This is a genomic window from Rhodococcus sp. PvR044, from assembly GCF_040548995.1.
Classification (GTDB): Bacteria; Actinomycetota; Actinomycetes; order Mycobacteriales; family Mycobacteriaceae; genus Rhodococcus_G; species Rhodococcus_G oryzae.
The window spans coordinates 1-113,189 of record NZ_JBEPSX010000010.1 but is presented as its reverse complement, the minus strand read 5'-3'; the positions used below and the strand labels follow the sequence as shown (position 1 = coordinate 113,189).

General features: G+C 69.2%; 110 protein-coding genes, 2 tRNA genes and 2 pseudogenes (1 of these 114 running past the window's edge). 71 read left to right on the top strand and 43 right to left on the bottom strand.

The features are described from left to right. Positions 1-2,121, top strand: the final stretch of a protein-coding gene (locus tag ABIC28_RS21475; protein WP_354580732.1) for a non-ribosomal peptide synthase/polyketide synthase. It extends 16,611 nt beyond the left edge of the window; the window shows 2,121 of its 18,732 coding nt (coding positions 16,612-18,732); its start codon lies beyond the left edge, outside the window; the stop codon is at positions 2,119-2,121. Next, on the top strand, positions 2,118-3,002 hold the full coding sequence (locus tag ABIC28_RS21470; protein ID WP_354580731.1) for a glycosyltransferase family 2 protein: 885 nt from the start codon (positions 2,118-2,120) through the stop codon (positions 3,000-3,002). The genes ABIC28_RS21475 and ABIC28_RS21470 overlap by 4 nt, the downstream gene beginning before the upstream one ends. Here ABIC28_RS21470 and ABIC28_RS21465 read toward each other — a convergent pair. After that, entirely contained in the window at positions 2,999-3,880 is an 882-nt protein-coding gene (locus ABIC28_RS21465) for a glycosyltransferase family 2 protein (RefSeq protein WP_354580729.1), read from the bottom strand. The genes ABIC28_RS21470 and ABIC28_RS21465 overlap by 4 nt on opposite strands. Positions 3,881-3,923: 43 nt before the next feature. Beyond that, positions 3,924-4,529, bottom strand: a complete 606-nt coding sequence (locus ABIC28_RS21460; protein ID WP_354580727.1) for a CatB-related O-acetyltransferase — start codon at positions 4,527-4,529, stop codon at positions 3,924-3,926. Positions 4,530-4,806: 277 nt separating this feature from the next. Between ABIC28_RS21460 and ABIC28_RS21455 the strand changes: the two genes are divergently transcribed. Further along, positions 4,807-5,766: a glycosyltransferase family 2 protein gene (locus ABIC28_RS21455; RefSeq protein WP_354580725.1), complete on the top strand. Its 960-nt coding sequence runs from the start codon at positions 4,807-4,809 to the stop codon at positions 5,764-5,766. Positions 5,767-5,777: 11 nt separating this feature from the next. Here ABIC28_RS21455 and ABIC28_RS21450 read toward each other — a convergent pair whose 3' ends face one another. Genes ABIC28_RS21450 through ABIC28_RS21440 form a run of 3 tightly spaced genes read right to left on the bottom strand, consistent with a single transcriptional unit; the run spans position 5,778 to position 8,543 of the window. Further along, on the bottom strand, positions 5,778-6,668 hold the full coding sequence (locus ABIC28_RS21450; RefSeq protein ID WP_269589918.1) for a glycosyltransferase family 2 protein: 891 nt from the start codon (positions 6,666-6,668) through the stop codon (positions 5,778-5,780). A 56-nt stretch (positions 6,669-6,724) separates the two neighbouring features. Continuing rightward, the gene (locus ABIC28_RS21445) at positions 6,725-7,621 is read right to left on the bottom strand and encodes a glycosyltransferase family 2 protein (protein WP_354580722.1); all 897 of its coding nucleotides are present in this window, start codon (positions 7,619-7,621) and stop codon (positions 6,725-6,727) included. A gap of 40 nt (positions 7,622-7,661) precedes the next feature. After that, positions 7,662-8,543, bottom strand: a complete 882-nt coding sequence (locus ABIC28_RS21440; RefSeq protein WP_354580720.1) for a glycosyltransferase family 2 protein — start codon at positions 8,541-8,543, stop codon at positions 7,662-7,664. 172 nt (positions 8,544-8,715) lie between these two features. On the opposite strand from ABIC28_RS21440, the gene ABIC28_RS21435 reads away from it, so the two are divergent. From ABIC28_RS21435 to ABIC28_RS21425, 3 genes are all read left to right on the top strand, one after another. Then, positions 8,716-9,714 carry an alpha/beta hydrolase gene (locus ABIC28_RS21435; RefSeq protein WP_502945059.1) on the top strand — a complete coding sequence of 333 codons (999 nt, stop codon included), beginning with the start codon at positions 8,716-8,718 and terminating at the stop codon, positions 9,712-9,714. A gap of 250 nt (positions 9,715-9,964) precedes the next feature. Further along, on the top strand, positions 9,965-10,213 hold the full coding sequence (locus ABIC28_RS21430) for a hypothetical protein (RefSeq protein ID WP_354580718.1): 249 nt from the start codon (positions 9,965-9,967) through the stop codon (positions 10,211-10,213). Positions 10,214-10,383: 170 nt separating this feature from the next. Further along, a complete protein-coding gene (locus ABIC28_RS21425; RefSeq protein WP_097213754.1) occupies positions 10,384-10,710 on the top strand; it encodes a hypothetical protein in 327 nt (108 codons plus the stop codon). 43 nt (positions 10,711-10,753) lie between these two features. Here the strand turns inward: ABIC28_RS21425 and ABIC28_RS21420 are convergent, their stop codons facing one another. The 4 genes from ABIC28_RS21420 to ABIC28_RS21405 are packed head-to-tail and all read right to left on the bottom strand — an operon-like array spanning position 10,754 to position 12,765. Continuing rightward, positions 10,754-11,386 carry a Type 1 glutamine amidotransferase-like domain-containing protein gene (locus ABIC28_RS21420; protein WP_354580715.1) on the bottom strand — a complete coding sequence of 211 codons (633 nt, stop codon included), beginning with the start codon at positions 11,384-11,386 and terminating at the stop codon, positions 10,754-10,756. Further along, on the bottom strand, positions 11,386-12,222 hold the full coding sequence (locus tag ABIC28_RS21415) for a maleylpyruvate isomerase family mycothiol-dependent enzyme (protein ID WP_354580713.1): 837 nt from the start codon (positions 12,220-12,222) through the stop codon (positions 11,386-11,388). Before ABIC28_RS21415 ends, ABIC28_RS21420 begins: the two co-directional genes overlap by 1 nt. 10 nt (positions 12,223-12,232) lie before the next feature. Beyond that, positions 12,233-12,391: a hypothetical protein gene (locus ABIC28_RS21410; RefSeq protein ID WP_209927036.1), complete on the bottom strand. Its 159-nt coding sequence runs from the start codon at positions 12,389-12,391 to the stop codon at positions 12,233-12,235. Further along, the gene (locus ABIC28_RS21405) at positions 12,388-12,765 is read right to left on the bottom strand and encodes a DUF488 domain-containing protein (RefSeq protein ID WP_097213752.1); all 378 of its coding nucleotides are present in this window, start codon (positions 12,763-12,765) and stop codon (positions 12,388-12,390) included. The genes ABIC28_RS21410 and ABIC28_RS21405 overlap by 4 nt, the downstream gene beginning before the upstream one ends. 253 nt (positions 12,766-13,018) lie before the next feature. Here ABIC28_RS21405 and ABIC28_RS21400 point away from each other — a divergent pair, with 253 nt between their 5' ends. Genes ABIC28_RS21400 through ABIC28_RS21390 form a run of 3 tightly spaced genes read left to right on the top strand, consistent with a single transcriptional unit; the run spans position 13,019 to position 15,905 of the window. Next, entirely contained in the window at positions 13,019-14,134 is a 1,116-nt protein-coding gene (locus tag ABIC28_RS21400; RefSeq protein ID WP_097213751.1) for a Re/Si-specific NAD(P)(+) transhydrogenase subunit alpha, read from the top strand. Beyond that, a complete protein-coding gene (locus ABIC28_RS21395; protein ID WP_097213750.1) occupies positions 14,134-14,481 on the top strand; it encodes an NAD(P) transhydrogenase subunit alpha part 2 in 348 nt (115 codons plus the stop codon). The genes ABIC28_RS21400 and ABIC28_RS21395 overlap by 1 nt, the downstream gene beginning before the upstream one ends. Then, the gene (locus ABIC28_RS21390) at positions 14,481-15,905 is read left to right on the top strand and encodes an NAD(P)(+) transhydrogenase (Re/Si-specific) subunit beta (protein ID WP_077042300.1); all 1,425 of its coding nucleotides are present in this window, start codon (positions 14,481-14,483) and stop codon (positions 15,903-15,905) included. Before ABIC28_RS21395 ends, ABIC28_RS21390 begins: the two co-directional genes overlap by 1 nt. 258 nt (positions 15,906-16,163) lie before the next feature. On the opposite strand, the gene ABIC28_RS21385 is transcribed toward ABIC28_RS21390, so the two are convergent. The 7 genes from ABIC28_RS21385 to ABIC28_RS21355 form a co-directional block, all read right to left on the bottom strand. Next, positions 16,164-17,375 (bottom strand): MFS transporter, encoded by a 1,212-nt coding sequence (locus ABIC28_RS21385; protein ID WP_209927035.1) that lies wholly within the window; start codon positions 17,373-17,375, stop codon positions 16,164-16,166. Positions 17,376-17,418: 43 nt separating this feature from the next. After that, positions 17,419-18,672, bottom strand: a complete 1,254-nt coding sequence (locus ABIC28_RS21380) for a dihydrolipoamide acetyltransferase family protein (protein WP_209927034.1) — start codon at positions 18,670-18,672, stop codon at positions 17,419-17,421. A gap of 13 nt (positions 18,673-18,685) precedes the next feature. Next, complete coding sequence (locus ABIC28_RS21375) at positions 18,686-19,654, bottom strand: alpha-ketoacid dehydrogenase subunit beta (protein ID WP_209929025.1); 969 nt, start codon at positions 19,652-19,654, stop codon at positions 18,686-18,688. A gap of 5 nt (positions 19,655-19,659) precedes the next feature. After that, positions 19,660-20,748 (bottom strand): pyruvate dehydrogenase (acetyl-transferring) E1 component subunit alpha, encoded by a 1,089-nt coding sequence (gene pdhA, locus ABIC28_RS21370; protein WP_097213746.1) that lies wholly within the window; start codon positions 20,746-20,748, stop codon positions 19,660-19,662. Between the two features lie 149 nt (positions 20,749-20,897). Beyond that, positions 20,898-21,266: a DoxX family protein gene (locus tag ABIC28_RS21365; protein ID WP_097213745.1), complete on the bottom strand. Its 369-nt coding sequence runs from the start codon at positions 21,264-21,266 to the stop codon at positions 20,898-20,900. Positions 21,267-21,281: 15 nt separating this feature from the next. Further along, positions 21,282-22,691, bottom strand: a complete 1,410-nt coding sequence (locus ABIC28_RS21360) for a cytochrome P450 (RefSeq protein ID WP_097213777.1) — start codon at positions 22,689-22,691, stop codon at positions 21,282-21,284. Between the two features lie 70 nt (positions 22,692-22,761). Continuing rightward, the gene (locus tag ABIC28_RS21355; protein WP_097213776.1) at positions 22,762-24,147 is read right to left on the bottom strand and encodes a cytochrome P450; all 1,386 of its coding nucleotides are present in this window, start codon (positions 24,145-24,147) and stop codon (positions 22,762-22,764) included. A 245-nt stretch (positions 24,148-24,392) separates the two neighbouring features. On the opposite strand from ABIC28_RS21355, the gene ABIC28_RS21350 reads away from it, so the two are divergent. The 3 genes from ABIC28_RS21350 to ABIC28_RS21340 all read left to right on the top strand — a co-directional run bounded on the left by ABIC28_RS21350 (position 24,393) and on the right by ABIC28_RS21340 (position 27,636). Further along, positions 24,393-25,628, top strand: a complete 1,236-nt coding sequence (locus tag ABIC28_RS21350) for an acyl-CoA dehydrogenase family protein (RefSeq protein ID WP_097213744.1) — start codon at positions 24,393-24,395, stop codon at positions 25,626-25,628. Between the two features lie 39 nt (positions 25,629-25,667). Next, positions 25,668-26,699, top strand: a complete 1,032-nt coding sequence (locus ABIC28_RS21345; protein ID WP_209927030.1) for a phosphotransferase family protein — start codon at positions 25,668-25,670, stop codon at positions 26,697-26,699. A 319-nt stretch (positions 26,700-27,018) separates the two neighbouring features. Further along, a complete protein-coding gene (locus ABIC28_RS21340; RefSeq protein WP_209927029.1) occupies positions 27,019-27,636 on the top strand; it encodes a TetR/AcrR family transcriptional regulator in 618 nt (205 codons plus the stop codon). A 29-nt stretch (positions 27,637-27,665) separates the two neighbouring features. Here ABIC28_RS21340 and ABIC28_RS21335 read toward each other — a convergent pair whose 3' ends face one another. Beyond that, the gene (locus ABIC28_RS21335) at positions 27,666-28,118 is read right to left on the bottom strand and encodes an acyl-CoA thioesterase (protein ID WP_097213741.1); all 453 of its coding nucleotides are present in this window, start codon (positions 28,116-28,118) and stop codon (positions 27,666-27,668) included. Between the two features lie 15 nt (positions 28,119-28,133). Next, the gene (locus tag ABIC28_RS21330) at positions 28,134-28,541 is read right to left on the bottom strand and encodes a helix-turn-helix transcriptional regulator (RefSeq protein ID WP_209927028.1); all 408 of its coding nucleotides are present in this window, start codon (positions 28,539-28,541) and stop codon (positions 28,134-28,136) included. Positions 28,542-28,624: 83 nt separating this feature from the next. Between ABIC28_RS21330 and ABIC28_RS21325 the strand changes: the two genes are divergently transcribed. Next, a complete protein-coding gene (locus tag ABIC28_RS21325) occupies positions 28,625-29,311 on the top strand; it encodes an alpha/beta fold hydrolase (RefSeq protein ID WP_209927027.1) in 687 nt (228 codons plus the stop codon). Here the strand turns inward: ABIC28_RS21325 and ABIC28_RS21320 are convergent. Together ABIC28_RS21320 and ABIC28_RS21315 are read right to left on the bottom strand one after the other, a co-directional pair. Continuing rightward, positions 29,286-30,536, bottom strand: coding sequence for a benzoate/H(+) symporter BenE family transporter (locus ABIC28_RS21320; protein ID WP_209927026.1), 1,251 nt, complete (start codon positions 30,534-30,536; stop codon positions 29,286-29,288). The two genes, ABIC28_RS21325 and ABIC28_RS21320, sit on opposite strands and share 26 nt — an antisense overlap. A gap of 132 nt (positions 30,537-30,668) precedes the next feature. Continuing rightward, complete coding sequence (locus ABIC28_RS21315) at positions 30,669-31,109, bottom strand: VOC family protein (RefSeq protein WP_097213737.1); 441 nt, start codon at positions 31,107-31,109, stop codon at positions 30,669-30,671. Between the two features lie 226 nt (positions 31,110-31,335). Between ABIC28_RS21315 and nagB the strand changes: the two genes are divergently transcribed. From nagB to ABIC28_RS21290, 5 genes and pseudogenes are all read left to right on the top strand, one after another. Beyond that, on the top strand, positions 31,336-32,115 hold the full coding sequence (nagB, locus tag ABIC28_RS21310; protein ID WP_354580705.1) for a glucosamine-6-phosphate deaminase: 780 nt from the start codon (positions 31,336-31,338) through the stop codon (positions 32,113-32,115). Between the two features lie 91 nt (positions 32,116-32,206). Further along, positions 32,207-33,487, top strand: a complete 1,281-nt coding sequence (locus ABIC28_RS21305) for a serine hydrolase domain-containing protein (RefSeq protein WP_354580703.1) — start codon at positions 32,207-32,209, stop codon at positions 33,485-33,487. Between the two features lie 102 nt (positions 33,488-33,589). Continuing rightward, entirely contained in the window at positions 33,590-35,161 is a 1,572-nt protein-coding gene (locus ABIC28_RS21300; RefSeq protein ID WP_502945058.1) for a molybdopterin-dependent oxidoreductase, read from the top strand. Beyond that, positions 35,118-35,732: pseudogene (locus ABIC28_RS21295) on the top strand (O-acetyl-ADP-ribose deacetylase); the annotation flags it as partial. The gene ABIC28_RS21300 and the pseudogene ABIC28_RS21295, both read left to right, overlap by 44 nt. After that, entirely contained in the window at positions 35,718-36,581 is an 864-nt protein-coding gene (locus ABIC28_RS21290) for a sulfurtransferase (RefSeq protein WP_354580842.1), read from the top strand. The pseudogene ABIC28_RS21295 and the gene ABIC28_RS21290, both read left to right, overlap by 15 nt. A gap of 11 nt (positions 36,582-36,592) precedes the next feature. Here the strand turns inward: ABIC28_RS21290 and ABIC28_RS21285 are convergent, their stop codons facing one another. From ABIC28_RS21285 to ABIC28_RS21270, 4 genes are all read right to left on the bottom strand, one after another. Next, a complete protein-coding gene (locus ABIC28_RS21285; RefSeq protein ID WP_354580701.1) occupies positions 36,593-37,423 on the bottom strand; it encodes a shikimate 5-dehydrogenase in 831 nt (276 codons plus the stop codon). Between the two features lie 325 nt (positions 37,424-37,748). Next, positions 37,749-37,964, bottom strand: a complete 216-nt coding sequence (locus ABIC28_RS21280) for a hypothetical protein (protein ID WP_245220997.1) — start codon at positions 37,962-37,964, stop codon at positions 37,749-37,751. A 104-nt stretch (positions 37,965-38,068) separates the two neighbouring features. Next, positions 38,069-39,013, bottom strand: coding sequence for an esterase/lipase family protein (locus ABIC28_RS21275; RefSeq protein WP_209927017.1), 945 nt, complete (start codon positions 39,011-39,013; stop codon positions 38,069-38,071). A gap of 105 nt (positions 39,014-39,118) precedes the next feature. After that, positions 39,119-39,436, bottom strand: a complete 318-nt coding sequence (locus ABIC28_RS21270) for a hypothetical protein (protein WP_097213730.1) — start codon at positions 39,434-39,436, stop codon at positions 39,119-39,121. A 105-nt stretch (positions 39,437-39,541) separates the two neighbouring features. Between ABIC28_RS21270 and ABIC28_RS21265 the strand changes: the two genes are divergently transcribed. Both ABIC28_RS21265 and ABIC28_RS21260 read left to right on the top strand, forming a co-directional pair. Then, positions 39,542-42,391 carry a DEAD/DEAH box helicase gene (locus tag ABIC28_RS21265; RefSeq protein ID WP_209927016.1) on the top strand — a complete coding sequence of 950 codons (2,850 nt, stop codon included), beginning with the start codon at positions 39,542-39,544 and terminating at the stop codon, positions 42,389-42,391. Beyond that, entirely contained in the window at positions 42,388-43,149 is a 762-nt protein-coding gene (locus tag ABIC28_RS21260; RefSeq protein WP_097213728.1) for an SWIM zinc finger family protein, read from the top strand. The genes ABIC28_RS21265 and ABIC28_RS21260 overlap by 4 nt, the downstream gene beginning before the upstream one ends. A gap of 7 nt (positions 43,150-43,156) precedes the next feature. On the opposite strand, the gene ABIC28_RS21255 is transcribed toward ABIC28_RS21260, so the two are convergent. The 4 genes and pseudogenes from ABIC28_RS21255 to ABIC28_RS21240 form a co-directional block, all read right to left on the bottom strand. Beyond that, positions 43,157-43,933, bottom strand: coding sequence for an SDR family NAD(P)-dependent oxidoreductase (locus tag ABIC28_RS21255; protein ID WP_097213727.1), 777 nt, complete (start codon positions 43,931-43,933; stop codon positions 43,157-43,159). A gap of 56 nt (positions 43,934-43,989) precedes the next feature. Continuing rightward, entirely contained in the window at positions 43,990-44,112 is a 123-nt protein-coding gene (locus ABIC28_RS21250; protein WP_280923544.1) for a hypothetical protein, read from the bottom strand. Beyond that, positions 44,066-45,214 (bottom strand): sulfatase-like hydrolase/transferase, encoded by a 1,149-nt coding sequence (locus ABIC28_RS21245; RefSeq protein ID WP_354580695.1) that lies wholly within the window; start codon positions 45,212-45,214, stop codon positions 44,066-44,068. Before ABIC28_RS21245 ends, ABIC28_RS21250 begins: the two co-directional genes overlap by 47 nt. Positions 45,215-45,335: 121 nt before the next feature. Then, positions 45,336-45,422 (bottom strand): annotated as a pseudogene (locus ABIC28_RS21240) (hypothetical protein); the annotation flags it as partial. 34 nt (positions 45,423-45,456) lie between these two features. Here ABIC28_RS21240 and ABIC28_RS21235 point away from each other — a divergent pair. The 6 genes from ABIC28_RS21235 (at position 45,457) to ABIC28_RS21210 (ending at position 51,445) form a co-directional block, all read left to right on the top strand. Continuing rightward, positions 45,457-45,621, top strand: coding sequence for a hypothetical protein (locus ABIC28_RS21235; RefSeq protein WP_245222401.1), 165 nt, complete (start codon positions 45,457-45,459; stop codon positions 45,619-45,621). A gap of 348 nt (positions 45,622-45,969) precedes the next feature. After that, on the top strand, positions 45,970-47,475 hold the full coding sequence (locus ABIC28_RS21230; RefSeq protein ID WP_209927015.1) for a CoA-acylating methylmalonate-semialdehyde dehydrogenase: 1,506 nt from the start codon (positions 45,970-45,972) through the stop codon (positions 47,473-47,475). A 7-nt stretch (positions 47,476-47,482) separates the two neighbouring features. Then, on the top strand, positions 47,483-48,631 hold the full coding sequence (locus ABIC28_RS21225; protein WP_209927014.1) for an isobutyryl-CoA dehydrogenase: 1,149 nt from the start codon (positions 47,483-47,485) through the stop codon (positions 48,629-48,631). Next, a complete protein-coding gene (locus ABIC28_RS21220) occupies positions 48,628-49,761 on the top strand; it encodes an enoyl-CoA hydratase/isomerase family protein (protein ID WP_257017756.1) in 1,134 nt (377 codons plus the stop codon). Before ABIC28_RS21225 ends, ABIC28_RS21220 begins: the two co-directional genes overlap by 4 nt. Next, positions 49,758-50,672 (top strand): 3-hydroxyisobutyrate dehydrogenase, encoded by a 915-nt coding sequence (gene mmsB, locus ABIC28_RS21215; RefSeq protein ID WP_097213723.1) that lies wholly within the window; start codon positions 49,758-49,760, stop codon positions 50,670-50,672. Before ABIC28_RS21220 ends, mmsB begins: the two co-directional genes overlap by 4 nt. Beyond that, positions 50,669-51,445 carry an enoyl-CoA hydratase gene (locus ABIC28_RS21210; protein ID WP_097213722.1) on the top strand — a complete coding sequence of 259 codons (777 nt, stop codon included), beginning with the start codon at positions 50,669-50,671 and terminating at the stop codon, positions 51,443-51,445. The genes mmsB and ABIC28_RS21210 overlap by 4 nt, the downstream gene beginning before the upstream one ends. Positions 51,446-51,461: 16 nt before the next feature. Here the strand turns inward: ABIC28_RS21210 and ABIC28_RS21205 are convergent, their stop codons facing one another. Genes ABIC28_RS21205 through ABIC28_RS21195 form a run of 3 tightly spaced genes read right to left on the bottom strand, consistent with a single transcriptional unit; the run spans position 51,462 to position 53,765 of the window. Then, the gene (locus tag ABIC28_RS21205; protein WP_354580690.1) at positions 51,462-52,340 is read right to left on the bottom strand and encodes a hypothetical protein; all 879 of its coding nucleotides are present in this window, start codon (positions 52,338-52,340) and stop codon (positions 51,462-51,464) included. A 27-nt stretch (positions 52,341-52,367) separates the two neighbouring features. Further along, positions 52,368-52,901, bottom strand: coding sequence for a MarR family winged helix-turn-helix transcriptional regulator (locus ABIC28_RS21200; protein WP_077042273.1), 534 nt, complete (start codon positions 52,899-52,901; stop codon positions 52,368-52,370). 39 nt (positions 52,902-52,940) lie between these two features. After that, the gene (locus ABIC28_RS21195; protein WP_209927011.1) at positions 52,941-53,765 is read right to left on the bottom strand and encodes an SDR family NAD(P)-dependent oxidoreductase; all 825 of its coding nucleotides are present in this window, start codon (positions 53,763-53,765) and stop codon (positions 52,941-52,943) included. 114 nt (positions 53,766-53,879) lie between these two features. On the opposite strand from ABIC28_RS21195, the gene ABIC28_RS21190 reads away from it, so the two are divergent. From ABIC28_RS21190 to ABIC28_RS21165, 6 genes are all read left to right on the top strand, one after another. Further along, complete coding sequence (locus tag ABIC28_RS21190; RefSeq protein ID WP_354580687.1) at positions 53,880-55,076, top strand: MFS transporter; 1,197 nt, start codon at positions 53,880-53,882, stop codon at positions 55,074-55,076. Positions 55,077-55,137: 61 nt separating this feature from the next. Continuing rightward, positions 55,138-55,208 (top strand) — tRNA-Cys (locus ABIC28_RS21185). 194 nt (positions 55,209-55,402) lie between these two features. Next, the gene (locus tag ABIC28_RS21180; protein ID WP_211243272.1) at positions 55,403-56,059 is read left to right on the top strand and encodes a HEAT repeat domain-containing protein; all 657 of its coding nucleotides are present in this window, start codon (positions 55,403-55,405) and stop codon (positions 56,057-56,059) included. Between the two features lie 79 nt (positions 56,060-56,138). After that, a complete protein-coding gene (locus tag ABIC28_RS21175; RefSeq protein ID WP_502945057.1) occupies positions 56,139-59,369 on the top strand; it encodes an arabinosyltransferase domain-containing protein in 3,231 nt (1,076 codons plus the stop codon). Between the two features lie 162 nt (positions 59,370-59,531). Next, positions 59,532-59,837 carry an ArsR/SmtB family transcription factor gene (locus ABIC28_RS21170; protein WP_097213716.1) on the top strand — a complete coding sequence of 102 codons (306 nt, stop codon included), beginning with the start codon at positions 59,532-59,534 and terminating at the stop codon, positions 59,835-59,837. Beyond that, positions 59,834-60,799 (top strand): TIGR03086 family metal-binding protein, encoded by a 966-nt coding sequence (locus ABIC28_RS21165; protein ID WP_097213715.1) that lies wholly within the window; start codon positions 59,834-59,836, stop codon positions 60,797-60,799. The genes ABIC28_RS21170 and ABIC28_RS21165 overlap by 4 nt, the downstream gene beginning before the upstream one ends. A 51-nt stretch (positions 60,800-60,850) precedes the next feature. Here ABIC28_RS21165 and bfr read toward each other — a convergent pair whose 3' ends face one another. Both bfr and ABIC28_RS21155 read right to left on the bottom strand, forming a co-directional pair. Further along, on the bottom strand, positions 60,851-61,336 hold the full coding sequence (gene bfr / locus ABIC28_RS21160) for a bacterioferritin (protein WP_097213714.1): 486 nt from the start codon (positions 61,334-61,336) through the stop codon (positions 60,851-60,853). A gap of 89 nt (positions 61,337-61,425) precedes the next feature. Beyond that, entirely contained in the window at positions 61,426-61,632 is a 207-nt protein-coding gene (locus tag ABIC28_RS21155; protein WP_027502064.1) for a (2Fe-2S)-binding protein, read from the bottom strand. A 194-nt stretch (positions 61,633-61,826) separates the two neighbouring features. On the opposite strand from ABIC28_RS21155, the gene ABIC28_RS21150 reads away from it, so the two are divergent. From ABIC28_RS21150 to ABIC28_RS21140, 3 genes are read left to right on the top strand one after another with little or no spacing between them, the layout of a single operon-like run. Next, entirely contained in the window at positions 61,827-62,855 is a 1,029-nt protein-coding gene (locus tag ABIC28_RS21150) for an iron ABC transporter substrate-binding protein (RefSeq protein WP_354580683.1), read from the top strand. Positions 62,856-62,859: 4 nt separating this feature from the next. Then, the gene (locus ABIC28_RS21145) at positions 62,860-64,425 is read left to right on the top strand and encodes an ABC transporter permease (RefSeq protein WP_097213712.1); all 1,566 of its coding nucleotides are present in this window, start codon (positions 62,860-62,862) and stop codon (positions 64,423-64,425) included. Then, positions 64,422-65,492, top strand: coding sequence for an ABC transporter ATP-binding protein (locus tag ABIC28_RS21140; RefSeq protein WP_097213711.1), 1,071 nt, complete (start codon positions 64,422-64,424; stop codon positions 65,490-65,492). The genes ABIC28_RS21145 and ABIC28_RS21140 overlap by 4 nt, the downstream gene beginning before the upstream one ends. Here ABIC28_RS21140 and ABIC28_RS21135 read toward each other — a convergent pair. Next, positions 65,489-66,127 (bottom strand): TetR/AcrR family transcriptional regulator, encoded by a 639-nt coding sequence (locus ABIC28_RS21135; protein WP_097213772.1) that lies wholly within the window; start codon positions 66,125-66,127, stop codon positions 65,489-65,491. The two genes, ABIC28_RS21140 and ABIC28_RS21135, sit on opposite strands and share 4 nt — an antisense overlap. A 100-nt stretch (positions 66,128-66,227) precedes the next feature. Between ABIC28_RS21135 and ABIC28_RS21130 the strand changes: the two genes are divergently transcribed. Both ABIC28_RS21130 and ABIC28_RS21125 read left to right on the top strand, forming a co-directional pair. Then, positions 66,228-68,021, top strand: coding sequence for an N-acyl-D-amino-acid deacylase family protein (locus ABIC28_RS21130; protein ID WP_097213710.1), 1,794 nt, complete (start codon positions 66,228-66,230; stop codon positions 68,019-68,021). Next, on the top strand, positions 68,018-68,863 hold the full coding sequence (locus tag ABIC28_RS21125) for an alpha/beta fold hydrolase (RefSeq protein ID WP_209926999.1): 846 nt from the start codon (positions 68,018-68,020) through the stop codon (positions 68,861-68,863). Before ABIC28_RS21130 ends, ABIC28_RS21125 begins: the two co-directional genes overlap by 4 nt. Before the next feature lie 43 nt (positions 68,864-68,906). On the opposite strand, the gene ABIC28_RS21120 is transcribed toward ABIC28_RS21125, so the two are convergent. After that, on the bottom strand, positions 68,907-69,329 hold the full coding sequence (locus ABIC28_RS21120; protein WP_143548508.1) for a hypothetical protein: 423 nt from the start codon (positions 69,327-69,329) through the stop codon (positions 68,907-68,909). Between the two features lie 187 nt (positions 69,330-69,516). Between ABIC28_RS21120 and ABIC28_RS21115 the strand changes: the two genes are divergently transcribed. Then, the gene (locus tag ABIC28_RS21115; RefSeq protein WP_097213707.1) at positions 69,517-70,062 is read left to right on the top strand and encodes an arsenate reductase/protein-tyrosine-phosphatase family protein; all 546 of its coding nucleotides are present in this window, start codon (positions 69,517-69,519) and stop codon (positions 70,060-70,062) included. A 24-nt stretch (positions 70,063-70,086) separates the two neighbouring features. On the opposite strand, the gene ABIC28_RS21110 is transcribed toward ABIC28_RS21115, so the two are convergent. Beyond that, a complete protein-coding gene (locus tag ABIC28_RS21110) occupies positions 70,087-70,437 on the bottom strand; it encodes a rhodanese-like domain-containing protein (RefSeq protein WP_097213771.1) in 351 nt (116 codons plus the stop codon). 109 nt (positions 70,438-70,546) lie between these two features. On the opposite strand from ABIC28_RS21110, the gene ABIC28_RS21105 reads away from it, so the two are divergent. Continuing rightward, positions 70,547-71,038 carry a MarR family winged helix-turn-helix transcriptional regulator gene (locus ABIC28_RS21105; RefSeq protein ID WP_097213706.1) on the top strand — a complete coding sequence of 164 codons (492 nt, stop codon included), beginning with the start codon at positions 70,547-70,549 and terminating at the stop codon, positions 71,036-71,038. Positions 71,039-71,100: 62 nt separating this feature from the next. Here the strand turns inward: ABIC28_RS21105 and ABIC28_RS21100 are convergent, their stop codons facing one another. From ABIC28_RS21100 to ABIC28_RS21090, 3 genes are read right to left on the bottom strand one after another with little or no spacing between them, the layout of a single operon-like run. Further along, positions 71,101-72,237, bottom strand: coding sequence for a sulfotransferase family protein (locus ABIC28_RS21100; RefSeq protein WP_097213705.1), 1,137 nt, complete (start codon positions 72,235-72,237; stop codon positions 71,101-71,103). A 21-nt stretch (positions 72,238-72,258) separates the two neighbouring features. Continuing rightward, entirely contained in the window at positions 72,259-73,041 is a 783-nt protein-coding gene (locus ABIC28_RS21095) for an SDR family oxidoreductase (RefSeq protein WP_097213704.1), read from the bottom strand. Between the two features lie 7 nt (positions 73,042-73,048). Further along, the gene (locus ABIC28_RS21090; RefSeq protein ID WP_097213703.1) at positions 73,049-74,233 is read right to left on the bottom strand and encodes a hypothetical protein; all 1,185 of its coding nucleotides are present in this window, start codon (positions 74,231-74,233) and stop codon (positions 73,049-73,051) included. Positions 74,234-74,324: 91 nt separating this feature from the next. Here ABIC28_RS21090 and ABIC28_RS21085 point away from each other — a divergent pair, with 91 nt between their 5' ends. From ABIC28_RS21085 to ABIC28_RS21050, 8 genes are all read left to right on the top strand, one after another. Continuing rightward, on the top strand, positions 74,325-75,296 hold the full coding sequence (locus tag ABIC28_RS21085; RefSeq protein ID WP_209926995.1) for an IclR family transcriptional regulator: 972 nt from the start codon (positions 74,325-74,327) through the stop codon (positions 75,294-75,296). Between the two features lie 96 nt (positions 75,297-75,392). After that, complete coding sequence (gene cysD, locus ABIC28_RS21080; protein WP_209926993.1) at positions 75,393-76,319, top strand: sulfate adenylyltransferase subunit CysD; 927 nt, start codon at positions 75,393-75,395, stop codon at positions 76,317-76,319. Beyond that, positions 76,319-78,181, top strand: coding sequence for a sulfate adenylyltransferase subunit CysN (cysN, locus tag ABIC28_RS21075; protein ID WP_209926991.1), 1,863 nt, complete (start codon positions 76,319-76,321; stop codon positions 78,179-78,181). Before cysD ends, cysN begins: the two co-directional genes overlap by 1 nt. Next, complete coding sequence (locus ABIC28_RS21070) at positions 78,178-79,335, top strand: 3'(2'),5'-bisphosphate nucleotidase CysQ (RefSeq protein WP_209926989.1); 1,158 nt, start codon at positions 78,178-78,180, stop codon at positions 79,333-79,335. Before cysN ends, ABIC28_RS21070 begins: the two co-directional genes overlap by 4 nt. A 7-nt stretch (positions 79,336-79,342) precedes the next feature. Further along, complete coding sequence (locus ABIC28_RS21065) at positions 79,343-80,377, top strand: TIGR03617 family F420-dependent LLM class oxidoreductase (RefSeq protein WP_209926987.1); 1,035 nt, start codon at positions 79,343-79,345, stop codon at positions 80,375-80,377. A 129-nt stretch (positions 80,378-80,506) separates the two neighbouring features. Then, on the top strand, positions 80,507-81,346 hold the full coding sequence (locus ABIC28_RS21060; protein ID WP_097213697.1) for an SDR family NAD(P)-dependent oxidoreductase: 840 nt from the start codon (positions 80,507-80,509) through the stop codon (positions 81,344-81,346). Between the two features lie 81 nt (positions 81,347-81,427). Next, the gene (locus ABIC28_RS21055) at positions 81,428-82,498 is read left to right on the top strand and encodes a winged helix DNA-binding domain-containing protein (protein WP_209926985.1); all 1,071 of its coding nucleotides are present in this window, start codon (positions 81,428-81,430) and stop codon (positions 82,496-82,498) included. Next, a complete protein-coding gene (locus ABIC28_RS21050; RefSeq protein WP_097213695.1) occupies positions 82,495-82,863 on the top strand; it encodes a nuclear transport factor 2 family protein in 369 nt (122 codons plus the stop codon). The genes ABIC28_RS21055 and ABIC28_RS21050 overlap by 4 nt, the downstream gene beginning before the upstream one ends. A gap of 135 nt (positions 82,864-82,998) precedes the next feature. On the opposite strand, the gene ABIC28_RS21045 is transcribed toward ABIC28_RS21050, so the two are convergent. Continuing rightward, a tRNA-Arg gene (locus ABIC28_RS21045) sits at positions 82,999-83,074 on the bottom strand. A 136-nt stretch (positions 83,075-83,210) separates the two neighbouring features. On the opposite strand from ABIC28_RS21045, the gene ABIC28_RS21040 reads away from it, so the two are divergent. Then, entirely contained in the window at positions 83,211-85,628 is a 2,418-nt protein-coding gene (locus ABIC28_RS21040; RefSeq protein ID WP_354580674.1) for a phosphoketolase family protein, read from the top strand. 19 nt (positions 85,629-85,647) lie between these two features. Here the strand turns inward: ABIC28_RS21040 and ABIC28_RS21035 are convergent, their stop codons facing one another. Next, positions 85,648-86,427, bottom strand: coding sequence for a DUF305 domain-containing protein (locus ABIC28_RS21035; protein WP_209926981.1), 780 nt, complete (start codon positions 86,425-86,427; stop codon positions 85,648-85,650). A gap of 1 nt (position 86,428) precedes the next feature. After that, a complete protein-coding gene (locus tag ABIC28_RS21030; RefSeq protein WP_097213692.1) occupies positions 86,429-87,349 on the bottom strand; it encodes a thioredoxin-like domain-containing protein in 921 nt (306 codons plus the stop codon). A gap of 122 nt (positions 87,350-87,471) precedes the next feature. Between ABIC28_RS21030 and argS the strand changes: the two genes are divergently transcribed. From argS to ABIC28_RS20920, 22 genes are all read left to right on the top strand, one after another. Beyond that, positions 87,472-89,124 carry an arginine--tRNA ligase gene (argS, locus tag ABIC28_RS21025; protein WP_209926979.1) on the top strand — a complete coding sequence of 551 codons (1,653 nt, stop codon included), beginning with the start codon at positions 87,472-87,474 and terminating at the stop codon, positions 89,122-89,124. Next, the gene (lysA, locus tag ABIC28_RS21020; RefSeq protein WP_097213690.1) at positions 89,121-90,548 is read left to right on the top strand and encodes a diaminopimelate decarboxylase; all 1,428 of its coding nucleotides are present in this window, start codon (positions 89,121-89,123) and stop codon (positions 90,546-90,548) included. Before argS ends, lysA begins: the two co-directional genes overlap by 4 nt. Then, a complete protein-coding gene (locus tag ABIC28_RS21015; protein WP_097213689.1) occupies positions 90,541-91,854 on the top strand; it encodes a homoserine dehydrogenase in 1,314 nt (437 codons plus the stop codon). Before lysA ends, ABIC28_RS21015 begins: the two co-directional genes overlap by 8 nt. After that, positions 91,847-92,935, top strand: a complete 1,089-nt coding sequence (gene thrC / locus ABIC28_RS21010) for a threonine synthase (RefSeq protein ID WP_077042250.1) — start codon at positions 91,847-91,849, stop codon at positions 92,933-92,935. The genes ABIC28_RS21015 and thrC overlap by 8 nt, the downstream gene beginning before the upstream one ends. Positions 92,936-92,964: 29 nt before the next feature. After that, complete coding sequence (gene thrB / locus ABIC28_RS21005; RefSeq protein ID WP_209926977.1) at positions 92,965-93,897, top strand: homoserine kinase; 933 nt, start codon at positions 92,965-92,967, stop codon at positions 93,895-93,897. Positions 93,898-94,262: 365 nt separating this feature from the next. Continuing rightward, positions 94,263-96,353 carry a transcription termination factor Rho gene (gene rho / locus ABIC28_RS21000; RefSeq protein WP_097213688.1) on the top strand — a complete coding sequence of 697 codons (2,091 nt, stop codon included), beginning with the start codon at positions 94,263-94,265 and terminating at the stop codon, positions 96,351-96,353. 235 nt (positions 96,354-96,588) lie between these two features. Continuing rightward, positions 96,589-96,822: a 50S ribosomal protein L31 gene (rpmE, locus tag ABIC28_RS20995; protein ID WP_027503018.1), complete on the top strand. Its 234-nt coding sequence runs from the start codon at positions 96,589-96,591 to the stop codon at positions 96,820-96,822. A 149-nt stretch (positions 96,823-96,971) separates the two neighbouring features. Then, positions 96,972-98,051, top strand: coding sequence for a peptide chain release factor 1 (gene prfA, locus ABIC28_RS20990; RefSeq protein ID WP_077042248.1), 1,080 nt, complete (start codon positions 96,972-96,974; stop codon positions 98,049-98,051). A 60-nt stretch (positions 98,052-98,111) separates the two neighbouring features. Further along, complete coding sequence (prmC, locus tag ABIC28_RS20985) at positions 98,112-99,011, top strand: peptide chain release factor N(5)-glutamine methyltransferase (protein WP_097213687.1); 900 nt, start codon at positions 98,112-98,114, stop codon at positions 99,009-99,011. 105 nt (positions 99,012-99,116) lie between these two features. Further along, positions 99,117-99,785: an L-threonylcarbamoyladenylate synthase gene (locus ABIC28_RS20980; RefSeq protein WP_097213686.1), complete on the top strand. Its 669-nt coding sequence runs from the start codon at positions 99,117-99,119 to the stop codon at positions 99,783-99,785. Continuing rightward, positions 99,782-101,134 (top strand): serine hydroxymethyltransferase, encoded by a 1,353-nt coding sequence (gene glyA / locus ABIC28_RS20975; protein ID WP_209926970.1) that lies wholly within the window; start codon positions 99,782-99,784, stop codon positions 101,132-101,134. Before ABIC28_RS20980 ends, glyA begins: the two co-directional genes overlap by 4 nt. After that, positions 101,121-102,341, top strand: coding sequence for a glycosyltransferase family 4 protein (locus ABIC28_RS20970; RefSeq protein ID WP_209926969.1), 1,221 nt, complete (start codon positions 101,121-101,123; stop codon positions 102,339-102,341). The genes glyA and ABIC28_RS20970 overlap by 14 nt, the downstream gene beginning before the upstream one ends. A 19-nt stretch (positions 102,342-102,360) precedes the next feature. After that, positions 102,361-102,849 carry a Cg1360 family ATP-synthase-associated protein gene (locus ABIC28_RS20965; protein ID WP_209926968.1) on the top strand — a complete coding sequence of 163 codons (489 nt, stop codon included), beginning with the start codon at positions 102,361-102,363 and terminating at the stop codon, positions 102,847-102,849. 320 nt (positions 102,850-103,169) lie between these two features. Further along, positions 103,170-103,988 (top strand): F0F1 ATP synthase subunit A, encoded by an 819-nt coding sequence (gene atpB, locus ABIC28_RS20960; protein WP_502945061.1) that lies wholly within the window; start codon positions 103,170-103,172, stop codon positions 103,986-103,988. A 70-nt stretch (positions 103,989-104,058) separates the two neighbouring features. After that, positions 104,059-104,307 (top strand): ATP synthase F0 subunit C, encoded by a 249-nt coding sequence (locus tag ABIC28_RS20955; protein ID WP_027503025.1) that lies wholly within the window; start codon positions 104,059-104,061, stop codon positions 104,305-104,307. 7 nt (positions 104,308-104,314) lie between these two features. Continuing rightward, the gene (locus ABIC28_RS20950; protein WP_097213681.1) at positions 104,315-104,875 is read left to right on the top strand and encodes a F0F1 ATP synthase subunit B; all 561 of its coding nucleotides are present in this window, start codon (positions 104,315-104,317) and stop codon (positions 104,873-104,875) included. Between the two features lie 5 nt (positions 104,876-104,880). Next, entirely contained in the window at positions 104,881-105,705 is an 825-nt protein-coding gene (locus ABIC28_RS20945) for a F0F1 ATP synthase subunit delta (RefSeq protein WP_097213769.1), read from the top strand. Positions 105,706-105,772: 67 nt separating this feature from the next. Then, complete coding sequence (gene atpA, locus ABIC28_RS20940; RefSeq protein WP_097213680.1) at positions 105,773-107,416, top strand: F0F1 ATP synthase subunit alpha; 1,644 nt, start codon at positions 105,773-105,775, stop codon at positions 107,414-107,416. A 49-nt stretch (positions 107,417-107,465) separates the two neighbouring features. After that, complete coding sequence (locus ABIC28_RS20935) at positions 107,466-108,437, top strand: F0F1 ATP synthase subunit gamma (protein WP_077042242.1); 972 nt, start codon at positions 107,466-107,468, stop codon at positions 108,435-108,437. A 4-nt stretch (positions 108,438-108,441) separates the two neighbouring features. Then, positions 108,442-109,890, top strand: coding sequence for a F0F1 ATP synthase subunit beta (gene atpD / locus ABIC28_RS20930; RefSeq protein ID WP_072753560.1), 1,449 nt, complete (start codon positions 108,442-108,444; stop codon positions 109,888-109,890). Positions 109,891-109,896: 6 nt separating this feature from the next. Next, positions 109,897-110,265 (top strand): F0F1 ATP synthase subunit epsilon, encoded by a 369-nt coding sequence (locus ABIC28_RS20925; RefSeq protein WP_027503031.1) that lies wholly within the window; start codon positions 109,897-109,899, stop codon positions 110,263-110,265. Between the two features lie 52 nt (positions 110,266-110,317). Further along, positions 110,318-110,740, top strand: a complete 423-nt coding sequence (locus tag ABIC28_RS20920) for a DUF2550 domain-containing protein (protein WP_257017750.1) — start codon at positions 110,318-110,320, stop codon at positions 110,738-110,740. Positions 110,741-110,786: 46 nt separating this feature from the next. Here the strand turns inward: ABIC28_RS20920 and ABIC28_RS20915 are convergent, their stop codons facing one another. Next, complete coding sequence (locus ABIC28_RS20915; RefSeq protein ID WP_269589868.1) at positions 110,787-111,380, bottom strand: cob(I)yrinic acid a,c-diamide adenosyltransferase; 594 nt, start codon at positions 111,378-111,380, stop codon at positions 110,787-110,789. An 82-nt stretch (positions 111,381-111,462) separates the two neighbouring features. Between ABIC28_RS20915 and murA the strand changes: the two genes are divergently transcribed. Further along, entirely contained in the window at positions 111,463-112,734 is a 1,272-nt protein-coding gene (gene murA, locus ABIC28_RS20910) for a UDP-N-acetylglucosamine 1-carboxyvinyltransferase (RefSeq protein WP_097213678.1), read from the top strand. Positions 112,735-113,189: the final 455 nt, after the last annotated feature.

Sequence of the window (113,189 nt, the reverse complement as noted above, 5' to 3'; positions counted from 1 at the left end):
CCCGAGTGGAACACCCAGGTGTACGTGCTCGATGCGCGGCTGCACCCGGTGCCGGTCGGGGTGCCGGGCGAGCTGTACATCGCGGGCGCCCAGCTCGCCAACGGCTATGCGGGTCGCGCCGACCTGACTGCCGACCGCTTCGTCGCGAATCCGTTCGGCCCGAACGGGTCCCGGATGTACCGCACCGGCGACGTGGTCCGATGGCTGGGCCGTGAGCAGGGCGTGCTCGACTACGTCGGCCGCAGCGACTTCCAGGTCAAGCTGCGCGGGTTCCGGATCGAGCTCGGCGAGATCGAGTCGGCGCTGACCGCGCACCCGGCGGTCGACGCGTCCGTTGTCCTGGTGCACCGCGGTCCGCACGGCGCCGAGAACCTGGTGGCCTATGCGGTGCCCGCCGCGGGGGAGTCGCCGACCGTGGAGTCGCTGCTGGCCTTTGCCGGCGAGCGGGTACCGAGCTACATGGTGCCGTCGGTGGTGGTGTTCCTGAGCGAACTACCGCTCGGCGTGACCGGCAAGCTCGACCGGAAGGCCCTGCCCGAGCCGGAGTTCCTCAGCGCCAGCGCGTTCCGAGCGCCGACGACGCCGAGCGAACAGATCATCGCGGGCATCTTTGCGGACCTGCTCGACCGTCCCCGGATCGGCGCCGAGGACAATTTCTTCGACGTCGGGGGCAACTCGCTGCTCGCGACCAGGGTGACGGCGCGGATGGGTGAGGTCTTCGACGCCACAGTCAGCGTCCGCGAGTTCTTCGAGGATCCGACGGTGGCGGGGCTGGCCAGCCGGGTGGACGCGCACGACCCGAACCGGCCCCGGCTCGGGGCCCGCCCGCGGCCCGCGCAGATCCCGCTGGCACCCGCGCAGGAGCGGATCTGGTTCGCGAACCACGAGACCCGCAACGGGGACTGGAACATCCCGGTCGCGTTGCGGATCCGCGGCCCGCTCGATGTCGCGATCCTCGCGGCCGCCGCGCGCGACGTGGTGGCCAGGCACGAGGCGCTGCGCACCGTGTATCCGAGCACCCCGACCGGACCGGTCCAGGTGCTGGTGCCCACCGAGGACGCCGTCCCGGAGCTGAGGCGGGTGCCGGTGTCGGCGGAGCAGCTCGAGGAGCAGGTGCAGCGGTACCTGTGGGCCGACTACGACGTCACCAGTGAGCTGCCGTTGCGGATGCGGTTGTTCGCGCTGGGCGAGGACGACCACGTGCTGGCGATCGTGGTGCACCACATTGCTGCTGACGGCGCCAGCATGGGCGTGCTCACCCGCGACGTGATGATCGCCTACGCCGCGCGGACGGCTGGCGCCCTGCCGCAGTGGACGCCGCTCGAGGTGCAGTACGGCGACTACACGATGTGGAAGCACGAGGTGCTCGGCGATGTCGCGGTCGGCGGCAGCGAGGCGCACCGGCAGCTGCAGTACTGGCTGGGTGCGTTGGAGGGCAGGGCGGGGCGTCTCGAGCTTGCGGGGGCCGGGCGTGCGAAGCGGACGTCGGCGGGGGCAACCGCGCCCGTGTCGATCGACGCGGCCACCCACGCGGCGTTGCTGACGCTGGCGCACGAATGCCGGGCGAGCCTGTTCATGGTGATGCAGGCCGCGTTTGCTGTCCTGGTCAGCGACCTCGCGTCCGTCTCGGACGTCACGCTGGCCACCTCGATCGCGGGTCGCGACGAGGCCGCGCTGGCGGAGGTCGTCGGCAACTTCTCCGATGACGTGCTGATGCCGGTGACAGTCGAGGAGGGCGAGCCGTTCACCGACCTGGTCGCCCGGGTCCGCGACGTCGCGCTGGGCGCCTTCGCCCACCCGGACGTCTCGAACACTCGGCTGCAGGCCGCACTCGGGACACGGGAGCGGCTGTTCCAGGTCGAGTTGATCCTGCAGCCCGGCGGCGCGAGCATCGACGTCGACCTGGGCGGACTGCGGATCGAGGGGCACCCGTTCGTCACGGAGGTCGCCAAGCACGACATCGAGTTCAGTCTCAACGATCACTACGATGACGACGGCGCGCCCGCCGGCATCACCGGTGGGGCGCTGTACTCGACGGATCTGTTCGACACGGCGGCCGGGGAGCTGCTGGTGAAGAAGTACACAGAGATCCTGTGCACGGTGAGCAGGGGGACGGAATGAGGGAGCTGCCGAAGCTGGTGTCGGTCGTCATGCCGGCGTACAACGCGCGTGCGGTGATCGACACCCAACTCGAGGCGCTCGCCGCGCAGGACTACGCCGGCGAGATGGAGGTGGTGGTCGGTGACAACCGTTCCACCGACGGGCTGCGAGAACACCTGGCCGACCATCCCTTACGGGATCGCCTGCGGCTTCGGCATGTCGACGCCCCCGAGGTGCAGTGCGCCGCACACGCCCGCAACGCGGGCGTCGCCGCATCGAGTGGCGAGTTCCTGGCATTCTGCGACGCGGACGATCGCGCGCATCCCGGCTGGCTGACGGCGCTCGTGGAGGCCGCGCGCGAGGCTGACATGGTCAGCGGGGCACTGGAGACCGGTTCGATCAACGCGCCCGAGATCGCCGAGCGGGTATCCATCGAGGCGCCGGAGCGCGGCTTCGAGTTCCCTGGATTTCTCCCGTTCGCCAGCGGAAGCAACTGCGGTGTCTGGCGGGACGCCTTCGAGGCCGTCGGGGGATGGGACGAGTCGTTCCGCCGCGCTGGGGAGGACATGGACTTCTCCTGGCGTATCCAGCTCGCGGGATACACGCTCGGCCACGCCCCGACGGCGATCACCGCGTACCGGCTCAAGACCACCTATCGGGAGCTGTGGGACCAGAGCCTGTCCTACGGGGAGGTCGATCCGCGGCTGTACAAGCGGTACCGAGCCGCCGGGTTCCGACGGAATCTGCTCGCGCTACCGGTGGTTGCTGTGCTGTTGTTTATCCGAAACCCGTTGCTGCCCACCGCGGTCACGCGACTTCCACGCGGGCAGTGGTTGGCCTACCTGGCCCGAGCGGTCGGCCGGGTGCGGGGCAGCATCGGGCACCGCGTCTGGTTCGTCTAGACGAACCAGATCCGGTGCTTCACGCTGCCGGAGATCCGGCCGGCCGCGAAGGCGGTGTAGTAGATCCAGCCGCCCGTCGAGAGCCGGGAGATGAACCTGGGGACCACCGGACTCCTGACCACCAGGGCCAGCGCGAAAACGAGCAGCGGCAACGGCTTGGTTGGCCGCAGGCCGTACCACCGGTAGTGCCGGTAGAGCTCGGGACCTGCCTCGCCGTACGCAAACGACTGACGCCACAGGGCGCGATAGTTGTCACGAAGGCGGTAGGCCACCATCGCCTTCGGCTCGTGGCCGAGCGTGAAGCCCGCGAGCTGAATCCGCCAGGTGAAGTCGACGTCCTCGCCGACGTTCAGGGACTCTTCGAAGCCGCCAACCGTTTCGAACACGCTGCGCCACATCCCGAGGTTGCCCGACAGCCCGAAGTCGAGGAAATCCGGTGTCTCCTCGGGCTTGTCCGGTGGCTGCACGGGTCGCCAGGAGGCGACCTTCGGGGTGTTGAGGGTGCTTGTCTCGACGGGCCCGCTGACCGAGTCGTACTTCCGGCCCGCCGCGACCAACGCGCCCAGCCATTCCGGATGCACCATGTCGTCGGCGTCGCAGAAGGCCAGGTACTCACCGCGGGCCGCAGCGGCTCCCGCGTTGCGGGCGTGGGGTGCGCCCTTCGTGGCGGACGAGTCGATGCGACGGAGATCGAGGACTCCACGAAGCGGATGGGCATCGATGTGCTCGGCGAGGCCGTCCGTGGAGCCGTTGTCGCTGACGATGACCTCGAACTCGCCCTCGTAGTCCTGCTCGGCGAGCGCGGTCAGCTGCACATCGATGACGGCCATGGCGTTGTATACGGGGATGATCACCGAGACGAGATCGGGATTGTTCACTGACACTGCGATCCTCACGACTTAGCGGTAGTGCTCGATGGGCTCACGCAACGGGTTCCCGGCCGGTAACGGGCAGATGGCGTTCGAGGAACTCAGACGGATCGCGGGCGGACAACAGTTCCAGGTTCTCGACGATCTTCTCCTGTGGCCACTCCCACCAGCAGATCTGTAGCAGCTTGTCGATCGTCTGGTCGTCGTACCGCTTCCGGATGAGACGGGCCGGATTGCCTCCGACGATGGCGTAAGGGGGTACGTCCTTCGATACGACGGCGCCGGCGCCGAGGATCGCGCCGTGCCCGATGTCGACCCCACTGAGGATGGTGACGCCCGCGCCGATCCACACGTCGCTGCCGATGACGATGTCACCCTTGGGCAGGGGGTGGCGATCCTCGCCGGCCCCGGGGAGCTGGAGCATGATCCGGAAGGGATACGTCGTCACTTCATCGGTGGGATGTTGACCACCGAGCACGATCGTCGTTCCGTCCGCGATGGAGCAGTACGAGCCGATCCTCAGGCGAGTCGGGTCGTGCGTGAAGGTGAGGATCCTCGGGTTTCCGTAGGTTCCCACTCCGACGGTGCCGAGCCCTTGGCGTTGGACCTTCTCGATGTCCGTCAGCCGCGAGGTTCGCCGCAACCGGAATAGATTCATGTGCTCCCGCCCTTGCCGACGGTTCACGACACGCGGCGGCTGCGCCACCGAGTCGACCCCCGTCTCCCCACCCGCGCTCCGCGGGCCAGACGAAGGGTAGCTCGTTCGCGCCGCTAGCGTTTTGAAATGTGGGTGTGGGGTTCGCCTCGTCGGGTGGTTCCCACTTCCTCGACGAGCTGGTGCAGTAGGGCCCCGCAGCCGCCCCCGACTGGTTGAATGGCCGAGCGAGGCGCCCGCGTACCTCGATCGGTGTCGGCGGGACAGACGAAGGAGTGAAGTGGTAGTCGATTCCAATGGCTCGGCCCCCGCGGTCAGCGTCTGCATCCCGATGTACAACAACGCCGACACCCTCGCGCGGTGCCTGGAGAGCATCGTCGCTCAGGACTTCGGCGATTTCGAACTGCTGATCGTCGACGACGACTCCACCGACGGCAGCTTTGAACTTGCTCGTTCGCTCGCGGGCGAGAACGCCCGGGTCCTTCGCAACGAGGTCAGGCTCGGCCTCGTCGGCAACCACAATCGGTGTCTGAGCCTGGCTCGGGGCAGGACGATCCAGTTCGTGCACGGTGACGATCGCCTGCTGCCCAACTGTCTCTCGACCCTGTCGCCACTCTTCGACGAGGACAGCGTGGGGCTCGCTTTCGCACCGAGGATGATCGAGACCGACGACGAGAGTTGGCGGGAGCGGTACGGGCGACTTGAGCAGAATTTCCACGACTTGGGGCCCACCAACGACGGCGCGGCCCTGGTGTCGGAGTTCGTTCGTAGCGGTGCGCGGGGGAACTGGGTGGGCGAACCGACCTGTGTGATGGTCCGGCGGAGCACGGCGCTCGCTGTCGGTGGCCTGGACGAGGGGATCTACCAGCTCGTCGACATGGACCTGTGGATGCGCATCATGCAGCGGTCGTCGGTGGCCTGGTCGCCGGACGAGCTGTCGATTCGATACCACCACGGGGCGTCGGAGTCCTTCGTGAACGCCACGCAGAAAAAGGACTGGCTGGACCGCTACCGGATCCTCTCCAAGGTTGTGGCCGACCGTTCGCTGCCGCTGTCACTGCGTGCGACGGGATTCGGATGGTGGTGGCTGGTGTGGGCGGACCTGTTCCTCGCCTCGGTGGTCCGCGGCCCGGATCGGGCGTCGCGGGCGCGGGTCCTGCTCGGCTCGCCGTTTCGCGAGCTGCGTCGGGCCAGAGCGCAGGGCACACCGAGGCAGGAGGGCGCCGAGGCGACCGTGTGACCACCCACAGGTCACACGAAATAGACCCGGTGCCGGATGCTGCCGCGGACCCGTCCTGCGATACCTGCCGCATAGAAAAGCCATTCACCGTAGGACAATTGCCGGAGCGATCGGGGGAGCGCCGGATTGTGGAGCGCGAGCAGGAGAAGCTGCATCGGGGTCATCGTCAGCGGTAGGCGTTCCGCGCCGCGGTCGCGGTACTGCGCGTACAACCGGACCTGTGCCTGAGCCCACGCGGACTGTTGCCTGCGAAACTCGGAGTGCGAGGTTCGGATTCGGTATGCCATCAGCGCGTGCGGCGCATGCGCGAGGCTGAATCCCGCCAACTGCAGCCGTAGGCAGTAGTCCGCATCCTCGCTGCCGGTCACGTACGACTCGTCCCAGTGACCGACTGAGTCGAAGACGCTGCGCCATAATCCGAAGTTGCAGCTACCGGCGACGGGGTACATCCCCTTTACGGTGGCCTGCCGATCGGGCGGCGGGGCCGGCAGCCACTTGGCGATTTCCGGGTCGTTGAGGGAAACGGTCTCGATGGGCCCGCCTACGGCGTCGGACGTCGCAGCCACAGTAACCATCTCGGTGAGCCAGTTCCGATGTGCCCGATCGTCCGCGTCACAGAACGCGAGGAAGTCGCCGCGGGCGTGTCCGACCCCGACGTTCCGGGCGTGGGAGGCACCGACGACACCCGCGGAGTCGACGGACCGCAAGTTCAGCTGCGCGGCGAGAGGGTGGTTCGTCAGCAGTGCGCGAAGGCCGTCCGTCGACCCGTTGTCGCTGACGATGACCTCGAACTCGCCCGAATAGTCCTGCCCCGCGAGCGCCGTCAACTGCACGTCCAGGAGGTGCGCGCAGTTGAACGTGGGGACGATGACCGAGACGAGGCGCGGCAGATCACGAGACACACGGGGATCCTACGGCGGGACGGAAGCCGCTTCTCCCGGCCGCAACGGGCGAACGCCTACAGGAAGTACGTCCGGTATCTGATGCTGCCGATCGCGCGGCCGACCAGGTGTGCGGAGCTCTGCACCCAGTGTCCGCGCGAGGTCCCCGATACCCGCTGCGGCAGAAGGGGGTTGGTCAGTGTGAGTCGCAGTATCTCGAGGGCGACGGCGAATCGCGGTCGGCGTGGAATTCCGCGGTCGACGTAGGCGGCGTAGACCTTTGCGTCTGCCTCGCCGTACTTGACCATCTGACGCCACACATCCCCGAACGTGCTGCGCAGACGAACCGAGACAAGGGCGGCAGGCGCGTGGGCGAGGCTCAGGCCGGCGAGGTGGATGCGCAGCGCCAGGTCGTTGTCCTCGCCGCCGCGGGCGTAGTTCTCGTCGAACCCTTCGAGCGCATCCGAGGTGGTACGCCACATTCCAAAGGAGCCCGAGAATATCGACGGCTTCCAGCCGAACAACATGGGTCGTTCACTCGGGTCGGGCATCGGCAGCCACCGCTGAACCTCTGCCGAGTTGAGGGTGTGCGTTTCCACCGTTCCCGCGACCGCGTCGCTCCCAGGGGCAGCCTCCACGAGGGCGGACAGCCAACCCTGGTGGGCTTGATCGTCCGCATCGCAGAACGCGAGGAAGTCGCCTTTGGCCCGGGCGATGCCCATGTTGCGGGCATGTGCGGCGCCCGGGACGGTAGAGCTGTCGATGACTGTCAGGCTGAGAGCGTGCTCGAGCGGATGGTCGGCGAGGTGCTCCTGCAGTCCGTCCGTGGAGCAGTTGTCGCTGACGATCACCTCGAATTCGCCCAGGTAGTTCTGGGCCGCGAGCGCCGACAACTGAGTGTCGATCAGGTGTCGGGCGTTGTACGCCGGGATGATCACGGAGACGAAACTCGGTACTCGGGCCGGTGCGGTCACGGCCTGATGATAGCCACGGTCGCAGTGCGCGGAGTCGGACTCAGATGTAGAAGACCCGGTGCTTGATGCCGGCCCGAATCTTCCCCACCAGGAAACCGGTTTGGGCTACCCACATACCCCGCGGGATCCGCGCGATAAAGCGGGGTACGAGCGGGTTGAGGAGGATGACCCCGATCGAGGACAACGCAAGGTTTCGGGCGCTGTGACGGGGATGCCCGTGCTCCCGAAACGCAAGATAGAGCTTGACGGAGTTCTCTCCGTATCCGCGTAGCTGCCGCCACGTGTCCCGGTAGGTGGTCCGGAAGCGGTATGCCACCAGGGCGTCGGGGGCGTGGCCCAGGGTGAAACCGTTGAGCTGAAGGGTCCACGACAGCGCCGTGTCTTCACCGCCTCGGGTGAAGGTCTCGTCGAAGCCGCCGACCTTCTCGATGACAGGGCGCCAGATCCCGAAGGTACAGCCGATCGCGTAGGGCAGGTAGCCGGATTCCTCGAATCGCTCGTCGGGTGCAGGCATCGGTCGCCACGAGGCGACCGCTGCCGTGTTGATCGATGCCGTTTCCACGGCACCGCCGACCGCGTCGAATTCCCGCGCCGCGACGGCGAGCGCGGTCAGCCAACCCGGATGGACGCGGTCGTCCTGATCGGTGAAGGCGAGGAAGTCGCCGTGGGCGGCGGCGATGCCGACATTGCGCGCATGCGGCGTGCCCTGCCGATCGGAGCTGTCGATCCACCGCATCCGCAGCCGATCGGTCAGCGGATGACGTGACAGGTGCTCCCGCAGGCCATCGGTGGATCCGTTGTCGCTGACGACGACCTCGAAGTCACCCGCGTAATCCTGAGCGGCCAACGCGTCGAGCTGTTCATCGATCAGTGGAAGGCCGTTGTATGCGGGGATGATGACGGATACCAGTCTGGGCAGCACGGGCGGAGTCTATGGCACGCAACACAAGTGGGCTCGGCTGTTTCGTGGACCTGGGTTTCGCCCGAAAGCCCTCAAAATGTGATGCGCACCACTCTATTTATCGGACATATGTCCGGTTCGTGTCGTCGAACTATGGTGACGGTCGATTCGCGAGCGAAAGTGGGAGCTACAGGTGCGTGTACGGACGCTGGCGGCAACCTTGTTGACCGCAGTTCTGCTTGGTGTTGCTCCTGCCGCCGCGACTCCCGCGCCGCGGGTGCCCGCGACCGCGAGCGTTGAGGGCATCGACAAACACTCCGACAGGCAGTGGGACGTCAACGTCTACTCGCCCTCGATGGGGCGGGCGATCCCGTTGCAGGTGATCAGGCCCGCGGACACCAGCGAGCCCCGGCCAACCCTGTACCTGCTCAACGGCGCCGGGGGAGGCGAGGACGGGGCCGACTGGGAGAACCAGACCGACATCCTCGAGCTTTTCGCCGACAAGAACGTCAACGTCGTGATCCCCGCCGCGGGCATCTTCAGCTACTACACCGATTGGCAGCAGGTCGACCCCAAGCTCGGGGTCGCCCACATGTGGCAGACGTTCCTCACCAAGGAACTGCCGCCGGTTATCGACGAGGCGCTGGGTACGAACAAGGTGAACTCGATCGGTGGTCTGTCGATGTCGGCGGGTTCGGTCCTCGACCTGGCGATCCAGGCGCCCGGCCTCTATCGCGGTGTCGCCTCGTACAGCGGCTGCGCGCGGACGAGCGATCCGGTCGGCCAGGCGTACATCCGCACAGTTGTCGAGGTGATGGGTGGTGCCAAGGCCACGAACATGTGGGGCCCATACGACGGGCCTGCCTGGCGCGAGCACGACCCGTACCTCAACGCCGAGAAGCTCCGGGGCCTGGCCATCTACATCTCGACCGGTAACGGGCTGCCTGGTGCACACGAGGATCCGAACGCGCTGCGAAACCCCAAGTCGCCGCCGCTGGCCGATCAGGTCGCGATCGGCGGTGCGATCGAGGCCGCCACCAACGTCTGCACCCGTCAGCTTGCCGACCGGTTGCGCGAGCTGAACATCCCAGCCACGGTCGATCTCCGGCCGAACGGGACCCACTCGTGGGGATACTGGCAGGACGACCTACGCAAGTCGCTGCCACTGCTGTCCGCTTCGCTCGGGATCTGAGGCGCGGGCTCGTCACCCGCCGGCGACTGCATGCGGGTCGTTCGAAAGAGACCGCGGGGACTTATAACGCCAGCGTGATCCATAAAACAGCACAGTTGTCGGTTCGTAACCGAAGGTTCTCACAACGGCAACCCAATCTCCCCGCCCGCTGGGTTAGGTTTCCCCCTATCGCTCGGTAGCGCGAATGCGTTACACGTAGACGTCGACCAATTTCGGGAGGCGTCCGATATGAATCGGGAAGAGGTGGGCGATGAGCGGGCTGCCCAGTGGAGTCGACGGGATCATCCGCGCGATTTTCGCCTATGAGTTCGAGGGCCGTGACGTGGTCGACGAGGTGGTGATCGGTGCCATCAGGTCGGGCGAGTTCGGGGAGTACCTCGACACGGTCGGGTCCTCGGGAATGTTCACCCCCTCGGTGGTCGACACCATCGGGACCGCCTGGTCAAAAAACCCAGAGTTGCTCGTCGAGGCATTGCTCGACGGGGTGAGGGTCGGATAGCGGCATCGCATGCCACATGAGTCACATTCGTCACGCCGGTCACTCTGTTATCAGATCGTTGGCGAGCCGAAGGTTCTGGGCACGGAATCGGCGATAGCGTGAGTTATCGCCACAGCACCACACAGTGTTACAGCGAAGATGCCGTCAGTATTGACGAAGGGACCGACACGATGAGAGACCTGGGATCCCACACAAAAGACCTCGTCAGCGCCGTGCTGTCGTACGAGTTCGACGGCGGCGAGATCGACGCCTGGGCGATCGATCTGGTGCGCGGGGGAGAGTTCGCGCAGTGGCGCGACGCCCTGACCGATTCGGGTTTGTTCACCGACAATGCGGTTGAGGTGATCGGGTCGGCCTGGCGGCGGGATCCGGAGCTCCTCGTCGACGCCCTGCTCGACGGGGCGGACGAGGTCTCGCGCCGCAGGCTCAAGACGATGCGCCGTCCCTCGCTCCTGCCGGTCCACATCCCGGCCGACCGGATCGTCGGATTCGGCTGACCAACGGCTGACCGGTGGCCGGGCCTTCGGGTCCGGCCACCACTCATATCCGCACGTCGACGACCATCGCGTCGTCGTCGGTCAGGGTCCGGTACGGGATGCCCGCCAGCCGGTAGCGCTCCGCGACCTCCTCGAGAAGGGCTGTCTCCTCGCTCCCGTAACCAGGCGAGCGAAAGTGCGGCACGATCGCCTGATCGATCAGGCCGAGTCCCTCCCAGATCACCGGCGTCCCGCAGGCCGGCCCGACCTCCGCCGGATCGTCGAGCAGCTCGAGCCCCCGCAGCGACGGCGACATCACGCAGGCCCCCGCGCTGTACCCGGCGTAGACCAGCGCGTCGGCACGCAGCAGCTCCGGCAGCACCACGTCGGCGCCGCTCCGCGCGAACTGGGCGCGCAGGACGAAGGTGTTGCCGCCGCGCACCCACACCATCGACTGCTTCGTCAGCTCCGCGCGCAGGGATTCCGGGTCGCCGATGAACTCGCGCAGGTCCAACTCTCGTGCGTCGAAGCCCATCCGTCGCAGCGGCGTCACGTCGCTGACCACCGCCGAGTCGCGTCCCACCTCCCACGCGTCCGCGGCGTTCGCGATCACCGCGACGGGGCCGGGTTCGCCGAGCAGTCTCAGCAGTCGATCGGGGTCGGCCCCGAACCTGTACGAGGACAGGAACAATCGCATCAGATGGTGAAGGCGAGGTTGGCCGCGATCTGGCGGCCGAGGGCCTCGTCGCCGAGCACCTCGATCTCCCCGGCGTGATCCGCGGCGGACGCCCGCCCGCCGCAGAGCCGGGTGAACAGCCGCGAATCGAGCCGCAGCGTCGTGGTCGCGGGCGCGTCAAGGGCGGGGACGACGGCGGCCCGGCCGTGGACGGCGACGTGGATGTCGCGGGCGAGCGGGCCGGTCAGCGCGAATGTCACTGTGGAGCCGTCCGGTGCGCCGCCCTTCTTGCCGACCGCGAAGCCGAGGCCCCCGACCAGTTCCGCGAACGAGTACTCGGCCCGCGGGCCGCCCTCCTCGCCGGGCAGGCCGACGGCGTCCCGGATGTCGTGCTCGTGGAACCAGCAGTCGAACAGCCGGGTGCGCATGAACCGGCCGTAGCTGTCGGGACCGACCGGCGTCATCGACGGGGCGTCGAAGTCGTCCTGCGTCATCGCGGACAGCGACGCGCGGCGCCTGCGGATGATGTCGCGGAACCGGGACAGCACCTCGGCATGGCTGTGCGAGCGCAGGCCTGCCACCCAGCGCTCGTTGAAGGCGCCGATCGCGTTGACCACGTGGGGGGAGTCGGGCACCTCGTCCGCGGTGAGCGGCGGCTCGACGTCGCTGAGCATCGACTCGATGCCGATCAGGTGGGCGACGACATCGTGCACCGTCCAGCCCGGCAGCGGGGTCGGGCTGGACCACTGCTCGTCGGTGAGCCCGGCCAGCAGGCCGTCGAGGATGTCCCACTCCTCGAACAGGGCGGCGGTCAACGGCTCACGGTCGATCAGCGTCGGCTGCTTCGCATCGCTCACCGGCGCCACTCTAGGTGCTGGGCAGGCGGGTCGCGGGGATATGCGGCTCGGCGTCGCCCGCGCACCGCGGGCAGCCGCCCTCGGTCCCGTCGGGCCGGAACGCCCCGCACCCGGGGCACACCCGGTCGAGCCAGCAGGCCGGGTCGCCGCCGATGTCGTCGGAGCTCACGAGTCCGACTCCCGCAGGAACTCGGCGAGCACCTCGGCGTGGCTGTGCTCGAGGTCCCTGGTCGCGGTGAGCAGGACCAGCGGGCGACCGTGCGCGAGCTTCTGGACGCGGGCGATGGCCTCCTGGCCGAAATCGGACTCGAGCTCCGCGCGGTAGCGCGCCCGGAACTCCCGGAAGTGCGCCTCCTCGTGGCTGTACCACCGTCGCAGTTCGGTCGACGGCGCGAGGTCCTTCGCCCAGTCGTCGTAGTGGAATGCGTCCTTGCGGATGCCCCGCGGCCAGAGCCGGTCGACGAAGATCCGGGCACCCGGCTCGGGTTCGGGGTGGTCGTAGACGCGCTCGATCGTGACGGTCGGCTTGGTCTGCCTGCTCATCGGCACCTCCGATGCGGTCGGAAATCCCAGACTACGCGTGTGACCGGTGCCACATATCGATGTCCGAGTTGGGCGATTGGTCCTGTTCGGATTCGATTCAGTTTCCACCCGCTGGGATGAGAATCCCCTATCGTGGCGCCACTCTGGCTAGTGTTGTGAACTTCGTGCCAGCTGGGTCATCATCCGCAAGTCGCACGGGTGCCGCCGTCCGCCGCGGTTCCAAAACCACCTACCGCAGGAAGTAATCAGACAGTTGGATACATCGCAGAGCTCTAAGCAGCCGCGCCCAACGGTCGGCGTCGTTCGGGAAACGAACGACGGCGAACGCCGGGTCGCGTTGGTACCCAAGGTCGTCGCAACGCTTCGCGGCAAGGGTCTCGACGTCATCGTCGAGTCCGGTGCGGGGCTCGGCGCCCTGATGCCCGACGAGTTGTACGAGGAAGCGGGTGCGACCATCGGCGACGCGTGGTCCGCGGACGTCGTCCTCAAGGTCGCGGCCCCGAACGCCAAGGAGACCGCCCGGCTGCGCGCCGGCCAGAAGCTGATCGGCTTCCTCGCCCCGCGCACCAACGAGACCGGCATCGCCGCGCTCGCGGACGCCGGGGTCGAGGCGTATGCCGTCGAGGCGATCCCGCGCATCTCCCGCGCCCAGGTGATGGACGCGCTGTCCTCGCAGGCCAACGTCGCCGGCTACAAGTCCGTCGTGCTGGCCGCGTCGGAGTCCACCCGGTACTTCCCGATGCTCACCACCGCGGCGGGCACCGTCAAGCCGGCCACCGTGCTGGTGCTCGGCGTCGGCGTTGCCGGCCTGCAGGCGCTGGCCACGGCCAAGCGTCTCGGCGGCCGCGTCACCGGCTACGACGTGCGACCCGAGGTGGCGGACCAGGTCCGTTCCGTCGGCGCGCAGTGGCTGGACCTGGGCATCGACGCGGCAGGCGAGGGTGGCTACGCCCGCGAGCTGACCGAGGACGAGCGGGCCCAGCAGCAGCAGGCGCTCGAGGACGCGATCAAGGGCTTCGACGTGGTCATCACGACCGCGCTTGTACCCGGCCGTCCGGCCCCGCGCCTGGTCACCGCCGCCGCCGTCGAGGGCATGAAGCCCGGCAGCGTCATCGTCGACCTGGCCGGCGAGACCGGCGGCAACTGCGAGATCACCGAACCCGGTCAGACCGTCGTCAAGCACGGCGTGACCATCTGCTCCCCGCTGAACCTGCCGGCCACCATGCCGGAGCACTCGAGCGAGCTGTACTCGAAGAACCTGTACGCCCTCATCGAGCTGATGCTCGACGAGAGCGGCGCGCTCGCGCCGGACTTCGACGACGAGGTGCTCGCCGCCGCGTGCGTCACCCGCAAGGAGGCAAAACCCTGATGTACAACGAACTTCTTGCCAACATCGCGATCCTGGTCCTGGCCGGGTTCGTGGGCTTCGCGGTCATCTCCAAGGTGCCCAACACGCTGCACACGCCGCTGATGTCGGGCACCAACGCCATCCACGGCATCGTCGTGCTCGGCGCGCTTGTCGTGCTCGGGCACCTGCCCGGCGATGCGCCGTGGAGCATCAAGATCATCCTGTTCGTCGCGCTGGTGTTCGGCACCCTGAACGTCGTCGGCGGCTTCGTCGTCACCGACCGCATGCTCGCGATGTTCAAGCCCAAGAAGGACGCCGCAGTGTCCGACAAGAATGCGGCGGCCGAGAAGAAGGGGGCTGACGCCTGATGGGCTACCTCGTCACGATCCTCTACATCGTCGCGTTCTCGATGTTCATCTACGGTCTGTCCGGCCTCACCGGCCCGAAGACCGCGGTACGCGGCAACTACATCGCCGCGGTGGGCATGCTGATCGCGGTGGTCGCCGTCCTGATCGACATCCGCGACACGGACAACTGGGCCCTCATCGCGGGTGGCCTGCTGGTCGGCGTCGTCCTCGGCGTGCCGCCTGCGCTGCGCACCAAGATGACGGCGATGCCGCAGCTGGTCGCGCTGTTCAACGGCGTCGGCGGTGGCACCGTCGCGCTCATCGCGTGGGCCGAGTTCCTCAACTCCGACGGCTTCACCGCTGTCGAGGCGGTGCCCTCGGCACCGTTCATCGTCGGATCGCTGTTCGCCGCGATCATCGGTTCGGTCTCGTTCTGGGGCTCGCTGGTGGCGTTCGCGAAGCTGCAGGAACTGCTGAACAAGAACGTGGAGAAGGTGTTCGTCTCGAACGCGAAGGCGTTCCAGGTTGCGAACATGATCCTCGCGTTGGTCTCGATCGGGCTGGCCGTGTTCATCGGCATCAATGCCGACGGTGACCCACAGTCCTCGCTGCTGATCGTCGGGCTGCTCGTCGCGGCCGGTGTCATGGGCCTGTTCGTGGTGCTGCCGATCGGCGGCGCCGATATGCCCGTGGTGATCTCGCTGCTCAACGCGTTGACCGGTCTGTCGGCGGCGGCGGCGGGTCTGGCCTTGAACAACCAGGCGATGATCGTCGCAGGCATGATCGTCGGCGCGTCGGGCACCATCTTGACGAACCTGATGGCGAAGGCGATGAACCGGTCGATCCCGGCGATCATCTTCGGCTCGTTCGGTGGCGACGCCGCCGCGGCGGGCGGCGCCAGTGCGACCGGCGGCACCGTCAAGGCGACCTCCGCCTCGGATGCGGCGATCCAGATGGCGTACGCCAACCAGGTCATCGTCGTCCCCGGTTACGGTCTGGCGGTGGCGCAGGCGCAGCACGCGGTCAAGGAGATGGCGGCGCTGCTGGAGGCCAGGGGCGTCGAGGTCAAGTACGCGATCCACCCGGTCGCGGGCCGCATGCCCGGTCACATGAATGTGCTGCTCGCCGAGGCGGACGTCGAGTACGACGCCATGAAGGAAATGGACGACATCAACGGTGAGTTCTCGCGCACCGACGTCGCCATCGTCATCGGCGCCAACGACGTCACCAACCCCGCCGCGCGCAACGATCCCAGCAGCCCGATCCACGGGATGCCGATCCTCAACGTCGACGAGGCCCGGTCCGTCATCGTGCTCAAGCGGTCGATGTCCTCGGGCTACGCCGGCATCGACAACCCGCTGTTCTTCGCGGACACCACCTCGATGCTGTTCGGCGACGCCAAGAAGATGGTCGCCGCGGTCACCGAGGAGCTCAAGGCCCTCTAGCCCGACGCGTTCGCTGACGAAGGCGCCCTTCCCCGAGTCGATCGGGGGAGGGCGCCTTCGGTGTTCGCGGTGTCTAGAAGATGATGCTGCCGGTCGGGATGAGGGCGGTGGTGATCATCGCGATCACCATGGCGAGGGGGTCGACGTCGTTGCTGCCCATGCGTTGTGGCTCCTTGACTCGGTGAGATGGCGGTGCGCGGCCCGAACCTACAAGGAGCCCGGCGGCGGGGTGATCGAATCGCCCGAATCGCCGGGTGCTCAGACCGACTCGTTGAGCTCGCTCAGCACCCGGGGACGGCCGACGAGTCCCGCGTACCGCGACGCCAGCAGCACGAACACCAGCGGCACCAGCATGGTCGCGGTCAGTGGCATCAGCTTGGTCAGCCAGCCGAGCAGCGCGGGACCCGCGAGCAGCCCGACGTAGCCCATGCCAACCACGCGCGACATGTTCACCCCCGCCGATCCGACGCTCAGGTTGCCCGCCGCGGTGAAGATCTGCGGGATGCAGCCGGACAGCCCGAGCCCGAACAGTGCCCAGCCGGCCAGCGTCAGCCACACCCAGCCGGACACGATCACCATCCCGATGCCCGCGGCCGCGATCAGCGTGCCGTAGCGCACCACCGCGACCGGTCCGAGCGCGGCGCTGACCCGGTCGGCACCGAACCGGCCGACCGTCATCATCAGCGCGAACGCGCCGAAGGCCAGCGCGGCGGTCGCGTCGGATGTCCCGAGGTGCTCCTTGACCTGCAGCGTGCTCCAGTCGTTCGCGGCCCCCTCGGAAAGGAACAGCGCGAAGGCGAGCGCTCCCAGGGCCAGCACCTTGCGTGAGGCCCCGGCGCCTCGCCTGCCGGTGACCCGGTCGGGGGCCGTGTGTTCGGCGGGGGCGACGTGCGGCAGCAGGAAGGGGGCGCACCCGGCGACCGTCACGAACCCGATCGCGGCCGCGACGGCCAGCGAGGTCAGCGGCGGCCACCCGGCAGCAAGGGCGGCGGCGCCGAGCAGCGACCCGACGACCCCACCGATCGAGAAGAACGCGTGGAAGGCCGACATGATCGGCCGCCGGTAGAGCCGCTCGACGTGCACGGCCTGCGAGTTCATCGACACGTCCAGCGCGCCGTTGCCGAACCCGAACACGGTCAGCGCCACGCCGAGCCAGACCGCGTCGGTCGCCGGCCCCGGCCCGATCACCCCGAACGAGATGAACACCCCGGCGAGGATCACCATCAGTCGGCTGCCGTAGCGGTCCGCGAGCGGGCCCGCCACCTGCATGCCGATCAGGGCGCCGCCCGCCAGCAGCAGGAGCAGCCAGCCGAGGGTGGCGTGGCTGATGCCGGTGCGCTCCGAGATGGAAGGGATGTGCACCACCCAGGCGGCCAGCAGGAATCCGTTGACGGCGAAGATGCCGAAGATCGCGGCGCGGGCCCGTCGGAGCCGGACGGGATCCGCGAGGGTCGGGCTTTTCGGGCGCACCCACTCTTTCTACCCCGGCCAGCCGCCCGCCCGGCCGGCCCTGTCAGAGCAGGGTGAGTGGATCGGTCAGTGTCGCGGCGATGTCGGCGAGGAAGCGCGAGCCCTGCTCACCGTCGACCAGGCGGTGATCGAAGGACAGCCCCAGGGTGGTGACCGAGCGGACGGCGAGTTCGCCGTCGACCACCCACGGCCGCGGCGCGATCGCGCCGAGGCACAGGATGGCCGCCTCGCCCGGGCTCAGGATCGGGGTTCCGGTGTCCACGCCGAACACCCCGACGTTGGTGATCGTGATGGTGCCGCCGGACAGGTCGGCGGGGGTGCAGCGGCCGGCGCGGGCGGTCTCGACGAGCTGGTGGATCGCCCGGGTGAGCTCGAGCAGGCTCATCAGGTGCGCGTCCTTGACCGACGGCACCAGCAGTCCGCGCGAGGTGGCGGTCGCTATCCCGAGATTGACGTAGTGCTTGGTGACGATCTCCTGGTGCTCCTCGTCCCAGCTCGAGTTGAGAGAGGGGTGCTCGCGCAGCGCCACCAGCAGGACCTTGGCCACCAGGGTCAGCGGGGTCGGCTCGAGGCCGGCGAAGGCGGGACTCGCGCGCAGGCGATCGACCAGGTCCATCGTCGCGCTCACGTCGACCGTGACGAACTCGGTGACGTGCGGGGCGGTGAACGCGCTCCGGGTCACCGCGTCCGCGGTCCGCCGCCGCACACCACGGATCGGGGTGCGGGTCTCGCGATGTGCGGGTGCTTCCTCGGGCGGAGCCGTTTCTCGTGGAACATCGTGTGCGCGAACGTCCTCGGGTGTGATCGCCCCGCCGAACCCGGTGCCCTGCACGTCGCTCAGGTCGATGCCGAGCTCGTGGGCCAGCCTGCGCGCGGAGGGCTTCGCGTCGGGCCGCGCGCGTTCGAGGTCCGGGGACCCGGGGGCGGGTATGGCCCTTCGCCTTCGCCTCCGGCTCGCGGGCGCGGCGGTCGGTCCGTACCCCACCAGCGTGGCCGGATGGTCCGGTGCTTCCGCGGCGCGCGGCGCCGCTCCGCCGGGGGAGTCGTCCGCGCCGGGTTCGCCGATCCGGATCAGCGGCGCCCCGACCTCGACGATGGTGCCGGGTTCGGCGAGCAGGGCCAACACCGTCCCGGCGAAGGGGGAGGGCAACTCCACCAACGCCTTTGCCGTCTCCACCTCCGCGATCACCTGATCGAGTTCGACGGTGTCACCCACCGCGACCGACCAGCGGACCAGTTCCGCGTCCGTCAGGCCCTCGCCGAGGTCGGGCAGCCGGAACTCGTTCGCTGGGTGCACGGCGGATGTCCCTTCATGCGGCGAGCGTCTGGTCGACCGCGTCGAGGATGCGGTCTGGGTCGGGGAGGTAGTACCGCTCCAATCTGGCGGGCGGGTAGGGCGTCGCGAAACCGCCGACCCGGGCGACCGGCGCCTCGAGCTGGTAGAAGCACCGCTCCGTGATCCGGGCGGCGATCTCCGACCCGAGCCCGAGGAACACCGGGGCTTCGTGCGCGACGACCAGCCGCCCGGTCTTGCGGACGGAGGCCTCGACGGTGTCGAAGTCGATCGGGGATAGCGAGCGCAGATCGATCACCTCGATCGAATGCCGCTCCTGCCGGGCGATCTCGGCCGCCGACAGCGCGGTGGCCACCATCGCCCCGTACGCGACAAGGGTGACGTCGGTGCCGGGGGCCGCGACTCGGGCCTGGTGCAGCTCGAGCGCGGCGGGTGCGTCGAGGTCCACCTCGCCCTTGTCCCAGTACCGGCGCTTGGGTTCGAAGAACACCACCGGATCGTCCGAGGCGATGGCCTGCATGATCATGTGGAAGGCGTCGTCCGGGGTGGACGGGGTGACAACGCGGAGGCCGGGTGTGTGCGCGAAATGCGCCTCCGGGGACTCCGAATGATGCTCCACCGCACCGATTCCGCCGCCGAACGGCACCCGGATCGTCAGCGGCGCCCGCACCCGGCCCCCGGTGCGGAAGTGGATCCTGGCGACCTGGGACACGATCTGGTCGAAGGCCGGGTAGACGAACCCGTCGAACTGGATCTCGCACACCGGCCGGTAGCCGCGCAGCGCCATCCCGAACGCGGTCCCGATGATGCCGGATTCGGCGAGCGGGGTGTCGATCACGCGGGCGGCGCCGAAGTCCTTCTGCAGCGTGTCGGTGACCCGGAAGACGCCGCCGAGCTTGCCGATGTCCTCGCCCATCAGCAGCACCTTCGGGTCGCGTTCGAGGGCCCTGCGCAGCCCGGCGTTCAGCGCGGCGCCCAGCGCCATCGTGGTCACGGCTGCGCCTCCTCGAGGGTGTCCAGGTACGCCGAGAACTGTTCGCGTTCCTCGTCGATCAGCGGATGCGGGTCGGAGTACACGTGATCGAAGACCGTCAGCGGGGCCGGGTCGGGCAGGGCGAGGGCGCCCGCCCGCAGGGCCTCGGCCGCCGCGGCGGCCTTGGTATCGACCCCGCGGGTGAACTCCTCGTCCATCGCGCCCTCGCGCAGCAGCAGCCGGCGGAGCCGGTCGATGGGGTCGCGGGCGCGCCAGTGCTCGATCTCCGCGCCGGTCCGGTAGCGGGTCGGGTCGTCGGAGGTGGTGTGTGGGCCCATCCGGTAGGTGATGGCCTCGATGAAGGTCGGTCCGCCTCCCTCACGCGCGCGCCGCACGGCGGTGCGCGTCACCGCGAGGACGGCGAGGACGTCGTTGCCGTCCACCGCGATCCCCGGGATCCCGAACCCGCGGGGCCGGGCCACGAGCGGGAACGGGCTCTGCAGTTGAACGGGTTCGCTGATCGCCCAGTGATTGTTCTGGCAGAAGAAGACCACACCCGCGCCCCAGCTCGCGGCGAACCCCAGCGCCTCCGACAGGTCGCCCTGGCTGGTGGCGCCGTCGCCGAAGTACGCCATGACCGCGATCTCGGCGCCGTCCATATGGGCGGCCATCGCGTAGCCGGTGGCGTGCAGACCCTGTGAGCCGACGACGATGGCCGGGTTCGTCAGGTTGTACTCGGCGGGATCCCAGTTCGACAGCGCCACGCCGCGCCACAGCGGGGGCCACTGCGCGGGTGGCACGCCGCGGCAGTACGCGAGGCCGTGCTCGCGGTAGCTGGTGAAGACGTAGTCGTCCGGTGCGAGGGCCCGCGCGGACCCGATCTGGGACGCCTCCTGACCGAGGCTGGGTGCCCAGATCCCCAGCTGTCCCTGGCGCTGCAGGGCGGTGGCCTCCGCGTCCACGCGGCGCAGCACCACCATGTCCTCGTACAGGCCGCCCAGCTCCGCGGGGCCGATGTCGGTGACCTCGCCCGCGTAGCCGGCTCCGTGTACCCGGGCCCCGTCGGGCTGGATGAGTTGGACCGGATAGTCGATTTTCTCGGACACCGGACCCTCCTCGCTGCTGTGCCGGGGCGGTCCTCGTGAGACCTCGGCGGCGCTCGATGTGTCCTTACTTCTCAGCATCCACCTTTGGCGGCGGGGCGCAAGTGAGCCGGTCGTCGAGCCGTCAACACCGTTCTGACCTGCATGGACGATCAGTTCGTCACGAGCAGGGTGGCGATCACGATCACCGAGAGATTTGCCAGTGCGAATGCCGTCCAGGCGTTATTGCCGGAATCGGGGTTGCCGAAGTCGCCGTACCTGATGTGAAAGGCGACCGCGGACCCGAACAGGACGAGCAGGCCGACGGCGGCGGCGATCCCGACCGGCCACCAGTACAGGCCCACCATCAGCCCGGCCGCGCCCGCGAGCTCCGCCGCGCCGATGAATCGGACCCGCGCGGCGCTCAGCCCGCGCCTGCGCAGCGCCGTCCAGGCCGGCCCCCGCAGCATCACCTTGGGCACCCCCGCGCCGAGCGCGGCGACGGCGAGAAGGACGGTGCAGACGATGGTGAGGATCTCCATGGGTGTCCTTCGCTGTCAGCGGCGGTGCAGGCGCAGCCGGAACCCCTCCGGCTTGAGGGTGAGCAACTCGGTGACGTCGAGCTCGTAGTCGGGCTCGGGCTCGAGGTCGTAGCGGTGCAGCAGCAGTGCCAGGGCCATCACGATCTCGTGGATCGCGAATTGCCTGCCGATGCAGGAGCGGATACCGGTGCCGAACGGCTTGTAGACGTGGCCGGGGCGGGTGCGGACGTTCGCGGGCAGGAACCGGTCCGGGTCGAACGAGTCCGGGTCGTCGCCCCAGACGGGGTCCCGGTGCAGCTGCGGCAACAGCACGAACGCGGCGTCACCCGCCTTCATCGGATAGCGGCCGCCCAGCACGGTGTCCTCGCGGGCCTCGCGCATGTAGCCGGGCGCGGTCGGCCACAGTCGCAGTGTCTCGTCGAGGACTCGCCGCACGTAGCGCAGCTTCGGGATCTGCTCGAACACCGGATCGGGGTCGGTGCCCTGTGGCCACATCGAGTAGATCTCGGCGCGGGCGCGCTCGGCGATCTCCGGGTTGTTCGCCAAGTAGTACAACGCGAACGACAGGGCGCCCGAGGAGGTCTCGTGACCGGCGATGAGGAAGGTGATCACCTGGTCGCGGACGTTCTCGTCGTCGAGACGCTCGCCGGACTCGGGATCCTCGGCGGAGAGCATCAGACCGAGCAGGTCGTCGCGGTGCTCCTCGGGGTTCGCGCGGCGCGAGCGGATCACCTCGTCGACCACCTCGGCCATGTAGGCCAGGTCGGCCTGGTTCCTGCGGATCGCCGTGCGCTTGATCGCCCGGTCCAGGATCGGGATCGGGATGGTGAACGAGGCCTTCTGCGCGAACCTCAGTGAGCGGATCATCGCCCCGACGAACGGGTCCTGCTCGGCTCGGTCGAAGGAGCCGAACTCGTATCCGAAGCCGGTACGGCCGATCGTCTCGAGCGTCACCTTGGTCATGTCCGGGGTGACCTCGACCGGTGTGGAGTCGCAGCGCTCGTCCCAGTGCACGATCAGCTCACGCACGGTGTCGAGCATGGTCTGGTGGTAGCTGCGCATCGCGGACTGGGTGAAGGCGGGCATCAGGATGTTGTGGGCCTTCGACCAGTTCGGTTCGGAGTTGTAGGCGGTGAACAGCCCGTCGTTCCCGATCGGCCGCAGGTTCCGCAGCGCGACGCCGACGTGCTTCTGGAACCGGCTCTCGTCGTTGAGCTCGGTGGCCAGGTCCACGCCGGAGACGAAGGTGAACACGTAGTTGAAGATCTTGCGCTGGTAGATCGGGCCGAGGCGCCGCGCGCAGGCCATCGCGTTCTGCGTCGGCTTGGTGACATCGACGTCGAGCAGGTCCCCGAGCAGGGGGATCCGCCGCGGCGGGTGGGGCATCGACGGACGATCGACCGTGAGGACTGCCATGGGCTCCATCTTGGCGTGCCGGCGCGCCCGCGGGCGGCGGAACGCGCCCAACCGCGGGGGTTCGTCGACTTCGGGTTCGTCAGCGTCGCCGCAGACCCAGCCGCAGGCCGACGGGCTTGAGCGTGAACTCCTCCGCGACCTCCAGCTGGTAGCCGGGAACGGGAGCGAGCTCGTAGCGATGCAGGATCAGCGCGAGCGCCAGTGTGGACTCGTGCAGGGCGAGCTGGCGTCCGATGCACGAGCGCATGCCCGTGCCGAAGGGCTTGTAGATGCCGGTCGGGCGGGTGCGGGCGCGCTCGGGGAGGAATCGGTCCGGATCGAAGGCCAGCGGGTTCGGGCCCCACACCGGGTCCCGCTGCACGCGCAGGGTGAGCGCCAGCAGGGCCTGGCCCTTCCGGACCGCGTGGCCGCCGAGGGTGGTGTCCTGTTTCGGTTCCCGGAAGTAGCCGGGGGCGATCGGCCACAGGCGCAGCGTCTCGTCGACGACCCGGCGCACGTACTTGAGCTTGTGGATGTCGGCGAACACCGGGTCCGGCTCCGTGCCCGCCGGCCACAGCGAGGAGACCTCGGCCCGGGCCCGATCCGCGATCTCGGGGTGGGTCGCGAGCAGATGCAGCGCGAACGAGAGTGTGCCGGAGGTGGTCTCGTGGCCGGCGCTGAGGAAGCTGATCACCTGATTGCGAATGTTCTCGTCCTCGAGACGCTGCCCGCTCTCGGGGTCCGCGGTGCCGAGCATCAGCGCCAGCAGGTCGTCGGGCTGACCGTCCGGGTGGCGGCGGCGCTCGCGGATGATGTCGTCGACCACGTGCCGGACGTAGTCGACATCGCGGGCGTTCTGCCTGATGTCCTTGCCGTGGACCGCGTTCTCCAGCCAGTGCACCGGGATGCGGAACCCGGCGCGCCCGATATAGGCGAACATGCGCGCCACCGCGACGGCGAAGGGGTCGGGCTCGCTGCGAGTGAACGAATCGAAGTGATAGCCGAATCCGATGCGGCCGATCGTCTCGAGCGTCAGCTTGCTGGTGTCGGTGTGCACGTCGACGGTGGTGTCCCAGTCGGCCAGGGTGTCCCAGTGGGCAAGGAGTTCGCCGACGGTCTCGAGCATGATGTCGTGGTAGCCGCGCATCGCGGAGAGGGTGAAGGCGGGCATCAGGATGTTGTGCGCTCGCGCCCAGTTGGGTTCGTCGCTGTACGCGGTGGGCAGCGCGTCGCCTAGGAACTCGCGGGAGGCCGCGAAGGCGAAGCCGACGTGCTTGCCGAACCTTTTCTCGTCACCGAGCTCCGCGTACGCCGCGGGCCCCGAGACGACCGTGAGGTGTCGATTGAAGATCTTGGTCTCGTAGATGGGGCCGAGGAACCCGGCGAGCTCGGCCAGCCGCTGCGCGGGACGGGCGGCGTCGCCGGAGAGCACGTCGCCCAGCACCGGTAGCCGATGCGGTGGGTGCGGCAGCGTGTCGGTGGTCATCGCCGGAAGCGGACGAGCCATGACTGATTCTCGCGCACTTCGGGGGTATTTGTCGCCCATCGGCGCTCGCCCCGGATCACGTTTCGTGGTCTGGCGAAATCGAATCGGCCCCGATTTGTTGCGGCTCGGCGGCGATATCCGCGTCCGCAGGTGGTAACGGCATCCGCGAACTAGCATCGCTGCTTGGGTAATTCCGCCGCGGTCGCGGCCGTCACGGGCACGCTGATCCAGGGAGAGGGAAGCAGATGGATTTCGCACCCACCGAACGCTGTCAGGAGTACCGCGACAAGCTCCTGGCCTTCATGGACGAGCGGATCTACCCGGCCGAGGCGGTGTACGAGCAGCAGATGCGCGAGTCGGGAGACCCGCACTTCCAGCCGCCGATCATCGAGGAACTCAAGGTCGAGGCGCGGTCGCGGGGGTTGTGGAACCTCTTTCACCCGCATCCCGGGTACGGGCCGGGGCTGACCAACTCGGAGTACGCGCCGCTGGCCGAGATCATGGGACGGAGCCACCTCGCGTCCGAGGCGTGCAACTGCTCCGCCCCGGACACCGGGAACATGGAGGTTCTCACGCTCTTCGGCACCGACGAGCACAAAGAGCGCTGGCTGCGGCCGCTGCTGGAGGGCACCATCCGCTCCGCGTTCGCCATGACCGAGCCCGACGTCGCCAGTTCGGACGCGACCAACATCCAGATGACCATGGCCCGCGACGGCGACGAGTGGGTGCTCAACGGGCGCAAGTGGTGGACCTCGAATGCGTTGCACGCCAACTGCCGGGTGCTGATCGTGATGGGCAAGACCGATCCCACCGGGCCCGTCTACAGCCAGCAGTCGATGATGGTGGTGCCGATCGACGCCCCCGGGATCACGGTGGTGCGCGGGCTGCCGGTGTTCGGCTACCAGGACCGCGAGGGCCACGCCGAGGTGCTGTTCGAGAACGTCCGGGTCCCCGATGCCGACGTGTTGGCCGGTGCCGGTGCGGGATTCATGATCAGCCAGGCCCGGCTCGGACCGGGGCGCATCCACCACTGCATGCGCGCGGTCGGGATGGCGGAGCGGGCGCTGGAACTGATGTGCCTGCGGGCGTCGACCCGGGTCACCTTCGGTCGTCCGCTGAGCGCGCGCGCCAACATCCAGGACTGGATCGCCGAGGCGCGCATCGAGATCGAGATGGCCCGGCTGCTGACCCTCAAGGCCGCCTGGTTGATGGACACGGTCGGCAACAAGGAGGCGCGCACCGAGATCGCCGCCATCAAGGTGGCTGCCCCGCAGATGGCGCTCAAGATCGTCGACCGAGCCATCCAGGTGCACGGCGGCGGCGGGGTGTCCGACGACTTCCCGCTGGCAATGATGTACGCGCACCTGCGCGCCCTGCGGCTCGCCGACGGCCCCGACGAGGTACACAAAATGACCATCGCGCGCCAGGAGCTGCGGCCGTACCGGCTCGCAGCCGAAGAAGCCGTCGCCGCCGCGAAATGACAGACACCGCACCACAGTCCGTGACAGGAAGGGAACCCGATGAGCAACGCCGTAGGACTCGACGAAGAGGCGGTGTCGAACTGGATCGCCGACATGGGGGTCGGTGCCGTCGCGCCGCTCGAGTTCAAACGGATCGGCAACGGCCAGTCGAACCTGACCTATCTGGTGTCCGACTCGGGGGGTGGCCAGTGGGTGTTGCGCAGGCCGCCGCTGGGGCACCTGTTGGCGTCCGCGCACGACGTGGCCCGGGAGTACCGGATCCTGTCGGCCCTGCAGGGGACCGGGGTGCCGGTGCCGAAGGTGCTGGGCCTGACCGAGGACCCGGCGATCACCGACGCGCCGCTGATGCTGATGAACTACGTCGACGGTGTGGTGATCGACAGCATCGGGGTGGCCAAGCAGCTGACGCCGGAACGTCGACGGGCAACCGGGCTGTCGATGCCGAAGGCGTTGGCCAGCATTCACGCCGTCGACCTCGAACTGTCCGGCCTCGACGATCTCGCGAGCCACTCGCCCTACGCGGAGCGCCAGCTCCGGCGCTGGTCGGGGCAGTGGGAGAAGTCGAAGACCCGCGACATCCCGGCGATCGACGAGCTGGCGGCGCTGCTCACCCGGTCCATCCCCGCGCAGACCGAGCTGACCCTGGTGCACGGCGACTTCCACCTGAGCAACGTGATCACCGCCCGCGACGACGGCAGGGTGGTCGCCGTCGTGGACTGGGAACTGTGCACGCTCGGTGACCCGCTCGCGGATGTCGGTGCGCTGCTGGCATATTGGGCGCAGGCGGAGGACGAGGTTCCCGGTCCTTTCGCGGCGTCGACGCTGGAGGGCTTCCCGACCAGGGAAGAGCTGACGAAGGCCTACATGCAGGAGACCGGCAGGGATCCGGCCGCGCTCGGGTTCTGGCACGCACTGGCCCTGTGGAAGATCTCGATCATCGCCGAGGGGGTGCTCCGGCGGACGATGGAGGATCCACGGAACACGGCCGCAGTGGGAGCACCGTCGACGAAGTTGATCGACGACATCGTGGCCCAGGCGATGGAGATCGCGCGCAAGGCCGGCCTCCGGTAGCTAATCGTATGCAAATCGTGACCAAAAGAATCTTGTAAAAGAAACCATCAATCCGCTAGACGGATCCGGGATCGGCGTGCACACTTCTTTGTGAGCCGGAACACGGTGGCAAAAATCACACTGAAGGGAACAACATGGACAACATTCTGAGCCAGCTGATCTCGGTGCTCGGCGGCCTCACGGGCGGTCTCACGTCGGGCTCGTCGAAGCCCTCGACCACGACGTGAATACTCCGACCTGATCGAATGCCCCGCTTCCCGAGAGCGGGGCGTTCGGCGTTTCGGGGGCGTCGAGATCGGGGCGACTACGCTTCACCGCCATGGCCACCACTGACTCCGCGGAACGCTCGGGCAAGTTGTCGCGTGCGCGGATCCTCGAGATCGCCTTGGCGCACTTCGCGGTTCACGGCTATCGGGGCAGTTCCCTGGCGAAGATCGCGGCCGAGGCCGGGATCTCCCAGCCCGGACTGCTGCACCACTTCCCCACCAAGGCGGCGCTGCTGATGGCGGTGCTCGCCGACCGGGACGTGCAGGATCTGCACGCGACGGGCACGGATCCCGAGACCCTGTCCGAGATGGACTTCGCCGAGCTGATCGCCTTCCTCATCCGGATCGTGCGCCACAACGTCCAGAATCGTGACCTCGTTCAGCTCGCGCACCTCACGGCCGCCGAGGCGACGGGATCGGAACACCCCGCCCGCGAGTGGGTCATCGGCCGGCAGAAGTTCCTGCAATCGCTGGTCGAATCGTCACTCCGCCGCGGCATCGAGGCGGGCTCGGTGCGCCACGACGTCGACCCACGGATGACCACCTTTTTGCTGGTCGCCGCCGTGGAGGGGCTGGAAAACCAGTGGCTGGTCGACGACGAGGTCGACATGGTCGGCTCCTTCGTCCACTTTGCCGAACAGCTGCAACGAGCGGTGGCACCGACCGCCTGATCATCCGACCTGAGCAGGGAGTTCCCGGCTCAGGACGGCGGGGTCAATTGGCTCACCGCGTCGCGGATCTCCTCGGGAATCGCCACCGGTTTCCGGGTCTGCGCGTCGATGTAGACGTGCACGAAGCGTCCCGTGGCGGCGAGATCGAGCGCGCCGCGCTCGCCGACCCGGAAGATCGCGAGCGCGTAGACGATGCTGCGCGCGCCGAGCCGGGCCACCGACAGTCCGACCTGCAGCTGGTCCGGGAAGCTCAGCTCGCTGTGGTACCTGCACGAGGTCTCGGCGACGACGCCGATCGCGGGCAGGTCGCGGATGTCGACGCCGACCGCCGACATCAGCCAGCCGTTCACCGCGGTGTCGAAGTACGAGTAGTAGGTGACGTTGTTGACGTGGCCGTAGTGGTCGTTGTCCGCCCAGCGGGTGGGTACAGGCCACAGCACGGGGTAGTCGGCGGCGGTGGGCTCGGATTGGGCGGAGGTCATGGTGGCGACCTTAGATCAGGCGTGTCGGGACAGTTGCCTCGGTGGTGGCGTCGTATGGATCAGCGAATCGACGAGCTTGGTCATCGCCGAACCGGCGGCGTCGGTGGCGGTGGGCCCCAGCGCGACCAGCGAGACGATGAGGGCCGCGGCCTCACCGGGGGTGAGGGTGATCGGATCGACGTGCCGCCTGGCGTCGATCGCGTACCCGCCGCCTGGCCCGTTGCGGACCTCGATCGGGATGCCTGCCTCGCGCATCCGGGCGATGTCGCGCTCGACGGTTCGCGGGGTGACGCGCACGGTGTCGGCCAGCGCGCGTGCCGTCGTGAACTCCGGCGACCGGGCGCGTAGGCACTCGATCACCGCGTGCTGGCGTTCGATCCGCCGTAGCGTCAGGTGCGGGTCGGTGGACTTCGAGAAGGCCATGGCGACGAGGTTATAGAAGCCGACAGCTGCTTGTCGGGCTCTCTGTCTACTGTTGCGTTCACCCTCACATTCAAGGAGTGCGCATGAACACCGAACCGAAGTCGACACCGATCGTTTTCCTCAGCGGCGCAGGGCTTCCGGCCTGGATCTGGGACGAGGTGCGGGCCTCGTTGCCCGTCGACTCGGTCGTCGCGTCATACCCGAAGCGCGCGGACGCGACGCTGCGGGACTACGCGGAGGCGGTGCTGGCGCAGGCACCCGACGGTGAGTTCACCGTGGTGGCGCATTCGATCGGCGGCGTGGTGGCGACCGAGGTCGCGGCCCTCGCCCCCGAGCGCGTCGGCGGGCTGCTCGCCGTCGCGGCCTCGGTGCCGTCGGCGGGCCGCTCGTTCCTGGGCGCGCTGCCCGCGCCGCAGCGGTACATCGTCGGGCTGATCATGCGGCTCGCGGGCACCCGGCCGCCGGAGAAGGCGATCCGCTCGGGCCTGTGCGCCGGTCTCGGCGAGGATGACATCGCGCGCATCGTCGCGGACTTCGCGCCGGAATCGCAGCGCCTCTACCGGGATCGCGTCTCGGCGCGGACCCTGCCCACGCGCACCGGCTACCTCGTGGCGACGGCGGACAAGGAGTTCCCGGCGGCGCTGCAGGGCCGGTACGCCGACGAGCTCGGAACCCGGTGGCGGCGCGAGATGGCCACGGGGCACCTGCCGATGCTGCAGGACCCGGCGTCGCTCAGCCAGCTCCTCAAGGAGTTCGCGGCCGGGGCCTGACGCCGCGCACCACCAGCCGGAAGACCAGCCCGGCGACGAGCGCCCAGAAGGCCGACCCGATGCCGAGGATGCCGACGCCCGACGCGGCGATCAGGAAGGTGAGTACCGCCGCCTCCCGGTCGGATTCGTCGGCCACCGCCGCCGCCAGTGAGCCGCCAAGGGTCGCCAGCAGTGCCAGGCCCGCGACGGCCTCGACCACGCCCTGCGGTGCGGCGACGACCAGCGTCGCCAGCGCCGCCGAGCACAGCGCGAGCACCAGATAGGAGCAGCCCGCGGTGAAGGCGGCCACCCAGCGCCGCTTCGGGTCCGGGTGCGCGGAGGGCGCGGCGGCCAGGGCGGCGCTGATGGCGGCGAGGTTGATCGCGTGGCCGCCCGCGGGTGCGCCGATCACGGTGCCGATGCCGGTAACGGTCATCGCCGACTTCCACGGCACCCGGTACCCGAAGGACGACATCACCGCGGTGCCCGGGATGTTCTGCGAGGCCATCGTCACGATGTACAGCGGGACCGCGATGCCCACCAGCGCCTGCCACGTCCAGTGCGGGGCGGTGAGCTCGAGCGTCGGGGCGAGTGCGGAGGTGTCCAGGGAGCCGTTGCCGAAGGCGATGCTGATGGCGATCACCACGGCGGCCGCGGCGAAGGCCGCGGGCACGGCCCAGCGCCGGGAGAACCGCAGCAGGACCAGCCAGACGAGGACGACAGGGGCGACCGCGGCGGGGGAGTCGCGGAAGGCGGTGACCGGGGCGAGGCAGAGCGGGAGCAGCACCCCCGCGAGCATGGCCTGGGCGAGCGGGGTGGGGATCGCCGCGATCAGCCGACCGAGCCGGGGCCACAGGCCGGTGAGGGTGACCGCGAGGCCGACGACGATGAAGGCGCCCACCGCCGCGGGCCAGCCCCCGACGACCAGGCCCGTTCCGGCCAGCAGTGCGGCGCCGGGGGTGGACCAGGCCAGGGTGATCGGCATCCGGTAGTGCCGGGACAGCCAGAGCATGCCGATCGCCTGGGTGACGCACAGCGCCATCAGGCCGGACGCGGCCTCGGTCGGACTCGCGCCGACCGCGCGCAGGCCGGTGAGGACCACGGCGAAGGAACTGGTGAAGCCGACGAGGGCGGTGACAACGCCCGCGCTGATCGGGTGCGAGAGGCCCGGTTCGCGCGCGACCGCGGGCCCCGTCTGTTCGGCTCCCGTCGGATCGGGCTCGAGGGTTCGTGACACGACCGCCATCTTGCCGCAGCCGCGGTCGCGGTCGGTCGCGGCGCCCCCGCCGAGTGTGCAGCTGCTGTCGCGCTATCTGGGCGTTTGCCCCGGCAACCGCACACTCGGCGAGGCGGGCGGCTGGGTGCGGGCCTTCTTGCGTCAGCCGATCTGCTCGAACAGGGACACGATGATCCCTTCGGGCCCACGCACGTAGGCCATCCGCACGCTGTTCTCGTACTCGCCGATGCCGCCGATGAGCCCGTACCCGTCCGCAGCCACCGCGTCGACCGCCGCCTGGAGGTCGCCGACCTCGAAGGACACGTTGCGCAGCCCGACCTCGTTGGCCATCGCCGTCGGCGATCCGGGCACGTGGTCGGGCGTGACGAAGGTCGAGAGCTCCAGCCGGGACCCTCCGCCGGGCGGCCGCAGCATCGCGATCTGACAGTGCGCGCCGGGGATGCCGCAGACGGTCTCCACGAACTCGCCCTCCACGGATCCGGTGCCCTCCACCTCGAGGCCCAGTCCGACGAAGAACGCCGTTGCCGTGTCGAGGTCCGCGACGGTGATGCCGATGTGGTCGAAACGCTTTACGTGTGCCATGGGATCCATCCTCCGATTGTTGTGTGCCGATTCGATGCTGGGACGGAGCCGGGGCCGGGATCTCGACATGTTCTTGCCGCAAAGCTGTGGTCATCCAGGATTTCGAGTAGTCGTGCGGGACGACAGGTTGCGTCGAGCGCCAGTATCGTGTGTGTCGCTGGCCGTGCCGCCCGAGTGATCGAGCCGACCCACGGGCGGTGGCGGCCGCCGGTAGGGTGGAAACGACATGGAGATCGTGATCCGGTCCACGCCAGACGAAGTCGCCTCGACCGTCGCCGACATCGTCGAGCGCTCCGTGCGCCGAGGCCCGACGACGCTTGGCCTCGCGACCGGGTCGTCTCCGCTCGGCAGTTACCGCGAGCTGATCCGGCGGCACCACGACGACGGGTTGGACTTCTCGTCCGCCCGGGTGTTCCTGCTCGACGAGTACGTCGGGCTCCCGAAAAGCCATGAACAGTCCTATTTTTCCGTGATCAGATCCGAATTCGTCGATCGGGTGAATCTCGACCCCGACCGGGTGCACGGCCTCGACGGGCAGGCACCGGACCTGGCCGCGGAGGCCGCCCGCTACGACGCCGCCATCGCGGCTGCCGGTGGTATCGACGTGCAGCTGCTCGGGATCGGCACCGACGGACACATCGGCTTCAACGAGCCCGGGTCGTCGTTGACGTCACGGACGCGCATCAAGACGCTGACCGAGCAGACCCGACTCGACAACGCCCGCTTCTTCGGCAGCGTCGACGACGTCCCGCTCCACGTGCTGACCCAGGGCCTCGGCACCATCGGCGAGGCCAGACACCTGGTGATGGTCGTGGTCGGGGCGGGCAAGGCGGACGCCATCGCCGCGGCGGTGGAGGGCCCGCTCACTGCGATCTGCCCGGCGTCGGTGCTGCAACTGCACCGGCACGCGACCGTGGTCGTCGACGAGGCGGCAGCGGAGTGGTTCGCGTTGGCCGATTACTACCGGTACGCGCTGCGGCACAAGCCGGACTGGCAGCAGTTCTGAGACGACGGTCCTCCGGTCAAACGAGGGGTGGGACCTGCCGGTACGGAGTAGGTTCTGCAGGCAACTGCACGTCTGACGACGGGACCCGGCGATGACAGCACAGGTCGTGACCAGGACACATCGGCGGCGGGGGTTGTTGGCGGCGGCGGCCGTCACCCTGCTCATAGCGGCGGGATGCGCAGACGATTCGACCTCGGAGCAGGCGGCCACCAGCACGCCAGCTGGTGCCGAACCGAGCGCGGAGATGGATTCCGCCGTCGCCCAGCGCCTGGACGACGCGATCAACTCGACCATGACCAAGACGTCCGTGCCAGGCGCGATAGTCGGCATCTGGGGGCCGGACGGCAACTACGTCAAGGCCTTCGGCGTCGCCGACAAGTCCACCGACGCGCCGATGGAGACCGACTTCTACACCCGGATCGGCAGCCTGACGAAGACGTTCACGGCCACCGCCATCCTGCAGCTGGTGGACGAGGGCAAGGTGGGACTCGACGACCCCATCTCGAAGTACATCGACGGCGTCCCCGCAGGCGATCAGATCACCATCCGGGAGCTGGCCCGCATGCAGAGCGGGCTGGCGAACTACTCGGCGAGCCCGGAGTTCCAGCAGGCGCTCTTCGCGGATCCCAAGGCGCCCTTCACCCCGCAGCAACTGCTGGACTATGCGTTCGCCCAACCCGCGACGTTCCCGCCCGGCCAGGGATTCCAGTACTGCAACACCAACTACGTGCTGCTGGGACTCGTGGTGGAGAAGGAAAGCGGGCTGGCGCTGCAGGACTACATCAACGAGCGGATCCTCCAGCCGTTGCGCATGGAGAAGACGAACTTCCCCACCACCAACGCGTTCCCGAGCCCGCACGCGCAGGGCTACACCGTGCAGACCGCCGACGGCAAGGAAGCCACGGCCACCGACTGGGACCCGTCCTGGGGCTGGGCGGCAGGCGCGATGATCTCGACCCTCGAGGATCTGCACATCTGGGGTCCGGTGCTCGCGACCGGCACCCTGCTCAAGCCGGAAACCCAGGCGCAGCGGCTCGAGACGGTGAATGCGCCGGGTTATCCCCCCGACGTCGGCTACGGCCTGGGGGTGTTCAACGCCGCGGGCTGGATCGGCCACAACGGCAGCCTGCCCGGATACCAGACCGTGACGGTCTACCTGCCGGAGCAGAAGACGACCCTCGTCATCATGACCAACACCGACATCGCCTACGAGGGCGGCGAGCCGAGCACCGAGTTGGCGACGGCGATCACCGAGATCATCTCCCCGGAACACGTCTATCGGCTGAGCGCGGCCGAGCCGAGTGCGGTGACGACGACTTCGGTGACGACGACTTCGGAGACGACGACCCAGTCGACCGAGCCCACCCGTTGATCCGGGGGCGCTCGAACGCCCCATTTCGGTGACGGACCCATCCTCGCGACCCATCGGCTCCGAAGACCTTGCGAACTACCATGCAAGGGAGCGGAGGCGGGCATGCCGGCAACGAGTTCGACGTCAACGGAGGGGAGCCCCGTCGCCAGGAACGCGGCGCTGCGGCTGGTCGCGCGGGCGGTGTCGGGGGTGATCGCCGCGGGCGTGGTGCTGGGCGTCGGCGAACTGCTGTCGGCGCTGACCGGCCCGGAATCGTCGCCCTTCTTCGCGGTCGGATCGACCACGGTCGACCGCAGCCCGGCCTGGTCCCGGGAGTTCGCCATCACGACCTTCGGCACCAACGACAAGCCCGCGCTGTTCATCGGGATGTCGGTCCTCATCGCGGTGATCGCCGCGATCGCGGGCATCGTCGAACGGCCGTCGCGGCCGTACGGCAGCGCGATTCTCGCCGGGCTCGGACTGGTCGGGATATATGCCGCCTACAACCGGCCCGGCGCGAGCGGGGCCGATGTCGTGCCGACGGTGGTCGGGGTGATCCTCGGCATCGTGGTGTTGCGGCTGCTCACCGCCCACCTCGACGAACCCTCGCGCGGCAGCGACCGGGGTATGGGACGGCGCCGGTTCCTGGTGATCGCGTCGGTGGCCGTCGCGGTGGCCGCCGCCGCGGGGGTCGCCGGGCGGCAGATGAACCAGCGGCTGAGCGGGGTGCTCGAGAGCAGGCGTCGGGTGAAGGTGCCCGTGGTCGCGGACCGGGCGGCGCCCATCCCGCCCGGGGTCGACCTGGAGATCCCCGGCGCGACCTCGTTCATCACCCCGAACCCGGTCTTCTACCGCATCGACACCGCGCTGCAGGTGCCCCGCCTGACGACCGAGGAGTGGCGCCTGCGCATCCACGGCATGGTGGACCGCGAGGTCACGCTGGGCTGGGACGAGTTGCTGCGGCGGACGCCCATCGAGCGCCGGATCACGTTGACCTGCGTCTCGAACGAGGTGGGCGGCGAGCTCGCGGGCAATGCCACCTGGGTCGGCTTCCCGATCGCGGATCTCCTCGACGAGGTCGGGGTGCAGCGCGATGCGGACATGCTGTTGTCGAAAAGCGTCGACGGCTTCACCGTCGGTACGCCCGTCGAGGTGCTGCGCGACGGCCGCGACGCGCTGCTGGCCATCGCGATGAACGGCGAGCCGCTCCCGCTCGAGCACGGGTTCCCGGTCCGCCAGGTGGTGCCGGGACTGTACGGCTTCGTCTCGGCCACCAAGTGGGTCGTCGACTGGGAGCTCACCAGATTCGATCGGGCACAGGCGTATTGGACCAAACGGGGATGGGGGGACAGGGCGCCGATCAAGACGGCCTCCCGGATCGACGTGCCCGCCGCGTTCGCGCCGGTGCCCGCGGGGAGCGTGACGATCGCGGGCACCGCCTGGGCGCAGCACCGGGGCATCGAGAGGGTGGAGGTGCGGGTGGACGAGGGGCCGTGGCAGCCCGCGACCCTCGCGCCGCAGTACTCCATCGACACCTGGCGTCAGTGGTCCTGGCAGTGGGACGCGCCCGCGGGGGTGCACAACGTGCAGGTGCGTGCCACGGATCTTGACGGCAACGTCCAGACCGAGGAGCGCGCCGAGCCGATCCCCGATGGCGCCACCGGCTGGCACAGCCGCACCATCACCGTGCGCTGACGCCGAGTGTGCAGCTGCCGGCGCGCTTCCTGGGGGTTTGCGGCGGCAACTGCACACTCGGCGGCGGTACGGTGTGGCCATGGTGGCTATCGAGGTGCTTCGCGGGGACATCACGAAGGTCGAGGCGGACGCGATCGTGAACGCGGCGAACTCCGGACTGCTCGGCGGCGGGGGAGTGGACGGGGCCATCCACCGGGCCGGCGGCCCGAGCATCCTCGAGGAATGTCGACGGCTGCGCGCGAGCACGCTGCCGGACGGGCTGCCCGCGGGCGACGCCGTCGCCACCACCGCGGGAGATCTGCCCGCGCGCTGGGTGATTCACACGGTGGGCCCGGTGTACTCGGCAGACGAGGGCCGGTCGGCGGTGTTGCGGTCGGCCTACACCCGCAGCCTCGAGGTGGCCGACGAGCTGGGCGCGCGGACGGTGGCCTTCCCGCTGATCTCGGCGGGCAGCTACGGCTGGCCGCACGCCGACGCCGTGCGCCAGGCGGTTGCCGCGGTGCGCAGCTCCGGCACCTCGGTGCGGACCGTCACCTTCGTCGCCTTCGGCGAGCCGATGGCCGAACTGCTGCGGCGCGAACTCGGGGTGCTCGTCACCGCCGAGGACCTCGCGGCCCGGCTGGGCGCGCCCCGGCCGCCGGTACTGCTCGACGTCCGATGGGCGCTCGGCGACCCGAACGGCCGGGAACACTTCCACGACGGGCACATTCCCGGCGCCTCGTTCGTGGACCTGGAAACCGAGCTGGCCGCGCCGCCCGCGCCGGAACACGGCAGGCACCCGCTGCCCGAGATCGCCGACCTGCAGTCCGCGGCCAGGCGGTGGGGGATCGACACCGGCGACGCCGTCGTCGTCTACGACGCCACCGGGAACACCGCCGCCGCTCGCGCCTGGTGGCTGCTGCGCTGGGCCGGGGTGCCCGACGTCCGGATGCTCGACGGCGGGCTGTCCGCGTGGACTTCGGCGGGGCTCGACCTGGAATCCGGTGCGGGTCAACCGGTGCGGGCCGGAAACGTGGAGCTCACCGCCGGACACCTGCCGACGGTGACGGCGGGCGAGGCCGCGGAACTCGCGGTGGACGGGGTGCTGCTCGACGCCCGCGCCGCCGAGCGATACCGCGGCGAGGTCGAGCCGGTGGATCCGCGTGCGGGCCACATCCCGGGGGCGCGCAGCGCCCCGACTGCCGAGAACCTCGACGCCGCCGGACGATTCGCGGACGCCGAGGCGCTGCGCCGACGCTTCGCCGGGCTGGGCGCCGACGGTTCGGCACCGGTCGCGGTCTACTGCGGTTCGGGGGTGACGGCCGCGCACGAGATCGCCGCGCTGGCCATCGCCGGGATCGAGGCGGCCCTCTACCCGGGCTCGTGGTCGCAGTGGTCCAGCGATCCGGATCGTCCCGTGGCGACCGGCCTGACCCCGTAGGTCCGTCCCGGTCAGGACCTCGAGTACTCGGAGGCCCGGCGGATCTGGTCCGGGGTGGGACGCACCCCGGTGTAGAGCTCGAACTGGGCCGCGGCCTGTAGCGCGATCACCTCGGCGCCGGTGATGACGGTCTTGCCCAGCGCCGACGCGGTCCGCACGAGCGGGGTGTCGGGCGGCAGCGCCACCACGTCGAACACCGCCTCGGCCGCGCGCACGGCGTCCTCGTCGAAGGGCAGGTCGTCGGCCCCCGGCCCGCCCGACATGCCGATCGGGGTGGCGTTCACCAGCAGCCCCGGCCGCAGCTCGTCCAGCTCCGTTCGCCAGCCGAAGCCGTACTGGTCGGCCAGCGCCCGCCCGGTGACCTCGTTGCGGGCGATGACCGTCACCTGGCCGAACCCGTTGTCGCGCAGCGCCGCCACCACGGCCTTGGCCATCCCGCCGCTGCCCGCGACCGCGGCGCTGAGCGTCGGGGGGACCCGGTGCTCGGCGAGCAGCGTCGCGACCGCCTCGTAGTCGGTGTTGTAGGCATGCAGCACACCGCCGGAATTGACGATGGTGTTCACCGAGGCGATGGCGGCGGCCGAATCGTGCATCACGTCGACGTGCTCGATGCACGCCTCCTTGTACGGCATCGAGACGCCGCAGCCGCGGATGCCGAGCGCCCGGATGCCCGCGACGGCGGCAGACAGGTCGGTGGTGGTGAACGCCTTGTAGACGAAGTCAAGGCCCAGTTCCTCATAGAGGTAGTTGTGGAACCGGGTGCCGATGTTCGACGGCCGCGCGGCGAGGGACATGCACAGGCGGGTGTCCTTGGTCAGGGCGTCTCGGATGGTTCGGCTCACCCGCTCGACGCTATCGCCGTCGGCCGTCGGTGGTCCACCTCGGCGGAAGGTCACGGCCGCCGATCGCAGGTTCGCCGACTCAATACACGTTGATCTGGGTGACGCTGGGGAGGTGCGGACGATCGGTTGTCAGGGTGACCTCGACGCGGCCGGACCCCGTCTCGAGGTGTGTCCACGGCTCCGCCGGGAAGTCGATCACCCCGCCACTGACCTCGGCGGACCACGATCCCGCAGCGCCGGTTCCCAGGTTGCGCCAGTGCAGCGTTGCCGATACCGAGCACAGCGCCCCTGGCGTGGTCGATATCCCGACGAACGTCGCGTTCAGTCAAACGTAGACCAGCCCGGGGAGACTGTCCGTGGCGACCGTGACGCCTCCGATTCGGCCGCCACAAGCAAGTCCGTCAGCGACGGTCGCGGTGTCCGGGATGTTCACCCACCTGTCCTGCTCCGGACCAGCCGCCGCAGGCGTGCAGGCACCGAACAACCCGGCGAGCACGAGGCCGCTGATCGCGATCGACCTGCCGAGCGTGGGAAGCGACATGGTGCTCCGATCGTCGTCGGACAGTGGTTCGACGGTACCTCGGCGGGTTGGCCTGGCATTTCCGTTTGTCGGGGACCGGGACACCGGTCACCGACGCCGGACGCTCAGCCGGTGAACGGCGGGACGAACATGCACGGCACCTCGCGCCGGTGCATGGGGTCGAGCGCGTTGAACACCATGTACGCCGCGCGCTTGGAGCCGGCGATGGCGGCGTGCTCGGAGTAGTCCTGCGCGCAGGTGTCCTGCACGACGATGTTGTTCACCGTGTAGCCGGGAGGGCCCTGCACCTGACCCTGCGGCAGCGCGATCGCCTCGTCGTACCGGGTGGAGATGTTGGTGTAGTTCACGCCCTTGACGTAGGGGGTGCCACCGGCGTTGATCTTCTTGATCAGTTCGGAATCGGCGGTCATCTCGCCGCAGCCCTGACACACGGGGACCGAGGTCTCGGGCACCCCCAACCGCTTGGCGTAGGCGGGCAACGCGTCGACGCCGAGGGTGGTCAGGCCCAGCCACGGCGGCGCGACCGAGACGTAGTTGGTGATCGTGCCCTCGCCGCCGAGGTGCTTGAGGTAGTACGTCGGGATCAGCGTGCCCTGCGAGTGGCCGACGACGTCCACCGTCGGGGCGCCGGTGGCGGAGCGCACCCGGTCGACGAAGGTCTTGAACTCACCGGCGCTGTTCTCGAGCGGGCCCATCCCGCCGATTGCCGAGATCGGCCAGGGTGCGCCGGGAATCGCCCCGTAGGTCAGGGCGAACACACAGAAGCCAGCGTTCTTGAGCATCGGGACATAGGCGCCCCAGTTGGTCTGCTGCCCGCCGCCCGTCCCGTGCACCAGCACCACCGGTCGCGGATGCTCCGCGGTCGGCTTGCATCCGAAGTCGTTCGCGCCGGGCAGCGAGCCGCCGGGGTTGGCCAGCTCGTTCGGGATGCCCGCGAAGAAGTTGTAGTTCTCCGGCAGCGGCTCGGCCTGGGCGGCCCCCGCCCCGAACGGCAAGATCAGCGCGGCCAGCGACAGGACGAAGGCCGCGGTGCGTGACGCTCGGAACATGTGCCCCCCATTGTTGTGTGGATCACTGTGATTGCGGATCACAGCAACCTAGCAATTGCTCGGTTGGTTGCATAGGGGGAAACCGGACGTTCTGGTACCGGCCACTCATGGCATCGGGAAGCGGGTGGCGGTGATCGACTCGAGGTTGCTGCCGTCGTGGCCGATCAACCAGGAGCCGCCCTGGCGCTCACAGTTCGCGAGGTCGTCGAAGACCCGCATCAGGAAGTAGACCGAGAGGTCGGGCGAGGGCGTCAGCGCCAGCTGGTGCGACTCGCCCGGCCGGGTCATGTCCAGCCACACCCCGGACTGCCCGTCCAGCCGAAGGCCGACGATGTGTGCGGCGTCGACGAACTGGTATCTGCGCTGCTGCCACGGCGTGCTGTGCGAGTAGCCCTGCTCGAGCACCTGAACCAGGATGGTCATCTGTCGCTCCCGACGCGATTCGCCCAATGGCCCATTATCCCGCTGGTCAGACGGATTAATCCAGCGTCGTCGCGGTTTGTCGTGGCCGCCTGATTGGATGGGCTGATGGTGCACGCGGTGTGGTCCCCGGGATCGGGGCTGATGCTGTGGCGCGACGGCGGTGCTCCCGAGCCGGTCGACGACGAGATCGAGCACCTGCCCGCCTCGTTGCGGCGGGCCATGGACCGCAAGTTCCGGCACCGGGTCACGGTGTCGCTGCCCAACGGCGACGGCACGCTCGGTGAGGTGACGGTACCCGCCCTCGCGCTGGCGCCGCCCGCGGCCGCCGCGCTGCTGCTCGACCTCCCCACCGGCCCGACTCCGGGTCTGCCCGGCGACCTCCGCTTCCTCGCGCACGTCGCCAGGGGAGTGCGGAGCTGGGTTCGGGCGGGCCGGGTCGTGCCCGAGCTCGAACGCGCGGACGGCCAGTGGTGGGCCCGGTGGCGGCTCGTCGGCGGCGATCGGCAGCGGGCCTGGATCTCGGAATTGGCGGCGGCGACGCCCGCCGTGCTCCGCGGATCGGGTGGCGCGCGAAAGGTGCTGGAGGATCTCGTCTTCGAGATCACCGACCCGATCGTGCGCGAGCTGCTCCGCGACCGCGACGGCGGCGAGCACCCGTTGCTCGCGGCGCTGGCCGCGGGCACCCCGTTCGCCGAGGGCACCCAGCGGATCGCCACCGATCTGCAGCAGTGGCGGCAGAGCCTCACCGTGGAGGAGCCGGACCTGGTCCTGCGGCTGCTCGAACCGGAGGACGACGACGAGCCCGCTCTCGAGGACGGTGCCTTGGTGCTCTGGCGGCTGCAGGTCTGCCTACGGCCCGAGGGCGAGGCGCCCAGCCCGGTGCCGGTGCACCTGGGCGACCCCAAGGCACTGACGGTCGGGGTGCGCAAGCTCGCCGAGGCGATGGCCGCCTACCCGATGCTGCGCGCGGTGCCGTCGGACCCGGACAGCCTCGACCTGCTGCTGCCGCTGGAGGTGGTGACCGACCTGGTCGCGCACGGCGCCCAGGTGCTCGCCGACGCGGGCGTCACGTTGATGCTGCCGCGCGCGTGGAGCGTGGTGGCCCCGTCGCTGCGGCTGCGGGTGACCAGCCCGCCGGTGGCGGCCGACAGCGAGGACAGCGCGGTCGGGATGAACCAGCTCGTCGCCTACAACTGGGAGCTCGCGCTCGGCGACATGGTGCTCACGCCCGCGGAGATGGCGCAGCTGACCCGGGCCAAGACCGACCTGGTCCGGCTGCGGGGACAGTGGGTGCAGGCCGACAAGACCGTTCTCGCGCGGGCCGCCAAGTACGTCATCCGGCAGTCAGGCGACGGCGGGCGCACCCTCGCCGACCTCCTGGGGCAGCTCACTGCGCCGGAATCGCCGCCGGTTCCGGTGGAGGAGATCACGGCCACCGGTTGGGTTGCGGGACTGCTCGATTCGGGAGCGCGGCCGACCAGTGTGCCGCAGCCGCCCGGGCTCGAGGCGCGGCTGCGGCCCTATCAGCGGCGCGGGCTGGACTGGCTGGTGTTCATGAGCGACCTCGGGCTCGGCGCGGTGCTCGCCGACGACATGGGCCTGGGCAAGACGGTACAACTGCTCGCGCTGCTCGCCCACGAACGGGCCGACGGGGCGCAGCGCCCGGGGCCGACCCTGCTGGTCTGCCCGATGTCCGTGGTCGGGAACTGGCAGCGCGAGGCCGCCCGGTTCACGCCGGGGCTGCGGGTGCTCGTGCACCACGGCACCGACCGTCTGCGCGGCGAGCAGCTGACCGCGGTGGTGGCCGAACACGACCTGGTGATCACCACGTACGCGCTGCTGGCAAGGGACACGGCCGCTCTCGGCGAGCAGAGCTGGCGCCGGATGGTGCTCGACGAGGCCCAGCACGTCAAGAACTCGGGCACGGCCCAGGCGCGGGCGGCGCGGGCGATCCCGGCGGCGCACCGGCTCGCGCTGACCGGCACCCCGGTCGAGAACCGGCTCGACGAGCTGCGCTCGATCCTGGACTTCGTGAACCCGAGGATGCTCGGCAGCGCCCAGCAGTTCCGGGCCCGGTTCGCCGTGCCCATCGAACGCGAGCACGACGAGGGCGCGTTGGCGCGGCTGCGGACCGTGACCTCGCCGTTCGTGCTGCGCCGGGTCAAGACCGACCCCGAGGTGATCTCCGATCTGCCGGAGAAGTTCGAGATGACCGTGCGCGCGAACCTCACCGCCGAGCAGGCCTCCCTCTATCGGGCCGTGCTCGACGACATGATGGAGCGGATCAGGGACACCGAGGGCGCGGCCCGCAAGGGCGCGGTGCTCGCGGCGCTGACCCGGCTCAAGCAGGTGTGCAATCACCCGGCGCACTTCCTCGGCGACGGCTCGCCGATGTTGCGTCGCGGCAGCCACCGGTCCGGCAAGCTCGGCCTCGTCGAGGACATCCTGGAGTCGGTGCTCGCCGACGGCGAGCGCGCGCTGCTGTTCACCCAGTTCCGCGAGTTCGGCTCGCTCGTGGCCCCGTACCTGGCGGAGCGGTTCGGCGCCGAGGTGCCTTTCCTGCACGGCGGGGTGTCGCGGGCCAAGCGTGACGCGATGGTGGAGGGATTCCAGGGCGGCGACGCCGCGCCCATAATGCTGCTCTCGCTCAAGGCCGGCGGTACGGGACTCAACCTCACTGCGGCCAATCACGTTGTGCACCTGGACCGCTGGTGGAACCCCGCGGTCGAGAACCAGGCCACCGACCGGGCCTTCCGTATCGGTCAGCGTCGCCACGTGCAGGTCCGCAAGCTGGTGTGCGTCGGCACCCTCGAGGAGCGGATCGACGCGATGCTGGCGAGCAAGTCGGAACTGGCGGACCTCGCCGTCGGCACCGGCGAGAACTGGATCACCGAGATGTCCACCGATGAGCTCCGCGAACTGATGATGCTCGGCGAGGAGGCGGTGGGCGAATGAACCGGCGGCGAACCGATTTCAGCCAGTTCGGCACCCAGCGCGCGGCGCGCGGCGGCCCCTTTGCGCAGTCCTGGTGGGGCCGCGCGCTGGTGTCCTCGATGGAGAAGATCGCCGACTCCGGCCGGATCGCACGTGGGCGCGGCTCCGCCCGCGCGGGACAGGTGATCAGCTATCGGATCGCGCCTGGAGCGGTGGTCGGTGAGGTCCAGGGCAGTCAGATCGACCCGTTCACCGCGACGTTCACCCTCCGCCCGCTGGATCCCGACACCGTCGACGTGCTGATCGACCGGGTGCGCTCGACGCCGGGCATGCTCGCCACCCTCGCCGCGGGGACGGTGCCGATCGAGCTCGGGGAGCTGTTGCTGCCCACCGAGTCCGGCGACCTGGACTTCGGCTGCACCTGCCCGGACCAGGGCTGGCCGTGCAAGCATGCGGCGGCCATCGTCTACCTCACCGCGCAGCGCCTCGACACCGAGCCGCTGGTCATCCTCACCCTCCGCGGGCTCGACCTCGACACCCTGATCCGCTCGTTCGACTCGGACGGGGCGGACGCCGAATCCGCGCCCGATCTCGACGACTACTTCGGGGACCGGATCGAGCTGCCGCCGCTGCCGCGGTTGGAATTCCGGCCCGCGCCGGACGATCTCACCCCGGAGCCGCTGCGCAAGGCGCTGCGGGCGGGCGGGGTGGAGGAGCCGGTGGTGGCCGACGCGCTGCGCGAGCTGACGGCCACCTACCGGATCCTGGGCGGGCAGTGACGCCCGACTACCGCTGCGAGGAGATGTTTCCGCCGTCGACGACCAGCTCGCTGGCCGTGATGTAGCTGGCCTCGTCGGACAGCATGAAGCGGACCACTCGGCCGACCTCTTCCGGGCGGCCGAGGCGGCCCATCAGGATGCGGCGCTCGAACGTGCCCTCCGGCAGCATGTCGACGGTCGGCTGAAGCATCGGGGTGAGGATCTGTCCGGGGGAGACGCAGTTGATGCGGATGCCGTCGGGCCCGAGCCGATCGGCGAGCGAGCGGACGACCGCGAGCATGCCGCCCTTGGCAGCGCTGTACACCGGGTTGATGGCGTTGCCGAGGTGCGCGTTGATCGAGGCGATGCCGACGATTGCCGAGCCCGGGTTCGCCTTGAAGTCCGGCAGCAGTTCCTTCGTCAGCAGCACCAGCGGACGCAGGTGGGTGTTGATGCCGAGGTCCCACACGTCCACGGTGACGCCCTCGAGCGAACCGGTGTCGACGACGCCCGCGGCGTGCACCAGTCCGCCGATGTTCGGCAGCGCGGCGCGGGTGGTGGCCAGCGCGTCGGCATACAGGTCGGGGTTGCTCAGGTCGACCGCGACACCGATCGCATCGACGCCGAACTCGGCGGCGATGGCCTCGGCCTCTGACTTGGCCTTCGCCTCGTTGAGGTCCCAGAGGGCGACCGGACGGCCGGCCTCGGCGAGGGAGCGGGCGGACGCGAGGCCGATGCCCGATGCGCCGCCGGTCACGATGACGGCGGTCGTAAGGGTCGCGGGGGTGTTGGTGGCTTCAGACATGTACCCAGCGTCGACCCGCCCGGGGGCGCCCACAACCCCCTCGTCCCGCTCAGCGGCTACAGGCCGCGGGCCGGGGTGGTGCCCGTCCGCGCCATCGCGGCGAACAGCTCGGTGTGCATGGCAGCGGCCTGCTCAGGGGCGTAGTAGCCGACGTTGAGCGGGTTGGCGCGGTTGTGCATCTCGAGGGGGTCCTCGACCAGGCCGTACAGCTCGTACTGCGGCGAGGCGACGCCCGCGGGGTCGAAGTACGCGGAGTACTTCCATCGTGTCCCTGACACAGCGGATGTGGTTGGGCTGGGTGACGATGAACTGGCCGTCGGGGGTCGCGCAGTTCTGGTCGTCGTAGGTGAACAGGATGCTGTCCTGCACCGCCGCGGTGGGGTTGTCCGGGTGCGCGGCGGCGTCCGCGACCACCGGCATCAGATCGGTGCCGAGGAACCGCCACGGGGCCGGGTCCGCGCCCGCGAGGGTGGCCAGGGTGGGCACCACGTCGATGAGCGATGCCATGGCGTCGGTCTGCACGGGCCTCGGGAACATCACCGGGTTGCTGATGACGAGGGGCACCCGGAGCGTCTCCTCGTACGCGTTGAAGATCTTCTGGCGCAGGCCCCCGTGCGAGAGCCCCATCTCGCCGTGGTCGGACATCCGGACGATCACGGTCCGGTCGATCAGCCCCGGCTCGGCCTCGAGCGCGTCGAGGACGGCGCCGATGTGGTCGTCGACCACCTTGTGCATGTAGGCGTAGAAGTTCACGTAGTTCTGTGCCGCCTGGGGGCCGATCAGCGGACCGAGCCCGGCCGCGAGCAGCAGTTGCGACTGGATCTGGGCGGTCGGCTTGTGACCCCGGGCGAGCATCTCGTCGACGCTGGGCGGCAGCGTGATGCCCTGGTTGAACGCCTGCGTCGCCTCGGTCCCGTAGTTGTTGCAGGTGCCGTTCAGCGCGTCCCACGTCTGCGGGTAGGCGAGGACGTCGTGCGGGTTGATGAACGAGACGATCAGCGCGAACGGCCCGTCCCCGTCGGCGCCCTGGCCGCCGATGAACTCGACCGCCTCGTTCGCGATGCGTTGGTCGATGTCGGCGCAGCCGCCGCCGAAGTGATCCGGGTTGGTGTCCTGCCCGCCCTCGGGCGGGACCCAGCCCTGGAACCCGTAGGCCGCGATGTCGGCGCTGCTCGGGTCGCCGCCCGCGGCGCCCTTGCTCATGTGCCACTTGCCGCGGTAGTGGACGGTGTAGCCGGCCGACTCCAGCACCCGGGCCATGTTCTGCTCGCCGACCTGCAACTGAGGTTCGTTGGGCGAGACCGTCCCGCCCTCGGTCAGGGTCGCGGTGACACCGTGCTGGGCCCGGGTAGAGGCCGGTGAAGAACGTGCTGCGACTGGGGGAGCACATCGCGGTGTTGCAGAAGGACCGGGTGAAGGAGAGCCCGTGGTCCGCGAGGCGCTTGCGGTTGGGCAGGTTCACGTCCGCCCACCCGGCGGGCCAGTGCATCGGGTGCCGTTCCTGATCGGTGATGATCACGACGATGTTGGGGCGATGGACGGGTACGCCGGACCCTTGGGCCGCGCTCGCCCTCGGACCGGTCGAGCCGATCCCGGCTACGCCCGCCGCGACAAGGGCGCCCGCGGCGCCGAGGAAGGTGCGGCGGGTCGTCGCCGTGGAGAATCCGGCGGACCCGTCCGAGCACTGAGGTGATTCGTTCGCGCGCCGGGTCGATTCGGTCTGGGGCTCCATCGGGCGATCTCCATCCTGAGACGAGAGAGTGCAGCTGACAGGTTTCATGCCCGTTCGCGCGCGCCCGGTGGCGGTCCGGCCGGCACCTTGTGACCGTGATTGTTCTCCGTCGGCGGTGTTCGCACCCCCGGTTTCGGATGATCTTGTTCGACGGGACCGGGATTCTCGCCTGGTCGGCGCCACCTCTAGACATACATGGACATCCAACTATAGGATGGCAACATATCCGGAACTCCGCACCGCGCCCGTGGGTTGCCATGGGGTCGGCGCGGGCATTCGCCCTAGCGAGAACAGGTCCAAGAAAATGGTTCAGGAACTCACCCACTTCGTCGGTGGCAAGCGCGTCCCCGGCACCTCCGACAAGTTCGGCGACGTCTACGACCCCAACACCGGCGAGGTGCAGTCGCGCGTGCCGCTCGCCGACAAGGCCGAGACCGAGGCGATCATCGCCAATGCGGTTGACGCTCAGCGTGAGTGGGCCGCCTTCAACCCGCAGAAGCGTGCCCGCGTCCTGATGAAGTTCCTCCAGCTCGTGCAGCTGGAGATGGACTCGCTCGCGCGACTGCTGTCCTCGGAGCACGGCAAGACCATTCCCGACGCCAAGGGCGACATCCAGCGCGGCCTCGAGGTCATCGAGTTCTCGCTCGGCGCGCCGCACTTGCTCAAGGGTGAGTACACCGAGTCCGCGGGCACCGGCATCGACGTGTACTCGATGCGGCAGCCGCTCGGCGTCGTCGCAGGCATCACCCCGTTCAACTTCCCGGCGATGATCCCGCTGTGGAAGGCGGGACCGGCGCTTGCCGCGGGCAACGCGTTCATCCTCAAGCCCTCCGAGCGCGACCCCTCGGTGCCGCTGCGCATCGCCGAGCTGTTCGTCGAGGCAGGCCTGCCCGCAGGCGTGTTCAACGTGGTCAACGGCGACAAGGAGGTCGTCGACGTGCTGCTCACCGACGACCGGGTCAAGGCGGTCGGCTTCGTCGGCTCGACCCCGATCGCGCAGTACATCTACGAGACCGCGGCCGCCAACGGCAAGCGCGCGCAGTGCTTCGGCGGGGCCAAGAACCACGCCATCGTGATGCCCGACGCCGACCTCGACGAGGTCGCCGACGCCCTGATCGGTGCCGGCTACGGCTCCGCGGGCGAGCGTTGCATGGCCATCTCGGTCGCCGTTCCCGTCGGCGAGGAGACGGCAGACGCGCTCGTCGCGAAGCTGAAGGAGCGCGTCGCCAAGCTGAAGATCGGCCGCAGCGACGACGAATCCGCCGACTTCGGTCCCCTCGTCAGCAAGGACGCCCTCGACCGCGTCAACAACTACGTGCAGATCGGCATCGACGAGGGCGCAACGCCGGTCGTCGACGGCCGCGGCTTCACCCTCGAGGGCCACGAGGGCGGATTCTTCGCAGGCGCCACTCTCTTCGACAATGTCACCGCGGACATGCGAATCTACAAGGAAGAGATCTTCGGACCCGTCCTCCAGGTGGTTCGCGCAGCCGATTACGAGGAGGCTCTGCGCCTGCCCACCGAGCACGAGTACGGCAACGGTGTCTCCATCTTCACCCGTGACGGCGATACCGCGCGTGACTTCACCGCTCGCGTCAACGTCGGCATGGTCGGCGTCAACGTCCCGATCCCCGTGCCGATCGCGTACCACACCTTCGGCGGCTGGAAGCGGTCCGGCTTCGGCGACCTCAACCAGCACGGCCCGGACTCCTTCCGCTTCTACACCAAGACCAAGACGGTCACGCAGCGGTGGCCTTCGGGAACCAAGGAGCACGCGACCAACCACTTCGTCATCCCGACGATGGATTAGGAACACCATGTTCACCCTGACCGATGACGAGCGGGCGATCAGCGACACCGCTCGGGACTTCGCCTCGGAGTACTTGGCCCCCAACGCGATCGAGTGGGATCAGACCAAGCACTTCCCAGTGGACGTGCTGCGCAAGGCCGGCTCGCTCGGCATGGGCGGGATCTACATCAGCGAGGACGTCGGCGGGTCGGGGCTCACCCGGCTCGACGCCGTCCGGATCTTCGAGCAGCTCGCCAAAGGCTGCCCGTCCATCGCCGCCTATGTGTCCATCCACAACATGGTCACCTGGATGATCGACTCCTTCGGGACCGACGAGCAGCGGCACCAGTGGGTGCCTGCACTGGCCTCGATGGAGCACCTCGGCAGCTACTGCCTGACCGAGCCGGGTGCCGGCTCCGACGCAGCGGCCCTGAGCACCAAGGCCGTGCGGGACGGCGACGACTACCTGCTCACCGGGGTCAAGCAGTTCATCTCCGGCGCGGGCACCTCCGACGTGTACGTGGTGATGGCCAGGACCGGATCCGCGGGCGCCAAGGGCATCTCGGCGTTCATCGTCCCGAAGGGCGCCGAGGGCCTGTCCTTCGGAGCCAACGAGAAGAAGATGGGCTGGAACGCGCAGCCGACCCGTCAGGTGATCCTCGACGAGGTGCGGGTGCCCGCCGCCAACCTGCTCGGTCAGGAGGGCGACGGCTTCCGCATCGCGATGTCCGGACTCAACGGCGGCAGGCTGAACATCGCGGCGTGCTCGGTCGGCGGCGCCCAGGCCGCGCTGCAGAAGGCGGTCAACCACCTGGCCGAGCGCAAGGCGTTCGGCTCGCCGCTGCTCGACTCGCAGGCGCTGCAGTTCCAGCTCGCGGACATGCGCACCGAACTCGAGGCCGCTCGCACCCTGCTGTGGCGGGCCGCGGCCGCGCTCGACGAGGACGCGAACGACAAGGTCGAACTCTGCGCGATGGCAAAGCGATTCGCCACCGACACCGGATTCGACGTAGCCAACAAGGCACTACAGATGCACGGCGGGTACGGCTACCTGTCCGAGTACGGATTGGAGAAGATCGTGCGTGATCTGCGGGTCCACCAGATCCTCGAGGGCGCCAACGAGATCATGCGGGTGGTCATCGCCCGCGCTGTCGTCGGAACGGCGGGGGCGGCGTGAGCGCGGGCGCGGCGGAGGTGACCGAGGCGGAGGTGATCGTCGACAAGCGCGACGGCCTCGGCCTGCTCACCCTGAACCGGCCCAAGGCGATCAACGCTCTCAACCACTCGATGGTGCACCAGCTCGCGGCGGCGCTGGAGGATTGGGCCACCGACGACGAGGTGCGCGCGGTGGTGCTCACCGGTGCGGGGGAGCGCGGGCTCTGCGCGGGCGGCGACATCGTCTCGATCTACCACGACGCCCAGGACGGCGGCGACGGCTCGCGCGAGTTCTGGCGCGACGAGTACGTGCTCAACGCCGCGATCGCGGGCTACCCCAAGCCGTACGTCGCGATCATGGACGGCATCGTGATGGGCGGCGGCGTCGGGGTGTCTGCGCACGGCAGCGTCCGGATCGTCACCGAGCGCTCGATGATCGGGATGCCCGAGGCCGGAATCGGATTCGTGCTCGACGTCGGCGGCACCTACCTGCTCTCGCGCGCCCCTGGTGAGCTCGGTACCCATATCGCGCTGACCACCGCACGGCTGACCGCGGGCGATGCCATCGCCTGCGGGCTGGCCGACCACTTCATCCCGTCCGGCCGCGTGCCCGCCTTCCTGGCTGCGCTCGCTGCCGGACCCCTCGAGCGCGCGCTCGAGGAGTTCACCGAGCCCGCACCCGAATCCGCGCTGCTGGCGCAGAAGGGGTGGATCGGCGACGCCTACTCGGCGGACACCGTCGAGGAGATCGTCTCGCGGTTGCGGGACAGCGGGATACCGACGGCCGCGGACGCCGCCGAGCAGGTCCTCGCCAAGTCGCCGACCGCGGCGAAGGTGACGCTGCGCTCGCTGCGCCGCTCCCGCGACCTCGGCAGCCTCGAGGAGGTGCTGAACCAGGAGTACCGGGTGTCCTCGGCCTGCCTGGATTCCCACGACCTCGTCGAGGGCATCCGCGCGCAGGTGGTGGAGAAGGACCGCAATCCCGCCTGGTCGCCCGCCACTCTGGAGGAGGTCACGGACGAGCAGGTGGATCGCTTCTTCGCGGATCTGGGGGCGTTCGAGCTCGGCCTCGTCCCCGGCGGAAACACCCACAGCTCCATCACTCTCGGCAACACCCAGGAACTCAGCAGCGTTGGGGAAGGAAAGTCATGAGCGCCGCAGGCAATCTCCGGATCGGCTTCATCGGTCTCGGTCACATGGGCGGCCCGATGGCCGCGAACCTGGCCAAGGCCGGATACCAGGTCAACGGCTTCGACCTGGTGCCCGCGGCACTGGAACAGGCCACCCGCGACGGCATCACGGTCGTCGCCTCGGCCGCCGACGCCGCCACCGGGTCGGACATCGTGATCACCATGCTGCCCAGCGGCAAGCACGTGCTCGGGCTGTACGAGGGCGGACTGCTCGAAGCCGCGGCCCCCGGCACGCTGTTCATCGACTGCTCGACCATCGACGTCGCGGACGCCCGCCAGGCACACGACCTCGCGGTCAAGGCCGGGCACCGCGGCATGGACGCCCCGGTCTCCGGTGGTGTGGCGGGCGCGACCGCGGGAACCCTGGCCTTCATGGTCGGCGCGGACGAGGCGGACTTCGAGTCGGCGCGGCCGCTGCTCGAGGTGATGGGCGCCAAGGTCGTGCACTGCGGCGCATCCGGGGTCGGCCAGGCCGCGAAGATCTGCAACAACATGATCCTCGGCGTGTCCATGATCGCGATCAGCGAGGCGTTCGTGCTCGGCGAGAAGCTGGGCCTGAGCAACCAGGCACTGTTCGACGTGGCGTCCAACGCCTCGGGTCAGTGCTGGGCCCTGACCAGCTACTGCCCGGTGCCGGGCCCGGTGCCGACCAGCCCGGCGAACAACGATTACCAGCCCGGTTTCGCGGCCGCCCTGATGGACAAGGACCTCGGCCTTGCCGCGAACGCCCTGCGCGGCAACGGCGTTCCCGGCGAGCTCGGCCTTCGGGCCGCGGAGATCTACTCGCGGTTCCACGAGGAGACCGGCGGCACGCTGGACTTCTCCGCCATCGTCAACGACATCCGCCGACGTGCGAACGAGGAGAACGCGTGAGTGACTTCGAGACCATCCTGCTCGAGCGCAAGGGCAGGGTCGGCGTCATCACGCTGAACCGGCCGAAGGCGCTCAATGCGCTCAACGCCCAGCTGATGGGCGAGGTCGTGGCCGCGGTCGTCGACCTCGAGCGCGATCCGGAGATCGGCGCGATCCTCATCACCGGGTCCGAGCGGGCCTTCGCCGCGGGCGCCGACATCAAGGAGATGGCGCCGAAGTCGTACATGGACATGTACCTCGACGACTGGTTCGCGGCGTGGGATCGCCTCGCCTCGGCCCGCAAGCCCACCATCGCCGCGGTCGCAGGCTATGCGCTTGGCGGCGGCTGCGAGCTGGCCATGCTCTGCGACATCATCCTCGCCGCGGACAACGCCAAGTTCGGCCAGCCGGAGATCAAGCTCGGGGTGATCCCGGGAATTGGTGGCTCGCAACGGTTGACCCGCGCCGTCGGCAAGGCGAAGGCGATGGACCTGTGCCTGACCGGACGCAACATGGACGCGGAGGAGGCCGAGCGCGCGGGCCTGGTCTCGCGGATCGTGCCCGCGGCTGACCTGCTGACCGAGGCCATGGCGACGGCGACGACGATCGCCGAGATGTCGCTGCCCATCGCGATGATGGCCAAGGAGAGCGTGAACCGGTCCTTCGAGTCCACCCTCGCCGAAGGGGTCCGCTTCGAGCGCAGGGTGTTCCACTCGACGTTCGCGACCGCGGACCAGAAGGAAGGCATGGCGGCTTTCGTGGACAAGCGGGCGCCGAAGTTCACCAACAGCTAGCCGGTGAAGCCGGGCTTCACCAGCCGCTGAGCGCCGGACCTCGGCGTGAGGACGGCATGCCGGTGGCGGCGGCGAGGAGCACCGCTCCTCGCCCCGCCACCGAGGCCGGTTCCGGCGGCATGACCACCGGGATCCGCATCAGGGCCTCCAGGCGTGGGCCAAGGGACGGGGTGTGTGCGCCGCCCCCGAGCAGCACGATCGACAACGGGGTGGTGCCCGATTCACGGATCATGCTGCGCAGCACCGTGCTCGAGTGGGCGACGGCGTCCGCGGCCAGTCCCGCCAGATCGTTGTTCGTCAGGACCTGGCAGGCGCCGGTCTCGGGATCCTTGGCCGTGACGATCCGCTCGAACCCGAGCTGCTCCTTGAGATCGCGGCACGCCGCCTGCTCGAGCCGGATCCCGCGGCCCGCCAGGTGCTCCTGCACCAGCCGGTCGAACTGGTCCCCGCCGACCACCGCGCTGCGGCGCGAGGCCAGCACCTCACCGGACACCGTGTCCGCCACGCAGGCGGCCAGTCCCGAGCTCCCCACGTCGTAGAGCAGGACCGAGCCGCGGCGCGGCAGCCGGCCCGTGAACCTGAGATACCGCAACTGGGCGGAGGTTTCGGGAACCACCCGCACGTGCTGCCGGGTGGTCGCGGCGGTGGCGCTCTCCACCACGTCGGGGTCGATGCCGGTGCGCAGGGTCACCGCGGTCGCACCGATGAACGCGGCCTGCTCTACGGCGGTGGCGCGCAGGGTGCGGATCGCGGAGATGACCGGCTCACCGATGGTCGTGCCGGGGCGCCGCCGAACGTCGCAGCGCGCCACCGGTTCGTGATGCGGTCGATCCGAGAGCGCCAGCACCGCGCGCGCTCCACTAGCGCCCGCCGACACGCCAAGAACCAGCACCAACGTCGCACTCCTTGCTCGCTGATCAGCTCACCACTTGGTGGGTGCGTCCCCGGTGTCGAAGTCGCCCGCGCTACGGCGGAGCTCCGCGAGAATCCGCACGAGGGTGTCGAGCTTATCGGCGGACAATCCGGGTTGAGCGAAGACCTGGGTGTTGAGCTGTTCGGTGGCCGTGAGAGCCAAATCGCGGCCGGCCTGGGTGATTTCGATCAGAGTAGCGCGACGGTCGCTCGGATGCGGAACTCTGCGAACGAGTTTCGCGGATTCGAGCCGATCGACGGCGTTGGTGACGCTGGTCGGGTGCACCTGGAGGCGGGCGCTGGCCTTCGCCATCGGCAGGGCGCCGGTCCGGGTGAAGGTGAGCAGCGTCAGCAGTTCGTACCGCGAGAAGGTGAGTCCGGTCGGCTTGAGCACCTCTTCGACCCGGGCCATCATGATCTGCTGCGCGCGCATCAGCGAGGTGACCGCGGCCATCCCGTCCGCGACATCGCCCCAGCCGTGCTCCTCCCATTGGCGGTGGGCCTCCTCGATCGGATCGAGTGGCAAAGGTGACGAAGGCGGCATTCCGCCATCATCCCATGCCGACCGCCACCTGCAGGTATCTCATGGCGCCGTCGGCGCCAGGTGGCCAGTCAGGCGGTCGGCCCGCAACCGCAACAGGTCGTCGGCGCGTTCGGGATGGGTGTAGATCCAGAACCGTCCCGCGGCCAGTCCCTCGAACATCGTGTCCGCGGCCTGCTCTGGGGTCACCCCGTTCTCGCGGAGGAAGGACTCCATCCGGTCCCGGGTGGCTGCGCCGGCCGAACCGTCCGACCCGGCGGACTCGTAGATCGCGGTGTGTACCGGGCCGGGCAGGAGCGCCGCGACCGTGATCGGCGCCCGCTCGGCGGCGAGTTCGATTGCCAGGCACTCCGTCATGGCCAGGGTCGCGTGCTTGCTGGCGCAGTAGGCGGCCTGGGTGGGGACGGTGGTGACGGCCCCGATCGAGGCGGTGTTGACGATGTGTGCGGGCCCGCCCGCCGCGAGCATCCGCGGGACGAAGGCGCGGATTCCGTGGAAGACGCCGGTGACGTTGACGCCGAGGACGCGGTCGAATCGCTCAGGGTCGAGCTCCCACAGTCGTCCGGTGCTGTCGATGCCCGCGTTGTTGACCAGCAGGCGCACCGATCCGAACCGGTCGACGGTCGTCGCGGCCAGGCGTTCGAGGTCATCGGGGGCGGTCACGTCGCAGCGCACGGCGAGTGCCTCGCCTCCGGCAGCGGCGATCTCGCGCGCGACCTCGTCGAGCCGGGCGCCGTCGAAGTCGGCCAGTGCCACGCGCATCCCGAGCCCGGCGGCCCGGCGGGCGATCGCCGCGCCGATGCCGGAGGCCGCCCCCGTGACGACCGCGGTGGTGCCCGCCAGGTCCCGCAAGTCGAATGCAGTCATGACCGCACCGTAGGAGCCCGGGTGCGGCCGGGCACCACCGCTTCCCTGTCAGCGGGAGTCGACCGCGGGGGCGGCCGACCCGTCGCGGTAGCGTCGGCGGCGAAGGAGAGAGTCTTGACGCAGCCGCACACACCCTGGCGCCAGCACCTGCTGATCCACATGGTGTTCTTCCTGATGGGGGCCGAACTCTTCCTGGCATCCCCACTGCTGCCGACCATGTCGGCGGACTTCGGCACCACCGTCACCGCGACCGCATGGGTGGTCACCACGTTCGGGGTGTCGTATGCGATCGCCAGCCCGCTGCTCGGGGCGCTCACCGAGCACCTGCCGCGCAGGCGGGTGATCCTCGCCGGGCTCGGGGTGTTCGCGACGGGGGAGACGCTGTGCGCGCTGGCCCCGAATCTCGGCTGGCTGCTCGCGGCCAGGGCGATCGCAGGCGTGGGCGGGGCGCTGATCGGGCCCGCGATGTGGGCGTACCTGGCGGAGACCGCGGTGCCGTTGGAGCGGGGCAGGGCGATCGCGCGCGGCGCCGCGGCGTATGCGGGCGGCCAGATCGTCGGGGTGCCGCTGGCGACGTTCGTGGCGGCCGGGTCGAGCTGGCGGCTCGCCTTCGCCGCCGTCGCGGCCGGCCTGATGGTGGCGGGCACGCTGATCGCGCTGCGGCTGCGGGAATCGGCGCGCGCCATCAGGATCCACGACCGGGGCGCGTGGGCGGCGCTGCGGTCGTCCTTCGCGCTGTGGCGGGGCGGGGTGTTCCGGTTGATCATGGCGGGCAACTTCTTCGTCCAGGCCGCGCGGCTGGGGACCTACGCCTACGCGGGCGCGCTGTTCGCGACGAAGTTCGGATTCGCGACCGGCGTGCTGGGCCTCGTCGGCGCCCTCGTCGGTCTCGGCTCGCTGATCGGCTCGCTCGTGGCCGGGCCGCTGGTGGATCGCTGGCGCTCGCGCGGGCGGCGGGAGCCGCTGCTCTGCGTCGGCTGGGGGTTGGTCCTCGCGGCGGCCCTCGGCGTCGCGACCACAGCCGACAGCTGGCAGCTGTGCCTGGCGGGCTTCGTGACCGCCTTCTTCGCGGGCACCGCCTTCTTCAGCACCGCACAGGTGTACCTGACCACCGTGATGGCGGAGCGCCGCGCGCCCGCGGTGTCCTGGAACAACTCGGTGCTCTACATCGGCACGGGCGCGGGCACCACCGCGCTGGGCCTGACCACGCTCGGCGGCACCGCGTTCGCGGTCTGCTCGGTCGCCTTCGCGCTTCTGGCCGCGGGGTTCAGCGCGCTCTCGGCGCTGCGACGCCCGAGCCTGGCGGACTAAGAATCACGCTGAGCCGAACCCTGGTCGGATCGTCCCCGTGTCGGCAGAGTGTCCTATCGATGCGGGTGTGACTGAGTGGCTAGGTACCGGCCTGCAAAGCCGTCAACACGGGTTCGATTCCCGTCACTCGCTCAAACGTCGGGGCCGGCCAGCAGGGGCCGGCCCCGACTGGTCTTGCGTGCGCGACGTGGTTCTTCTACCGGTACGGGATCGCTATGGTTTGTTCCGTGGCCCTACTAGTTCACCTGACGCCCGAGAAGAACGCTCGGCGAATCCGCCGTTCGGGCATCATCCCCGCGCGTGGCTCGGGGCGCGGAGTGTTCTGTATGCCGGTGCTGCCGTCCTATGTGCTGTCGCATCAATGGTTGCGCGAGCTGCGCCGCGGCGGGCAGCGACTGATCGTCGCGGTGCATTTCCGGATACCCGACGACGAACCTGTTCTTGTCGGACACTACTCAGACGCCAGCATAGAAATGACTGCCGCCGAGGCTGTTTCGATGATTCTCCACGCCGAGGACGCGCGCGGATACCAGATCGTCGTACCTCGTTCGATCGCCCCCGCCGAGCTGCATCGGGTTCGGCACGTACGGCAGGTGACGGGGTGGCGGTATCACCCGGACGCACACGGTCGTCCGCCCTGCGCCTGTCCGGCATGCCTGGGACGTGGAGAATTCAAGGCCGCCGACCTTCGCCGCCGGTTCCCCATCGAACCCCCGGAGCTCACGAAGCCTCAACTACTGGACCAACTACGTAACGCGGACGATGATGACGAGCTGATCGACGCTCTCTGCGGCTTGGCCCGTCGTAGTCGTGGCGATGTCGCCGATATCGTGCCCCTGCTCGACCATGCCAACCCCGAGGTCCGTTACGCACTCGCGTTGGCACTGCGCAGTTACCGTGGCAGCGAGGTCCGCGGACTGCTGGCCCGCTTGGCTGCCGATCCCGATCCTGAAGTGCGCGAGGCGGCGGCGACGCGCCCGTAGCAACTGGCCACCTGGATCCTCTGGACGGAAGAGACCATTTGGAACGTTTCGGATGGACGGCCGTCTAGCATCGGTCGGCGTGACCGTTAGCGCCGTAGACGAACGACCGCAGCCCAGCCGACCGGACCCGGCAGGGGTGGCCCGCGGGGAGGTCGGTCGGGTTCGCCTCGTCGCGGTGGTGTCGTCCGTCCTCGCGATCCTGGCCGCGCTGTCGGTGCCGTTCCTCCCGGTGCAGCAGGAAAGCGCGAGTCTGTCCTGGCCGCAAGCTGACTCGATCACCAGCGTCGACGCTCCGCTGGTGTCGTACGCACCCCTCGAATTCGACGCGACCATCCCCGCCGCCGCGGCGGCGCAGCTGTCCGACACCGGCGGCGTCGTGGTCTCGACCGCCCCGGTCGGGGCGGCGGACGCGGCCCGCTACGGCGTTGTCGCCCGGGTCAGCCCGGGGGCCGACGGCGGGCCCGCGCGGTTCGAGATCGTCCAGCGCGACCACACCCTGCTGTCGATCCCGGTCGACGAGCTCGACGGGCGTTCGGTCACCGTCACATCGAACTCGGAGCGGACCACCACAGCGCTCGAGGGCAGCGACCCGACCACCCTCGCGGGCGACTTCCGGCCGCAGATGGTCGGTGTGTTCAGTGAACTCCGGGGTGCCGTTCCCACGGGTCTGGCGGTGCACGCGGACCTCGATACCCGGTTCACCTCGACGCCCTCGGCGATCAAGCTCGTCGCGATGATCGTCGCGGCTCTCGCGACCGCCGTCGCCCTCGTCGGCCTGCACCGCATCGACGGCCTCGACGGTCGCCGGGCCCGCCGGTTCCTGCCCGCGCGCTGGTGGAGGTTCCGCCCGATCGACGCGGTGGTGATCGGAACGCTGCTGCTGTGGCATTTCATCGGCGCCACCACCTCCGACGACGGCTACCAGTTCACGATGGCCAGGACGTCGCTCGAGTCGGGCTACATGGCCAACTACTTCCGCTGGTTCGGTGTCCCAGAGACGCCGTTCGGCACCCCGTACTACGACCTGCTCGCGCTGCTGACGAAGGTGTCCACGGCCAGCCTGTGGGTCCGGCTCCCTGCCCTGATCGCGGGGATCGTGTGCTGGCTGGTGATCAGCCGCGAGGTGGCCCCGCGCCTCGGTGCCGCGGTCCGCAACAACCGGGTGGCGTTGTGGACCGGCGGACTGGTGTTCCTCGCGTTCTGGCTGCCCTACAACAACGGCCTGCGGCCCGAGCCGATCGTCGCCACCGGTGTGCTGCTGACCTGGTGCTCGGTCGAACGCGCCATCGCGACAAGGCGCCTGCTCCCCGCCGCCGTCGCCGTGCTGGTCGGCGCGCTCACGGTGACCGTCGGGCCCTCCGGGATCATCTGCTTCGGCGCGCTGATCGCAGGCGCCCGGCCGGTGCTGGCGATCGTCGCCGCGCGCGCCAAGAGCGTCGGCTACCTCGCCGTACTGGGCCCGATCGTCGCGGCGGGCCTGGTCATCCTGATCGCCATGTTCGCGGACCAGACCCTCGCCGGTGCCCTCGAGATGCAGCGCGTGCACGCGATCCCGCCGACCAACGCGTGGTTCGAGGAGTACAAGCGGTACGACTGGCTGTTCATGATCAACGCCGACGGGTCCCTGGCCCGACGGTTCGGGGTGTTCGTGATGGTGCTCTCGATCGTGGCGAGCCTCGTGGTGATGCTGCGCCGCGGCGGGCGGATCCCGGGAACCGCGGCGGGCCCGTCCCGCCGGATCATCGGCATCACGATCGCCGCGATGGTGCTGATGATGTTCACGCCAACGAAGTGGACGCACCATTTCGGGATCTACGCCGGCCTGGCCGGTTCGCTCGCCGTGCTGACCGCCGTCGCCGTCGGCCCGCTGGTGTTGAGGTCGCGGCGCAACCGGGCACTGTTCGCGGCCGCGGTGCTGTTCGTCCTCGCGCTCGCCTTCACCAGCAGCAACAGCTGGTGGTACATCTCGGCCTGGGGCGTCCCTTTCTGGGACAAGCCGGTGATGATCGCCGGGTTCGGCGCGGGCACCATCCTGCTTGCCGCCACGGTGGTGATGCTGCTCGTGGCGGCCTGGTGCTTCGTCCGGGAACCACACGAGGACCGGTCGGCGTCTCCCCGCAGGCCGTGGTCGATTCCCCCGCTGACGGTCGCGGCCGGGGCCATGGTCGTGTTCTTCGTGCTCTCGATGACCAAGGGCGCGATCGCCCAGTACCCGTCCTTCTCTGTCGCAAAATCCAACATCGGTGCCCTCGCCGGACACGCCTGTGGCCTGGCCGAGGACGTACTGGTCGAGACCGACACCAACGCCTCCATGCTGCAACCGCTCACCACCACACCGGTGAACGCGTTCGCAGCGCAGAGCGCCGGATTCACCCCGAACGGGGTGGCCGGCGACCTGACCTCCGACGAGAAGGCCGCCTCCGAGGGCATGGCCACCTCCCTCGACAACGAGGACTCCAAGTCCAGCAACGCCGCCGGCACCGCAGGCGGACAGGGCGCCTCCGGCATCAACGGCAGTTCCGTCGCGCTGCCCTTCGGTCTGGACCCGGCCCGGACGCCGGTCCTCGGCAGCTACGGGGCGAAGGGCCCGGCGTCGCTGACCTCGGACTGGTACGCCCTGCCCACCGAGGGTGACCTCGTCTCGATGTCCGTCGCGGGCCGGGTGTACTCGGTGAACTCGGACGGGATCGAGACCCCGGGTGCCCGCGTCGACCTCGACTACGGCGTGCGCGGGGCGGACGGGACCGTCCAGCAGTTGGGCAGTGCGCTGCCGATCGACATCGGCCCGGCCCCCTCGTGGCGCAACCTCAGGGTGCCGCTCGACCAACTCCCGGCCGAGGCGAATGCCGTCCGGATCGTCGTCGGCGACAGCGACACCGACCCCGATCAGTGGGTCGCCGTCACGCCGCCGCGGGTCCCGCAGACCCAGACCCTCGACGCCCTGCTCGGGTCGACCACACCCACCATGATCGACTGGGAAGTGGCACTGCAGTTCCCGTGCCAGCAGCCGTTCAACCATCGCCTCGGCGTCGCCGAGATCCCTGAATACCGCATCCTCGGGGACCGCCCCGGCGCGGTGATGACGAGCCTGTGGCAGGACCACTTCGGCGGCGGCCCCCTGGGGTGGATCGACCTGACCGCCACCGGCCGCACCCTGCCGACCTACCTGAAGGACGACTGGAGCCAGGACTGGGGCAGCCTGGAGAAGTACACCCGCCGCGACGCGAATTCCGTACCGGCACAACTCGACACCGCGACGGTGCCGCGCTCGGGCACGTGGACTCCGGGGCCGATCAACATCGCCTGGTGACACGGCCGGGGTTCGATTCCCGCCTTCGCTCGACCGTCGGGGCCGGCCATCACTGGTCGGCCCCGACGCGTATGTGCACCAGCAGTGCGGCGAGTGGGTACCTCGCTCACTGCGGCAGTGACAGCATCGACAGATGCGTTAGTGGCTGCTAACGTATTTCTTGTGACTGACCCGTTGACTGCCGCTGCCGAGCCGAACCGGCGACGCATCCTGCAGTTGCTGGCGGGGCACCCGAGGACCGTCAGCGAGGTCGCTGCCGAGTTCCCGGTGACCCGGTCGGCGATCTCCCAGCACCTCCTGGTGTTGGCCGACGCCGGGCTGGTCGAGGCCGAGAAGGTCGGCCGACAACGGATCTACCGAGTCCTGCCGAGTGGGCTGCTCAAGCTGCAGGCCGAGATCGACAAGTTCTGGACCGACGAACTCGACCAACTGGTCGCCGACGCACACACCCTGAGGAGCAAGTCATGAGCTACACGAAGACAGCGGTCCTGCCGGTCAGCCCTGACGAGGCGTTCGCACTGATCACCGAGCCGGAGCGGTTGCGCCGCTGGCTGACCGTCTCGGCGGTGGTCGATCTGCGCGCGGGCGGCTCCTACCGGTGGACGGTCACCCCGGGTCACATCGCGGCGGGCACCTTCCGTGAGGTCGATCCCGGCCGCCGGATCGTGTTCGGGTGGGGCTGGGACGGCAATGCCGACCTGCCATACGACGCGTCCACGGTGACCGTGACGGTGGAGCCCGCGGACGCCGGTTCGCTGGTGACGTTGGTACACGAGGGGCTCACCGAGGAGCAGGCGAAGTCTCATGCCGAGGGCTGGGATCACCACTTCGAGCGTCTCGAGCGCCTGGCAACCACCGGCGATGTGGGCCCCGACGAATGGGCCTACGCGCCGGAGAACCTCACCCCCGTGGTGGCGGCGGAGGCGGCCTTGGCGGTGCTGCAGCCGATCCTGCGCAATCTGACTGCCGAGGATCGCTCCAAGCCGACGCCGTGTGCGGACTTCACCTGTCACGAGCTCGCCGAGCACCTCTTCACGTCGCTGGTCCAGTTGGGCGCCACGGAAGGCGCCCCCGTGTCGGGATCGCTGGAGAACCGCGTCTCGACCCTCGCCGGCCGGGCCATCGACGCCTGGCACACGGTCGACCTCGACGGCACCGTGCCCGGCCCCGGCGGCTCGCAGATGCCGGCATCGTTCGCCGCCGGCATCCTTCCGCTCGAACTCACCCTCCACGCCTGGGACTTCGCTCAGGCGAGCGGCCAGTCCCTGCACATCTCCGACGAACTCGTCGACTATGTCCGCGGTCTCGCCGAGACGATCGTCCCCGCAGTCCGGGGAACGGCATTCGCCGACGAGGTCACCCCGGCCGGGGACGCCACCCCGATCGATCGGCTCGCGGCGTTCTCCGGGCGTACGCCGATCGCCGCGTGAGAGCGACGAGCCCGGCAGGTGGTCACCTGCCGGGCTCGGGTGTCTGTGGGGTCAGCCGGCGGTCGGCGGCTGATCCACGGTCTGCGCGAGGTAGAGCTGCTCGCCGAGCTTGTCGATCAGCTCGAGCTGGGTCTCGAGATAGTCGACGTGGTCCTCCTCCTCGGCGAGGATCTTCTCGAAGATGCCCGCACTCGTGTGGTCTCCCTTCTCGCGGCACATCGTGATGCCTGGGCGGAGGCGCTGCACGACCTCGACCTCGATCGCCAGGTCGGATTCGAACTGCTCCCGGATGGTCTGTCCGATGCGCAGCGGCAGCAGCCGCTGGTAGTTCGGCAGGGCCTCGAGCATGAGGATCCGGTCGGTGAGCAGCTCCGCGTGCTGCATCTCCTCGAAGGACTCCTCTCGCGTCTTTTCCGCGAGCTTGGTCAGGCCCCAATTGGCCTGCATCTTCGAGTGCAGGAAGTACTGATTGATCGCTGTGAGTTCACTGGTCAACTGCTCGTTCAGAAGAGCAATGACCTCGTCGTCGCCGCGCATGACACCTCCGGTGGGGGTGGGCTGGACACTAGAGTCAGCCTAACCCTCACCGGGTGAATTCACTCGGTGTATTTGTGCACGAATCGCAACTAGGCGCTGATCGGTTCTGCCTCGCATTCGACGACGGTGGCGTAGTGCTGTTCGATCATCGACTTGATCCGGTCGCGGCACATGCCGCAGCCCCGCCCGCGCCCCGCGCCGCAACCCAGCGCGACGTGCTTGGCGGTGCGAGCCCCCGCAGAGATGCATTGCTGCACGTGTTCTTCGGTGGCTGCTTCGCAAACGCAGACGTACATGTCGAGATCCTCCAGCCCTGCTTCCTCAGGGAAGGCTACACTAAGGATCGTCCAATGAAAAGGGTAGGCTACCCCAACTTTTTGATCTTGATCGTGGGCCGATCGCGGCCCGCGGGCGCACCCACGGGTGTACGTTGCTGAGGCAATCCTCATCGGGGATTCCCCGATGGTCGCAGCGGCCGAAGGGCACCGTCATGACAGCAGGATGGAAGACGATCGCGGGCGCGATGTTTCTGGCATCGACGCTGGTGGGGTTGACCGCCTGCTCGAACGACTCGGACACCTCGAATGAGCCCGAGCAGATCACCGTCTACAACGCCCAGCACGAATCGCTCACCCAGGAATGGGTCGACGAGTTCACCGCCCAGTCCGGGATCAAGGTGAACCTGCGCAACGGCGACGACACCGAGCTCGGCAATCAGATCGTCGCCGAGGGTGGGGCGTCCCCTGCCGATGTGTTCCTCACCGAGAACTCGCCCGCGATGGCGCTCGTCGAGACCGCGGGGTTGTTCGCCGACCTCGATCCCGACACGCTCGCGCAGGTGCCCCAGCAGTATCGGCCGTCCACCGGGAAGTGGACGGGGATCGCGGCGCGCTCGACGGTCTTCGTCTACAACAAGGACAAGCTGCCGCAGGACCAGCTGCCGAAGTCGCTGCTCGACCTGCAGGACCCGAGCTGGAAGGGGCGCTGGGCCGCCTCGCCGTCGGGGGCCGACTTCCAGGCCATCGTCAGCGCGCTGCTCGAGCTCAAGGGGGAGGACGCGACGCGGGCATGGCTGGCGGGTATGAAGGAGAACGCCGTCCCCTACAAGGGCAACAGCGCCGTGATGAAGGCCGTCAACGCGGGGGAAGTGCCCGGCGGGGTCATCTACCACTACTACTGGTTCGGCGACCAGGCCAAGACGGGCGAGAACAGCGCCAACACCGCACTGCACTACTTCAAGAACGAGGATCCGGGCGCGTTCGTCAGCGTGTCCGGCGGCGGCGTGCTCGAGTCGAGCAACAAAGCCGTTGCCGCGCAGCAGTTCCTGAGGTTCGTGACCGGCAAGGCCGGCCAGGAGATCCTGCAGAAGGGCGATTCGTTCGAGTACGCGGTGGGCAGCAACGTCCCGTCGAATCCGGCGCTGGTGCCGCTCGCGGACCTGCAGGCTCCGACCGTCGATCCGTCGAAACTCAACAGCCAGAAGGTCACCCAGTTGATGACCGAGGCCGGCCTCCTCTAGCGCGATGATCGCGCCCACGCTCGTGCGCCCCCGATCCGGGGGGTCGGAGCGACGGCGGGTGCCGCCGGTCGTCGCGGCGGTGGTCACGGTGCTGGTGGCGGTCACCCTCATCCCGCTCGGCTATGTCATCGCCACCACCATCGCCACCGGCTGGGAAACGGCCTCCGCGTTGATCTTCCGGCCCCGGGTCGGGGAGCTGCTGCGCAATACCGTCGCGCTCGTGGTCATCACCGTTCCCGTCTGTATGACCCTCGGGGTCGGCGCCGCGTGGATCGTCGAGCGCACCACGGTGTTCGGGCACCGATACTGGGCCCCGATCCTGGCCGCGCCGCTCGCGGTGCCCGCGTTCGTGAACAGCTACGCGTGGGTGAGCGTGATCCCGTCCCTGCACGGGCTGTGGTCCGGGGTGCTGGTCGCCACGCTGTCCTACTTCCCGCTGGTCGCGCTGCCTGTCGCCGCGACCCTGCGTCGGCTCGACCCTGGCATCGAGGAGTCGGCGGGCGCGCTCGGGGCCGGTCCGTACCGCGTCTTCTTCCGGATCGTCGTGCCGCAGTTGCGGCTGCCGATCCTCGGCGGGGGACTGCTGATCGGGCTGCACCTGCTGGCCGAGTACGGGGCGTTCGCGATGCTCCGCTTCGACACCTTCACCACGGCGATATTCGAGCAGTTCCAGTCCACCTTCAACGGTGCGGCAGGCAGCATGCTCGCGAGCGTGCTGGTGCTGTGCTGCCTCGTCCTGCTCGTCGCCGAGGCCGCGGCAAGGGGCTCGGCCCGGTATGCGCGGGTGGGTTCGGGTGCGCCCCGTCGGCCGGACCGGATCCGGTTGCGGTGGAGCGCGGTTCCCGCCGCGCTCGGGCTGGTGGCGCTGACCGTCGCGGCCCTCGGCGTCCCGCTGTGGACCATCGCGCGCTGGCTGCGGATCGGTGGCACGGATGTCTGGCGGACGGGGACGCTGTGGCCCGCGTTCGCCCAGACCCTCGCCCTCGGGCTGCTCGGCGCGGCGGTGACCACCGCGCTGGCGTTCCCCGTGGCCTGGATCGCGGTGCGGCGACCGGGGGTGTTCAGCAGGATGGTGGAGGGCTGCAACTACGTGACGAGTTCGCTGCCGGGGATCGTCACCGCGCTCGCACTGATCACCGTCACCATTCGCTACGCGAACCCGCTCTATCAGACCGTCATCGTGCTGATCACCGCATACGTGCTGATGTTCCTGCCGCGGGCGCTGGTGTCGCTGCGCTCGGGCCTGGCGCAGGTCCCGGTCGGGCTCGAGGAGGCGTCGGCCGCGCTCGGACGCTCGCAGGCGAGCACCTTCGTGCGGGTGACGCTGCGCCTGACCGCGCCCGCGGCCGCGGCGGGCGCCGCGCTGGTGTTCATGGCGATCGTGACGGAACTGACCGCCACGCTGTTGCTCGCGCCGATCGGGACGCGGACCCTCTCGACCCGATTCTGGTCGCTGACCAGCGAACTCGACTACGCCGCCGCCGCGCCCTTCGCGCTGGCGATGATCCTGCTGGCGTTGCCCATGACCTACCTGCTGATGCGGCAGTCCCAGAAGGCGGCCGGGCTGTGAGCGAGGTGGAGATCGAATCCCTGTCGAAGTCGTACGGCCCGATCGAGGTCCTGGACGCGGTGACCCTCCGGGTCGAGCGCGGCACCACCACCGCGGTCGTCGGCTCGTCGGGTTGTGGGAAGACCACCCTGCTGCGGGTCGTCGCGGGGTTCGACAGCCCCGACGCCGGGACGGTGTCCATCGCCGGGGCCCTGGTCGCGCGGCCCGGTCGGGTGGTGCCCCCGCACCGGCGGCGGGTCGGCTACGTGGCGCAGGACGGGGCGCTGTTCCCACATCTCAGCGTCGCGGGGAACATCGGGTTCGGCCTGCGCGGCACGCGATCGGGGGACCGGGCGCGGTCCGGCAGGCGGGTCGCGCAGCTGCTGGAGATGGTCTCGCTCGACGAGTCCTATGCGCGGCGGCGGCCGCACGAGTTGTCCGGCGGCCAGCAGCAGCGGGTGGCGCTGGCCCGCGCGCTCGCCCGCGAGCCCGAGGTGATGCTGCTCGACGAGCCGTTCAGCGCCCTGGACGCCGGCCTGCGCGCCTCGACCCGGAAGTCGGTGGCGCAGACGCTCGACGCGGCGGGGGTGACGACGATCCTGGTGACCCACGATCAGGAGGAGGCCCTCTCCTTCGCCGGGCAGGTCGCGGTGATGCGGGCGGGCCGGTTCACCCAGGTCGGTGCGCCGGAGCAGGTGTACCACCGTCCGGTGGACATCTTCACCGCCGAGTTCCTCGGCGAGTGCGTCCTGCTGCCCGCCGTCGTGGCCGGCGGCATCGCGGATTGCGCCCTCGGCCGTATCCCGGTGCGGGCGAACGCGTTCGAGGGGCCGGCCCGGATGATGCTACGTCCGGAACAGATCGTGGCCTCGGACCCGGGGGAGGACCCCGACGGGCGCAAGACCGGCACGGTGACGGCGACCGAGTTCCTCGGCACGCAGGCGCTGCTCGACATCACCCTCGATTCCTCACCGACACACATCAGGGTCCGTCAGGCCGGCACCCGCACCCCGGCGGTCGGCTCGCTGGTGGCCATCGAGGTGCTGGGTGAGGCCGAGGTGTTCCCGGTCGCGAACCGCAACGGTTAGGGCGTGGCGGTATCCGGCTGCGCCGCGGCCAGCGCGCGGGCGATCTGCTCGACGTCGAGGCCGGCGGCGGGCAGCAGGTGGTAGAAGGCGCGCTCGCACAGCTCGATCACCTCGACACGGGTCATGGTCGGCTCATCCAGCCAGGACAGGACCACCTCCTCCATGAAGGCCTGCCAGCCCTGCACTGCCGCGTCGACGGCGGGGGTGGTGGGCAGGCCGAGTTCGGCAAGCGCGCGCACGATCCAGTCGGTGAAGGTGCGCCGCATCCCGCGGTAGATCCGGCGCATGCCCTCGTCGCCGCTGCCCGCCAACCGCATCACGGCCAGGTAGCTCGTCGGGTGCGCGACCACCGCGTCGACGAAGGTCTCCACGCCCGCGCGGAGCTGGGCGGACGTCGGCAGCGTCGGGTCGGGCGTCATCCGCTGCTGCAGGGCCTCCGCGCTGGCCTGGAGCACCGCGTTCCGGAAGCCCTGCTTGTTCTTGAAGTAGTGGAACAGCAGCGGTGGAGACACGCCTGCCTCCGCCGCCACCCGGTCCATCGACAGGTCGTCGAAGGACTCGGACTCGAGCATCCGCACCGCGACCTCGAGGATCTGGGCGCGCCGATCGGCGGGGGAGCGAGGGGCAGCGGCCATGCCGAGCACTCTATTGAGTAATGCTCAACCGGTCCATTGACTTCTACTCAACGGGATATGTAACCTCGGGTAACACTTACCCGATGTGAGGAGCGCGACAATGCCCGAGTTCGACATCGTGGTCAACGGCGGCCTGTGGTTCGACGGCACCGGGGCCGGTGGTCAGCGGCGCAATCTCGGGATCCGGGACGGCGTCGTCGTGACGGTCTCCACCTCTGCGCTCCCCGTCGGGCCGGACACCGAGGTCATCGACGCGGCAGGCAAGTGGGTGCTCCCTGGCTTCGTCGACGTGCACACCCACTACGACGCGGAGGCGCTCGTCAGCCCCGGGCTGCCCGAGTCGGTCCGGCACGGCGTCACCACCGTCGTCCTGGGCAATTGCTCGCTCTCGACCGTCTACTCCACCCCGCGCGAGTGCGCGGACCTGTTCAGCCGGGTCGAGGCAGTGCCGCGCGAGTCGGTGCTGCGGATCCTGGAGGAGAACAAGACCTGGCGCGGGCCCGCGGAATACGTCGACGCGCTCAACGCGTTGCCGCTCGGGCCGAACGTCGCCGGCTTCATCGGCCACTCCGACATCCGCACCCACGTCCTCGGCCTCGGCCGCGGCACCGACAAGAAGACCAAGCCCACCGCGGCCGAGCTCGACCGGATGGGCTCGATGCTCACCGAGGCAATCGACGCAGGGTTCCTCGGACTGTCCTCGATGACCAACGCTCTCGACAAGATAGACGGCGATGAATACCGTTCGCGCTCACTGCCGTCGACGTACGCGCGTTGGCGCGAGTTCCGCTTCCTCAACCGGATCCTGCGCGATCGCGGCAAGATCCTGCAGAGCGCGCCGACGATCAACCTGCACCCCAACGTGGCCGCGTTCTTCGTCGAGAGCTCGGCGATCGGGCGGAAGAAGGCGCTCAAGACCTCGCTGCTCTCCGGCGCCGATTCCAAGGCCTACCCGGCGATCGTGTACTTCATGCTGACGGCGGCGCCGCTGCTGAACCGCTTCGCCAAGACGAACTTCCGCTGGCAGCACCTGCCGGTGCCGTTCACCGTGTACGCGGACGGCATCGACCTGGTGGTGTTCGAGGAATTCGGCGCGGGCGCCGCCGCCCTGCACCTCAAGAACGAGGTGGAACGCAATGCGCTGCTCCAGGACGAGGAGTACCGCCGCTGGTTCCGCAAGGACTACGACAACAAGTTCTCACCGCGTATCTGGCACCGCAATTTCTACGACGCGGTCGTCGTCGGGTGCCCCGACGAGACCCTGATCGGCAAGACCTTCGGCCGGGTGGGCGACGAGAGGGGGGTCCACCCGGTCGATGCGTACCTGGACCTGGTGGTGGAGTACGGCAAGAGCTTGAGGTGGCGGACGACGGTCGCGAACCACCGGCCGAAGTTCGCCGACAAGCTGGCCGCCAGCCCGGGCGTGCAGATGGGCTTCGGCGACGCGGGCGCGCACCTGCGCAACATGGCGTTCTACAACTACCCGATCCGACTCCTCAAGCGCGTCAACGACGCCCAGTCCGGGCGCAAGCCGTTCCTCACGATCGAGCGTGCGATCCACCGGCTCACCGGCGAGCTCGCCGACTGGTACGGCATCGACGCGGGCCACCTGCGCGAGGGCGACCGCGCCGATCTCGTGGTGATCGATCCGGCGGGCCTGGACGCCTCGGTCGACGGGCTGTTCGAGGAGGCGGTGCCCGAGTACGGGGGCCTGCGCCGGATGGTGAACCGCAGCGACGCCGCGGCGGTGGCCACCGTCATCAACGGCAGGCTCGTCTACCGGGACGGCGAGTTCACCCCCGGCTTCGGCGTCGAGAAGACCGGGCAGTTCCTGCCCGCGGGCGCCAAGGCGCCGTCGGTGGGTGGACGGGTGCGCACCGGGGCTACCGCGTGAGCAGCGGCCGGATCGCCTCCTTCCGCCGGGACGGGCTGGTCTTCGACGTCCGCGACACCGGACCCCTCGATGGTGTCCCGGTGGTGCTGCTGCACGGCTTCCCGCAGGATTCCCGCTCCTGGGATCGGTTGGCGCCGCTGCTGCACCGGCGCGGCTTCCGGACCCTGGCGCCCGACCTGCGCGAGGCCTCGCCCGGTGCCCGGCCGCGATCTCGCTGGGCCTACCGCAGTTCCCAGCTGACCGCGGACGTGGTCGCCCTGATCGAGCAGGCGGGTGCGGGGCCCGTGCACCTGGTCGGCCACGACTGGGGAGCCGCGGCCGCATGGAGTACCGCGGCGGCCCGCCCCGACCTGGTCCGCACCCTGACGACGCTGTCCGTGCCGCACCCGGCCGCCTTCGTCCAGGCGGTGCTCACCAGCAGTCAGGTGCTCAAGTCCTGGTACATGCTCGCCTTCCAGGTCCCCGTGCTCCCGGAGCTGGTGCTGTCCCGCGGCGCCATGCGCCGGCAGCTGATCGCCACCGGGATGTCGCCCGACGACGCGACCCGCGACGCCGTGCCGATGCGCGAGAAGGCCAGGGCCCGTGGCGGACTGAACTGGTATCGCGGCATGGCCTTCACGACGCCGGGTCGGGCGTCGGCCAGCGTGCGGGTGCCCACCCTGCACGTGTGGAGCGACGGCGACACTGCGATCGGGCCGGTGGGTGCCGCCCTGACGCCGCGGTATGTCGATGCCCCGTACATATTCGAGGTACTCGAGGGGGTCAGCCACTGGATCCCCGACGAGGCGCCGGAGCGGGTGGATGCGCTGCTCGGTGAACACCTGGCGGCATACTCGCAGTAGGCCCCCGACCTCCTGGTCGGGCGGTGACCGAGTGTCGCTACCGTCACACGGCGCTCGGACGGGGCGACTGTGCGCGGCCGGCGCCCGTCCAGGCCCTCAGTAGTGACTCGCTCAGTTGGCGTTCGAGCGTTGCCAGGTGAGGGACGACGCCCTGCGGTTCGAGTGACTCGCGGAGCAATGTGAGGAACCGTGCGGGTGTGACGCCGAACGTCTCGAACAGCTCGGCCGGGCTCGCGCCGCCGAACGGCGCCCATGTGATCGCGAAATCGATCACCCTTCGGGCGTGCGGACTGACGGCGCCGGCTTGCTCGAGGAAGTCGCCCAGTCGACGCCACGCTCGAATTCGCTCGGCGTCGTTACCGTCGCCGGCCGACGGTGGTGCGGGGTGGAGGAATACGTGCTGGTCCTGGTGCATCTGAGCCTCGGCAAATGGGGGACGGTAAGTGATGTGGATCACACTGTTCACGCCCTCGTCCTCGCCGGCGACCGTGGAACTACGGGTATTCCTACCTGTTTCCGGCCGGGCCGGGGATTGCCGGGCGGTAGCGGGTCGATGTACCCGTCGGGTCGGGTCAGTGAATGTCAGGCGATCGCCCTGCGAATTCCGAGTTCTGCGCTCGCGGTGGCACGGGGGCGTGGCTACTGTCCCCGCCATGCACGTCTTGTTCGTCTGCAACGGCAACGTGTGCCGCTCGGCCATCGCCGAGCGCCTCGCAATCGCCATTGCCGCGGAGCTGGAACCCGCCGCGCCCGGTGCGATGCTCAGCGCGGAGAGCGCGGGGACCAGGGCGCTGGTCGGGTTCCCGATGGAGCCGGTCGCGGCCGACGTGCTCCGCGGGCTGGGCGGCGATCCGTCGGGCTTCGTCGCCCGTCGGTTGCGGCCCGAGCTGATCGAACGGGCCGATCTCGTGTTGGCGATGTCGGAGTCCGTGCGCGACGAGGTGGTGCGACAGCTGCCGGAGGCCGCGGATCGGAGCTTCACGCTGCCGGAGGCGCACCGCATCGTGTGGCTGACCGGGGCGCGGACCGTGTACGAGATCGCCGCGGGCCGCGACGACGTCCGGCCCGGCGGCGAGTCGATCAGCGATCCGGTGGGTTTGCGCCGGGAGGCGTTCGAGCGGGTGGGGGAGGAGATCGCGGAGGCGCTGCTGCAGGTGATCCCCGCCCTGCACGCCGGCGGGGTGCCGGAGGTCGCGTGACGGGCGGGGTCGCCTGGAGCCGGGTCACCCGGTGACGCGCTCCCGGGTGCTCGAGCCGTCGATCGGCAGGCCGGCGGACTCCCAGTCCGCGATGCCCTCACGGTACTTGCGCACGTTCGTGTAGCCGAGTTCGCGGAGCCGGTTGGCCACGATCTCGCTGTTGCGGCACGAGGTGTTCGCGCAGTAGGTCACGATCGCCGCATTTCGGTCCGGAAGGACCTGCGCTGCTGTGGATTCCACGTCGGCCTCGATGAGGTTCAGCGCGCCGCGAATGTGTGCCTTGTCGTAGTGGTCGACGGGGAGCGTGTCGAGGAGCACCACGGAGTCGTCGCGGAGCGCGGCGGCCAGTTCGTCGCGCGAGATCAGCTCGGTCATCGTGTCACCTTCCATCGGGTCGCCCGCACTCATGTGCGTGCGTACGCACATTTAATATCAATGTGCGTACGCACGCAACTGATGGGGTGGATCCGGTTAGACTGCCCCGGTGGCAGCGACACGGAATTCCAGGAGGCGTCACCTGGAGACGAGCGCGTGGGGCGCGCTCCTGCAGGTCCATGCGCGGCTGGTTCCCGAGCTCGACGGCGACCTGAAACGCACGACCGGGTTGCCGCTGGCCTGGTACGACGTGCTGCTCGAACTGGCGGGAGCGAGCGGCACCGCGCTACGCATGAGCGACCTCGGGGAGCGGGTGGTGCTCAGTCGTACCCGCGTCAGCCGCCTGGTCGCCGAGATGGAGACCCACGGGCTCGTACAGCGGGACGCGAATCCGGACGATCGAAGGTCGGCGTTCGTGACGATCACCGACGCAGGCAGGCGCCGATACCGTGAGGCCGCGCCGATCTACCTGCGCGGCATCGCGGAGCGCTTCGCGGACAGGCTGGACGACGAGGAACTCCGCGCGATCACGGCTGTGTTGCAGAAGGTCCTCGAGCCGGCAGCCGCCACCGACGACCGAGCCGGGTCCCGGCCGACCTGACCGCCGGTACCCGCCGAATCGGTGGTCGCGGCGCCACCCGTGGACGCCGCGACCACATCCGGTCAGGCTCCGAAGCGTTCCTCGACCTCGGCGGCGGTGAGCCCGAACTCCTCGAGGGTGTACTTGTGGGCGGGCCGCCGGTCACCGGACCGGCTCTCCTCGTGCATCGCCTCCATCGCCTGCTGGGCCTGCGTCGTCAGCGGGAGGTCGAAGCGGGTGTAGATCCCCTCGACGGTGCCGAGCGGGTCGGCGACGAAATCCTGGTAGTCGACGTCGATGAACTGGGCCGGATCGTGCTGGGCCCGTGCGGCGTTGAACTGCTCGAGTCCGCGCGCCCACAGCTCGAGCTGGCTACGGCCGATCACCTCGCCCGTGAACTTGTTGGACCAGCCGGCGGTCGCCTGCTCGGCCAGGCTGCACACGGACGGGATGATCGTGCTCGGCGCGCGGTGGGTCTGCACGATCAGCGCATCGGGGTACACCGCGAGCAGCTCGTCGAGCGCGAACAGGTGGCTCGGGTTCTTCAGCACCCACCGGCGGTCCCGATCCGGCAGGCCGATCAGCTGCAGGTTCTTCTTGTGCCGCGCATAGGCATTGGTCCAGTCCTGCCCCTCGAGCCACTTCGAGTAGGTCGGCAGGTTGGCCAGGCACTCGTAGGACACCGACTTGAAGGTCTGGCGCAGCAGCTGCCAGCACTCCTCGACCTCGGCGGCCGACATGTAGTGCACGCCCATGAACTCGGGGTGCTCGATGTGGTGCTTGCTGAACTGGGCCTCGATGCCCTGGAAGACCGGGTTCGACTCCCAGGTCTCGCGCGGCGGACGCGGCTGCGGCATCTCGGTCAGCCACATCTCCAGGCCCTGGTGCGCGGGATCGACGGTCAGCAGCCGGTGCAGCGCGGTGGTGCCGGTCCTGGGCAACCCGGTCACGAAGATCGGCCGCTCGATCGGCACGTCGGCGTGCTCGGGGTGCTGCTTCCACGCGGCCTCGCTGAGCAGTCGCGCGACCAGGGCCCCGCGCAGGAAGACGCGAGAGATCTTGCTGCCGAACGGCGTCAGGTCCTCGTCGCTCGCGTAGGAGTCGAGCAGGACTCCGAGCGCCTCGGTGTAGTCGTCGGTGCCGAAGTCGGTCAGGCCGGTCATCCGGGTGGCCGAGGCGTGCAAATCCTCGACGGTCCCGACGGTGGTGCGTTCAGTCATGGTGCTTCGGTGGCCCTTCGCCTAGTGGTGGAACTCGCCGCAGTTGACGTCGAGGCACTGGCCGGTGATGGCGCTGGCCATCGAGGAGGCCAGGAAGATCACGGCGTCCGCGATCTCCTCCGTCTCCGGCAGCCGCTTGAGGTCGGTGGCCGCCGCGGTGTGCTCGTAGATCTGCTCGACGGTGATCCCGAACTTCTTCGCCTGGTGCTCGAAGTACTGCTTGAGGGTGTCGCCCCAGATGTAGCCGGGCGCGACCGAGTTGATCCGAATCCCCTTGGGGCCCAGCTCGGTGGCGAGCGATTGCGACATCGCCAGCAGGGCGGACTTGGCCATCTTGTAGCTGCCGTAGCGTTCCTGCGAGTGGCGCAGCACCATCGAGTTGATGTTCACCACCGCGCCCTTGCTCTCCTCGAGGGCGGGGGTGAACAGCTGGGTCAGCCGCAACGCGCCGAGCACGGTCAGTTCGATGCTGTCGCGGATGTGCTGGTAGTCGGTGCGCGCGAGCGGCTTCATCGACGGAACCGAGAATGCGTTGTTCACCAGGACGTCCACCTTGCCGTAGGCGTCGACGCTAGCGGCGACCAGGCCCTCGGCGGAGGCCTGGTCGGTGATGTCGGTTTGCACCGTGACCGCGCGCCTGCCGAGGTCGGTGACCTCCTTGGCCACCTCGTCGAGCCGGGACTGGGTGCGGGCGGCCAGCACCAGGTCGGCCCCGGCGGCGGCGCACCGCAGCGCGAGGGTGCGGCCGAGCGCGGGTCCGACACCCGAGATCACAACGACTTTGTCCTGCAAGAGATTTGTCATGGTCGTACTACCCCAGCATCCGGTTGGCGACGGCGGCCTGGCGCGCGGCGATGCGGGCGGTCCAGTCCTCCGGCGTGATCTTGTTCTGTTCGTGGAAGGGCAGTTTCGCGGCGACCTCGTCGATGCCGACCACCTCGACGGTGGGGCCGTCGGCCGGGGTGAACTCCCGTGAGGTGCGCTGCCAGCGGAACTGCAGGATGCCTCGTGGGTGGCCGACGGTCTCGATCCAGTTGGTGACGCCGGGATTGCGCTCTGAGACCACCATGCGGATCATGCCGTCCGGGTCTGCCTGCGCCTGGGTGTTGTTCAGCGAGGTCTGGTGTCCTGTGTAGTCCAGCGAGATGTACCACATGCTCCCGAGCTGGAAGCCCTGGTAGGGCGCATCGGACTTCGGGACGGTGATGATCATCGCCTGGCCGTCGGCGAGTTCGTAGTGCCCGACCGAGGAGAACTGGGTGGCCAGGCCGCCCGGCGTCAGCCGCGGCTCGGTCATCGTGTTGACCGGCAGCTTGAGGTAGAACCACTCCGGGAACTGCAGCCACGTCTTGACGCGGCTGACCAGGGCCTTGCCGGCGCGGGCGAAGCGCTTCGCCGTCTCCTCGGGCGTCAGCGGGTCGAACGGGACGCCCCTGCGGTCCACGCGCTCGACGCGGATGGTGCCCCGGCGCTGGGACCAGTCGCTGTAGACCTCACGCACCACCAGCTGTGACGCGCCCGGCGCGAGCGTGAAGTGGTTGCGGCGCCCGGCGTTCTTCTCGGCCCATGCCCCGCCCGCGGGCCCGAACCGGACCTCGAAGTTGCCGTCGGCGTCGATGTCGATGTCCCGGTCGTCGAACGCCGATGCGCTGCCGGGCACGTTGGAGTCGGTGTAGTTGCCACTGAGCACCTGGAAGCTGAGGTCGCAGGTGGTGCCCCGGGTTCCGGTCACGACGTACTCGGCGTCGTCGTTGACGCGGGTGCCGAAGTACAGGGTGTCGGGGTTGTCGAGGCCCATCTTCGTGTACGGACCGGTGCCCTGGATGAAGCCCGGATGCGTCTTCTCGGTGGCCCACGCGGCGTGCACGGTGGCCAGGATCCCGCCCGCGAGGTACTGGTAGCCCTCGAGCAGGTCCTGTTCGGACCGGATGTGTGGGGCGGCCTCGACCAGCTTCTCGGCCTCGGCGATGGCCTCGGCCAGGGGTTCTGTCAGCACTCCCGCTCCTCGCGTTCAAGTGGTACAAATATGTACCTAGGTGGTAGACCGGTGATGGTCCGACAATAGAACGTGTTCTAAGGAGTGGTCAATGGCTGAGGAGCAGGACACCGTCGCCGGGCGTCGCTCGCCCCCGACCGAGCGGGTGGTGCAGGTCCTCGACTACCTGGTCGCCCGCCAGGAACAGCGCTTCGGCCTGTCCGAGCTGGCCCGCGCGCTCTCGATCAGCAAGCCGACCTGCCTGGGGATCCTCTCCGCCCTGGTCTCCGGTGGATATCTCACCCGCGATCCGGCGTCGAAGACCTATGGGCTCGGCCCCGCGCTGATCGCCGCCGGGCGGGCGGCGCAGCGGGGCTTCGCGGTCGGCCCGATCGCGCGCACGCACCTCGACCGCCTCGCCGCCGAGTTCGGGGCCGTCTGCACGGCGTCCGCCGTGGTGGGTGACCGGATCATGATCCTCGAGGTGGCCACGCCTGCTGGGATGAAGGGCGGACGGACCGCCGTCAAGGTCGGGCAGGCGTACCCGTTCGCGCCCCCGGTGGGGCTCATGTACGTGCTGTGGAGCGCCGACGACGACCTGAAGGCGTGGCTGAGTCGCGAACCGACGCTGCCGGTGGTGCTCGATCGCGACCTGTTGCGCGAGGTCGTCGAGGACTGCCGCGATGCGGGCTACCTCGTCGAACGGCTGACCCCGATGGGGCGCAGGCTCTTCTCGCTGATGCAGGGCGTCGCCGGGCAGGACCTGCCGTCCGAGATCCGCGAGCTGCTCGGCGAGATGGTCTCGAGCCTGGGTGAGCGGGTGTATCTGGGGCGCGAGCTCGCCGCCGACGCGGAGTATCCCGTGAGCCTGATCGCCGCGCCCGCCTACGACGCCGACGGGCACCAGTCGCTGGTCCTCACCCTGGACGTGGGCTCGTCGATCAGCGGCGCCGAGATCGAACGTCGCGGAAAGGCCCTAGCGGCGGCGGCCGACGCGGTGACGGCGGAGGTGGGTGGGAGATGGCCGGACCGGCGCGCGGATCCGGGTCCGGCGTCGATCGGCGGGGGGATTGACCCGACCTAGAACACGTTCTATTGTCGGCTCAGACTTCAATTTCGAACCGCCCCGGTACAAAAATGTACCGATGGCTCGGACCCCGATCCAGTCGAGGAGCCGCACGTGACAACCCGACACGCACCACCCGCCTACGAGCTGTCCCACCTGGGCGCGCTCGAGGCGGAGGCGGTGCACATCTTCCGTGAGGTGGCCGCCACCTTCGAGCGCCCCGTCCTGTTGTTCTCCGGAGGCAAGGACTCGGTGGTGATGCTGCACGTCGCCGCCAAGGCCTTCTGGCCCGCGCCGCTGCCCTTCGCGGTGATGCACGTCGACACCGGCCACAACTTCGACGAGGTAATCGAATTCCGGGACCACGTGGTCGAGGAGTTCGGCCTCCGCCTCGTGGTCTCGCGGGTGCAGGACGACATCGACGCGGGCCGCGTCACCGAGGAGCAGGGGCCCCGCGCCAGCCGCAACCGGCTGCAGACGCACGCGTTGCTGCGCGGCATCCGCGACAACGAGTTCGACGCGGTCTTCGGCGGTGCCCGCCGCGACGAGGAGAAGGCGCGCGCCAAGGAGCGGGTTTTCAGCTTCCGCGACGAGTTCGGGCAGTGGGATCCGCGCGCGCAGCGGCCCGAGCTGTGGAACCTCTACAACGGCAAGCATCGCAAGGGCGAGCACATCCGGGTGTTCCCGCTGTCGAACTGGACCGAACTCGACATCTGGCAGTACATCCTCGAGGAGCAGATCGAGCTGCCCGCCATCTACTACGCACATCGCCGCCAGGTGGTGCCGCGCGACGGAATGCTGCTGGCGCACACCAGGTTCCTGACGCTGCTCCCGGGGGAGGAGCCGTACGAGGAGCTCGTCCGGTTCCGGACCGTCGGCGACGCCACCTGCACCGGATGCGTGGAGTCCTCGGCGGCCACCCCGGCCGCCGTCGTCACCGAGGTGGCGGCCAGTCGCATCACCGAGCGCGGGGCCACCCGCGCCGACGACCGGATCTCCGAGGCCGGGATGGAAGACCGCAAGAAGGAGGGGTACTTCTGATGTCGCAGTCCCACCACGCCCTGCAGCTGCTTCGCGTCGCCACCGCGGGCAGCGTCGACGACGGCAAGTCGACCCTGATCGGGCGGCTGCTCTACGACTCCAAGTCGATCTTCGAGGATCAGCTCGAGGCGGTCGAGCGCAGCAGCCGCGAGCGCGGCGACGAGTACGCCAACCTCGCCCTGCTCACCGACGGGCTGCGCGCCGAGCGGGAACAGGGCATCACCATCGACGTCGCGCACCGCTACTTCGCGACCCCGCACCGCAAGTTCATCATCGCCGACACCCCCGGTCACGAGCAGTACACCCGCAACATGGTCACCGGGGCCTCCACCGCGGACCTCGCGTTGATCCTGGTCGACGCGCGCAAGGGCGTGCTGGAGCAGACCCGCAGGCATGCCTTCCTGTCCACCCTGCTCGGGATCCCGCACCTGGTGCTGTGCGTGAACAAGATGGACCTGGTCGACTGGTCGCAGGAGCGCTTCGAGGAGATCAAGGAGGAGTTCCGGCAGTTCGCGATCAAGCTCGACGTGCACGACCTGACGTTCATCCCCGTCTCCGCGCTCAAGGGCGACAACATCGTCACCCGCACCGAGAACATGCCCTGGTACGAGGGCTCGTCGCTGCTGCACCACCTCGAGGACGTGCACATCGCCTCGGACCGCAATCTCATCGACGCGCGGTTCCCGGTGCAGTACGTGATCCGGCCGCAGCGTCAGACCGACGCCGAGCTGCACGACTTCCGCGGCTACGCGGGCACCGTCGCCAGCGGCGTGTTCAAGCCCGGCGACGAGGTCGTCGTGCTGCCCTCGGGCTTCACCTCCACGGTCGAGGCCATCTTCGGTCCAGGCGGCACCGTGATCGAGGAGGCGTTCGCGCCGTCCGCGGTGACGATCTCGCTGGCTGACAACCTGGATGTCAGCCGCGGCGACGTGCTCTGCAGGCCGAACAACCGCCCGCAGGTCGGCCAGGAGATCGACGCGATGGTCTGTTGGCTCACCGAACAGTCCTCGCTCTCCGAGAACGCCCGGTACACCCTGCTGCACACCACCAAGTCCACCAAGGCGCAGGTGGTCCGGCTCGACTACCGGCTCGACGTCAACACCCTGCACCGGGACGAAGTCGCGCAGTCGTTGTCGCTCAACGAGATCGGCCGGATCCAGCTGAAGACACAGCAGCCGCTGCTGTTCGACCCGTACCGTCGCAGCCGGGTGACCGGCAGCTTCATCCTGGTCGACGAGTCGACCGGCAACACCGTCGCGGCCGGCATGATCCTCGGGCCCACGCTCAAGGAGTCGAAGGTCGTCTGGCACGCCGCGTCGGTCTCCCGTGCCGAGCGCGCCACCAAGGGCGCGACGGTGTGGCTGACCGGGCTGTCCGCGTCCGGGAAGTCCACGGTCGCCGTCGAACTCGAGCGACGGCTGGTGGCCTCCGGCGTGCCCGCCTACCGACTGGACGGGGACAACCTGCGGCACGGGCTCAATTCCGACCTGGGCTTCGGTGCCGCGGACCGGGCCGAGAACGTCCGGCGGGTGGGCGAGGTCGCCCAGCTGCTCGCGGATGCGGGGATGGTCGCGGTCGCCTCGCTGATCAGTCCGTATCGCGAGGACCGGGATCGGGTGCGGGCCCAGCACATCGCGGCAGGCCTGCCGTTCATCGAGGTGTTCATCGACACCCCGATCGAGCAGTGCGAGGCCCGCGACCCGAAGGGCATGTACGCCAAGGCGAGGGCGGGCGAGATCACCGGCTTCACCGGAGTCGACGACCCGTACGAGGCGCCGACCGACGCCGAACTGGTGCTGCGACCCGAGGACGGCGATCCCGTCGCCCAGGCCGCCACGATCATGGAGTATCTGAACCTATGACGACCGATGCCGCGCTCGCCGGCGAACTGGCCACCCGTGCGGGCGAACTCCTCCTGGAGCTGAGGAACCGCGAGCTGGGCGAGGCCCCGCTCGAGAAGACGCAGGCGCGTGAGCTCGGGCGCAGGGGCGACAAGGAGGCGAACACGCTGCTGCTGGGGCTGCTCGGGGAGCGGCGTCCGGGCGACGCCGTGCTGTCCGAGGAGTCCGCGGATGACCGTGCCCGCCTGGACAATCCGCGGGTGTGGATCATCGATCCGCTGGACGGCTCGCGGGAGTACGGTCTGCCGGGACGTCCGGACTGGGCCGTGCACGTCGCGCTGTGGGAACGCGGCGCGGGGATCACGGCGGCCGCCGTCGCCCAGCCCGCGCTTGGTGAGGTCTACGTGAGCGGGTCGGCACGACCGGCGGACCCGGCGGGGCGGGCCCGCCCCCGTCTCGAGTCGACGACGCGGCCGCGGCCGCGAATAGTGGTCAGCGACAGCCGCCCTCCCGAATTCATCGGGGCGCTCGCCGAGCGGGTCGGCGCCGACGTCGCGCCGATGGGCTCGGCCGGTGCCAAGGCGATGGCGGTGCTGCGCGGCGAGGCCGATGCCTATGTGCACGCCGGTGGCCAGTGGGAGTGGGATTCGGCGGCCCCCGTCGGGGTCGCGCAGGCGGCCGGTCTGCACTGCTCGCGGATCGACGGGACACCGCTGGTCTACAACGAGGCGCACCCCTACCTGCCGGACCTCGTCATCTGCAGGCCCGAGCTGGCCCGGCCGCTGCTGGACGGGATCGCCGCGCTGACCGGTGCGCCCGCCGACAGTCCCCGGGTGGCGATGGCGCGCGAGTACCTCAGCAGCCTGGTCACCCACGACGCGAGCAAGGTGCGGCTGGCGGCGGACTGCTTCCGGGTCGAGAACGGCCAGCGGACGGGCGATTCCGGGCCGGAGATCGTCGCCGAGCTGGAGCACGGCGACCAGTACAAGCCGATCACCGGCATCCGGGACCTGGAGTTCCGGGAATGGGGGCCGAACGTGGTGGCCCGCTTCCTGCTCGACATGGGTGCGGGCGAGCACGTCATCACCGTCGCGATCACCGAGCACTTCTCGGTGCCGGGCGGGGAGATCGAGTCGATCCTGGCGATCATCGAGCCGCACCCGGCGGCCGGGTGACGGCGGCGTGAAGGTCTTCACCGGAGCGGATCCGCGGATGGGGCTCGGCGACGTCGGCGCCTACGCCCGGCGGGTCGAGGCCGCGGGCTACGACGGCATGCACGTCTCGGAGACGGTGCACGATCCGTTCCTGCTCGCGCTGATCGCGTTGCAGAGCACCTCCCGGATCGTGGTGCGGACGTCGGTCGCGCTGGCCTTCGTCCGCAGCCCGCTGCTCACCGCGTACACGGCATGGGACCTGGCGAGGATGTCCGGCGGCCGGTTCCACCTCGGCCTCGGCAGTCAGATCAGGCAGAACATCGAGCAGCGGTACGCGATGCCCTGGGCCGAGCCTGCGGCGCGGATGGCGGAGTACGTCCACGTGGTCCGGGCGGCGTTCGAGACGTTCCGGACCGGGACGCTGACGCCGTTCGAGGGCGAGCACTATGGCTTCACCCGGATGCAGCCGTACTTCAATCCGCACGACGCGACCGACGCCGAGACGCCCTGCCCGCCGATCTACCTGGGCGGGGTCGGCCGCCGGATGTGCACCGTGGCGGGGGAGGTGGCGGACGGGCTGATCACGCACCCCACCGGCTCGAGCCCGTCGTTCCTGGAGCAGGACGTCCGGCCGGCGCTGGCGGCAGGCGCGGCGGCCGCGGGCCGGAACCCGGCCGACTGCGAGCTGGTCGCGGGGTTCCAGGTGATCACCGGCGAGACGCAGGCCGACCTCGACGCCGAGCGCGAGCGGCACCGGCGCCAGTTCGCCTTCCTGTACTCGACCCCGGAGTACCGCCGCGAGCTCGAACGCTGCGGCCTCGGCGATCTGCGCGAACCACTGGCCCGGATGGTCCGGGCGAACGACTGGGGCCGGCTCGGGGAACTGGTCACCGACGAGGTGCTCGACGCGATGCTGCCGTCGGCCAGCTACGGGGAGCTGCCCGAGCTGATCCACGAGCGGATCGGCGGGCTCGCCGACGCGGTCACCCTGCCGCTGCCCGCGGATCCGGCGCGCGACCGCGCTATGGCCGATGTGGTGCGGCGACTGCGCGATCTGGACTGAGCGGACCGCACGTGCGGCGCTGAGGAATGCGCATGCGCGGCGAGTGTTCCATCCATCGGGCGGATGCTGGTCCGGGTGTTCCGATGCAGCCTAGCCTCGGGGGCAATCGAACTCAGGACGGAGATGGTCATGGAATCGGCCCAGCAGGTGTTCAACGGCAAGGTCGCGGTCATCACCGGTGCCTCGAGCGGGATCGGCGCGGGCCTCGCGCGGCACGCCGCGGGTCTCGGCATGCGGGTGGTGCTGGCCGATGTCGACGCGGAGCGGACCGAGTCGCTCCGGGCGGAGCTCACCGCGCAGGGCGCCGAGGCGGAGGCCGTGGTGACCGACGTCGCCGACCCGGCCGCGGTCGAGGCGCTGGCCGAGCGGGCCTGGCGGCGATTCGGTGGGGTGGACATGCTGGTCAACAACGCCGGGATCATGGCGTTCGGGTACTCCTGGGAGATCCCGGCGGAGCGCTGGGACGCCATGCTCCGCGTCAACATCGGCGGGTACGTCAACGGCCTGCGCGCCTTCGTGCCGCGGATGCTCGATGCCGGGACCCCGGCGTGGGTGGTCAACGTGTCCTCGGTCGGGGGCCTGCTGCCCAGCCCGCTCATGACCCCGTACAGCGTCACCAAGTTCGGCGTGCTGGCGCTCACCGAGAGCCTGCACTACGAGATGCAGATGAAGAAGGCACAGATCCGGGTGTCCGTGGTGACGCCGGGGCACGTCAAGAGCGACATCTTCCGGGCCGCGCGCCCCGGTGCGGACACCCCGCCCGAGGTGCAGGGCTTCCAGCAGTGGCTCCAGAACGACGCGGACGAGCACGGACTCACCCCGGACGAGCATGCGGAGCGGGTGTTCGCCCAGGTCGCCGAGGGGCAGTACTGGGTGGTGCCCCAGCCCGAGGCCCTCGATCCGGCGCTGCAGCCCCGCACCGACATGATCCTGGGCCGGGTCACTCCGGTGGTGCAGTTCGGCGGCTGACCCCCCGCGGCTCCGGTCGCACCCGGCCCGGTCCGCGCCTGGGGTGCTGCTGTGGACCGGGCCGGGGTTCTGCCGCGACGGATGCGAAGCCAGCACCTGTGGGGCGCTCCGCTGCGGACGGCCCCCGAGGCGCTGGGGGCCATGGTCGCCGTGCAGGCACAGGAGTACGCCTACGCGAAATGGTCTCTGGCGCAACGAACCCGGACCGTCGTCGATGCTGACGTCCGGGACGACTACGCGCGTGGCAGGATCCTGCGCACCCACCTGCTGCGACCGACCTGGCATTTCGTCACCCCGGACGACGCGAACTGGCTGCTGGAGCTGACGGCACCGCGGGTGCAGGTGGTCAACGGCCACCACCTGCGCTCGCTCGACCTCGACGAGGGCACGCTCGCGAGGACCGGCGAGCTGATCGCGGAGGCGGTCGAGGGCGGAAACCACCTCACCCGCAGGCAGATCGGCGCGATGCTGCAGGCCGCGGGCGTCGGGGCAGACGGGATGCGGCTGGGCTACATCCTGATGGCCGCCGAGCTGCACCGGGTGGTGATCAGCGGCGTGCCCAGCGGCAGGCAGCACACCTACGCGGCGTTCGGTGAGCGGGTGCCTGCGAGCGAGCCGCTGGACCGCGACGCGGCGCTGGCGCGGCTGGCCCGCCGGTACTTCGCCACCAGGGGACCGGCCACGGTCCGCGATCTCGCACGATGGTCGGGCCTGACGCTCGCCGACTGTCGGACGGGGCTCGACGCCGTCGCGGACGAGTTCCGGGTGGCCGAGGTGGAGGGGCGGTCGCTCTGGTACCCGCCAAGGCAGGACGCGGCACCACGGCCGCCCGTCGTGGACCTCGTCCAGGGCTACGACGAGTGCATCATGTCGTACAGCGACACCAAGGACTACCTCGCGGATCCCGACCTGGCCGGGCGCGGCGCGCCTGCCCACGTGCATGCGGTCCTCGTCGACGGCCTCGTGGTCGGGCACTGGAAGCACACGCTCTCCGCCCGGTCCGCCACCATCGACCTGGCGCTACACCGGACGCTGTCGGCGCCGGAGACGGCGGCACTGGACGCGGAGATCCAGCGGTACGGGGAGTTCCTGGAATTGCAGCGTGAGAAGGTTTCGGCACACGAACACCACCAACCGAAGGGGAACCCATGAATCCGGAGTCCATCGTCACCGAGTTCTGCGCGCTCTGGGCGCAGGCCGATCCCGATGCGATCGTCGAGTATTTCGCGGAAGACGCCGTTTACCACAACATCCCGATGGAACCGGTGGTCGGGAAGTCCGCGATCAAGGACTTCATCACGGGCTTCATCGGTTCGTTCGGCGGCATCGCGTTCAACGTGCACCACCAGGTGGCCAACGGCTCGATAGTGATGAACGAGCGCACCGATGTGTTCGCCATCAACGGCAAGCAGATCGACCTGCCGGTGGTAGGGGTCTTCGAGATCGCGCCGGACGGCAAGATCGTGGCCTGGCGGGACTATTTCGACATGACGCCGCTGACGGCGCTCGGCAACTAGCCGACGGGGCCGCATTGCGCTCACATTCTGTGCGCGCAATGGCGGTTTCCGCGCTTTCGCGCCACACAGTGTGAAGAGAGTCCGCTGATCGCGGCTGAGAAATTGCACCGATCCATCGATGGTTCTTGGTGATGGTGGTGCCCCCGGCAGGATTCGAACCTGCGGCCTTTCGCTCCGGAGGCGAACGCTCTATCCCCTGAGCTACGGGGGCCCGCCGAAACTTCCGGCGTGCCATTGGGCGGGGTTAGCGTAACCCACGATTGGCCGGATCCATATTTGGACCCCCCGGTTGGGTAAAGTGCCTGGTACGCACCCGGTGTCCGCCACGAATACCGAAGGGCTCGTCGATGGCCGATCAGTATTACCCCGATGCCGAACTCGACCTGGACCTGCGCTGGTGGGCCGCCGCCAACTACCTGACGGTCGCCCAGATCTACCTGCGGGACAACGCATTGCTGCGAGAGCCGCTACGCGCCGAGCACATCAAGCCGCGGCTGCTCGGACACTGGGGGACCAGTCCAGGCCTGTCCGCGATCTACGCCGTGCTCAACCGGCACATCCGCCGCACCGACGCGAACTGGCTGTACGTCACCGGTCCGGGCCACGGCGGCCCGGCGCTGGTGGCGGCGACCTACCTCGAGGGCACCTACTCGCAGATCTATCCGCAGGTCAGCGCGGATGCGGCCGGGATCGAGCGGCTGTGTCGGCAGTTCTCGGCGCCGGGCGGGGTGCCGAGCCACGTGAGCGTGCAGACCCCGGGCAGCATCCACGAGGGCGGCGAACTCGGCTACGCGCTCGCGCACGCAGCCGGAGCCGCGTTCGACCGGCCCGACCTGCTGGTCGCGTGCGTGATCGGGGACGGGGAGGCCGAGACGGGCCCGATGTCCGCCTCCTGGAAGCTGCCCGCCTTCCTCAATGCGCGCCGGGACGGGGCGGTGTTGCCGATCTTGCACCTGAACGGCGCGAAGATCGCCGGACCGACGGTCCTCGGGCGCAGCGCCGACACCGATGTCGCCGCCTACCTCTCCGGTCAGGGGTGGGCGCCCGTTTTCGTCGACGGCGACGACCCTAGGCTCGTGTTCCGCGCGCTGGCGGCCGCTGTCGATGCCGCGCACGAGTCGATCACCGCGATCCAACGGGCGGCCCGCGCCGGTACCGCCTCCGCCGACACGCCCCGGTGGCCGGCGATCGTGCTGCGCACCCCGAAGGGCTGGACCGGTCCGCACACCGTCGACGGCGTGCTGGTCGAGGGCACGCACCGGGCCCATCAGGTGCCGCTGTCGGCGGTGCGCACCAACCCCGCCCATCTCGCGCAGCTCGAGCGATGGATGCGGTCCTACCGACCGGACCGGCTCTTCGACGAGAACGGCACGCTGGCAGCCGAACTCGCGGCTCTCGCGCCCGCGGGGGACAAGCGGATGGGCTCCACCCCGTACGCGAACGGCGGGCGGCTGCGCCGGGCGCTGCCGGTCCCGCCACTAGAGCGCTACGCCCTCGACGTGCCCGCACCGGGGACGACATTCCACGAGACCACCCGGGTGCTCGGCGAGATGCTCCGCGACATCTACGCCGAGGGCACCCGGTCCGACGGCGGTGGCGACTTCCGGCTCTTCTGCCCGGACGAGACCGCCAGCAACCGGCTCGGCGCGGTGTTCGAGACGACGGACCGCTGCTGGCAACTGTCCGTCACCGACCACGACGACGGGCTCGGCCCGGACGGCCGGGTGATGGAGGTCCTCAGCGAGCACCTGTGCCAGGGCTGGTTGGAGGGATACCTGCTGGCGGGCGGGCACGGGATATTTGCGAGCTACGAGGCGTTCGCGATGGTCAGCGTCTCGATGCTGATCCAGCACGCCAAGTGGCTCCAACACGCGCGGACGCTGCCCTGGCGGGAACCCGTCTCCTCGTTGAACGTGCTCCTCACCAGCACCTGCTGGCGCAACGATCACAACGGTTTCAGCCACCAGGGCCCGGGCATGATCGACGCGGCCATCCCGTTGTCGCCCGAGGTGGTCCGGATCTGGTTGCCGCCGGACTCGAACACGCTGCTCTCGATCGCCGACCACTGCCTGCGCAGCACCGACCACGTCAACCTGATCGTCGTCGACAAGCAGCCGCACCTGCAGTACCTGAGCCTCGAGGAGGCCGATCGGCACTGCGCCGCAGGCGCTTCGGTGTGGCGGTGGGCGGGGACCGAGGAAGACGGGGCAGGCAGGCCGGACGAGCCGGACGTCGTGCTGGCGGCGGCCGGGGACGTGCCGACCCAGGAGATCCTGGCAGCGGCCGAGCTGCTGCGGGTCTGGGTGCCCTACCTGCGGGTGCGGGTGGTCAACGTCGTCGACCTGATGGCGCTGATGCCCCAGGACGTGCATCCGCACGGGTTCACGGACGAGAGCTTCGCCGAACTGTTCACCGAGGACACCGACGTGGTGTTCGCCTTCCACGGGTACTCGCGTGCGGTCCACCAATTGCTGCACGGCCGACCGAACGCGGACCGCTTCCACGTCCGTGGGTTCAACGAGCAGGGCACGACCACCACGCCGTTCGACATGGTGGTGCTCAACCGGATGAGCCGATACGACCTGGTGCTCGAGGCGCTGCGCCGCGCCCGCCGGGTGCCCCAGCGGGGCGACGAGCTCGCGCGGTACTGCCGGGCTCAGCTCGAGCGGCACCCCGACTATGTCATCGCGCACCTCGAGGACATGCCCGAGGTGCGCGACTGGACATGGGGTACGACCGCCCCCGCCGAGCCCACGACGCGTTGACCGTTGGCTCGGCGGACGGTCAGTTCATCGGCAGGGGAGCCGCGCCCTTCTCCTGGAGCATCGCGGTGATCCGGTCCGCCTCGCTCTGCTGGGTGTCGACCATGGTCTGAGCCAGCATCTGGACGGTCGGAACCTCCGCATGCTGTGCGCCGTACTCCATCATCGGCAGGCCGCCCTGGTGATGACGCAGCATCAGCTGCAGGTAGAGGACGTCGGCGGCCGGACCGCGGGCCTGCCGCAGCGCGGCCATGTCCTCGGAGCTGGCCATACCAGGCATCGCGCCCGTCGACGCGGGCGCTCCGGCCTCGGAGGTCATCGTGCCCATGTCGTGGCCGGATTCCGCGTGACCGTGCCCGTCCCCACCGTGCCCGGATTCGTCCGAGTTCATCCAGGTCATGTAGTCGCCGGTCGGGAGCAGCGGCTGATTCCACAGCGACAGCCAGCCGGTCATCTGCCCGATCTGGTTCTGCTGGGTGGTCAGGATGTCGTACGCGAGGTCGCGGACCATCGGATCGGTGGCGTTTGCGATCGCGATCGCCGACATCTCCACGGCCTGGTTGTGGTGCACGGTCATGTCCTGCGCGAACCCGACGTCCACCGAGCCCGCACCCGGGTTGTCGGCGCCGCCGTCACGCAGCGGCAGGCTCGCCAGGAACCCGATGGCGAACCCGATCGCGACGGCGGCGATCAGGCCGAGCACGGCGAGGGCGGTGCGCTGACTGCGCTTGCCGCCGTCCCGTGCCTGCTCGGGTGCTTGCTGCTCGACTGCGTTCTGGTCGGCTCCGGTCTGATCAGTCATGTCAGCCAGCCGGCGCCGGTGCCGGGGCCTCGGGGACGGCGGGCGGGACCTGGAGGTCCGACAGCTGCATGCCACCGGGCAGTCCGCCGGGCGCTCCGCCGGTGCCCAGCTCGCCCTGATCCTGTGCCAGGCCCTCACCGTTCATCGGCACCGCGTCGGGGCCGGGTGCCGAGCCGTCGAACGCAGGCGGGTTGTCCGGGTCGAACGCGCCAGGGATGGTCGAGCAGCTGGCGCCGACCTCGGGGTAGACCCCGAAGTTGTTCAGGCGCAGCGCGGCGATGAACTGGCCGATCCGCGGGTCGCTGGCGTCGTCCAGCTTGAGCTGGTGCCCCCAGCTCTGCAGGGAGATCGGGGAGTCGAGGCCCGGGTACGGCGACATCAGCATGTAGGACTTGCCGTCGACCCGGTCCGCGAGCGCGTCACGCTGGTCGTCGGAGACCTTGTCCGGGTTGTAGGCGATCCACACCGCGCCGTGTTCGAGCGAGTGCACGGCGTTCTCCGTGCGGATCGCGTTCGGGTACACGATGCCGGTGCAGGTGGCCCACGTCGCGTCGTGCGGGCCGCCGTACGGCGGGGTCTGGTCGTAGGCCACCCGCTGCGTCGCGCTCACGTGCAGCGCCGGGGGGTACTCGTTCCGGACGACACCGTCGATCTCGATCGAGGGGTCCTTGTTCTCGGAGCTCGGCGCGAACTTGTCGGCCTCGGCCTTGTCCTGGTACTTCGGGAACAGATTCACCGCGAGCACGCCGATCAGGGCAAGCACGGCAATCACCGCACCGATGGTCAGCCAGGGGATGTTGCGTTGCTTGGGGAGCCCGGCCTTGGGCTTGGCGCCGCCGGCACTCTTGTTGGCGGCTTTGATGGCCTTGGCTGACTTGGCGCCCGAGTTCTTGGCGCCGCGATTTTCCGAACCGCTTGGCATCGGTGAGTGCTCTTTCGGTGGTGGGACAGTCACAGGGCGGCGGTGGGGTCCCGCCGGGGCCCCACTCTACGTTCAGTGCCTGAGCGCAGGCCGCGAACGGCCAGACCATAGGATAGATACCTGTGACTCCTGCCGACCTTGCCGAACTGCTCCGAGGGACCGCCGCGAAGGTCCTCGCCGAGCGTGGGCTCGACGCGAGCGTCCTCCCGGCGACGCTCGCCGTCGAACGCCCCCGCAACCCCGAGCACGGGGACTACGCCAGCAACGTGGCCATGCAGGTCGGCAAGAAGGCGGGCGCCAATCCGCGCGATCTGGCGACCTGGCTGGCCGACGCGCTGACCGCCACCGACGGCATCGAGACCGTCGAGGTGGCAGGTCCGGGATTCCTCAACATCCGGCTGGCCGCGGCCGCACAGGGCGTCATCGTCGCGAACGCCATCGCCGCCGGAGAGGCCTTCGGTTCGTCCAAGGCGCTGGCAGGTAAGCGGATCAACCTCGAGTTCGTCTCCGCGAACCCGACCGGCCCGATCCACCTCGGCGGCACCAGGTGGGCCGCGGTCGGCGACGCGCTCGGACGCATCCTCGCCGCCCAGGGCGCTGCGGTCACCCGTGAGTACTACTTCAACGACCACGGCGCCCAGATCGACCGGTTCGCGCGGTCGCTGATCGCCGCGGCCAACGGCGACCCGGCGCCCGAGGACGGCTACGCGGGGGCGTACATCTCCGACATCGCTGCGGAGGTCGTCCGGCAGCGGCCGGACGCGCTCGCGCTGCCCGCCGACGAGCGTCAGGAGACGTTCCGGTCCATCGGTGTGGCGCTGATGTTCGACCACATCAAGAAGACCCTGCACGAGTTCGGCACCGACTTCGACGTGTACTTCCACGAGAACTCGCTCTTCGAGTCCGGTGCCGTCGAGACGGCGGTGGCGACCCTCAAGGCGTCCGGGAACCTCTACGAGGAGGACGGCGCCTGGTGGCTCAAGAGCACCGACTTCGGTGACGACAAGGACCGGGTCGTCATCAAGAGCGATGGCAACGCCGCGTACATCGCGGGCGACATCGCCTACTTCCAGGACAAGCGTTCGCGCGGCTTCGACCTGTGCATCTACATGCTCGGGGCCGACCACCACGGCTACATCGGCAGGCTCAAGGCCGCCGCCGCCGCGTTCGGCGACGACCCGGACACCGTCGAGGTGCTGATCGGTCAGATGGTGAACCTGGTCCGCGACGGCGTCGCGGTGAAGATGAGCAAGAGGGCGGGCACCGTCATCACCCTCGACGACCTGGTCGAGGCGATCGGCGTCGATGCCGCCCGGTACGCGATGATCCGGTCCTCCGTGGATTCGAGCCTGGACATCGATCTCGAGCTGTGGACCAGCACCACCAGCGAGAACCCCGTCTACTACGTGCAGTATGCGCACGCCCGGCTCGCCTCGCTGGGCCGCAACGCGGCCGAGCTGGGCATCTCCACCGAGAACCCGAAGCTGGAACTGCTCACCCACGACCGGGAGGGCGACCTCATCCGGACCATCGGCGAGTACCCGCGGGTGGTGGCCGCGGCGGCCGAGCTGCGGGAGCCGCACCGGATCGCCCGGTACATGGAGGAGCTGGCCGGCACCTACCACCGCTTCTACACCGACTGCCGGGTGCTCCCGCAGGGCGACGAGCCCGCGGGCGATCTGCACACGGCCCGCCTGGCCCTGTGCGCGGCGACCCGCCAGGTCCTCGCCAACGGCCTCGCCGTGCTCGGCGTCAGCGCACCGGAGCGAATGTGAGCGCGCATCCGGCGGGACCCAAGCACGCCGAGATCCCGCACGCGCCCGGACTGCCGCCGCGGCCGGAGTCCGCGGCCGAGCTGACCGCACTGCCCGCCGCGGTCTGGCCCCGCAACGCCGCCCGCGGCGAGGACGGCGTGGTCCGGCTGGCCGGGGTGGCTGTCACCGAGCTGGCGGAGCAGTACGGCACGCCGCTGTTCGTCATCGACGAGGACGACTTCCGGTCCCGGTGCCGTGACATGGCCCGTGCCTTCGGCCCCGCCGGCAAGGTGCACTACGCCTCGAAGGCGTTCCTCTGCGGTGAGGTCGCCCGCTGGGTCGCCGAGGAGGGACTGTCGCTGGACATCTGCTCCGGCGGCGAGCTGGCAATCGCGCTGCACGCGAACTTCCCGGCCGAGCGAATTGCCATGCACGGCAACAACAAGTCCGTCGCCGAGCTCGAGGCCGGGGTGGCCGCGGGTGTCGGGCACATCGTGCTCGACTCGACCCAGGAGATCGATCGGCTGGACCGCGTCGCCGGTGCGCACGGCGTGGTGCAGGACGTGCTGATCCGCGTCACGGTCGGCGTAGAGGCGCACACCCACGAGTTCATCGCAACCGCTCACGAGGACCAGAAGTTCGGGTTCTCGCTCTCGGACGGATCGGCACTGGACGCCGTCCGCCGCGTGTTCGCCACCGAGAACCTGCGGCTGGTAGGGCTGCACAGCCACATCGGCTCGCAGATCTTCGAGGTCGACGGGTTCGAGCTCGCCGCGCACCGCGTGATCGGGCTGCTCCGCACCATCGTCGCCGAGTTCGGGGTGGACAAGTCCTCGCAGATCTCGATCGTCGATCTCGGCGGCGGGATGGGGATCTCGTACCTCGCGACCGACGACCCGCCGCCGGTGGACGACCTGGCGGCCAAGCTCGCGCACATCGTCGCCACCGAGTCGGCGCTCGCCGGACTGCCGGTGCCGACCCTCGCGGTCGAGCCGGGCCGGGCGATCGCGGGACCGGGCACCGTGACCCTGTACGAGGTCGGTACGGTCAAGGATGTTCGCTTGGGTGCCAACGCAACCCGGCGATACATCAGCGTGGACGGCGGGATGAGCGATAACATCCGCACGTCGCTGTATCAGGCCGAGTACGACTCGCGTCTGGTCTCGCGCGACAGCGTGGCCGACCCGGTCGTCGCCCGCGTGGTGGGGAAGCACTGCGAGAGTGGCGACATCGTCATCCGGGACGCCTGGATGCCGGAGGACGTCAACGCGGGAGATCTGCTCGCGGTCGCCGCCACTGGCGCATACTGCTATTCGATGTCCAGCCGCTACAACCTGCTCACCCGGCCTGCCGTGGTCGCGGTGCGTGACGGTCAGTCCCGACTGATCTTGCGCAGGGAAACAGTGGAAGATCTGCTCAGCTTGGAGGTACAGCAACATGACTGAACCGAGTGGCAATGCCGCGATCGGTGTGGCGGTCCTCGGCCTCGGCAACGTGGGCAGTGAGGTCGTGCGAATTCTGCGCGAGCACGCCCGCGAGCTCGAGGCGCGGGTCGGCGCACCGGTGGTGCTGCGCGGCATCGCGGTGCGCCGGATCGAGGGTGACCGCGGGGTTCCGGCCGAGTTGCTGACGACCGACGCGGACTCTCTGGTCACGCGCGCGGACGTGGACATCGTCGTCGAGGTGATCGGCGGTATCGAGGTGCCGCGCAAGCTCATCCTCGCCGCCCTCAACTCGGGCAAGTCGGTGGTCACCGCGAACAAGGCGCTGCTGGCCGACTACACCGGCGAGCTCGCCGAGGCGGCCGAGAACAAGAGCGTCGATCTGTACTTCGAGGCCGCGGTCGCGGGCGCGATCCCGGTGATCCGCCCGCTGACCCAGTCGCTCGCGGGCGACCGGGTCAACAAGGTCGCCGGAATCGTCAACGGCACCACCAACTTCATCCTCTCCGCGATGGACGAGACCGGCGCCGATTACGCCGACACGCTCGCCGAGGCGGGCCGGCTCGGCTATGCCGAGGCCGATCCGACCGCGGACGTGGAGGGCTACGACGCCGCGGCGAAGGCCGCGATCCTCGCGTCGATCGCGTTCCACACCCGGGTCACCGCCGCCGACGTGTACCGCGAGGGCATCTCGAAGATCTCCTCGGCGGACCTCGAGGCGGCCAAGTCGCTGAACTGCACGGTCAAGCTGCTCTCGATCTGTGAGCGGATCAACGGCGCGGACGGCTCCGAGCGGATCTCGGCCCGGGTCTACCCGGCGCTCGTCCCGCTCGATCACCCGCTCGCCTCGGTGAACGGCGCGTTCAACGCGGTCGTGGTCGAGGCCGAGGCCGCGGGACGGCTCATGTTCTACGGACAGGGCGCCGGTGGCTCGCCGACCGCCTCGGCCGTGATGGGCGACCTCGTGATGGCGGCCCGGAACCGGGTGCACGGCGGCCGCGGTCCCCGTGAGTCGAAGTACGCGGACCTCAAGATCGCGCCGATCGGCGAGATCCCCACCCGTTACTACGTCAACATGCAGGTCGCGGACCGTGCGGGCGTGCTGTCGGCGGTCGCGGCGGAGTTCGCCAAGCACGACGTCAGCATCTCGACGGTCCGTCAGGAGGGCATGGGCAACGGCGCCGGGCTGATCGTGGTCACCCATCTGGCGACCGACGCGGCCCTGTCCGAAACCGTTGCGGCCCTCGGCAAGCTCGAGTTCGTGACCGCGGTCACCAGTGTTCTCCGATTGGAAGGTTCCAGTGAATAGCCCCCGCCTGCACACTCCCGTTCACACCCCCTGGCCGGGGCTGATCGAGGCGTACCGCGATCGACTCGCCATCGGGCCGAACTGGAAGACGATCACGCTGCGCGAGGGCGGCACCCCGCTGCTGCCCGCCGCCCACCTGTCCGAGATCACCGGTTGCGAGGTCCACCTCAAGGTCGAGGGTCTCAACCCCACCGGGTCGTTCAAGGACCGCGGCATGACCATGGCCGTCACCGACGCGCTCGCGCGGGGCCAGAAGGCCGTGCTGTGCGCCTCGACGGGCAACACCTCGGCGTCGGCCGCGGCCTACGCGGCCGTCGCGGGCATGACCTGTGCGGTGCTGGTGCCGCAGGGCAAGATCGCGATGGGCAAGCTCGCCCAGGCCGTCATGCACGGCGCGAAGATCATCCAGGTCGAGGGCAACTTCGACGACTGTCTCGAGCTGGCCCGCAAGACCACCGCGGAGTTCCCGACCATCGGTCTGGTGAACTCGGTCAACCCGGTGCGCATCGAGGGGCAGAAGACCGCGGCGTTCGAGATCTGCGACGCGCTGGGCAAGGCGCCCGACATCCACGCCCTCCCGGTCGGCAACGCGGGCAACATCACCGCGTACTGGCGTGGGTACTCGGAGTACTACGCGGACGGGATCACCTCGGTTCGCCCGCGCATGCTCGGCGTGCAGGCGGCGGGCGCGGCTCCGCTGGTGCACGGCGCCCCGGTCAAGGACCCGGAGACCATCGCCACCGCCATCCGGATCGGCTCGCCCGCGTCCTGGGACGGTGCCGTCGCGGCCAAGGAGGAGTCGAACGGCGTCTTCCGCGCCGCCACCGACGAGGAGATCCTCGAGGCCTACCGGCTCATCGCCCGCACCGAGGGCGTGTTCGTCGAGCCCGCGTCGGCGGCGTCGGTGGCCGGCCTGCTCGCCGCGCACAAGGAGGGCTGGCTGGACGCCGGGCAGACCGTGGTGTGCACCGTGACCGGTAACGGACTCAAGGATCCCGACACCGCGCTCGCGGGAATGCCTGCTGTGCAGCCGATCCCGGTCGATCCGGTGGCGGTTGCCGCGGCGCTCGAGCTCGTCTAGTGGTCGCACCGCGCATCGGAGGGAGCACGATGACTCAGACGCTGCCCGCCGGGCTCACCGTGACCGCACGGGTGCCCGCGTCGACGGCGAACCTCGGTCCGGGCTTCGACACGCTGGGGCTCGCCCTGGCGCTGTACGACGAGATCACGGTGACGACCACCGATGCGGGGCTGACGATCCGGGTGGAGGGCGAGGGCGCCGAGGACGTGCCCTGGGGCCCCTCGCACCTGGTCGTCCGTGCGATCGAGCGGGGTCTCGAGTCGATCGGCGTCTGGGCCGGCGGTCTGGACGTGGTGTGCCGCAATGCGATTCCGCATTCGCGCGGACTCGGGTCGTCGGCGTCTGCCGCGGTCGGCGGGCTCGCGGTGGCGAACGGGCTGGCGAGTAAGCTCGACCCGGCGCTGGCGCTCACCCAGGAGCAGCTGGTCCAGCTGTCCTCCGAGTTCGAGGGCCATCCCGACAATGCGTCCGCGAGCGTGCTCGGCGGCGCGGTGGTGTCCTGGTCCGAGGACACCGGCGTCGCGGACTCGCCGCGCACCTACGCCGCGGTGCGCCTGGACGTGCACCCCGCCATCCGGGTGGTGGCGCTGGTGCCGTCGGAGCGTTCTTCGACGGCGCAGACGCGTGGCCTGCTCCCGGAACTGGTCCCGCACGCCGATGCCGCCTTCAACGTCAGTAGGGGAGCGCTGGCCGTGGTGGCCCTGACCAGTCGTCCGGACCTCCTGATGGCCGCGACCGAGGATCGGCTGCACCAGAACCAGCGGGCGTCCGCGTTGCCGCTGACCACGCGCTGGATCGAAACCCTGCGGCAGGCAGGCATCGCGGCGACGGTATCGGGCGCGGGCCCCACCGTGCTGGCGCTGTCGACCAGGGCGTTCCCCGACGAACTCCGCGCCAAGGCGGAAGCGGACGGGCTCCGGGTGCTCGAACTCGGCGTCGCGGACGGTGTGCAGGTCGGTTGATCGGCCGACCGGACGCCGATACCGGCGGGTCGGTCCTTGCCCGCGGGCCGGTTGGAGGCTATCCTGAGGGTCGTTCGCCCATCGTGCGCATCAGACGCCGGTGTTCTACCAGGGCATTCACTCCGAGAATTGGCTCCCGTACCCCGGGACTGCCGAGGCAGGGGTAGACGCACCTGGCTCGATTCCCTCGCGTGATTTCCGCGGTGATCGACTTGGAACGTGCCTGTTCGAGAGGCCACGGGGGTGGACGAGCCGATAGTTCCATCCAGCGAACACGTCCGGCATAACCGAGTTCAGCGAGTGAGCTGAGCTTCGGGACGAACCCTCGACACGCGCCGCGCGAGCGAGGGAAGGAAAGGATCTCCGTGACCGATACGGACCTGATCGCCACACCTGCTCTCGATACCCCGGTTGACTCCGCGGCGAGCCAGGCCGGCGGCACTGCACGAACTTCAGAAGCCACCGGCGACGCGGTGGCAGCCTCCACCAAGCGCGCCGAGGCCCGGCGCGGTGCCGGCCTGTCCGGCATGGTGCTGGCCGAGCTGCGCGGACTCGCGACCGAGCTCGGCATCAAGGGAACGTCCGGCCTGCGCAAGGGTGACCTGATCGCGGCCATCAAGGAGCGTCAGGGCGGTGGCGCCGCCACCAAGTCGGCGCCCAAGACGGCTCCCGTCGAGGCCGCGGCGAGCGAGGTCACGGCCGCGCCGCAGCGGGTCGCCGAGAATGCCCCCGCCGCCGAGTCGGCCGCCACCACCACCGAGCGTCCGGCAGCGCAGCCCGCCGAGTCCGCCGAGGGCGAGCAGGGTGGCCGCCGAAACCGGCAGCGCCGCGGGTCGTCTCGCCAGGCCGGCTCGCCCGAGCAGGGCGAGTCGACGGCATCGACGGCCCCCGCGACCGAACAGGGCGGCGATCGCCAGCCCCGTCAGGACCAGGGCGGCGAGCGCAACCGTCGCGACCGCAACCAGGGCGAGCGTGGCCAGGGTGAGCGCAACCAGGGTGAGCGTGGCCAGGGCGACCGCAACCAGGGCGAGCGTGGCCAGGGTGAACGTAACCAGGGTGAACGTAACCAGGGTGAGCGTGGCCAGGGTGAGCGCAACCAGGGTGAACGTAGCCAGGGCGACCGCAACCAGGGCGGCAACGGCCCCCGTGGCGAGGGTCGCAATGACAACCGCGGCGGCGAGGACGAGGACGGCCGGGGTCGGCGGGGACGCCGGTTCCGTGAGCGTCGTCGTGGACGCGACCGCGGTGAGGGCGGCGGCGCAGGTGTGGACCGCGACATGGAGATCCGCGAGGACGACGTCCTGCAGCCGGTCGCAGGCATCCTCGACGTGCTCGACAACTACGCCTTCGTGCGGACCTCCGGCTACCTCGCGGGCCCGAACGACGTGTACGTCTCGATGAACCTGATTCGCAAGAACGGGCTCCGTCGCGGCGACGCCATCACCGGTGCCGTCCGCGTCGCCCGTGAGGGCGAGGGCGGCGGCGGAAGCAGCCAGCGTCAGAAGTTCAACCCGCTGGTCCGCCTGGACACCGTCAACGGCGGCGACGTCGAGGCGGCCAAGCGGCGGCCCGAGTTCGGCAAGCTGACGCCGCTCTACCCGAACCAGCGTCTGCGTCTCGAGACCACGCCGAACATCCTCACCACCCGTGTCATCGACCTGGTGATGCCGATCGGTAAGGGCCAGCGCGCCCTCATCGTCAGCCCGCCGAAGGCCGGTAAGACCAGCGTGCTGCAGGCGATCGCGAACGCCATCGCCACGAACAACCCCGAGTGCTACCTGATGGTCGTCCTGGTCGACGAGCGTCCGGAAGAGGTCACCGACATGCAGCGTTCGGTGAAGGGTGAGGTCATCGCCTCCACCTTCGACCGGCCGCCGTCAGACCACACCTCGGTGGCCGAGCTCGCCATCGAGCGGGCCAAGCGCCTCGTCGAGGAGGGCAAGGACGTCGTCGTGCTGCTCGACTCGATCACCCGACTCGGCCGCGCGTACAACAACTCGTCGCCCGCCTCGGGACGAATCCTGTCCGGTGGTGTCGACTCGACCGCGCTGTACCCGCCGAAGCGGTTCCTCGGCGCGGCCCGCAACATCGAGAACGGCGGCTCGCTCACGATCATCGCCACCGCGATGGTCGAGACCGGCTCCACCGGTGACACCGTGATCTTCGAGGAGTTCAAGGGCACCGGCAACGCCGAGCTCAAGCTCGATCGCAAGATCGCCGAGCGTCGGGTCTTCCCGGCGGTCGACGTCAACCCGTCCGGCACCCGTAAGGACGAGCTGCTGCTCAACCCGGACGAGGCCGCGGTGCTGCACAAGCTGCGCCGGGTGCTCTCCGGCCTTGACTCGCACCAGGCGATCGATCTGCTGATCGACCGGCTCAAGAAGAGCAAGAACAACCTCGAGTTCCTGATGCAGGTCTCCAAGACCGCGCCGGGAGCGATGGGCGACGACGACTAGTAGTCGCGTGCGACGAGGCAGGCCCAGGAAACCGCACGGTTTCCGGGGCCTGCCTCGTTGTCGGCGCCGGTCGGGAACAGATCGCGGCACCTGGTCGTTAGGACTTGATGCACGCGTTCTGGCAGAATGAACGATCGCGCCCGTGGCACTCGCCGCGTGCGAGTACAACAATGTCCGGTTCCGGTTCACGGCTTCGATTGGCGAAGGCGACCCGGCGACCACCGAAAGGGACACCATGAAGGCAGGAATCCACCCCAACTACGTGGCGACCACCGTCGTCTGCGGTTGCGGTAACACGTTCGAGACCCACAGCACCAAGGAGTCCGGACGCATCAACGTCGAGGTCTGCTCGCAGTGCCACCCGTTCTACACCGGCAAGCAGAAGATCCTCGACACCGGTGGACGCGTCGCGCGCTTCGAGGCTCGCTACGGCAAGCGCGCCGGCAAGAAGGCCGACGCCGACAGCTAGCTGTCCCGCCGACGCCCGTCCTGTGTTCCATTGCAGGCCGGGCGTCGGTTTTTTTGTACCCGTGGTGCGCGCGCCGGACCCGGCGCCAACATCCACCCATTGCACTGCCCGGCATCCCCTCGGGGGTGTCGACAACCGAGGAGCGAACCATGGCGGGGACCACCCAGCCGTCGGCGATCGATGACATCCTGGCCGAGCACGCAGGTCTCGAGCTGCAGCTGTCCGACCCGTCCCTGCACAACGACCCCTCGGCCGCCCGCCGGGTCGGCAAGCGGTTCGCCGAGCTCGCTCCCATCATGGCCACGCACACCAAGCTGCAGGCCGCGCGCGAGGACCTGGAGGCCGCTCGCGAGCTGGCCGCCGACGACTCGAGCTTCGCCGCCGAGGTGCCCGAGCTGGAGGCCAAGGTGGCCGAGCTCGACGTCGCACTCACCGACCTGCTCGCGCCGAGGGACCCGCACGACGGCGACGACGTGGTGCTCGAGGTGAAGTCCGGCGAGGGCGGCGAGGAGTCCGCGCTGTTCGCCGCGGACCTGGCCCGGATGTACCTGCGCTACGCCGAGCGGCACGGCTGGCGGGTCGAGGTCCTCGACGCGAACATCTCCGATCTCGGCGGCTACAAGGACGCGACCCTGTCGATCAAGTCGAAGGGCGACACCCGCGACGGTGTCTGGGCCCGGCTGAAGTTCGAGGGTGGCGTGCACCGCGTCCAACGGGTGCCCGTGACCGAGTCCCAGGGCCGGGTGCACACCTCCGCGGCGGGCGTACTGATCTACCCGGAGCCCGAAGAGGTCGAGGAGGTGCAGATCGACGAGACCGATCTGCGCATCGACGTCTACCGCTCGTCCGGCAAGGGTGGCCAGGGCGTCAACACCACCGACTCCGCGGTCCGGATCACCCACCTGCCCACCGGCATCGTCGTGACGTGCCAGAACGAGCGCTCGCAGCTGCAGAACAAGGCGCGCGCGATGCAGGTGCTCGCGGCCAGGCTGCAGGCGGCTGCCGAGGAGGCGGCCGCGGACGAGGCCTCGGCCGGACGCCAGAGCCAGGTGCGCACCGTTGACCGCTCCGAGCGCATCCGTACCTACAACTACCCGGAGAACCGGATCACCGATCACCGGATCGGGTTCAAGGCGCACAACCTCGACGCCGTGCTCGACGGCGATCTGGATGCGCTGCTGGACGCGCTCGGCAAGTCGGACCGGGAGGCCCGGCTCGCCGTCGAGTAGCCACGTGGCCACGGTCGGGTAATGCGGGGTTCCGGCGGCGGCCCATGGCAGGCTGGACGGGTGAGTCGTCAACCCCTCCGCCTCGCGATCCTCGAGGCCACCACGCTGCTCGAGGAGGCGGGCGTACACAGTCCCCGCACGGATGCAGAACTGCTCGCCGCGCACGTCGTGGGGGTGGAACGGACCAGGCTCGGCCTGGTGCCGCTCGTCGACCCCGAGGTGATCGAGCGGTACCGCGCGCTGGTCGCCCGGCGTGCCGAGCGTGTTCCGCTGCAGTACCTCACCGGTGTGTCGTCGATGGGCGACATCGACCTGCAGGTCGGTCCGGGGGTTTTCGTGCCAAGGCCGGAGACCGAGCTGTTGTTCGCGTGGGCCCTTGCCTTCCTGGAGGGACATCCCGCGCATCCGCCGGTGATCCTCGATCTGTGCACGGGTACAGGGGCGCTGGCGCTGGCGCTAGCGAACGCCCGCCCGGACGCGATCGTGCACGCGGTGGAACTGGATCCCGCGGCGCTGGCCTGGACCCGCCGCAATGCCGAGGCCAGGGCGAACGAGGGCGACACCCCGATCACGCTGCACCAGGGCGATGTCACCGACCGGTCGTTGCTCACCGAGCTCGAGGGCAAGGTCGACATCGTGGTGTCGAATCCGCCGTACATCCCCGAGGGTGCCGAGCTCGATACCGAGGTCGCGGATTTCGACCCGCACCTGGCGCTGTTCGGCGGGCCGGACGGGCTGTCGGTGATCACCCCGATGGTCTCCAACATCGCGCGCTGGCTGAAGATCGGCGGTGCCATGGCCATCGAGCACGACGACACCAACGGCGGCCAGGTGGCGGCCCTGCTGCGCGAGCGTCGGGTGTTCGGCGAGGTCGCCGAGCATCCGGACCTGGCGGGCAAGCCCCGCTTCGTGGTCGCCCGCCGGGTCGCAACGGACGCCGAGGCGGCCCGCGGGCACTGAGCAGGTGCGTGGAGCTCTGCGGAACGACCAGTGTCTGCGTGCGTGGAGCCTGCGGAAGGGCCAGGCGTGTCTGCGACGGATCGACGCGGATGGAAGGATGGGGGAGTGAGCATCGTCTACGACTGCCGGAACACCGATTCGCGCGAGGCGGGCATCGCTGCCGCGACGAACTCGCTCAAGGCCGGGCGCCTGGTCGTCGTGCCGACCGACACCCTCTACGGACTCGCGGCCAACGCCTTCGACGGCGAGGCCGTCACCGCGTTGCTGCGCGCCAAGGGCCGCGGACGGGACATGCCCGTGCCGGTGCTCGTCGGCTCGTGGAACACCATCGACGGACTCGTCTTCACGGTGCGGCCGCAGGCGCGTGAGCTGATCCGCGCCTTCTGGCCCGGTGGGCTGAGTCTCGTTGTGCAGCAAGCTCCCTCGTTGGCGTGGGACCTGGGCGACACCAGGGGGACGGTGATGCTGCGGATGCCGCTGCACCCGGTGGCCCTCGAACTGCTGCGGGAGGTGGGACCCCTCGCGGTGTCGAGCGCGAACATCTCCGGGCACGCACCCGCCTCCACCGTCGAGCAGGCCCGCGATCAGCTCGGCGGCGCCGCATCGGTGTACCTGGACGGTGGTCCCGCCCAGCACGCTGTCGCCTCGACGATCGTGGACCTGACGGCCGACGAGCCGCGGATCCTGCGTGAGGGGGCTGTCGCGGCCGCGGACATCGCGGAGGTGCTCGGCGTGACCATCGAGAGCCTGCTGCCGGGACGGGTACCGGAGTGAGCGAGGCGGGTTCCCCGCGGCAGGCCCACGCCGATCAGGCGTTCTGGGGCCCGGACTTCTCCGAGCTCGAACGGACCGACCCGGAGATCGCCGAGATCACCCTCGCCGAGCTGGACCGGCTGCGCGGCGGGTTGCAGCTGATCGCCAGCGAGAACCTGACCAGCCCCGCGGTGCTGGCGGCGCTGGGGTCGACGCTGAGCAACAAGTACGCAGAGGGGTACCCGGGTCACCGGTACTACGGTGGCTGCGCCGAGGTCGACCGTGCCGAGAGCCTGGCGATCGAGCGGGCCAAGACGCTGTTCGGGGCCGAACACGCCAACGTGCAGCCGCATTCGGGGGCCAACGCCAACCTCGCGGTGTACGCCGCGTTCGCGAAGCCCGGCGACCCGGTGCTGGCGATGAGCCTGCCGCACGGCGGTCATCTCACCCATGGGTCCAAGGTGAGCTTCTCGGGCAAGTGGTTCACCCCGATCCCGTATCACGTGGACAAGTCGACCGAGCTCATCGACTACGACGAGGTCCGTGACCTCGCTCTGACCCATCGGCCGCGGATCATCGTCGCGGGCGCGACCGCGTATCCGCGACTGATCGACTTCGCGAAGTTCCGTCAGATCGCCGACGAGGTGAGCGCCATCCTGTGGGTCGACGCCGCGCATTTCATCGGGCTGGTGGCAGGCGGGGCGATCCCGTCGCCGGTGCCGTACGCCGATGTCGTCTCCGCGACCACGCACAAGGTGCTGCGGGGGCCGCGCGGCGGCATGCTGCTGTGCCGGGCCGAGCACGCCAAGGCCGTCGACAAGGCGGTCTTCCCCTTCAGCCAGGGCGGCCCGCTCATGCACTCGATCGCGGCCAAGGCCGTCGCGCTGAAGGAAGCGGCCACGGACGACTACCGGGCCTACGCAGGGAGCGTGGTCGACAACGCCGCGGCGATGACCAAGGCACTCGAGTCGGGCGGCATGCGCGCCGTGTCCGGCGGCACCGACACCCACCTGGCACTGTTGGACCTGCGCGAGCTCGGGGTGACCGGGGCCGAGGCCGAACGGCGATGCGATGCGGCCCGAATCACGTTGAACAAGAACGCGATCCCGTTCGATCCGGCGCCGCCGATGGTGGCGTCCGGGATCCGGGTCGGATCCGCGGCGGTGACCACGCAGGGTTTCGACACCGACGACTGCGCGGCGGTCGGTGCGCTGATCGCCAGGGCGATGCGGGCCGAGGACGGCACCACCGCGGGCGACGCGGAGCTGGCCGATGTGGCGCGCGAGGTCTCGGAGTTGGTGGCGCGCAAGCCGGCCTATCCCCGGCCGGCGACGCAGACGAGTGCAGCGGCAGGGGATGGCGCGCGGTGACGGTAGCCTCTTCGACGTGATCGCCGCCCATACAGAATTGCTCGCTCAGTCGGGCCGGGGGGCCGGGGTCCCGATCAGGGAACTGCTGCTGGTGCTCTTCACCGCGGCGGTCATCACGTTCCTGGCGACCGGGGCCGTCCGGTTGTTCGCCCTCAAGTTCGGCGCCGTCGCAGTCCCACGCGACCGCGACGTCCACGTCACGCCCACGCCCCGGCTCGGTGGCGTCGGCATGTACGTCGGATTCGTCGCCGCACTGTTGTTCGCCCAGCAACTACCCGCGCTGGCCAGGGGATTCGACTACAACACCAAGGACATCCCGGCGGCGCTCGTCTCCGGCGGCGTCATCGTGCTGGTCGGGATCATCGACGACCGGTGGGGACTGGACGCGCTCACGAAGTTCGTCGGCCAGGTCACCGCGGCGGGCGTGCTGGTGGTGATGGGGGTCAGCTGGTTCGTGCTGTACCTGCCCTTCAATGGCACCACCCTGGTCCTGGACCAGTTGCAGTCGGGCCTGGTGACGGTGCTGATCGCGGTCGTGATGATCAATGCCATGAACTTCGTCGACGGGCTCGACGGGCTCGCGGCAGGCCTCGGCCTGATCGCCGCGCTGGCGATCTGTGTGTTCTCGGTCGGCCTGCTGCACGAGCAGGGCGGTGACGTGAGTGCGTATCCACCCGCGATGCTGGCCGCCGCCCTGGCGGGCGCGTGCCTGGGCTTCCTGCCGCACAACTTCCAGCCGGCCCGCATCTTCATGGGGGACTCGGGGTCGATGTTGATCGGCCTGATGCTGGCGGCGATCTCGACGAGCGCCTCCGGCCGGATCCCGCTCAGCGCCTATGGCACAAGGGACATCCTCGGTCTGCTCTCGCCGCTCCTGCTGGTGGGCGCGGTGATGTTCATCCCGATCCTCGACCTGCTGCTCGCGGTGGTCCGCCGGACCAGGGCCGGGCGCAGCCCCTTCAGCCCCGACAAGATGCACCTCCACCACCGCCTGCTGCAGATCGGACATTCGCACCGGCGTGTGGTCCTGTTGATCTACTTGTGGGTCGGCGTGCTCGCATTCGGCGCAGTCGGCTCGGCCCTGCTCGACCGGCGGATCGTCGTCCTGCTGGTGGCGGGTGGCCTGGTGTTTGCGCTGGTGGTCACCGCCGTGCCGTCGCTGCGCCTGAAGCAGGTCCCCGGTCGCGATCGGGCCGACAGTTCGTAGCCCGCTAGGCTGGCGGACCGTGACCTTCTCTCCGGAACCCGTGCCCGACCAGTCCGCTCCGCTGCGTGCAGCGGTTCGCTATGGCGTGATCGGCCTGATCGCGCTCGCGGTGATCGGCTCGATCATCGCCTTCGTCGCGGCAGGCCTGCCCGGACTGTGGGGTGCGTTGATCGGCGTCGCCGTCGGCGGCGGCTTCATCCTGTGCACCGCGCTGGCGGTGCTGTTCACGGAGAAGCTCCCGCCCGCCACCTCGGGTGCGGTGCTGCTGGGCAGCTGGCTGCTCAAGATGATCCTCGCGATCCTGGTCCTTGGCGTGCTCAAGGGCATGGACTTCTACAGCAAGCAGGCGCTGGTCATCGTCATGGTGCTGGCCCTGATCATCGTGCTCGGCGCCGAGACCTACGGGCTGCTCAAGGTGAAGGTGCCCTATGTCACTCCCACACGGTCGGACGCGGCTCCCACACAGCAGGACGGCCCCTCCGGTGAGCCTGAATCCGACGAAAAGTAGTACGACGACCTGTCGTAATCGGTCAAGCAGGACCCCCATCTACACAACGTCGTAGTTGTATTGGTAGGGTCAGGGCCAAGCGAGAGCCGAAACTACGCGAAACACACATTTCGCCGGGTCAGGCATCCTCGCAGGTGACCACGATCGCCACTTCCGCGTGTTCGGAAATGGCTGGTCGGGGACCACCGAGTCGACGACAGTCCGCCGACACCGACAGACGCGGGGCCGAGTGAATCGGCCACAGCAGCTGACGAATACGCGAGCCGACCTTGTCGACTTGTTAGATCGTCAATGTCCGATCGAACCGCAGGCGATGCCGCCTGCGGCCACGACTACGGGAGAGACCGCTGAGCGTCACCACCCTGGCCGCGGAGTTCCATCCGCCGTCACTTGCAGACTTCTTCCCTCCCGCCGTGCTGTTCGAGGGCACGCCCTTCGAGCTCGACCGGCTGATGCTGATCCGCATCCTGATGACGGTGGTGCTCCTCGCGTTCTTCGCGATCGCGATGCGCAGCCCGAAGCTGGTGCCACGCGGCGCGCAGAACGTCGCCGAGATGGGCCTCGGGTTCGTCAAGAACCAGATCACCGATGAGGTGCTCGGCAAGGAGCAGGGCAAGCGCTTCCTGCCGGTCATCGCCACGATCTTCTTCGCGGTGCTGTTCCTGAACGCGTCCGGGATCATCCCGTTCCTGAACATCTCCTCGAACGCCCGAATCGGGATGCCGATCGTGCTGGCCGCCCTCGCGTACATCACGTTCAACTACGTCGGCATCAAGAAGTACGGCTTCTTCAAGTACGTGAAGAGCAGCATCGTCGTCCCCGGCGTGCCGGTCGCGCTGCACGTGCTGCTGATCCCGATCGAGTTCGTGTCGACGTTCATCCTCCGGCCGTTCACGCTGACCGTCCGTCTCATGGCCAACATGCTGGCCGGCCACATCATGCTGGTGCTGTTCTTCAGCGCCACCCAGTTCTTCTTCTTCGAGGCCGCGGCCGGAATGAAGATCTTCGGTGTGTTCTCCCTGGCAGCAGGTTTCGGGTTCACCCTCTTCGAGATGCTGGTGATCTTCCTGCAGGCGTACGTCTTCGCCCTGCTGACCGCCGTGTACATCGACCTCGCGCTGCACGCCGACTCGCACTGACCGCACTACACACAAACTGACCCATCCGCCGAATCCCGGTGGTGGGCAACGGAAAGGGAACGGAAACCAAATGAGCCTCGCGTACCTGGCACAGGAAGCCGTTGAGCAGACGACCACCGGCAAGGGCTACGGCGCCATCGGCTACGGCCTCGCGGCCATCGGCCCCGGCATCGGCGTGGGCATCGTGGTCGGTAAGGCCATCGAGGGCATCGCGCGTCAGCCCGAGCTCGCCGGCCAGATCCGTACGAACATGTTCCTCGGTATCGCATTCACCGAGGCCCTCGCGCTGATCGGCCTTGTCGCCGGCTTCATTTTCTGATCTCGCCATGTCAACCATTGCATTGATCGCGGCCGAGGAGGGCGAGGTTATCAATCCTCTCGTCCCCGAGACCTACGACATCGTGTGGTCGGCGGTCTGCATCGCGGTTATCGGCTTCTTCTTCTGGAAGTACATCCTTCCGAAGTTCCAGCAGGTGCTGGCGGACCGTACCGAGCAGATCGAGGGCGGCATCCAGCGCGCCGAGGATGCTCAGGCCGAGGCCAAGGAGACGCTGGAGCAGTACCGCGCCCAGCTCGCCGAGGCGCGGACCGAGGCCGCGGCCATCCGTGAGGATGCCCGCACCCAGGGCCAGCAGATCATCGCCGAGATGAAGGTCCAGGCACAGCTGGAGAGCGACCGCATCGTGGCCGCAGGCAGCAGCCAGCTCGCAGCTCAGCGTCAGCAGATCGTCACCGAACTGCGCAGCGATCTGGGCAAGACCGCGGTCGATCTGGCCGAGAAGGTCATCGGCGAGTCTCTGGCCGACGAGGTCAAGCGGTCGGGTTCGATCGATCGTTTCCTCAGCGAACTGGACGCCGTCAGCGCTGACTCCGCAGCCGGAAAGTGAGCACCATGTACGCAGCAAGCCGTGAGGCGCTGACTCATACGAGGAGCGCCCTGGAATCAGCGTTGGCCGGAGTTTCGGCCGGCGCGGCGACTGCAGCTGCGGCACAGACCGGTGCCGAGCTGTTCACGGTGGTCGAGGTTCTCGACGGTCAGCGCACGCTTCGTTCCGCGCTGTCCGACCCCTCGGCCCCCGCGGCGGTTCGGCAGGCCTTGGCCGAGCAGGTGTTCTCGGCCAAGGTTTCGGCCGAGGCCCTCGCCACGCTGAAGGCGGCCGTCTCCCAGGACTGGTCGAGCTCGGCTGACCTGCGGAACTCGCTGGTGCTGCTCGGTCGGGAGTCGCTGCTCAAGGCGGCCGACGATCAGGGTCAGCTCGACACCGTCGAGGACGAGCTCTTCCGCCTCGGCCGCATCGTGGCGGGCGACTCGAGCCTCGAGCAGGCGCTGTCCGATCGCGCGACGCCCACCGCGGCGAAGCGCGAACTGCTGACCAAGCTGCTCTACGGCAAGGTCACCGCGATCACCGAGGCCCTGGCCACCCAGGCCGCAGGCCGGTTGCGGACCGCACCCGCGGATGCCTTCAACGAGCTGTCGGAACTGGCGGCGGCGCGACGCGACAAGGCGGTCGCACACGTGCGCAGCGCCTCGGCGTTGTCCGCCGAGCAGGAGGAGCGGCTCGCCGCGACCCTGACCCGCACCTACGGCAAGCCGGTCACCGTGCACGTGGAGGTCGACCCCGAGCTCCTGAGCGGCCTTGTCGTTCGCGTGGGCGACGAGGTCATCGACGGCAGTGCGGCGGGACGTCTCGCGTCTCTGCGCAAGACCTTCAAGTAGTCCCGGCGGCCGCGGCCGACCTCAAACTCCAGATATTCGAAGACCAGATACCGAGAGCAGGAAAAACATGGCGGAGCTGACGATCTCCTCCGATGAGATCCGTAGTGCGATTTCGAACTACACCGCGAGCTACTCCCCGGAGGCCTCCCGCGAGGAGGTCGGAACGGTGTCCGACACCAGTGACGGCATTGCGCACGTCACCGGCCTGCCTTCGGCGATGGCCAACGAGCTGCTGGAGTTCCCCGGCGGCGTGCTCGGTGTGGCACTGAACCTGGATGCCACCGAGATCGGTGCCGTCATCCTGGGTGATTACGAGCACCTCGCAGAGGGCCAGCAGGTCAAGCGGACCGGCGACGTGCTGTCCGTGCCGGTGGGCGACGCCTACCTGGGCCGCGTGGTCAACCCGCTCGGCCAGCCGATCGACGGCCTCGGCGAGATCGAGTGCACCGAGACCCGCGCCCTCGAGCTGCAGGCCGCCTCGGTCCTCGAGCGTCAGCCCGTCGAGGAGCCGCTGCAGACCGGCATCAAGGCCATCGACGCGATGACCCCGATCGGCCGTGGACAGCGCCAGCTGATCATTGGCGACCGCAAGACCGGCAAGACCGCGGTCTGTGTTGACGCCATCCTGAACCAGAAGGCGAACTGGGAGTCCGGCGACGACACGAAGCAGGTTCGCTGCATCTACGTCGCGATCGGCCAGAAGGGCTCCACCATCGCGGGCGTCAAGGCTGCCCTCGAGGAGCAGGGCGCGATGGAGTACACCACCATCGTCGCGGCCCCGGCCTCCGATTCGGCCGGCTTCAAGTGGCTCGCCCCGTACACCGGTTCGGCCATCGGCCAGCACTGGATGTACCAGGGCAAGCACGTCCTCATCGTGTTCGACGACCTGACCAAGCAGGCCGAGGCGTACCGCGCCATCTCGCTGCTGCTGCGTCGTCCGCCGGGCCGCGAGGCGTACCCCGGTGACGTCTTCTACCTGCACTCCCGTCTGCTCGAGCGTTCGGCCAAGCTCTCCGACGAGCTCGGCGGCGGTTCGCTGACCGCACTGCCGATCATCGAGACCAAGGCCAACGACGTCTCGGCCTACATCCCGACCAACGTCATCTCCATCACCGACGGTCAGGTGTTCCTGGAGTCGGACCTGTTCAACAAGGGCATCCGCCCCGCGATCAACGTGGGTATCTCGGTTTCCCGAGTCGGTGGCGCCGCGCAGACCAAGGGCATGAAGAAGGTCTCCGGCTCGCTCCGTCTCGAGCTGGCCCAGTTCCGTGAGCTGGAGGCCTTCTCGGCCTTCGCCTCCGACCTGGACGACGCCTCCAAGGCACAGCTCGAGCGTGGACAGCGTCTCGTCGAGCTGCTCAAGCAGGACCAGTACTCCCCGATCGCCGTCGAGGACCAGATCATCTCGATCTACCTGGCCGGCGAAGGCGTGTTCGACTCGGTGCCGGTCGGCGACGTCCGCCGCTTCGAGTCCGAGCTGCTCGAGGACCTGCACCGCAACGCGGGCTCGGTCTACGAGGCCATCAAGGGTGGCAAGGCCCTCGACGAGAACTCGATCGCCGACCTCAAGGCCGCGACCGACAAGTTCAAGGAAGGCTTCATCGCCTCCGACGGCAGCCGCGTGGTCAACGAGGCCGAGGCCTCGGCACTCGGCGCGAACGAGGTCAGCCAGGAGCAGGTTTCCGTCACTCGCAAGCACGTCAGCAAGTGAGCGTGACTGCCGTGTCGGAATCTCGTGGGAAGGGAGTGTGACTGAGTAGATGGCAAGCCTGCGCGAACTGCGCTCACGTATCAAGTCAGTCAACTCGACCAAGAAGATCACCAAGGCGCAGGAGCTGATCGCGACCTCCCGCATCACCAAGGCTCAGGCCAGGGTTGCGGCGTCGAAGCCCTACGCCGAGGAGATCACCAAGGTGCTCTCCGCGCTGGCGAGCGCCTCCGGGTCGCTCGACCACCCGCTGCTGAACGAGCGGCCGGAGCCCAAGCGGGCTGCCGTGCTGGTCGTCACCAGCGACCGCGGTATGTGCGGCGGCTACAACTCCAACGTCCTCAAGGAGGCGGAGGAGCTGATCCAGCTGCTGCGCTCCGAGGGCAAGGAGCCGGTGCTGTACGCGATGGGCGCAAAGGGCCTGACGTACTACACCTTCCGTGACCGCGATCTGAAGGGCGCCTGGACCGGGTTCTCTCAGCAGCCGGGTTACGCGGATGCCGCCAAGGCGAGCCGTCACCTGGTCGAGCTGTTCATGGCCGGGTCGGGCGCCGAGGTTGCCGCGTACAACGGCGAGGGCACGGTCGAGGGCGTTGACGAACTGCACATCGTCTACACCCGCTTCGTGTCGATGCTGACCCAGACGCCGGAGGTCCGGCGCATGGCTCCGCTCGAGGTCGAGTACAAGGACGAGAACTTCGAGCTCGGGGAGGACATGCTCTCCGATTCGAACGGTGCCAATCCGACGGCGCAGTACGACTTCGAGCCGGAGGCCGGGACGCTGCTCTCGGCGCTGCTGCCGAAGTACATCAGCACCCGGATCTACTCCTCGCTGCTCGATGCGGCGGCCTCGGAGTCGGCTTCACGTCGTACCGCCATGAAGGCGGCAACGGACAACGCAAACGAGCTGGTGAACACCCTGAGCCGCCAGGCCAACCAGGTGCGCCAGGCCCAGATCACCCAGGAAATCAGCGAGATCGTCGGTGGCGCTAATGCGCTCGCCTCGAGCGCAGGAAGTGACTAGACACATGACCGCAGCAGTAACCCAAACCAACGCGAACGGCTCGGGCACCACGTCCGGCCGGGTCGTGCGGGTCATCGGTCCCGTTGTGGACGTTGAGTTCCCGCGTGGCGCCGTTCCCGCCCTGTTCAACGCGCTGAACGCAGAGGTCACTCTGCCGACGGTCGCGAAGACGCTGACCCTCGAGGTGGCGCAGCACCTGGGCGACAACCTGGTGCGCACCATTTCGATGCAGCCGACCGACGGCCTGGTCCGCGGCGCGGCGGTCGTCGACTCCGGCAAGCCGATCTCGGTTCCCGTCGGCGACGTCGTCAAGGGCCACGTGTTCAACGCCCTCGGTGACTGCCTCGACACCCCGGGCCTCGGTCGCGACGGCGAGCAGTGGGGCATCCACCGCAAGCCCCCCGCCTTCGATCAGCTCGAGGGCAAGACCGAGATCCTCGAGACCGGCATCAAGGTCATCGACCTGCTCACCCCGTACGTCAAGGGCGGCAAGATCGGTCTGTTCGGTGGTGCCGGTGTCGGCAAGACCGTTCTGATCCAGGAGATGATCACCCGTATCGCCCGCGAGTTCTCCGGCACCTCGGTGTTCGCAGGCGTCGGTGAGCGCACCCGTGAGGGCACGGACCTCCACCTCGAGATGGCCGAGATGGGCGTTCTCCAGGACACCGCCCTTGTGTTCGGTCAGATGGACGAGCCGCCGGGAACGCGTATGCGCGTCGCCCTGTCGGCGCTGACCATGGCGGAGTACTTCCGCGATGTGCAGAACCAGGACGTGTTGCTCTTCATCGACAACATCTTCCGTTTCACGCAGGCCGGCTCGGAGGTCTCGACCCTGCTGGGTCGCATGCCCTCCGCCGTGGGTTACCAGCCGACGCTGGCGGACGAGATGGGTGAGCTCCAGGAGCGCATCACCTCGACCCGTGGCCGTTCGATCACCTCGCTGCAGGCGATCTACGTCCCCGCCGACGACTACACCGACCCGGCGCCCGCGACCACCTTCGCGCACCTCGATGCGACCACCGAGCTCTCGCGTCCGATTTCGCAGATGGGTATCTACCCCGCTGTGGACCCGCTGACGTCGACCTCGCGCATCCTCGAGCCCGGCATCGTCGGTGCGGAGCACTTCCGCGTCGCGAACGAGGTCAAGCGGATCCTGCAGAAGTACAAGGAACTGCAGGACATCATCGCCATCCTCGGTATGGACGAGCTGCAGGAAGAGGACAAGATCCTCGTCGGCCGCGCGCGCCGTATCCAGAAGTTCCTCGGCCAGAACTTCATCGTGGCCGAGAAGTTCACGGGTGAGGCCGGTTCCGTGGTGCCGCTGCGCGACACCATCGAGGCGTTCGACCGCGTCTGCAAGGGCGAGTTCGATCACCTGCCCGAGCAGGCGTTCAACAGCTGCGGTGGACTCGACGACGTCGAGGCCGCTGCCAAGAAGATCGCCGGGAAGTAGTCGACAATGGCTGAGATGACTGTTGAGCTGGTTGCCGTCGAGCAGCGGCTGTGGTCGGGTTCGGCGACGCTCGTCAGCGCTCAGACCACCGAGGGCGAGATCGGCATCATGTACGGACATGAGCCGGTCCTCGGCCAGCTGATCGAGGCAGGCGTGGTCGCCATCACCACCGCCGACGGCGAGCGCGTCGTCGCCGCGGTGCACGGTGGCTTCCTCTCGGTGACGGGCACCACCGTCACGATCCTGGCGGAGTCCGCGGACTTCGCGGGCGACGTCGATGTCGAGGCCGCCAAGGCGGTCCTGGCGGAGACGACCGAGGATCTCGAGGCGATCGCGATCGCCAAGGGTCAGCTCCGCGCCGTCGAGCGCGCCTGACCGGTACCCCGATAGCCGCGACGAGCAAGGCCGACGAGCAGTGACAACCGGAGTGACAGTTCTTTTCGTTCTGGTTGTCCTGCTCGCGGCGCTCGTCGCGGCTTTCGTGTATCGGTTGGGGGTGCTGCGCCGCGGCGGCACGGCGGCGATCGTCCGGACCACTCCCGCGGGTGTCGGCCAGGGCTGGCGGCACGGTGTCATCCGGTACGGCGAGGAGGACCTCGTCTTCTACAAGCTCTCCAGCCTCCGGCCCGGGCCCGACTCGCGGATCAGCAGGCAGGGCATCGAGGTGGGTGATCGGCGCGGGCCGCGCGACACCGAGTTCGACATCATGACCGACGAGATCGTGATCCTGTCGGTTCAGGACGGCGATCACGGTTACGAGGTGGCCCTCGATTCCGGCGCCCTCACCGCGTTCCTGTCCTGGGTGGAATCGCGTCCATCGGGGCGCTCCATGCGGGGCCGTCCGGCCTGACCGAATACCTCCAGACCCCGGCTCATCGCCGGGGTCTTTTGTCGTTTCAATGCCCGTCCGCGGATTCGGTGCCGCCCGCGCCCGGCTTCCACAGCACGTCGCCGTCGGGGTTCGCCGCCCGGCTCAGGATGAACAGCAGGTCGGAGAGCCGGTTCAGGTACTTGGCCGGCAGCACACTGGTGTCCTCGGGGGAGGCGTCCACCGCCGCCCACGCGGATCGTTCGGCGCGGCGCACCACGGTCCTGGCCACGTGCAGCAGCGCCGCAAGGGCGGTGCCACCGGGCAGGATGAAGGAGTTCAGCGGCGCCAGCGGCTCGTTGTACTCATCGCACCAGCCCTCGAGCCGCTCGATGTAGCCGGCGGTGACCCGCAGCGGCGGGTACTTCGGATCCGCGACAACAGGGGTGGACAGGTCCGCGCCCGCGTCGAAGAGGTCGTTCTGGATCTGACGCAGCACCTCGACGAACTCGGGTCCCGGCTGCCCGAGCGAGAGCGCCACCCCCAGGCTGGCGTTGGCCTCGTCGCAGTCCGCGTACGCGATCAGCCGAGGGTCGTTCTTCGACACCCGTGAGAAGTCGCTCAGACCGGTGGTCCCGTCGTCGCCGGTACGGGTGTAGATGCGGGTCAGGTGTACGGACATGACGTCACGGTACCGCTCGTGCAGATCCAATCGGGACCGCTCGCGGTCGGGACCCGGTCGCGGCTGACTAGGCTGTCGCACTGTGAGTGAACGCTTTCTTGTCACCGGCGGTAACAGGCTTACGGGTGAGGTCTCGGTGGGCGGCGCTAAGAACAGCGTCCTGAAGTTGATGGCGGCTGCCCTCCTGGCGGAGGGCACGACCACCATCACCAACTGCCCGGACATCCTCGACGTCCCGCTGATGGCGGAGGTATTGCGCGGGCTCGGCTGCGAGGTGGTGCTCGACGGTGACGAGGCGCGCATCACGACGCCTGCCGAGCCGAAGTACCACGCCGACTTCCCGGCAGTGACCCAGTTCCGAGCGTCGGTGTGTGTGCTCGGGCCCCTGGTCGCGAGGTGCAGGCGCGCCGTGGTCGCGCTCCCAGGAGGTGACGCGATCGGGTCGCGTCCACTGGACATGCACCAGTCCGGACTGGAACTGCTCGGCGCACGCAGCGAGATCCAGCACGGGTGCGTGGTGGCGGAGGCGGACGACCTGCACGGCGCCACCATCCGCCTGGCGTTCCCGTCGGTCGGTGCCACCGAGAACATCCTGATGGCCGCGGTGTTGGCCAAGGGCGAGACCGTCATCGACAACGCCGCCCGCGAACCCGAGATCGTGGACCTGTGCAACATGCTCAGGCGGATGGGCGCCCTGATCGAGGGTGCCGGTTCCACGACGCTGACCATTCGGGGCGTCAAGACCATGCAGCCGACCACCCATCGGGTGATCGGGGATCGGATCGTCGCGGCGACGTGGGGGATCGCGGCCGCGATGACCCGGGGCGAGGTGCGGGTGCGCGGAGTCAACCCGAAGCACCTCTCACTGGTGCTCGACAAGCTCCGCTCCGCGGGTTCGCAGGTCACGATGGAGGCGGACGGATTCCGGATCGTGCAGGAGGGCCGCCCCACCGCGGTGAACTACGCGACCCTGCCGTACCCGGGATTCCCGACCGACCTGCAGCCGATGGCGATCGGCCTGGCCGCCGTCGCGGATGGCACGTCGATGATCACCGAGAACGTCTTCGAAGCGCGCTTCCGGTTCGTCGAGGAGATGATCCGGCTCGGCGCCGATGCCCGCACCGACGGACATCACGCGGTGGTCCGCGGGATCCCGCAGCTCTCGAGCGCGCCGGTGTGGTCCTCGGACATCCGGGCCGGTGCCGGCCTGGTGCTGGCAGGCCTCGTGGCGGACGGCGTCACCGAGGTCCACGACGTCTTCCACATCGACCGTGGATACCCGCGATTCGTCGAGAACCTGACGGCTCTCGGCGGCGTGATCGAGCGGGTGCCTGCCCAGGCAGCGGCGGGCTGATCGAGCCGTCGTGTCCGGGGGAGCGGTGGGAGTGTCCGGCGTCACAATGATCGATTTCCCCCGAAATGCCGGTTCCGCCGCCCTGTCGAGCTCTCTGACCTGGCAACTTCTGAGTCGAACAGGCCGCGACATGGCGATTTGCCACAGCGTTCGCCGCCGCGTAACTTTTGTCGAGTCAGAGCGACACGGACACCGACCCGGCCGAGAGGCCAGGGACACGAGGTTGGACGAAGGCGCCAGACAATCCCAAAGCTTGCTTGATCACTCAGCCCGGTTTTGACCGGGAGGCTTCGATGAGCTAGGCTGGAACAGTTGCCCCGGAACGGCCGAGAATAACTCTTTCTGATGTTAGAGCTTGGCGGTGATGGTGTGTGCGTGTTCTTTGAGAACTCAACAGTGTGCCGATGAATGTCAGTGCCAATATTTTGGTACTCCACACTCACTCTTTCCAATTG

Bases quoted from the DNA above. Each gene is read 5' to 3' on its own strand.
- ABIC28_RS20935 (WP_077042242.1), top strand. From the start codon at position 107,466: ATGGCAAGCCTGCGCGAACTGCGCTCACGTATCAAGTCAGTCAACTCG.
- ABIC28_RS21035 (WP_209926981.1), bottom strand. From the start codon at position 86,427: ATGACTGATCAGACCGGAGCCGACCAGAACGCAGTCGAGCAGCAAGCA.
- ABIC28_RS20915 (WP_269589868.1), bottom strand. From the start codon at position 111,380: ATGTCCGTACACCTGACCCGCATCTACACCCGTACCGGCGACGACGGG.
- atpA (WP_097213680.1), top strand. From the start codon at position 105,773: ATGGCGGAGCTGACGATCTCCTCCGATGAGATCCGTAGTGCGATTTCG.
- ABIC28_RS21100 (WP_097213705.1), bottom strand. From the start codon at position 72,237: ATGACTGAACGCACCACCGTCGGGACCGTCGAGGATTTGCACGCCTCG.
- ABIC28_RS21395 (WP_097213750.1), top strand. From the start codon at position 14,134: ATGTACAACGAACTTCTTGCCAACATCGCGATCCTGGTCCTGGCCGGG.
- ABIC28_RS21430 (WP_354580718.1), top strand. From the start codon at position 9,965: ATGAGCGGGCTGCCCAGTGGAGTCGACGGGATCATCCGCGCGATTTTC.
- ABIC28_RS21345 (WP_209927030.1), top strand. From the start codon at position 25,668: ATGAGCAACGCCGTAGGACTCGACGAAGAGGCGGTGTCGAACTGGATC.
- nagB (WP_354580705.1), top strand. From the start codon at position 31,336: ATGGAGATCGTGATCCGGTCCACGCCAGACGAAGTCGCCTCGACCGTC.
- ABIC28_RS21225 (WP_209927014.1), top strand. From the start codon at position 47,483: ATGTTCACCCTGACCGATGACGAGCGGGCGATCAGCGACACCGCTCGG.
- ABIC28_RS21275 (WP_209927017.1), bottom strand. From the start codon at position 39,013: ATGTTCCGAGCGTCACGCACCGCGGCCTTCGTCCTGTCGCTGGCCGCG.
- ABIC28_RS21085 (WP_209926995.1), top strand. From the start codon at position 74,325: ATGGCTGAGGAGCAGGACACCGTCGCCGGGCGTCGCTCGCCCCCGACC.
- ABIC28_RS20950 (WP_097213681.1), top strand. From the start codon at position 104,315: ATGTCAACCATTGCATTGATCGCGGCCGAGGAGGGCGAGGTTATCAAT.
- ABIC28_RS21320 (WP_209927026.1), bottom strand. From the start codon at position 30,536: ATGGCGGTCGTGTCACGAACCCTCGAGCCCGATCCGACGGGAGCCGAA.
- ABIC28_RS21390 (WP_077042300.1), top strand. From the start codon at position 14,481: ATGGGCTACCTCGTCACGATCCTCTACATCGTCGCGTTCTCGATGTTC.
- ABIC28_RS21425 (WP_097213754.1), top strand. From the start codon at position 10,384: ATGAGAGACCTGGGATCCCACACAAAAGACCTCGTCAGCGCCGTGCTG.
- ABIC28_RS21110 (WP_097213771.1), bottom strand. From the start codon at position 70,437: ATGACCGAGCTGATCTCGCGCGACGAACTGGCCGCCGCGCTCCGCGAC.
- ABIC28_RS21130 (WP_097213710.1), top strand. From the start codon at position 66,228: ATGCCCGAGTTCGACATCGTGGTCAACGGCGGCCTGTGGTTCGACGGC.
- ABIC28_RS20955 (WP_027503025.1), top strand. From the start codon at position 104,059: ATGAGCCTCGCGTACCTGGCACAGGAAGCCGTTGAGCAGACGACCACC.
- ABIC28_RS21405 (WP_097213752.1), bottom strand. From the start codon at position 12,765: ATGAGCAGGCAGACCAAGCCGACCGTCACGATCGAGCGCGTCTACGAC.
- ABIC28_RS21195 (WP_209927011.1), bottom strand. From the start codon at position 53,765: ATGACTGCATTCGACTTGCGGGACCTGGCGGGCACCACCGCGGTCGTC.
- ABIC28_RS21325 (WP_209927027.1), top strand. From the start codon at position 28,625: ATGAACACCGAACCGAAGTCGACACCGATCGTTTTCCTCAGCGGCGCA.
- ABIC28_RS21095 (WP_097213704.1), bottom strand. From the start codon at position 73,041: ATGACAAATCTCTTGCAGGACAAAGTCGTTGTGATCTCGGGTGTCGGA.
- ABIC28_RS21420 (WP_354580715.1), bottom strand. From the start codon at position 11,386: ATGCGATTGTTCCTGTCCTCGTACAGGTTCGGGGCCGACCCCGATCGA.
- ABIC28_RS21305 (WP_354580703.1), top strand. From the start codon at position 32,207: ATGACAGCACAGGTCGTGACCAGGACACATCGGCGGCGGGGGTTGTTG.
- cysN (WP_209926991.1), top strand. From the start codon at position 76,319: ATGTCGCAGTCCCACCACGCCCTGCAGCTGCTTCGCGTCGCCACCGCG.
- ABIC28_RS21375 (WP_209929025.1), bottom strand. From the start codon at position 19,654: ATGGCGCTGGGCGCCGCGCTGAACGCCGGGCTGCGCAGGGCCCTCGAA.
- ABIC28_RS21040 (WP_354580674.1), top strand. From the start codon at position 83,211: ATGGCCGATCAGTATTACCCCGATGCCGAACTCGACCTGGACCTGCGC.
- ABIC28_RS21290 (WP_354580842.1), top strand. From the start codon at position 35,718: ATGGCCGAACTGCTGCGGCGCGAACTCGGGGTGCTCGTCACCGCCGAG.
- ABIC28_RS21060 (WP_097213697.1), top strand. From the start codon at position 80,507: ATGGAATCGGCCCAGCAGGTGTTCAACGGCAAGGTCGCGGTCATCACC.
- ABIC28_RS21270 (WP_097213730.1), bottom strand. From the start codon at position 39,436: ATGACCATCCTGGTTCAGGTGCTCGAGCAGGGCTACTCGCACAGCACG.
- ABIC28_RS21260 (WP_097213728.1), top strand. From the start codon at position 42,388: ATGAACCGGCGGCGAACCGATTTCAGCCAGTTCGGCACCCAGCGCGCG.
- ABIC28_RS21235 (WP_245222401.1), top strand. From the start codon at position 45,457: ATGTTGGGGCGATGGACGGGTACGCCGGACCCTTGGGCCGCGCTCGCC.
- ABIC28_RS21180 (WP_211243272.1), top strand. From the start codon at position 55,403: ATGCCGGTGCTGCCGTCCTATGTGCTGTCGCATCAATGGTTGCGCGAG.
- ABIC28_RS21355 (WP_097213776.1), bottom strand. From the start codon at position 24,147: ATGACCACCGACACGCTGCCGCACCCACCGCATCGGCTACCGGTGCTG.
- ABIC28_RS21155 (WP_027502064.1), bottom strand. From the start codon at position 61,632: ATGTACGTCTGCGTTTGCGAAGCAGCCACCGAAGAACACGTGCAGCAA.
- ABIC28_RS21460 (WP_354580727.1), bottom strand. From the start codon at position 4,529: ATGAATCTATTCCGGTTGCGGCGAACCTCGCGGCTGACGGACATCGAG.
- ABIC28_RS21250 (WP_280923544.1), bottom strand. From the start codon at position 44,112: ATGCACAACCGCGCCAACCCGCTCAACGTCGGCTACTACGCCCCTGAG.
- ABIC28_RS21070 (WP_209926989.1), top strand. From the start codon at position 78,178: ATGACGACCGATGCCGCGCTCGCCGGCGAACTGGCCACCCGTGCGGGC.
- ABIC28_RS21055 (WP_209926985.1), top strand. From the start codon at position 81,428: ATGCGAAGCCAGCACCTGTGGGGCGCTCCGCTGCGGACGGCCCCCGAG.
- ABIC28_RS21340 (WP_209927029.1), top strand. From the start codon at position 27,019: ATGGCCACCACTGACTCCGCGGAACGCTCGGGCAAGTTGTCGCGTGCG.
- ABIC28_RS21115 (WP_097213707.1), top strand. From the start codon at position 69,517: ATGCACGTCTTGTTCGTCTGCAACGGCAACGTGTGCCGCTCGGCCATC.
- ABIC28_RS21030 (WP_097213692.1), bottom strand. From the start codon at position 87,349: ATGCCAAGCGGTTCGGAAAATCGCGGCGCCAAGAACTCGGGCGCCAAG.
- ABIC28_RS21360 (WP_097213777.1), bottom strand. From the start codon at position 22,691: ATGGAGCCCATGGCAGTCCTCACGGTCGATCGTCCGTCGATGCCCCAC.
- ABIC28_RS21335 (WP_097213741.1), bottom strand. From the start codon at position 28,118: ATGACCTCCGCCCAATCCGAGCCCACCGCCGCCGACTACCCCGTGCTG.
- thrB (WP_209926977.1), top strand. From the start codon at position 92,965: ATGACTCAGACGCTGCCCGCCGGGCTCACCGTGACCGCACGGGTGCCC.
- ABIC28_RS21050 (WP_097213695.1), top strand. From the start codon at position 82,495: ATGAATCCGGAGTCCATCGTCACCGAGTTCTGCGCGCTCTGGGCGCAG.
- ABIC28_RS21135 (WP_097213772.1), bottom strand. From the start codon at position 66,127: ATGGCCGCTGCCCCTCGCTCCCCCGCCGATCGGCGCGCCCAGATCCTC.
- atpD (WP_072753560.1), top strand. From the start codon at position 108,442: ATGACCGCAGCAGTAACCCAAACCAACGCGAACGGCTCGGGCACCACG.
- bfr (WP_097213714.1), bottom strand. From the start codon at position 61,336: ATGCGCGGCGACGACGAGGTCATTGCTCTTCTGAACGAGCAGTTGACC.
- ABIC28_RS21365 (WP_097213745.1), bottom strand. From the start codon at position 21,266: ATGGAGATCCTCACCATCGTCTGCACCGTCCTTCTCGCCGTCGCCGCG.
- ABIC28_RS21200 (WP_077042273.1), bottom strand. From the start codon at position 52,901: ATGCCGCCTTCGTCACCTTTGCCACTCGATCCGATCGAGGAGGCCCAC.
- ABIC28_RS20970 (WP_209926969.1), top strand. From the start codon at position 101,121: ATGGCGCGCGGTGACGGTAGCCTCTTCGACGTGATCGCCGCCCATACA.
- ABIC28_RS21255 (WP_097213727.1), bottom strand. From the start codon at position 43,933: ATGTCTGAAGCCACCAACACCCCCGCGACCCTTACGACCGCCGTCATC.
- prfA (WP_077042248.1), top strand. From the start codon at position 96,972: ATGGCGGGGACCACCCAGCCGTCGGCGATCGATGACATCCTGGCCGAG.
- ABIC28_RS20945 (WP_097213769.1), top strand. From the start codon at position 104,881: ATGTACGCAGCAAGCCGTGAGGCGCTGACTCATACGAGGAGCGCCCTG.
- ABIC28_RS21165 (WP_097213715.1), top strand. From the start codon at position 59,834: ATGAGCTACACGAAGACAGCGGTCCTGCCGGTCAGCCCTGACGAGGCG.
- ABIC28_RS21015 (WP_097213689.1), top strand. From the start codon at position 90,541: ATGACTGAACCGAGTGGCAATGCCGCGATCGGTGTGGCGGTCCTCGGC.
- ABIC28_RS21230 (WP_209927015.1), top strand. From the start codon at position 45,970: ATGGTTCAGGAACTCACCCACTTCGTCGGTGGCAAGCGCGTCCCCGGC.
- rpmE (WP_027503018.1), top strand. From the start codon at position 96,589: ATGAAGGCAGGAATCCACCCCAACTACGTGGCGACCACCGTCGTCTGC.
- ABIC28_RS21265 (WP_209927016.1), top strand. From the start codon at position 39,542: ATGGTGCACGCGGTGTGGTCCCCGGGATCGGGGCTGATGCTGTGGCGC.
- ABIC28_RS21315 (WP_097213737.1), bottom strand. From the start codon at position 31,109: ATGGCACACGTAAAGCGTTTCGACCACATCGGCATCACCGTCGCGGAC.
- mmsB (WP_097213723.1), top strand. From the start codon at position 49,758: ATGAGCGCCGCAGGCAATCTCCGGATCGGCTTCATCGGTCTCGGTCAC.
- ABIC28_RS21350 (WP_097213744.1), top strand. From the start codon at position 24,393: ATGGATTTCGCACCCACCGAACGCTGTCAGGAGTACCGCGACAAGCTC.
- ABIC28_RS20925 (WP_027503031.1), top strand. From the start codon at position 109,897: ATGGCTGAGATGACTGTTGAGCTGGTTGCCGTCGAGCAGCGGCTGTGG.
- ABIC28_RS21145 (WP_097213712.1), top strand. From the start codon at position 62,860: ATGATCGCGCCCACGCTCGTGCGCCCCCGATCCGGGGGGTCGGAGCGA.
- ABIC28_RS21150 (WP_354580683.1), top strand. From the start codon at position 61,827: ATGACAGCAGGATGGAAGACGATCGCGGGCGCGATGTTTCTGGCATCG.
- ABIC28_RS21470 (WP_354580731.1), top strand. From the start codon at position 2,118: ATGAGGGAGCTGCCGAAGCTGGTGTCGGTCGTCATGCCGGCGTACAAC.
- ABIC28_RS21280 (WP_245220997.1), bottom strand. From the start codon at position 37,964: ATGTCGCTTCCCACGCTCGGCAGGTCGATCGCGATCAGCGGCCTCGTG.
- ABIC28_RS21300 (WP_502945058.1), top strand. From the start codon at position 33,590: ATGCCGGCAACGAGTTCGACGTCAACGGAGGGGAGCCCCGTCGCCAGG.
- ABIC28_RS21330 (WP_209927028.1), bottom strand. From the start codon at position 28,541: ATGGCCTTCTCGAAGTCCACCGACCCGCACCTGACGCTACGGCGGATC.